This is a genomic window from Microbacterium ureisolvens, from assembly GCF_015278315.1.
Classification (GTDB): Bacteria; Actinomycetota; Actinomycetes; order Actinomycetales; family Microbacteriaceae; genus Microbacterium; species Microbacterium ureisolvens.
Map to the genome: position 1 here is coordinate 453,590 of NZ_JADIJE010000002.1, position 100,911 is coordinate 554,500.

The window sequence follows — 100,911 nt, forward strand, 5'->3', positions numbered from 1 at the left end:
CTGCGAGCGGGCGACGATCACGCGCTGCACGACGATGAACACGAGCAGCAGCGCGCCGATGATGATCTGGGTCCACGCCTGCTCGGCACCCATGAACGAGATCAGCTTCTTGATCGTCGCGTACACCAGCACGCCGACCAGCGAGCCCAGGACGTAGCCCATGCCGCCCGTGAGGAGCGTGCCGCCGATGACGACGGCGGCGATGGCGTCGAGTTCGGTGCCGATGCCGTTGCGCGGGTAGCCGGCGCCCGAGTAGGCGGTGAGCAGCAGTCCGGCGAGGCCGCCGCAGACGCCGCTGATGACGTAGACGACGATCTTCGTGCGGGCCACGTTCAGGCCCATCAGGCGCGCGGACTGCTCATTGCCGCCGATCGCGTACACCGTGCGCCCGAAGCGGGTCCACAGCAGCACGGCGAAGGCGATCGCGACCGCGAGGAGGGCGATGATACCGGTCGGCGTGATGTACCAGCCGCCCGCGCCGAACCGCGTGCGCTGCAGCCACAGCACGGCCGGGTCCTCCACGCGGATGGAGGCGAGGCTCACCACGAACGCGAGCCCTCTCGCCAGGAACAGACCGGCGAGCGAGGCGATGAACGGCTGCACGTCGAAGTACTGCACGAGGATGCCGACCAGGAGGCCGATGGCCGCGCCGGCGAGGAGCATGACGGGCACCGCTATGGCGGCCGGGATGCCCTGGGAGAGCAGGCTCGCACCGAGGATGCCGGTGAAGGCCATGACCGAGCCGACGGAGAGGTCGATGCCGCCGGTGAGGATCACGAAGGTGAGCCCGACGGCGAGGACGACGAGGTACGCGTTGTCGAGGAGGAGGGCCGAGAGGTTGCCGGGGCTCAGGAATCGCGGAAAGCGGGCCTGCGCCCCGATCAGCAGGACGATGAGGATCGCCACGGCCGCGAAGGTGGGCATGAGTGACGCGTGGCGGCTCATGAAGGTGGCGTACCGCGACGGCGCGACGCCGCGACGGATGGTCGTGTCCAGACTGGTCATGACGCCACCCCCGCTCGGGTGCCGGCATCCGTCCGTCTGCGCGTGTTCGCGGAGCGCAGCGCCCCGCGCGCCCAGCGGTGCAGGCGCGGCGACTGCACGAGGACGACGACGATCACGACGATCGCGAAGAACACGGGACTCTGCGCCGAGGGCACGCCGAGGAACAGGATGGTGGCCTCCAGGGTCTGGATCGTGAGCACGCCGATGACCGTGCCGGCGATGGTGAACTTGCCTCCCATGAGAGAGGTGCCGCCCAGCACGACGGCGAGAATCGCGTAGAGCTCGATGAACAGGCCCGCGGCGTTCGCGTCGGCCGCGCGGATGTTGGAGCTGTAGATGATGCCCGCGATGCCCGCCAGACCACCGCTCAGCACGTATGCGCCGAAGACGATGCCGCGCGCGCGGACGCCCGCGAGCCTGCTCGCCTCGGGGTTGATGCCGACCGCCTCCGTCAGGACTCCGAGGGCCGTGCGCCGCTCGAAGAGCGCGAGGACCGCGACCGCGATCACCCAGATGAGGAAGGCGAAGGGCAGTGCGATGAGATACCCCGTCGCGATGAACTCGTAGGGTGCGCTGTTGACGGTCGTGATGAAGCCCTCGGTGATGAGGAGCGCCACGCCGCGCCCGGCGAGCATCAGCACGAGCGTCGCGATGATCGGCTGGATGCCGACGACCGAGACGAGGAACCCGTTCCAGACGCCGAGCACGAGCGAGACCGCGAGCGCGACGAGCAGGGCCAGCAGGACGGTGCCGAGATTGCCGGGGTCGGACGAGCCGTCGATGATCGTCAGCGCCACGGCGCCCGAGACGGCCATGATGGCGCCCACCGACAGGTCGATGCCGCGCGTCGCGATCACGATCGTCATGCCGAGTGCCACGAGCATGAGCGGCGCGCTGTTGCGCAGGATGTCGATGAGCGCGCCGTACAGCTCGCCGTCGCGGATCGTCACGAGGATGAACTGCGGGCGCGCGATCGTGTTGATCGCGATGAGCGCGAGCAGCGCGACGACGGGCCAGAACAGCCGGTGCTTCACGATCGCCTTCATGCGGCGCTCTCCTCTGCCTGGGTGGATTCGGCCTTGTCGGCCTCCGCCTGGTTGGCGATGTAGTCGATGAGTCCGTCGAGGTCCACGTCGTGCGAATCGAGCTCGCCGATCTTGCGGCGGTCGCGCATCACGACGATCCGCTGCGCGATGCGCAGCACCTCTTCGAGCTCGGACGAGATGAAGATCACCGAGAGGCCCTGCGCGCTCAGCTCGGCGACCTTGCGCTGGATGTCGGCCTTGGCGCCGACGTCGATCCCGCGGGTGGGTTCGTCGAGGACGAGGAGCTCTGGTGCCGTGGCGAGCCAACGCGCGAGCAGCACCTTCTGCTGGTTGCCGCCGGAGAGGTTGCCCGCCAGCATCGCCGGATCCGCGGGCCGCACGCCCAGCGCCGCGATGTACTCCGCGACGATCGCGTCGGCTTCGGCTCGGGGGATGCGGCGCATGGCGCCGCGGCGAGCCTGGATGCCGAGCACGATGTTCTCGGCGACGGTCAGGTCGGCGATGATGCCCTCGGCCCGCCGGTTCTCGGAGGAGAAGGCGACGCGGTTGTCGATGGCCTGCCGGGGCGACCCGTGCTTGGCCACGCGGCCGTGCACCTCGATCTGGCCGGTCTCGGCGCGGTCGGCACCGTAGAGGAGGCGCACCAGCTCGGTGCGCCCCGAGCCCAGCAGGCCGGCGACACCGACGACCTCGCCGTCGTACACCTCCAGGTCGACGGGCTCGAGGAAGCCGCGCTTGCCGACGTCGCTCGCCCGCAGCACCGGTGTGCCGGTGCGGTCGATCGAGCGGTCGGCGACCGAGGCCAGTGCCGTCAGCTCGTCGAGCTCGCGCCCGATCATCTTGGTGACGAGCTCGCCGCGCGGCAGGTCTCGCACGAGGTGCTCGCCGACGAGCCGGCCGTTTCGCAGCACCGTGATGCGGTCGGAGATCTCGTAGATCTGGTCGAGGAAGTGGCTCACGAACAGGATCGCGACGCCCTTGCCGCGCAGGTCGCGGATCACCCCGAAGAGCTGCTCCACCTCGCCGCGGTCCAGGCTCGAGGTGGGCTCGTCGAGGATGAGCACCTTGGCGTCGAGCACCATCGCCCGGCCGATGGCGATCAGCTGCTGGATCGCGATGGAGTGGCTCGACAGCGTCGAGCGGGTGTCGATCGTGAGCCCCAGGCTCTCGAGGTGCTCGGCGGCCAGGCGGTGCACGGCCTTCCAGTCGATGCCGAGGGCGGTGCGCGGCTCGTGGCCCAGCATGACGTTCTCGCCGACGGAGAGGTTCGCGCACAGGTTCACCTCCTGGTACACCGTGGAGATGCCGGCATCCTGCGCGTCGGCGGTGCTGGCGAAGCGTCGGAGGCGGCCTCCGACGACGATCTCGCCGGCGTCGATCGCGTAGACGCCGGTGAGCGCCTTGATGAGAGTCGACTTGCCGGCGCCGTTCTCGCCCATGAGCGAGTGGACCTCGCCCGGGCGCAGGGTGAAGTCGACGCCGTCGAGGGCGAGCACGCCGGGGAATCGGATGGTGATCCCGGTCATCTCGACGACCGGCGGGACTGCGGTGTCCGCGGACATGATGGCTCAGCTGCCTTTCGGTGCTTCAGCGTCGGCGCGGCCGCCGGGGAGCCTGGGCGGCTCCCCGGCGGTGCGCTCACGACCTGCTTGCTACAGGGTGGGTGCGGGCGATCAGTACGGACGGCTGTCGATGACCTCGGCCGCCTGCTCCTGCGTGAAGGTCTGGTCTTCGACGTAGACCTTCTTCTCGACGGTCTTGCCGTCGAGCACATCGAGCACGAGCCCGGCGGCGAGGTCGCCGAGCAGCGGGTTGCACTCGACGATGAAGTTGATCTTGCCGTCCACGAGGGCCTGCATGCCATCCTTCACCGCGTCGATCGAGACGATCTGGATGTCGACGCCCGGCTCGGCGCCGGCCGCCTCGATGGCCTCGATCGCGCCGAGCGCCATGTCGTCGTTGTGGGCATAGACCAGGTCGATGCCGTCGGCGCCGTACTTCTGCAGGAAGCCCTCCATGACCGTCTTGCCGCCGTCGCGCGTGAAGTCGCCCGTCTGCGAGTCGATCTTCTCGATGGCGGTGCCCTCGATGGCCTCGTCGAAGCCTTCCGCCCGGTCGTTCGCGGGCGCCGATCCGGTCGTGCCCTCCAGCACCACCATCTTGGTGGGGGTGTCACCGAAGGTCTCGGCCGCCCACTCGCCGGCCATCACGCCTTCCTTCTTGAAGTCCAGGCCGACCCAACTCGCGTAGAGGTCGTCCGACGCCGAGACGGTGCGGTCTTCGAGCACCACCGGGATGCCGGCATCCGCCGCCTCCTGGAGCACGTCGTCCCAGCCGTCCTCCACGATCGGCGCGATGACGATCGCGTCGACGCCCTGGTTGATGAAGTCGCGCACCGCGGCGATCTGCGCCGCCGTGTCGTTGTCTGCGGCGTTGAAGATCAGCTCGAACCCGTTCTCGGCTGAGAAGGCCTCCTTCATCGACTCGGTGTTCGCCGACCGCCAGCCGGACTCCGAACCCGTCTGGGCGAACCCGACGGTGACCACGCCGTCGTCGCCGCCCGAACCTGCGTCGCCGGTGGCGTCGCTGTCGCTCGCGCAGCCGGTCGCGGTGAGGGCGAGAGCCCCCAGAAGCGCGAACCCGGCGAGAAGCGTCTTCTTCTTCATTCCAAAACCTCCTCGTTCTGGTCCGGCATCGCTGCCGGCTCGGTGTGTGCGGCGCCGCCACTGCGCGGTGCCGCCGGGTGAGATGTTAGCCCTCACATTCGGTGTGTTGGCAAGATGTTAGCGGTAACAGTTCCGTAACGCGAGGGGTATATAACCGTTGTCGATTTCTGCCGGACGTTAGGGACGCGCCGGGAAAGTGAGGGATCACATTCCCTCGCGCGCTCGAGCTCTGCCCGGATCTCCTCGTGCCGCGCACGCGTAGCGCGCGGCCGCGGTGCGGATAGGGTGAGCGCGATGAGCGAGCCGCGCGACCGAGTCGCCTCCCGGGTGGGGGTCCGCGACGTCGCGCGCGCCGCCGGCGTGTCGACGCAGACCGTGTCGCGTGTGATCAACGAGCACCCGAACATCCGCCCCGAGACGCGGGACCGCGTGCTGCACGCGATCGCCGAGCTCGGGTACCGCGTGAACAACGCCGCTCGCACGCTGGGCACCCGCACCACGCGGACCCTCGGCGTCATCGCCTCCGATGCGACCCTGTACGGCCCCGCGGTCGGCATCGCTGCGCTCGAGGCGGCGGCGCGCGACGCCGGGCGGTGGATCGCGACGGCCTACGCGGATGCCTCGGCCGAGGCATCCGTCCGCGACGCCGCCGACCGGCTCCTCGGCCAGGGCGTCGACGGGCTCATCGTGCTCGCGCCCCACGCGGCCACCCTCTCCGCGCTGATGGACGCGCACCCCGCGGTCGCGATCACGGCGCTGCACACCGACGCGGGCGCCGCCCGCCAGGAGAGCGGAGCCGCGCTCGCGGTCTCGCACCTGGTCGCTCTCGGCCATCGGCGGATCGGCCGCGTCGCGGGGCCGGAGGAATGGCTCGAGGCGCTTTCGCGCGATACCGGGACGCTGCGCGCCCTCGCCGATGCCGGACTGGAGCCGGGACCGTCCTGGAGGGGCGACTGGACCGCAGCCGCCGGGGCGGCGCTCGCGCCCGAGATCGCCGCAGCCGTGCGCGCGCCGGGCGGGCCGACGGCGGTCGCCGCCGCCAACGACCAGATGGCGCTGGGACTCATCGCGGGCCTCCGCGAGGCGGGCTTGGACGTTCCGGGCGGTGTCAGCATCGTGGGCTTCGACGACAATCCGGATGCCGCGTACTACCGTCCTGCGCTCACCACGGTCGGTCTCGACCTCGCCGGCGAGGCGCGTCGCGCGGTGGCCGAGGTGCTGGGGGAGGCGTCGTCCGCCGCGGCGGAGCCCCGGCTGGTGGTGAGGGCCTCGACTGCCCCGCCGCCGAGCGGCGTCCAACTCGGGGATCCCGCCCCGATGGCGTGAAAGTCCCGGTGCGAAGCGACGTTGTTACCGGTAACATGACCCATCGGGCCGCTTTCGGCCCGACTTCTTGACACGAGACCCGACGGAGGACCCCGTGACCAGCCCGGATCCGGCGACGCCCGCGCCGACCTTCAGCCCCGAGATCGAGGCATCCATCGCCGCCGTTCGCGCGGATGTGGCGCAGCTGCACAGCGAGCTCGTGCGGTACAGCCTGATCGTGTGGACCGGCGGCAACGTGTCGGGCCGCGTGCCGGGCGCCGACCTGTTCGTGATCAAGCCCAGCGGCGTGAGCTACGACGACCTCGCGCCCGAGAACATGATCCTCTGCGACCTCGATGGCAACGTGATCCCCGGCACCCTCGGCAGCGAGCGCAGCCCCTCCAGCGACACTGCGGCGCACGCGTACGTGTACCGTCACATGCCCGAGGTCGGGGGAGTGGTCCACACGCACTCGACCTTTGCGGTGGCCTGGGCCGCGCGCGGCGAGGAGATCCCGTGCGTCATCACGGCAATGGCCGACGAGTTCGGCGGCCCGATCCCGAGCGGGCCGTTCGCGATCATCGGCGACGACTCGATCGGCCGGGGCATCGTCGAGACGCTGACCGGCCACCGCTCTCGCGCCGTGCTGATGCAGAACCACGGCCCCTTCACGATCGGCGTCTCGGCCAAGGACGCCGTGAAGGCCGCCGTCATGGTCGAGGACGTCGCCCGCACCGTGCACTACGCGCGTGAGGCCGGCCCGCTGATCCCGATCCCGCAGGAGGCGATCGACCGGCTGTACGACCGGTACCAGAACGTCTACGGCCAGGCCGGCGACGAGCGCCGCGAAGAGGGGGAAGAGCGATGACGGATGCCGCAGCCGAGGCCCTGCGCGAGGGCCGCACCGCGCTCGGGATCGAGCTCGGCTCGACCCGCATCAAGGCGTGCCTCGTCGACGCCGACGACCCGGCGACCGTGCTCGCCGTCGGCTCGCACGCGTGGGAGAACCGGTACGAGGACGGTCTCTGGACGTACGCGCTCGACGACGTGTGGTCGGGGCTGCAGGCCGCCTACGCCGACCTCGTCGCCGACGCGCGTGAACGGCACGGTGTCGCGCTCGACACGTTCGGTGCGATCGGCGTCTCGGCGATGATGCACGGCTATCTCGCGTTCGACGAGGCGGGCGAGCTGCTGGCTCCGTTCCGCACGTGGCGCAACACCAACACCGGCGCCGCCGCGGCCGAGCTCACCGAGGCGTTCGGCGTGAACATCCCGCTGCGCTGGTCGATCGCGCACCTGCATCAGGTGGTGCTCGACGGCGAGGCGCACGTGCCCGGCATCCGGTTCGTCACCACGCTCGCCGGCTACGTCCACTGGAAGCTCACGGGCGAGAAGGTGCTGGGGGTGGGCGACGCGTCGGGCATGTTCCCGATCGACTCCGCCAGCGCCGACTACGACGCCGACCTCCTCGCCCGCTACGACGCCCTCCGACCGGCTCAGGGACCGGCGGGGCGCCTGCCGGTCGACCACGTCGCCGATCTCCTGCCCGACGTGCGGGTAGCCGGTGCGGCCTCCGGTGCGCTCACGGTCGAGGGTGCGGCGCTGCTCGATCCGTCGGGAACCCTGCGCCCCGGCATCCCGTTCTGCGCCCCCGAGGGCGACGCCGGAACCGGCATGGTCGCGACCAACGCCGTCGCCCCGCGCACCGGCAACGTCAGCGCGGGCACCAGCATCTTCGCGATGGTGGTGCTCGAGCGCCCGCTCGAGCGCGTGCACCACGAGCTCGACCTCGTGACCACGCCCGTCGGCGACCCGGTCGCGATGGTCCACTGCAACAACGGCGCGAGTGAGCTCGCGGCGTGGGTGGGCATGTTCGCGCGCTTCGCCGAGGCGGCCGGCGCCCCACTGACCGACGACGCCGTGTACGAGACGCTGTTCCGCGAGGCGCTCGACGGCGAGCCCGACGGCGGCGGGCTGCTCGCCTACAACCACCTGGCCGGCGAGCCGATCGCGGGGCTCACCGAGGGGCGCCCGCTCTTCGTGCGCACGCCCGACAGCCGGCTCACCCTGGCCAATGCCATCCGCGCCCAGCTCTACGGCGTCTTCGGCACGCTCGCACTCGGCATGCGCGTGCTCGACGACGAGGGCGTGGGTCTTGACCGCATGTTCGCGCACGGCGGCATGTTCCGCACCGCCGGGGTGGCGCAGCGCTTCCTCGCCGGAGCTCTCGGCGCGCCAGTGTCGGTGGGCGACACCGCCTCCGAGGGTGGCGCGTGGGGCATCGCGGTGCTCGCCGCGTACGCGCGGGCGGTGGAGGAGACGGATGCCGCAGCCGCGGCATCCGGAATCTCCCTCGCCTCGTTCCTCGACGACCGCGTCTTCGCCGGTGCGGCCATCGCCACCGCCGAACCCGATCCCGCGGACGCCGCGGGTTTCGCCGCCTACCTCGACCGCTACCGCGCCGGCCTCGCCGTCGAAGCCGCCGCCGTCTCCGCTCTGTGATCCACGAAGGAATCCTCATGACCCGCACACCCCTGTCCACCTCGCTCGACGCCTACGAGATCTGGTTCGTCACCGGCAGCCAGACGCTGTACGGCGACGAGACCCTCCGCCAGGTCGCCGAGCAGTCGCAGGCCGTCGCGGCCGGCCTCGAAGGACTCCCCGTCAAGGTGGTGTGGAAGCCCGTCCTCAAGGACTCCGACTCCATCCGCCGCCTCGCGCTCGAGGTCAACGCGCGCGACGAGGTCATCGGCGTCGTGGCGTGGATGCACACCTTCAGCCCCGCGAAGATGTGGATCGCCGGCCTCGACGCGCTGCAGAAGCCGCTCCTGCACCTGCACACGCAGGCCAACGTCGAGCTGCCGTGGGCCGACATCGACTTCGACTTCATGAACCTCAACCAGGCCGCGCACGGCGACCGCGAGTTCGGGTACATCCAGACGCGCCTGGGCGTCGCGCGCAAGACCGTCGTCGGCCACGTGTCGAACCCGGCCGTACGCCAGCAGGTCGAGGACTGGCAGCGCGCCGCCGCGGGCTGGGCGGCCTCGCGCACGCTCAAGCTCGCGCGCTTCGGCGACAACATGCGCTACGTCGCCGTCACCGAGGGCGACAAGACCGAGGCCGAGCTGCGGTTCGGCGTGCAGGTAAACACGTGGGGCGTCAACGAGCTGGTGGCGGCGGTCGAGGCCGCACCCGAGGAAGACGTCGACGCCCTCGTCGAGGTGTACCTCGCGGAGTACGACGTCGCGCCCGAGCTGCTGCCCGGCGCCGACCGACACCAGTCGCTGCGAGACGGCGCGGCGATCGAGCTCGGCCTGCGGTCGTTCCTCGAGGAGGGCGGCTTCGGAGCCTTCACGACCTCGTTCGAGGACCTCGGCACGCTGAAGCAGCTGCCGGGTCTCGCCGTGCAGCGCCTGATGGCCGAGGGGTACGGCTTCGGCGCCGAAGGCGACTGGAAGACCGCGATCCTGGTGCGCGTCGCCAACGTCATGGGCGCGGGCCTCCCCGGCGGTGCGAGCCTCATGGAGGACTACACCTACGACCTCGTCGCGGGCGACGAGAAGATCCTCGGTGCGCACATGCTCGAGGTCTCGCCCTCGCTCACGACCGCCAAGCCCCGCCTGGAGGTGCACCCGCTCGGCATCGGCGGCAAGGACGACCCGGTGCGCCTGGTGTTCACGGCCGACCCGGGCCCGGCGCTCGTCGTCGCGATGAGCGACATGCGCGACCGCTTCCGCCTGGTGGCCAACGTCGTCGAGAACGTCGACGCGCCCGATCTGCCGCAGCTGCCCGTCGGCCGCGCCGTCTGGAAGCCGGCGCCCGACTTCGCGACGAGCGCCGCGTGCTGGCTCACCGCCGGCGCCGCGCACCACACGGTGATGACCACGGCGGTCGGCATCGATGTGTTCCGCGACTTCGCCGACATCGCCGGCACCGAGCTCGTCGTGATCGACGAAGACACCACGGTCCGCGGCTTCCAGCGCGAGCTGCGCTGGAACCAGGCCTACTACCGGCTCGCGCAGGGCCTGTAAGCCCGGCCCGCGAATCCCGGTCTCGGCGAGACCGGGGTTCCGCGCCGAAACCGTGGCCGAGGCGCCCGGTCTCGGCGCGACCCCCCGGTCTCGAGGCGCACACCTACCGACTCCGCGGGTTCGAAGCACGCCGAACCTCGCCGCTACTCTGGTTGGCGGCATCCCCTCATTCCGCAAGGAGCCCCTATGGCACGTCCCCCCGCATCCGGAACCCAGCACGCGCTCCGCGCCGGCGACTACGAGGCCGTCGTCGCGAGCGTCGGCGCGACGCTGCGCTCCCTCACCTATCGCGGCCGCGACCTCGTGGTGCCGTTCGACGCCGATGAGGTGCGCCCCGCGCACCGCGGCGCGACGCTCGCCCCCTGGCCGAACCGCATCGTCGACGGGAAGTACTCGTTCGGCGGACGCGACTTCCAGCTGCCGGTCACCGAGCCGGCCCGCTCACACGCGCTGCACGGTCTCGCGACGTGGCTCGACTTCGAGGCGGTCGACAAGGGTCCCGACCACGTGACGCTGGCCGCCGTCATCCAGCCGCAGACCTTCTACCCGTGGCGCCTCGTGGTCACGACGACGTTCTCGCTCGGGCCGGACGGACTCACGCAGTCCGTCACCGCGCTCAACGAGAGCGACGAACCGGCTCCGTGGGGCACCGCTCCGCACCCGTACCTCGTCGCCGGCGAGGGCCGCGTCGACGGCTGGACGCTCGAGCTCCCCGCCGGCGAGGTGCTCCAGGTCACGCCCGACCGTCTCATCCCGACCGCCCTCGTGGCCGTCGACGCCGAAGACCCGGGGCGTTTCGACTTCCGCTCCCCGCGTCAGATCGGCGCCGCCGAGATCGACCACGCGTACTCGGGCCTCGTCCGTGACGCGGACGGCACCACGACGGTGCGGGTGACGGATGCCGCGGGCTCCGGTGTCGAGATGTCGTGGGACGCGGTCTGCCCGTGGGTGCAGATCCACACCGCCGACAAGCCCGACGCCGCGCAGAGCCGCCTGGGTCTCGCCGTCGAGCCGATGACGTGCGCGCCCGACGCGTTCAACGCCGGGTCGTACGACTACGACGCCGGGCTCACAGTCATCGAGCCCCAGGCATCCGTCACCGCGTCGTGGCGCATCGCGGCGATCGACTGATCCCCACGATCCTCCCCTGATACGACGAAGGCGGAGCCGGCCCCCCGGGCGGCTCCGCCTTCCTCGTGCGCGAGTCAGCTGTCTCGCAGATCTTCTTTGATGTCGTTGCGCGTCTTCACCGAGTCGCGCTCCGCTTCGGCCTTGCGCACTTCGGCGTCGGCCTTCATCTCGTCGACTTTGTCCCCGACTCGATCGGTGGTGTCTTCCCAGGCGTCTTTGATCTTCTCGCCGACGGCCTGAGCCGTCTCCTTCGCGTCGTCCATGAATCCCATCGATCTCTCCTCTCATGAGGGATGACATCGACGTTACGCTCGGGCCTTCGGCCCGTGCAGGGGGTTGCAACGACGCGAGTCGCTTGCTACATGGGTCGGTGCGCCCCGCCCCCTAGGCTGAGCGCATGATCGACGCGAACACCATCACGTCCGGGGCGGATCTGTCCGCCCTGTATTCCGTATCGGGCGTCGTCGGCCTGATCTGGTACATCCTCGTCGCGGTCGCGCTGTGGAAGGTGTTCGACAAGGCGGGGTATCCCGGCATCCTGGCGATCATCCCGATCGTGAACGTCTTCGTGCTGGTGAAGGTCGCCGGCTACTCCGCGTGGCTGGGGCTGCTGTACCTCATCCCGGTCGTCGGCTGGATCTTCAGCATCGTCGTGGCGATCCGCGTCGGGAAGGGCTTCGGCAAGGGCGGCGCCTGGTCGTTCTTCCTGCTGTGGCTGTTCGCGTTCATCGGCTACTTCATCCTCGGCTTCGGTCGCGCCACGTACACCAAGCCCGCCTGACGCAGACCTTCCCGCCGCCGGTCAGCGCACCGGGGTCGTCGTGTCGATCGCGTCGCGGAGCGCACCGCGCATCGGGGCCCAGTAGTGGTTCGGGGTGACGCGGGCGAGCACGTCGACCAGGCGCGCCTCACGGCCGATCATCGTGCGCGCTTTCCGCCGGACGGTCGCCCCGACGATCCGCTCCGCGGCGTCCTCCGGGGCGGTGTGATACATCGCGGCCTGCGCCGACGCGGCGCGCTGGGCGACCGCGGGATCGATCGCCGCCGCGTACCGGCCGTGCAGGATGATCCCGGTCTTCACCCCCGCCGGATACACCGCGCCCACGGTGACCGTCGACCGCTCGAGCTCGTGCCGCAGCGACTCGGTGAAGCCGCGCACGGCGAACTTGCTCATCGCATAGGGGATACGCCCCGCCGGTGCGGCCAGGCCGTAGATCGACACGAGGTGCGTGATGTGGGCAGCAGGCTCTCGGCGCAGGGCGGGCAGCAGCGCCTGCGTGATGTTGACGGTCCCCCACAGGTTCACGTCCATGAGCCACCGCATCTCGGCCATCGTCAGCTGGTCGATGTCGCCGAGCATCGACGATCCGGCGCAGGTCACGAGGGACTGGATGCGGGGGTGGGATGCCTCCACCTCCGTCACGACCGCGGCCACGGCGTCGTCGTCGGTGAGGTCGACGACGTGCGTGGTGTGACCGGTGCCCGCGAGCGTGGAGGCCACCGCGGCGAGGCCGTCGGGGTTGCGGTCCACAAGGGCGATGTGCGCGCCGCGCCGTGCGAGCACGCGGGCGACCTCGGCGCCCATCCCGGCGGCGGCGCCGGTGATGACGGTGGTGCGCTCGCGCACGTCCAGGGGTCGTTGCTTGGCCATCTGCCGCCTCTCGCCGGGGGTCGTCGCCGTCGACGACCCGCGGCTTCGATTCTCGCTGATTCGCGAGGGTCCGCCGGACGCTAGCCTGGTCACGGGAGGTGCGATGGGCAAGACCGCAGAGGCGATCGCCGAAGGGGTGTCCATCGCGTCCGCCGCCGCACGCCTGGCGATCCGCAACCGCATCCTGGTCGAGACGATCGCCCACGACGAGCCCTTCGAGGCGACGGCCTTCGCGCCGTTCGCACGCGAGACCCTCATCGGCCTGGCCGACGAGCAGGACGAGGCGGCCGCCCTCATCAAACGCCAGCGCAAGCGGGCCTGGGGCAAGTTCACCGAGCCCGACGGCACCCACGACTACCGGGATCGCGACATGCGCAACCTGCGCAAGCGCGGCCGCCAGTACTCGGGCGTCGCGCAGGCGCTGCGGCGCATGGCCGACGACCCGCACGTCGTCCGCACACTCATCGAGCAGTCGCGCGACGCCGCGTGGGGAGACGTCGAGGCGAACCTCCAGCGACGGCTGCGCGTCGAGGGCATGCGCCCCGAGCTCGACCCCGACTACGACCGCATGCGCGCCGCCCGCATGCAGTCGATCCGCCTGGTCGACCTCCCGCGCCTGGCTGCGCACAAACGGCACCACGACGATGCGGAGACGGATGCCGCACCCGCCGTCGAACCCGCAGCGCCCTCTCCGCGCGTCTCGGGCATCGACGTGAGCGAGCTCGAGTCCTGACACGCCGGCGGTCGGCGGCGTAGCCTCGAGCCGTGGCCGACGACGCTCCGACGCATCCGATGCAGTTCCCGCCCGACCATCCGCTCACCGAGCGCGTGCGCCGGATCTGCATGGCCTACCCCGAGGCGGCCGAGGTGCAGGCGCACGGTCGGTGCACCTTCCGTGCCGGAAAGCGTCAGTTCGCGATCGTCGGCGTGGCGCACGAGGAGCTGGGCGCGGTGGAGTTCATCCCCGACGATCTCGAGCGACCGGTCCTGCTCGAGCGCGACGATGTCTTCGTGCCGCCGTACGAGGGTGCGTACGGCTGGCTCGCGATCCGCGTGCAGGCGGATGCCGGCGACTGGGAGCTGCTCACCGAGCTCATCGACACCTCCTACCGACGCGTGGCGCTGCAACGCCAGCTGCGGGCACTGGACGGTGCCGACGCCTGACCGGGAGTGCCTCGTCGCGTGGACACGCCCGGGAATCCGGCATCCCGCCCTCGATTCGCGCCACGGGAAACCGTGGGGTATTCTTGACGAGTTGTGCGCGAGAGCGAGCAACATGCGCCCGTAGCTCAATGGATAGAGCATCTGACTACGGATCAGAAGGTTAGGGGTTCGAGTCCCTTCGGGCGCGCACTGTGTTGAGACAGTAATCGGAAGAAGCCCCGTTCAGGGGCTTTTTCTGTTTCTGGCATCTCGGGCTGGCGAGCGTCGGCGGTCAGAGGCTCAGGGCGCTCGGCAGACGCGTTTCGAAGTCGAGGATGTTGACCCACTCGGGCACGATGCGAATTCGACACATCGGATGGCCGCGCAGTTGTGCGACCCACGCTCGTCCTTGTTCCTCGCCGAAGTACCGTTCCGCCGCTGCGGCGTACTCGGGTGCGACGTCATCGAGCATGTCCATCTCCGCGCGCCCACGGATGGAGAGCACACGATAGGGGAACGTATCGGTGTCGATGGTGACCGCAACCTCGGGCCGGCTGTCCAAGACCTTCAGCTTCGGCGCCGCAGGTGGACTCGCCACCACGACGTTCCGACCGTCCCAGTGGAACCAGATGGGCACGACGCGGGGCGTTCCATCGGACCAGTTGTAGGCGAGCCTGGCCGGAAGCGGTGACGCGAGCAGCTGCTGCGCGACCGGATCGTCGAGCAAGGACACATCGTGAGTAGTCGTAGTCATGGCACGCTCCTTCGCTGATGCCGACACTTCGACGGTAATGCTCTCGGTCGACGAAGGAAACACGGCTGCGCGTCACACCGCGCCTCGATCTTCGACGCGCCGGCGAGATGCCGGTCGTCGAGGGAACCTGGCTCAGCCTCGCTGACCACGAGTCGCCTTCGCGACCGTCTTTGGTTCCCTCTCCTGTCGCCCGGTGCGTAAGGGTCGGTCACCGTCCCGTCGCGACGGCGGTCGTACGCGCGCGCACGCTGCCATCATGGGTGCATGGGCGTCATGGGGCGACACTCATTCGCCGACCGGTCACGGCCGTACCGGATCGTGCTGGCAGCCCTCGCAGCGGCGTGGGCGCTGGTCACCCTTCCGTTGCCGCTGAGCGTGTGGGACCCCGGCGGCGGGTTCTGGCCGGAGGACATCACGGTCAACCCGGCCTATCACGCGGCGGTCCGTTGGGCGGGCGACCCGTACATCGTCTTCGGGGCTCTGGCGGGTCTCTCGTTTCTTGCCATCGGCCTGGCCCTGCTGCCGGATCTGCACCGCGCCGGATGGGGCGGAATCACGATGGTGTGGACCATCTTGGCGACCGCACCGATCACTGCGCTCAGCTACCTCAGCACGTCAGCCGACGCGCCGTTGCACTTCATGTGGGGAGCGGAGGCCCTCGGGCTGCTGGCCATCTCACTCACCGGCCTGCTGGCGGCGTTCTCTGCGGGGCGCCGATGGGGGAGGAGCGCGAGGATCCTCCTCGCCTCGACGTTCGTCTTCATCGTGGTTTTCACCATCGGCTTGGGCTACTACCCGCACGGAAGTCTCGTCGGGCTCGGGCTGGTCGCGGCCGCCGTCATCGCCGCGGCGCCGCGCGACCGCGCGTTCGCTGCACCTACCGGCGCCACCGACGGAGGAGTACTCTGACGCGCGGAACTTGGGGGAGGTACATGATGAAGCGGCGACACCAGGTACTGGCCGAAGCCGACACGGAGCCGAACAGTCGGACTCACGGACGCCGATGGGCGGCAGTCGCGATCGCCGGTCTCGTTCTCTCGGCGGCGCCCCCGACCGCGGCGTCCGCGGCCGACTTCGAGATCGTGCTGCCGGCGGGCACCGCGTGCGAATTCGAGCTGCGGGTGACGGGGACCGGCGGACCGGAGACCCGAGAGTTCACCGACCGTGACGGCAACGTCGTCCGCACGCTCACGGCCGGGCGCGGCGCGGAGCTGACCTTCGAGAACGTGGACACCGGTGAGACGGTGGAGCTGGCGGCGAACGGCTCGGTCATCAGCGAGACGCGCAATCCGGACGGTTCGTTGAGCGTCCGCAGCACCGGACACACCGTGCTCATCCTCTTCCCGAGCGATGTGCCGGCTGGTCCGTCGACGACGCTGTACACCGGTCGAGTCACGTACCACGTCGACACCCAGCAGGTATTCACGCTCACCGCCGTCGCCGGCCGCACGCGGGACCTCTGCGCCGATCTCGAGTAGCGAAGGCCGCGCCGTGACGACGCCCTGAGCCTCGTCGTCGAACCGACGTCCCGCGCGCGAGAGCTGGTCCATCAGCGACCGCGCCCGCAACGGCGCGACGCATGTCAGTACGGATGTCGGCCCCTCGACACCTGTCGGCGTCGAGGGGCCGTCGTGCTGTGAAATCGATGGACCCCAAGTCCGGAGAATTCCCCAGCTCCCCCTTGCGCCGGTCAGATCCCAGGACCGGCAGCAGGTCAACACTGTCCGATTCGGGGCCGTCTGTCGAGCGTTGATTCGGAATCGCTGCGGATACGCACGAACGGGCCGTTGCACGCAAGGTCGCTCGGCGGTCCTCGGGACGGACGCGTGCGAGCGGGGGTGTCATGCGCCCGGGCCGCGGAGTACCCTCACCGCCAAGGAGGTCGTCACTGCAGCCGGCCGTCCGGGGGATCAGCGAGAGGCGTGCCGTGACGCGGGCCTTCCGTATCTCTGCTCACCCGAAGGGCACCATCATGTTCAGGAAGCTCACCCTGCCGTTCGCTGCACTCCTCGCCGGAGGCCTTCTCTTCGCCGGAAGCGCTCCGGCGAACGCGGCCGTCGTCGAGCGGTACGACCTCGACTTCTCCGACAGCGGAGTCGCTGAGGACTTCTGCAGCGCCGGACTGCAGCCGACATTCACCTACGAGCAGACCGGAAGCGGAGCGGTCAAGACGCGCGGCGACGAGGTGCTGTGGTTCCACGAAGAGATCAGCATCGTGCGCACGTTCACGCACAACGGGCTGACCGTGACAGACATCCAGCCGAACACGCTCTCCAAAGACCTGAAGATCGTCGACAACGGCGACGGCACACTGACCATCACGCAGCTGCTCACCGGCGGTGGCCGCCTGGTCAGCGAGGAGGGCAAGATCCTGGCCAAGGGTGACGGGCAGGTCCGGCTGCTCCTCGTGATCGACGTCGCGACCGACACCGTGATCAGCGAGGAGCAGATCTTCGGCTCCACCGGCACCAACGACGACTATTGCGCCGCGATCCTCGAGTACTGGGGCCTCTGACCGTCGGTGAGGTGCTGACCGCCGGAAGGCATCCGCCTTACCGTCGGTCGGCCGACGATCAGCGTGAGCGGATCGCCAGGAACCGGATCGGAACCTCGATGAGTTCGACGGGGCCGTGCGCGGCCTCGCCGTCGAGGAGCAGGGCATCGCCCGGCTCCATCTCGTACTCGTAGCCGCCGTGCCCGTACTTCATGCGGCCCTCGAGCATGTAGAGGAACTCGGTGCCGGGGTGCTGGAAGAGAGGGAAGACGTTCGACGCGTCGGTGAGCGTCACGAGGGTCGGCTCGAGCGCGTTCGGGGTGTCTTTCAGCACCCCGAGCATCCGGTACAGGTGCCCGTGCTGAGTTCCGCTGCGTACGCTGACGCTCCCGGCGCCGGCCTTCGTGAACGACGCCTCGCGGTCGCTCGCCGACCCGCGGAACAGGGCGGTGACCGGGATGCCGAAGCCGTCGGCCAGACGCTGCAGCGTGGTGAGCGAGCACGAGGTCGTCGCGGACTCGATCTTCGAGATCATCGCCTTCGACAGGCCGGTGCGCGCGGCGAGGTCGGCTGCGGAGATGCCCTGCTCGGCGCGGTAGCGCCGCACCTGCTGCGCGATGATCGGCTCGAGCACTCCACCCGCGCCGTCGGCTGCTCCGGGGATCGCGGCACTCACCTCGCCATCATATGGTCCGCCCCGACCACGGCCCCGGCGGTCGGAGCGGCCAGCCGCTGCAGCACGTCGGCGAGTGCGACGGCGCCGAGTTCGGCATCCGCGTCCTCCACGAGCTCCTCGGGGGAGTGCGAGATGCCGGTCGGGTTGCGGACGAAGAGCATCGCGGTGGGGACGGATGCCGCGAGCACGCCTGCGTCGTGACCAGCACCTGTGCCCAGTTCCGGGGCGTCGGCGAGGGTTGCGCGGAGGGCCTCGCGCAATCCGAGATCGAAGTCGACCGTGGGGCTCAGCGATTCCTCGCGCACCTCGGCGCGGCACCCTTCGTCGAGCGCCGTCGAGAGGACCCGGTCGCGTGCCTCCGACACGAGCGCTGCCGTCACAAGGTCGTCAGGATGACGGATGTCGATCCAGAAGCGCACCTGCGAGGCGATGACGTTGGTGCCGCCCGGCACGGGCTCGAGGCGGCCCACGGTCGCCCGTGCGTCAGGCGTGCGGCGGGCGAGGTCGCGGATCTCGACGATCATGCGCGCGGCGGCGACCATCGGGTCTCGTCGGTCGTCCATGAGGGTCGTGCCGGCGTGGTTGCCCTGACCGTCGACGGTCACGCGCCAGCGGCCGTGACCGAGGATCGACGAGGCGATCGCAACCGGCTGATCGAGATCGATGAGTCCGCGGCCCTGCTCGACGTGGAGCTCGACGAACGACGAGATGCGCGCGAGCCGCTCGGGATCGGGACCGACGAGCGCCGGGTCGAGCCCATCACGGCGCAGGGCCTCAGCCAACGTGTCGCCCTCGCGGTCGGCGAGAGCCAGCGCGCGCTCCGGGCTGATCGCGCCGCTCATCAGACGCGAGCCCAGGCAAGCGACGCCGAACCGCGAGCCCTCCTCCTCGGGAAACACGGCGATGCCGACGGGCCGCGCGGGCACGACGCCACGGGCCTCGAGCAGATCGACCGCGGCCAGAGCGGATGCCACGCCGAGCGGTCCGTCGTAGCCGCCACCGCCCGGCACCGAGTCGAGGTGGCTGCCGGTGATGACGGCGTCCTCGGAGCTGCCGGCAGGGTTCCACCACGCCCACAGCGTGCCGTTGCGGTCGCGCTCGAGGTCGAGGCCCCGGGCCTCGGCGTGCCCGGTGAACCACTCGCGCAGCTCGCGGTCGGCATCCGAGTATCCGGCCCGGCTGAAGCCGCCGCGCGCCGGATCCGCGCCCACCGCCGCGATCTCGCGCAGCATCCCCGCGACGCTCATGCGCCGGCCAGGGTCGCGAGCGGACGGAAGCGTGCGACCCCGGAGTCCTCGCCGGTGACGAGTCGCGCCGTGAGGTCGCCGAGCAGCGGGGCGAACTTCGCACCGTGGCCGGAGCACGGTGAGAGGATCGTCACGCCCTCGACCCGGTCGATGATGAACTCGTCGGCCGGTGCGTTCGTGAACAGGCACGTCGTTTCGGCGTACGGCTCGGGTACCAGCCCCGGCAGCGCCTCGGCGACGTACGCGACGAGCCGGTCGCGCCGGGCCGGGTCGACGATGCGGTCGTGGTGAAGGGCCGAGCCGATGACGCGCCCGCCGTTGTACTCGGCGACCTTCTGCCCGCGGAAGCCGGCGTCGCGCCCGCCCGGCAGGCCGTACACCTGGATGTCGGGCCGCTTGTTGATGAAGGTCGGCCACGCGGCCTCGGGGTCGCGGTAGGGGAAGTGCAGCGCCTGCTCCTGCCGCACCTCGACCTTCGGGAACGCGTCGAGCGCCTCCTGCGGCAGGCCGAGCCCGCCGAGCAGCGCTGGCAGCCAGCCGCCCGCCGCCACGACCACCTGCGATGCCACCACGGTGTCACCGGACTCCGATTCGACGAGATAGTCCTCGCCGTGGTTGAGCACGCGTGCGGCGGCCCACTCCTGCCTCAGTTCTGCCCCCGCGGCGACGGCGAGGGCGACCATGGTCTTCACCGTCTCCTCCGCGTCGATGACGCCGGCGCTCTCGTGCCACAGCACGGGTCCGTCGAAGGCGAAGCCCGCCCAGCGGGCCGAAGCCTCTGTTGCGGTGAGCAGCTCGTGCGGGATGCCCGCCTCGGCGAGGACCGCCGCCAGCGCCGCGGGCTCGCGCGTGGCCCCGAAGTCGAGCGACCCGGTCGGCGTGATGAGGCGCTCGCCGCGGAGATCCTCGAGTTCGTCCCAGCCGCGGCGCGCCCGCACCATGAGCTCCGTGTAGAACGCGTCGGGATAGGTGTACCGCAGGATGCGCGCCGAGCCGTGCGAGCTGCCCCACTCGTTGGCAGGAGCGCTGCGCTCGAGGATGACGACGTCATGCCCGCGCCGGGCCAGCTGCCAGGCGGTGGCAGCGCCGGCGAGACCGGCGCCGATGATCGCGATCGGGTGGGAAGACATGCGAGGCCTTTCAGGTGTTCGGCTCGTCGCCGGAAGGAGTGAGGATGAATTGCGCGATCAGCGCGGAATCGCAGACGATGCGCCGCTCACGCGGGCTCTGCAGCAGGGCGCTGCCGGGCGGGAGCGGAAGGTCGTCGACCGTCGCTGCTCCCGCCAGCAGCACGGTGAGGGTCGCGGCCGGATCGACGCGCACCGTGCCACGGTGCAGCTCGACGCGGTACGCCGGTTCCGCGAGCCCGCGCTTGACCATGAGATTCACGACCGAGACGCCGCCGCGATCCGCGGTCGCGACGACGCGGGCTTCCCCGCGGAAACGGATGCCGCGCTCTCGCGTCACGCGACGCTCGACGCCGTCGACGGCCAGGGTGACCGTGGGTGCACTCAGCGGGATGAGCACGCGGTCGATGCCGGGAAAGGCCGAGAACGGCATCCGTCCCCGCAGCTCCGCAACGCTCAGCCGCCACGCGAGGCGCTTCGCCAGCACCCGCGTGACGCCGAGGCCGTTCGCCCACGACTCCGAAGAGGCATCGGCGGGCGTGACCACATCCAGGTCGGCGAGTGCGCCCAGGTCGAGAGACATCGCGTCAGCTGCGTCCGGGAATCCAGGACGTGCCGGCCAGCGGCACACCGGCCATCGCTGCGGACTCGACAGTGAGGGCTACGAGGTCCTCGGGCTCGAGGTTGCGCACGTGCGACTTGCCACAAGCACGGGCGATGGTCTGCGCCTCGAGCGTGAGCACGCGGAGGTAGTTGGCGAGGCGGCGTCCGGCGGCGACCGGATCGAGGCGGGCCGAGAGCTCCGGGTCCTGCGTCGAGATGCCCGCGGGGTCGCGGCCGTCTTGGAAGTCGTCGTAGAACCCGGCGGCCGAGCCGAGCTTCGCGTACTCGTCGGCGTAGCGCGGGTCGTTGTCGCCGAGAGCGATGAGGGCCGCCGTGCCGATGGCCACGGCATCCGCCCCCAACGCCAGCGCCTTCGCGACGTCGGCGCCGTTGCGGATTCCGCCAGACACGATCAGCTGCACGCCGGTGCGGTGCACGCCGAGCTCCTGCAGCGCCTGGACGGCGGGGCCGATGGCCGCGAGCGTCGGGATGCCGACGTGCTCGATGAACACCTGCTGCGTCGCCGCGGTGCCGCCCTGCATGCCGTCCAGGACGACCACGTCGGCGCCCGCCTTCACCGCGAGGGCGGTGTCGTAGTAGGGGCGCGAGGCGCCGATCTTGACGTAGACGGGCTTGCGCCAGTCGGTGATCTCGCGGATCTCGGCGATCTTGATGGTGAGGTCGTCGGGTCCGGTCCAGTCGGGGTGGCGGCTCGCCGAGCGCTGGTCGATGCCGATCGGCAGCGTGCGCATGCCCGCGACGCGCTCGGTGATCTTCTGGCCGAGCAGCATGCCGCCGCCGGGCTTGGCGCCCTGGCCGAGCACGATCTCGATGGCGTCGGCCTTGCGCAGGTCGTCGGGGTTCATTCCGTAGCGAGACGGCAGGTACTGGTAGACGAGCGTCTTGGACTGACCGCGCTCCTCGGGCGTCATGCCGCCGTCGCCGGTGGTGGTCGAGGTTCCGGCCTCACTCGCGCCGCGGCCGAGGGCCTCCTTGGCGTTGGCCGACAGCGCGCCGAAGCTCATGCCTGCGATCGTCACCGGGATGTCGAGGTGGATCGGCTCGAGCGCGTTGCGGGCGCCGAGGGTGACGTCGGTCGCGCACTTCTCGCGGTAGCCCTCGAGCGGGTACCGCGACATGCTCGCGCCGAGGAAGAGCAGGTCGTCGAAGTGGGGCAAGGCGCGCTTGGCTCCCCACCCGCGGATGTCGTAGATGCCGGTGTCGGCGGCGCGCTGGATGTCGGCGATGGTGGCGCGGTCGAAGGTCGCGGATTCGCGGAGGCCGAGGGCGGCGAGATCGGTGGTCATGGTTTCTAGCTCCTGAGATCTGGGGTCAGTACGCGCCGGCGTTGTCGACCTTGAAGTGGTAGAGGTTGCGCGCCGAGCCGTAGCGGCGGAACTCCTCGGGCCGTTCGGCACGGCCGGCACGCTCGAGCAGCTCGGCGAGCTCGGCCAGGTGCTCGGGGCGCATCTCCTTCTCGATGCAGTCCGCGCCGAGGGACGCGACCTCGCCGCGCACATAGATCCGCGCCTCGTAGATCGAGTCGCCGAGGGCCTCGCCGGCGTCGCCGCAGACGACCAGTCGGCCGGCCTGCGCCATGAACGCCGACGCGTGGCCGATGCTGCCTCCTACGACGATGTCGACGCCCTTCATCGAGATGCCGCAGCGGGCGCCGGTGTTGCCGTCGACGATCACCAGACCGCCGTGGCCGGTGGCTCCGGTCGACTGCGAGGCGTCGCCGGTCACGCGCACCACACCCGACATGATGTTCTCTGCGAGCCCGACGCCGGCGCTGCCGTGGACGGTCGCGGTGCCGGTCTGATGCATCCCGGCGAAGTAGTAGCCGACGTTGCCCTCGACGGTCACGTCGATGTCGGCGGTGATGCCGACCGCGATGTTGTGGCTGCCGACCGGCGACTCGACGACGAACGCGTCGCCGTCGACGGCGTCGTGCAGCAGCCGGTTCAGCTGCCGCACGCTCGAATCGGCCAGGTCGATCTTCGTCGCCGTGGTTGCGGGGGCGATGAGGGTCATCGGACTGCTCCTTCCAGGACGGGCGCGAGGGCCCAGGTGTACACGACGCCGGGCGACGGCTCGAAGATGCGGGCGTCCTCGACGCCGGGGAGGCCCGCGAGCGCGCGGTACTCCGACGCCATGGCGATCCAGTCGTCGGTCTCGGCGATGATCGCCGGCTTGCAGGCGATGGGGTCGCGGACGACCGCCATGCTGTCGGCGGTGGTGACGACGAGCGTGTAGAAGCCGTCGAACACGCCCTGCAGCGCCTCGAGCGCAGTCTTGAGGTCGTCGCCGTGGCCCATTCGCCACGCGATGAATCGGGCCGCGACCTCGGAGTCGTTCTCGCTGTCGAACTCGACGCCCTCGGCACGCAGCCACCGGCGGATCGAGGCGTGGTTGCTGAAAGACCCGTTGTGCACGAGGCAGAGGTCCTCGGCGACGGTGAAGGGGTGCGCGCCGACCGCGGTCACCGCGGACTCGGTGGCCATGCGGGTGTGCGAGAGCGCCTGGGTGCCGCCGATCTCGGTGAGCCCGTACACGCCGGCGAGCTCGACCGGGTGGCCGACGCCCTTGAGCACGGCCACGTTCGATCCGCGGCCGATGATGCTCTCGCCGGGAAGCGCGGCGCGCACCGCATTCTCGAGAACGGATGCCGGGGCCTCGGCGTTCACGAGCACCGATTCGGCGTACGCGATCACGGTCGGCTCCGCTCCCTCGGGAAGGGCCGCGCGCAGCGCCTCGGCGAGGTCGTCGGGGTCGGCATCCGTGATCACGGTGATCGCGGAGGATCCCTCGGGGGTCAGCCGCTCAGACCCGTAGAGGGCGAGCCCTGCCGAATCGGGGCCGCGCTCGACGATCTCGCACAGCATGCCGTGCATGAGGCCGCCGAGCTGGCCGCGCAGCGCGGGGTTGCGAATCTGCAGTGCAGCGATTCCGCACATGGGTGGTTCCTTTCGTTCGTGACGGATGCCGCGGCGCTCAGTACGCGGTGAGGTAGCGGTCGAGCTCCCACTCGGTGACGGTGTTGTGCCAGCCGAGGAACTCGTCCTCCTTGGCGTCGGCGAAGTACTCGCCGACCCCGTGGCCGCCGTCGTCGAGCGCCTCGCGCAGGACGGCGTCATCGCGGAGCGACTGGACGGCGTGAAGGAGCGTGCGGGGGAGCACGGCGGAGGTCTGGCGGAACTCGCCCGGCCCGCAGGGCGCGCCCGGGTCGGCCGCTCGCTCGATGCCGTCGAGGCCTGCGTGGACCACCGCCGCGAGAGCGAGGTACGGGTTCGCCGAGCCGTCTGCCGCGCGCAGCTCGATGCGGTTCGCGTCGGGCACGCGGATGAAATGCGTGCGGTCATTGCCGCCGTAGGTCGCGTGCTTGGGCGACCACGTCGCTCCCGAGGCGCTCGTCGTCGCGCCGCGGCGCTTGTAGGAGTTGACGCTCGGCGCGAGGAACAGCTGCAGGCCAGGCGCGTGGTCGAGCATGCCCGCGACGAACGAGTAGGCCACCTCTGAGAGCCCGAGGCCCCGCTCGTCGGCCGAATCGGGAAAGACTGGAGCGCCGTCCTCGTTCCACAGCGACAGGTGGAAGTGCAGACCGTTGCCGGCGCGGTCGCTGAAGGGCTTCGGCATGAACGTCGCCGTCATGCCGCGCTGCTCGGCGAGCATGCCGATGAGGTAGCGCAGCGTGATGACGCGGTCTGCCGTCACCAGGGCCTCGTCGTACTTGAAGTTCTGCTCGAATTGGCCCGGGGCATCCTCGTGATCGTTGGCGTAGTTGCCCCACCCGAGCGCGTTCATCGCGTCGCTGACCGCGGCGAGGTGGTCGTACATGCGCGTCACGCCCCGGGCGTCGTAGCAGGAGCGCAGCCCTTCGTCCTTCGCGTCGGCTGCCGTCAGCGTCCCGTCGCTAGAACGGTCGACGAGGAAGTATTCGACTTCGGCGCCGACCTTCGCCGACAGGCCGCGCTCGGCGAGGCGCGCGAGCGCGCGCTTGAGGATGACGCGAGGGGCGTACGGCCACGGCTCGCCGTCGACGTGCGGGTCGCAGTGCACGATCGCAAGGCCTTCGCGCACGAAGGGGATGGGCGCGTACGAGTCGAGGTCGGGCACCGCGATGAGGTCGGCGTCGTGCGGGCGCTGCCCGATGAGGCCCGCGGCGAAGCCTGCGAACCCGAGTTCGCCGGCCTCCAGCTCATCGGCGGCCGAGACGGGAACGAGCTTGGCGCACGGCTTGCCGTTGAGGTCGACGAACACCGCGAGGATGAAGCGGACGTCGTCCGCCAGCGCGCGGTCGCGCAGCGACTGCGGTGCGGTGGGGAGCGTGACGAGGTCACCCCCGGCGAAGGCGGGAAAGGTCATGCGGATCTCCTCAGGTCGGGTTGACTGTTGGTGAAGCGTGTTGATTGAGAGTAACAACACTCGATCACCAGGCGGGTGTCGTCGATGTTTCGCGCGCGTAAAACCCGTCTCAGTCCTTGTCATGCAAGGTTCACGCGACAGAAACCGTGGTCAGAGTTGCGTCTGAAGAAAATGGGTTGCACGGCAGTGATCTGCTGGCAGGCGCAGATCGAAGGCGCACCGCAACCCGGCGGTCCCTCGCAGAAGCCTGCAGAGAGGCTCGCGTCATGGATCAGGGAAACACCACATTCATCCTGCTGTCGGCAGCACTCGTGCTGCTGATGGCGCCCGGTCTGGCCTTCTTCTACGGAGGCCTCGTCAAAGCGAAGAGCGTCATCAGCATGATGATGATGACGTTCGGTGCAGCCGGCCTCGTCGGCGTGCTGTGGGTGATCTACGGCTACGCGATCGCCTTCCCCGGCGCCGACGGGCTCGTCGCGCCCTGGGCGATCGACTGGTCGGCCATCGGGCTCGAGAGCCTCATCGAGGTGCCGGAAGGCGCCGCGTATCCGCCGATGGCCTTCGTGGCCTTCCAGGCGACGTTCGCGATCATCACGGTCGCCCTGATCTCGGGCGCCATCGCCGACCGGGCGAAGTTCGGCTCGTGGATGCTGTTCGCCGCGATCTGGGCGACGGTCGTGTACTTCCCGGTTGCGAGCTGGGTCTTCAACTTCGGCCTCGCCGAGGACGGCAGCTTCGCCTATGGCGGCTGGATCACCTACGGGCTGCAGGAGGTCTTCGGGGTCGGCGTCATCGACTTCGCCGGCGGCACCGCGGTGCACATCAACGCCGGCGCGGCGGCGCTGGCCCTGGCGCTCGTGCTCGGCAAGCGCGTCGGCTTCCGCAAGGGTGCGCACGTTCCGCACAACCCGCCGTTCGTGCTGCTGGGCGCGGGCCTGCTGTGGTTCGGCTGGTTCGGCTTCAACGGCGGCTCCGAGCTCGCCGCCGATGGCACCGCCGCCCTCGTCTACGTCAACACGATCGCCGCGACCGCTGCAGCCCTGCTCGCCTGGCTCGTGGTCGAGAAGGTCAAGGACGGCAAGCCGACCTCGGTGGGCGCCGCCTCCGGCGCCGTCGCCGGTCTGGTGGCGATCACGCCGGCGTGTGCCGCGCTCACCCCGATCTGGGCGATCGTCCTCGGCCTCGTCGCCGGTGCGCTGTGCGCCCTCGCGATCGAGCTCAAGTACAAGTGGGGCTTCGACGACTCGCTCGACGTGGTGGGCATCCACCTCGTCGGCGGCCTCATCGGAACGCTGTACCTCGGCTTCTTCGCCACGGGCACCGGCCTGTTCATGGGCGGTGACGGCACGCAGCTGATCGTCCAGGCGATCGCCGCGTTCGCGGTGCTGGGCTACTCGCTGATCCTCACGCTCGTGATCGGGTTCGTCATCGAGAAGACGCTCGGCTTCCGCGTCAAGAGCGAGGACGAGGTGGCCGGCGTCGACCTGGCCGAGCACGGCGAAGAGGGCTACGTCCTGGACGAGAAGCTGGTCTCCTCAGCAGGCCCGCAGCCCGAGGCCCGCTGAGCGCGCGCGCAGCGGATCCGCGGCTTCGCGGCTGACTCCTCAGTCCGGATGCCGGGTGCCGAACGCACCCGGCATCCGGCGTGCTGGGCGCGGCGCGCCGGGGCGGTTGATGTTGCGGCGGGGCTCTGAGACCGTGATCGCATGACGGATCCGACATCCTCCGCCCCCGCCACCCAGACCGGCTACGTCGAGCTCGGTGAGCTTCGCATGTACTACGAAGTCCACGGCGATCCTGCTGCGGGCACGCCGCTGGTGCTGCTGCACGGCGGTCTGTTCGACATCGAACAGCAGTTCGGCGCGCTCATTCCCGACCTCGCAGCCGGGCGAGAAGTGATCGCGGTCGACTTCCAGGGCCATGGGCGCACCAATGACATCGACCGGCCCTTCTCTGCAGCGGCGTTCGCTGACGACGTGCTGGGCGTGCTCGACCACCTCGGCGTCGGTCGCGCCGACATCTTCGGGTTCAGCGTCGGCGGAGCCGTCGCGCTGGACCTCGCCATCGATCACCCGGAGCGGGTCAGGCGGGTCATCATCTCGTCCACCTCGTTCGCCGCGTCGGGCATGCGCGGGTCCGAGAACGCGGATGCCGTCGGCTCGATGACGGTCGACATGATCGCCGGCACGCCGATGGAGGCGGCGTACCTCGCGAAGTCTCCGCACCCGGACCTCGACCACCTCCAAGCGCTGCTCGACAAACTCGGCGCGACCTATGCAGGCGGGTTTCCTGATCGCACGGAAGCCGAGATCCGCGGGATCGCGGCACCGACGCTCATCACCGTGGGCGACGCCGACATGGTCTCACTCGACCACGCGGTCGAGTTCCTGCGCCTCCGCGGCGGCGACGTGAACGGCGACTTCGTCGGGGTTCCGGCATCCCAGCTCGCCGTGTTTCCCGGCACAAGCCACTTCTTCGGACTCGCACGGACCGACCTCGTCCTCGGTGTGGTCGTTCCGTTCCTCGACGGCGCATCCGCGTAGGCGGCCATCGCGACGGCCGTGCGTCAGCACCGCCGTGCTCACGTCGAGCTCTCCCGGCATCCGCGCCGAACCGCACGGGGAGCGAAGCCCGGCGCTTTGTCCAGGGACGCCGTTGATTCGTCATGGCCACCGCACTCCGGCCCCGCTTAGGTTCGTGGGGTGATGGATCCGTTCGACACCCACCAGCCTCGCCACGACGACCCCGCGCCGATTCTCGACGAGGAGGTACGCGGCGGCGGAAACCGCGTCAGGATCGACGCCCCCGCCCGCGTGGCGCCCGCGCCGCTCGAGATGGGCGACAGCGACGACGCCGCGGAGCGGATCCAGCTCACCACCCGGTATGTGACGCGAAACGGCGAGCCGTGGATCCCCGTGATGGGCGAGTACCACTTCAGCCGCGACCTTCCCGAGAGGTGGGAGCGCGAGCTGCGCAAGATGAAAGCGGGCGGCATCAACGTGCTCGCCACCTACATGCTCTGGATCGTCCACGAGGAAGTCCGGGGTCAGCTTCGCTGGGACGGCCCGCGCGACATCCGCCGTTTCATCGAAATCGCCCACGAGGTCGGCCTCAAGGTGATGCTCCGCATCGGACCCTGGGCGCACGGCGAAGCGCGCAACGGCGGCTTCCCCGACTGGCTGCAGGCTCTGCCGATCGGGCACCGATCGAACGATCCCGCCTACCTCGACCTCGCCCATGGCTGGTACGCCGCGATCGAGGAGCAGGTGCGCGGGCTGTTCCACTCGGCGGAGAATCCCGACGGGCCGATCATCGGCATCCAGGTCGACAACGAGCTCTATGACAACGGCCCGCATCTGGCGACGCTGCGCGAGACGGCCGAGTCCGTCGGCATGCGCGCGAGCCTGTGGACCGCCACCGGGTGGGGTGGCGCCGTGCTGCCCCGTGGTCAGGTGCTGCCGGTCTACGCCGGCTACTCCGACGGGTTCTGGGAAGAGTCCGACACCGGATGGCCCGCCTTCGGCGTCATGCACTTCACCTACAACACCGCGCGCGACGACCTCACCGTCGGTGCCGACCTCCGGGACACGCCCGCGCACCTGGACGCGGACGCCACCCTCGGCGCGGAGGACCCGTGGCCGTTCGTCACCTGCGAGCTCGGCGGCGGTATGGCGGTGGCGTACCACCGGCGTCCGCTCGTCGACCCCGACGATGTCGCCGCTCTCGCGCTGACGAAGGTCGGCAGCGGATCAGCCTGGCAGGGCTACTACATGTACCACGGCGGCACCCAGGTCATCGGTGAGCTCTCCACGACACAGGAGTCCCAGGCGACCGGCTATCCGAATGACGCGCCGGTGCGCGACTACGACTTCTTCGCACCCCTGGGCGCCGTCGGCACGCAGCGACCCCACTTCCACAAGCTGCGTCAGCAGCACCTCATGCTCGACGCGTTCGGCTCGGCGCTCGCGACCGCGCCGGCCACCATCCCGGCGCAGCAGGACGGCGGACCGCGCTGGTCGGTCCGCGGCGACGAGGAGCGGGGCTTCCTCTTCGCCAACAACCACCAGCCGGCGATCGCAGCGCTTCCCGCGCTGGAGGATGTGCAGTTCACGGTCGAGTTCGCGGACCGCGACGTGGTGATTCCGTCCGCGCCGGCCACGCTCGCAAGCGGCTCCTACTTCGTCTGGCCGCTGCGTCAGCGCTACGGCGACGTGCCGGGTCTGAGCGTGACGGCACAGCCGATCACCCAGCTCTCGGTCGATGGCCGCACCGTCGTGCTGTTCGCAGCCGTCGACGGCATCGCCGTCGAACTCCACGTGGAGGGCGTGCCCGCCGACGAGATCTCCGGCGCCGATGTGCGGATCGCAGACGGTGTCGTCATCGCCACGCCTCGCGTGGTTCCCGGCATCGACTGCGAGGTTCACGTCGGGGACTCCATTCTGGTGTTCCTCGATCGCGACACCGCGGAGTCCGTCTGGCGAGGCGACGTCGACGGGCGTGACACGGTCGTCATCTGGCATGGCCAAGGATGGTTCGACGGTGCCTTCCGGGCCGTGCTGACGGAGACGGACGCCGTGCTCGACGCGGTGCCGCCGCTGCAGGGCGACGACCTCGTCGTGATGCCCTGCGCCGGGTCGGTGTTCACGCGTTACGCGACACCGGCGGCTCCGGCATCCGTCTTCCTCGATGTCTCTCCCTTCGAGGGCGACCCGCTCGCCCCGATCCGCCAGGGAGGGTCGTCCAGCCGGTACTCTGCTCCGACGGACGAGGACTTCGCCCAGGCCGCGGTGTCGCACGTGACGGTTCCCGAGCGGGCCTTGGAGGGCGAGCAGGCGATTCTCACGCTGGACTGGACCGGAGACGTCCTCCGTGCGTACATCGGCGACGAACTGATCGCGGATCAGTACTGGTACGGACGACCCCTCGAGATCGACCTGGCGCCGTACCGTGCCGCGCTCGCACATGCACCGCTGACCCTCAAGGCTTTCGCCTGGTCCCCGACGACGGGCGTGTATGTGGACGCTCGTGTTCGGCCATCGGGGGAGGAGCCCGCACTCGAGCTCCGCTCTGCGGCGGTGCGAGGGCTCCGGACGGCCTCGTTCCGCTGACTCCGGCATCGCCGGGGTGCAGCGCCGTCAACCTTTGTGCTGCGCCCTGTATTGCGTGGGGTTGACGCCGTGTACACGGCGGAAGTGGCGCGAGAAATACAGGGGGTCCGCGTATCCCACCGCGGTGGCGACCTCGGCCACGCTCGCCGTCGTGGTGTCGAGCAGCCTCCGCGCGCGCGCCATCTTGATCGAGGTGTGAAACGCCCCCGGACCGCTCCCGGTCGCCCGGCGGAACAGTGCGCTCAGGTGTGAGGGGGACATCCCCACCATGGCGGCCAGCTCACCCACCTGGATGTTGCTGTCGACGCGAGCCTCGAGGAAATGCATGGCTCGTTCGAGCGGGGAGCCCTCGGCGGGCAGGATGCTGTCCGCCACGACACGGGTCAGCAGCTGCCAGGCGATGCCGGACGCCGCGAGCAGGTGCGCGGGGGACTGGCGGCGTTCGAGGAGGCTCACCAGCTCGTCGAAGAGCGCGACCACCCCTTCGACGGCGCGAAGCCGAGTCAGGGGATGGGGGATGCCGAGCACTGGCCCGGTGAGCTCGGCGACGTCTGTTCCTCGCACGTGTATCCACCAGATCGTCCATGGATCATCGAGCGACGCCTGATACTCGTGCGCCTGATTCGCTGCGATGGTCATGCAGGCCCCCGGCGTGAGCGAGTAGACATCGCCGGCGATCCTGACTTCGCCGGCGCCGGCCACGCAGAGGATGACGATCGTCTCGGGAGCGCCCTTGGCTCGAACTCGCCGGTGACCCGATGCGGCGGGGAAGTAGCCGACGTCGGTGACGGTCATGCGCCGGGTCACCGCGCGCCCGAGGGCGGCCTCGACCTGAGGGCGGGGGACCACGCAGAGACGTTGGTTGTCGAAGCCGTCCCTGCGGTAGAAGGGGGCAGCGGTAATCAGTGTTTCGTCCATGAACGTCCTCGTTCTCACCATACCTTCCCGTGTGATCCGCTCTTAGCGTTTATATGCTCGCGTCATCTGCGGGCGATCACGCACGCACCCGGCCCGCCGCCGCAGTCTCCCAAGGAGGTCAGCGATGACCGCTGAACGGACGGACCTCGACCCCGTGAACGAAGCCACGGTCGTCGATGATTCGCACGAACCCCTCGAGAAGCTCCAGCTTCCCGATGTCCCCGCCGACCTCGAAGAGGCGCTCCGGCGCGGAGAGGCGGTCGCGTGGCGCGAGCCGCTGACGATCCGCACTTATGAGGCGGGCGCGCCGAGTCGGTATCCGATGTTCCTCGACCACCGCGTGTATCAGGGGTCCAGCGGCAAGGTCTACCCCATCCCCTTCACCGAGAACGTGTCCGACCACGCGTCCTCACGGACGTGGGATGCCGTCCACCTCGAGAACGCGTACGTACGCGTCGTCGTCCTTCCCGAGCTCGGCGGCCGCATCCACGTCGGCTATGACAAGACGACGGGCTACGACTTCTTCTACCGCAACAACGTCATCAAGCCGGCTCTCGTGGGACTCGCGGGCCCGTGGATCTCGGGCGGCGTCGAGTTCAACTGGCCGCAGCATCACCGTCCGGCTACCTACCTTCCCGTGGAGACCGTCATCGAGAGGGACGATGACGGCACGGTCACCGTCTGGTGCCACGACCACGACCCGTTCGCTCGGATGTCGGCGCAGCACGGGGTACGTCTCCGCGCGGACAGCTCCGTGGTCGAAGTCGCCGTCCGGCTGCACAATCGCACGGACGAGCGTCAGACCTTCCTGTGGTGGGCGAACGTCGCCGCGCGCGTGCACGACGAGTATCAGTCCTTCTTCCCGGAGGACGTGCGCTACGTCGCCGACCACGCACGCCGCGCGCTGACCGCGTTCCCCGCGGCGGACCGGCCCTATTACGGGGTCGACTATCCCGCGCTCGCCGAGCGAGATCCTGCTGCGAACCGGATCGACTGGTACCGGAACATCCCCGTCCCCACCTCGTACATGATCGTGGATTCGACGGAGGACTTCTTCGGCGGCTACGACCACGCCGCCGGCGCCGGCTTCGTGCACTGGGCGGAACGCCGCGTCTCGCCGGGCAAGAAGCAGTGGACGTGGGGCGACGCACCGTTCGGCCACGCCTGGGACGCTCAGCTCACCGACGCCGACGGGCCGTACATCGAGCTGATGGCCGGCGTCTACACCGACAATCAGCCGGACTTCTCCTGGCTGCTCCCGGGTGAGACCAAGGTCTTCACGCAGTACTGGTACCCGATCCCCGCGATCGGCCCCGCCCACCAGGCCACCCCCGACGCGGCGGTTCACGTCGACCGGGGGGCGCGCCCCTCCGCGTCCTTCGCGGTCACCCGGCCGCAGCGCGGGGCCGTGCTGCGTCTGCTCGACGCCGGCGAGGTCATTGCCTCGCGGACGGCGGACCTCGTTCCGGGTGTGCCGGCCAGGTTGGAGGCCGGCGCCGCGTTCTCCGGCGACGCGCTCGCTGCCGAGCTGCTCAGCGCAGCCGGGCAGGTGCTGGTCCGCTGGACCCCGGCCGTCGTGGGGGACGAGGAGCCGTGGGTGGCCGACGAGCCGCCGTTGCCGGGTGATGTCGAGTCCGTCGAGGAGCTCTATCTCACTGGAGTGCACCTGTCCCAATATCGGCACCCCACCCGGTCGCCGCTGCCCTATTGGGAGGCTGCTCTCCAGCGCGATCCCGGCGATGTGCGCACCAACCTCGCGCTCGCCGACCGGGACTATCGGGCGGGAGAGTACGGCTCGGCACTCGAGCGGATCGAGGTGGCCTTGAGACGTCTCACCCGCCGCAACGCGAACCCCACCGACGCGGAGGCGTTCTACCTGCACGGCCTCGTGCTGCAGCGCCTCGGCCGAACGGCCGAGGCAGAGCGGTCATTCGGCAAAGCGGGGTGGGACGGCACCTGGGCCGCGGCCGCGGGCCACGCACTCGCGCGGTCGCTCGCCCACGGCGGGCAGAACCGCGCCGCACTGCGGGTGCTGGACTCTCTCGACGGCGTCGTCGGCCATGACACCCGCCGCATCGCGTTGCGCGTGATCGTGTTGCGGCGCCTCGGGGCGCACGCCGACGCCGACGCCGCGATCGGCTCGGCCCTGCGTGCCGACCCTCTCGACGCCACGCTGCGCGTACTGGCGGGACGACCGGTCGGCGACGACGCCGGACTGCTGCTCGATGTCGCCCTCGACCTTCGCAACGCGGGCGCCTTCGACGAGGCACTGCGATTGCTGCGCCGGGTCGGGGATCTGCCGCTCACCCCGGCCGGAAACGTCCGACCGATCGCGCATTACATCGCGGCGGCGATCCACGACCGGCGCGGGGATGGCGGCAGCGCGGCATCCGAGCGTGCGATGGCGCGTTCCAGCGACCTCACCTGGGCTTTCCCACACGGACTCGACGCGCTCGACGCGCTCGAGGAGGCGCTCGCAGCGGAGCCTGACGACGCGGTCGCACATTCGCTCCTCGGCATGCTGCTTTACGCGCACGGCCGACGCGGCGAAGCGGGCGCACATTGGGAGACGGCGATCGGCCTCGGCAGGGTCGACCCCGTTCTGTTCCGCAACTCCGCGCTCGCTTCGTACAGCATCGCCCACGACGACCAACGGGCATGGGAGCGATACGAGTCGGCGATCGAAGCCGCACCCGAGGACGCACGTCTTCGCTACGAACAGGACCAGCTCGCGATCCGTCTCGGGCGACCGGGGCACGAGCGACTGGCCCGCCTGCGCCCCATCGAGAGCCTCGTCCTCACTCGCGACGACTTCGCCATCGAGTACGTCCAGCTTCTCGCCGCTCATGGCGATGCCGCGCGCGCGCACGAGATTCTGCGGACTCGCTCGTTCCACCCGTGGGAAGGCGGCGAGGGTCGCGCCATCGCCGCATGGGACGCGACGCTCGAAGCCCTCGGTCTGCCGCGCGCGGACCCGCCCGCGACCCTCGGTGAAGCGCGGGCCACCTACGGGGCGCCGGCCGCCCGGCGAGAAGACGGCGTCACCGACTACTTCGCCACCAGCCTTCCTGACCTGCTCCTGTTCTCGCGGGAGCACGCGGACGACTGACGCTGCCGCCGCGGCGACCCGGCCGGGGGCCGGGCCGCCGCCGCGGACGCCTCACTTAGGAGTTGAGCTGCTCCACCACGTCGTCAGCCGACTCCTCGATCGCCTTCCGCAGCTTCTCGTAGTCGTCGGCGTCGATCGCCTTGCTGATCCGCTTGTCGGACCGCTCGAGAGCCCTCTCGACGCGGTCGGTCCAGCGGTCGTCCACGACGGCGACGATCGCCGAGGTGCCGGGCGCCAGGTATTCGTCCGCGTCGACGCCGAGCTTCTTCTCGTCTCGGTTCTTCTTGATCTTCCCGAGGATCGCACCGATGCCGGCGCCGACCGCGGTGGCCGCGAGCAGGGGCGGCGCGAACAGCCCCACCACGACGCCCGCCCCGGCGCCCCAGGCGGCACCGTGACCGACCGACTTGTCGCCGTGCTCCTTGACCTGGACCTTGCCGTCCTTGTCGCGCACCAGCACGACGGCCCCGATGATCTCGTAGCCGCCGGAGTCCTGGCCGCTGCGCAGCGCCTGGTAGTCCTCCGATGCTGTCGCCGGGTCGTCATAAGAGCCGACCACCAGCGAGAGATTCTCCGTGCCCATCGATGTCTCCTTCGACGTGAATCCGAAGCGGCGGACCGGTCGCGCGGAACTCCGCTTCCTTGCGGTGTTGCGATCATACGGCTGCGGCGAGTCCCCGGCCAGAGAGGAAGAGGAGGCCGCATCCAAGGCCGGGTGGACTCTCGAACGATGTGCAGCAAACAGCCCTCGACGACCCGCGCTTCCGTAGGCTTGCCCGATGACGGCGGCTGCTCCGGATCCCCGATCCTGCCCCACGTGCGGCGATGCGCTGACGTTCGAGATCCTCGACGACGAGCGCTTCCTCGTCGCCTGGTCGTGCGTGACCTGCGGCCTGATCCGGACGACCGAGCCGGGATAGCGGGGCATCCACCTCAACGTCACGAGTTGGTATCGACGCGCCCCCCGCGTCCACCGGACCGCACACTGGATGCATGTGGTTCAGGTTCCTCAAGGCGATCAAGCGCCGCGAGCACCGTGTCGCGCCGACGACATGGGTCGCGGCCATCGCCGCTGTCGTCTACACGTTCGCGCCGATCGACCTTATTCCGGAGATCGTCCTCGGGCCGCTGGGTCTCACCGACGACCTCGGTCTCTGGGGCATCTTCGCGGTGCTCCTGATGCGCGAGCACCGCCGCTGGCAGGGAGCGATCGCCTCCTCGTAGCGCCCGCCTCGCACCGGGGAGGATCCGCCTATGGCTTCCGTGCCGTGAGCTGCTCCCACTGCCACTCGTGCACGTCGGTCAGCCACTCCAGTGGCGCCCTGGGCCCGATCCGCGGGTCCTCCGGCGCCCTGCCGTCTCGCAGTGCCTTCACGTACCGTCGATCCAGCTCGATCCGCGCGCGGAACTGATCGGCGTCGCCGACCGATCCGTGTCCCGGCACGACCGCCGTCACGTCGTCCGCGACGCGTTCGAACAGCTCGAGCGCGGCGAGATAGTCCTCGACAGGGTTCTCCGCCTGCAGGTCGAGGAACGGCATCAGGATGTCGGACAGCATGTCGCCCGCGATCAGCACGCCGTTCCCCTCGACGAGCAGTGCGGCATGGCCCGGGGCGTGCGCGCGGTGCTCGATGATCCGCACGGCGGGGCCGTCCCACGGGATGCTCATGGCACCCTCGGGCAGTGGATCGATCTGTCCCAGCAGCTCCATGGGGATCTCGTCGGCGTGCTCGGGCGGCAGCCCTTCGGTGATCTGCTCGGTCCAGCCGGGCTCGGAGATCAGCGCGCGGATGGATGCTGCACCCCGCGACGTGCCGTAGCGCGGCGGCGCGCCCAGATCCGGGTGCCACAGGACGTGGTCCCAGTCGGGGTGCGTCGAGAAGCCCGCCACCACGCGAAGGTCGCGGCCACGGAGGTCGGCGGCGAGTTCTGCCAGCTCTCCCGTGGTGATCCCGGGGTCGACCAGCAGGACGCCGTCGCCGCCCTGCACCACCACGGCGTTGCTCTGGAGGAACTCGCTCTCGTGAACGAGGACGCCCTCGGCGACGCGTCTCAGCATGACTTTGCCTGAGCTACCTGCGCTGTTCGAAGGCGCCGGCGGTGATGGGCACGGCGACCGCCGCGGCGATGCACAGCACGCCCGCGATGAACACCAGTCCCGGCAGGATCGGCGACGCGAACGAGATGCCCACCAGCCACATACCGCCGATGAGCAGAATGCCGTAGAGCACGAACAGCATGGTCAACCTCCAGGGGATCGGTTCTCCTCCTTGATACTCCGCGCGGACCCCGGGCGGGAAGGGGTTGCGCCATCTCTGGTACGTCGGGAAGGCCGGGGGCCACAATGGCGACATGAGACTTGTGCAGGTCGCCCAGCGCGCGGACGACCTCGAGCGCGCCGCCGCCTTCTACTCCAGCCTCCTCGGCACGCAGCCCACGGCGGTGTTCGACCCGCCCGGACTGCTGTTCTTCGATCTCGACGGGGTGAGGCTGCTGCTCGACAGGGGCGCGCCGACCGCCCTGGTCTATCTGCAGGTCGACGACGTCCACGCCGCGCTCGAGCGGCTCGGCGACCGCGCCGAGGTCGTCTCGCCGCCGCACGTGATCTTCACTCACGACGACGACACGCTCGGGCCCTCCGGTCACGACGAGTGGCAGACCTTCGTGAAGGATTCCGAGGGGAACACCGTCGGGCTCGTCGCCTTCCGCCCGAAGGCCTGAGCCCGCAGACTGCGTATGCATCGCGCCCGCCGGCGCTCATCCTGCCCCTATCGACTCGATAACGCCGAGCAGATTGTGCCGACCGACGGCGTAGCCTGGTGGCGATGAGCGCCTATGTCTCGGCGTTCGAGCTGTTCTCCATCGGTGTAGGACCCTCGAGCTCCCACACGGTCGGTCCCATGCGGGCCGCCCGTGATTTCGTCGTCCGACTGCACGAGTCCGGCATGCTTCCTCGCGTCGGAAGAGTCACGTGCACCCTCTACGGCTCACTCGGTGCCACGGGGATCGGCCACGGCACCCCCGACGCCGTGGTCGCCGGCTTGCAGGGTCTGGACCCCGAAACGGCGGATCCGGATGCCGTCCGCTCGGCGTGGAGCGGCTGGCCGGACGATCTGCGCCTCGAACTCGCCGGCACGCACGCCGTGCCGTTCGTGCGAGGCGACATCGTCTTCGCGCCACGCACGCGCCTGCCGGGTCACCCGAACGCGATGACTCTGGAGGCATGGATGTCTGTCGAGGACGGACCGCCGCGCGCCCTCGCCGTGACGCCGATCCGGGAGACCGGTCCAGCGTCGTCCGCCGCGGTGGAGCCGGCGACGACGGATGCCGGGCTGCTCGTCCGCGAGACCTACTACTCCGTCGGCGGCGGGTTCATCCGCCGCGACGGCGACCCGGCGACAGGCACGCGGGCGCACCCGCGGACGTTCCCCCTCGACTTCGGCAGTGCCGAGGAGCTCTTGGCGCTGTGCGACGAGCGCGGCATCACGATCGCGGAGGCCGCGCGCGTGAACGAGGGGTCGCTGCGCACCGACGAGGAGATCGCCGAGGGGCTCGACCGCATCTGGGACGCGATGGCGGCGTGCGTCGAGGCTGGGCTGGAGGCTGAGGGCGTCCTGCCCGGCATCCTCGGGGTGAAGCGTCGCGCCGCCTCGATCCGTGCACAGCTCGAGTCGGCGGAGGCCGACGGTCGTCGCGAGCTGCCGGGGGAGTGGCTCGGGGCGTTCGCCCTCGCCGTCAACGAGGAGAATGCAGCGGGCGGCCGCGTCGTCACGGCGCCGACGAACGGTGCCGCGGGCATCGTGCCCGCGGTGGCGATGTACTGGTGGCGCTTCCTCGCCGATTCGGGACTCGGGGCGGGCAACGCCGTGACACCGTACGGCGAACTGGTCGGCAGCGCGCTGCTCGGCTACCACGGGCACGCCGCGAGCCTCGAGGAGGCCGCGGGCTGGGACGAGGGGCAGGTTGCCGACGCGAACCGGCGGCGTGGCATCCGTCGCTTCCTCCTCACCGCGACCGCGCTGGGTTCGCTGTTCAAGGCCAACGCGTCCATCTCGGGTGCCGAGGGCGGCTGCCAGGCGGAGGTCGGCTCGGCCTGCGCGATGGCGGCCGGAGGGCTGACGGTGGTCATGGGCGGCACGAACCGTCAGATCGAGAACGCGGCCGAGATCGCCATGGAGCACCACCTCGGCCTCACGTGCGACCCCGTGGGCGGCCTCGTGCAGATCCCGTGCATCGAGCGCAACGCGATCGCCGCATCGACGGCGGTGACCGCCGCGCGGCTGGCGCTGCGGGGCGACGGCTCCCACTATGTGTCGCTGGACGCGGTGGTCGAGACGATGCGGCAGACCGGCATCGACATGTCGCACAAGTACAAGGAGACGAGCGAGGGCGGGCTCGCCGTCAACGTGATCGAGTGCTGACTCTGTTCGTTCAGAGCGAACAGCGAGCGCTTAGCACTCTCACTCCTCGAGTGCTAATCTGAACGTAGTTGAGCCGAGGCGGCTCAACTCTCGAACGAGAGGAGATAACCATGGCCACGTACGACCCGTTCCGCGATCTCGACCGCCTTGCGTCCGGTCTCTTCGACACCCGCCGCGGTCCCCGCCGCATGCCGATGGACCTCTACCGCGACGGCGACCACTACGTGCTGACGGCCGACCTGCCGGGCATCGACCCGGGCTCGGTCGACATCGACGTCGACGGCCAGCTGTTGACGATCCGTGCCGAGCGCACGCTCCACAGCGGCGACGACGTCAAGTGGATCACCCGCGAACGCGAGGCTGCGAGCTTCCTGCGCCAGCTGAACCTCGGCCAGGGCATCGACACCGAGCGCATCGCCGCGAGCTACAGCAACGGTGTGCTGAGCGTGACGATCCCGGTGAGCGAGAAGGCGAAGCCGCGCAAGATCGAGGTGACGTCCGAGGGCTCGGCGCCGACGATCCGCGCGCACGAGTCCAGCGAGACGCCGCAGCCGATCGAGCAGTAGGCCGTATCGCCGCTGTCCGGTTGACGGATGCCTCGTCCCCCTCCGGGGCGGGGCATCCGCGTTGCTGCCGCTAGGCGCGCGCGCCGGTGAAGTGGCGCCGGCACCGCGCCTGGTACGACTCGATGCCGCCCACCTGCGCGCGCGTCGGGACGCGCGGATCACCGCCGCCGTCCTGGACGGTTCGCTGGTGGAAGGCGGCGTCCTCGCCGCACACGGCGCACACCGCCGTCAGCTTGAGCACGTCCTCGGCCATCGCCATCAGCGCGGGCAGCGGTTCGAACGGCTGGCCGTCGAACGTGATGCACAGACCCGACACCACCACCGTCAGGCCGTCGGTGACGAGCGCGTCGACCGCCGGCACGAGCTCGGGGCCGAAGAACTGGGCCTCGTCGACAGCGACCAGATCGAGGCCGCGCCCGCGTGCCGACGCGACGAGCGCCTCCGCGTCGGGCACCGAGCGCGAGGGCACGCTCAGGCCCGAGTGGGAACTGACGAGCCCTTCGCCGCGGCGGTCGTCGAGAGCGTGGCTGATCACTTCGACCTCGAGCCCGGCGATGCGAGCACGGCGCACGCGCCGCATCAGCTCCTCGGACTTGCCGGCGAACATCGGACCCGCCACCACCTGCAGCGTCGCCTGGTTGCGCGTGTGCATGGCGCCCAGACTACGTCGACGGCCTCTTGACGGCCGGCCGGTGAAGGGCGAACCATTCATCTCGTGAGGGATGGTGCGGGGACGGATGCCGTCCACGTGCGTGGTCTGCACGTGCGGCGCGGCAAGACCGAGGTGTTCGAGAGCCTCGATCTCGACATCCCGCGCGGCCAGGTGACGGGGCTGATGGGACCGTCGGGCTGCGGCAAGACGACGCTCATGCGCGCGATCGTCGGCGTGCAGAAGGTGGCGGGCGGCAGCGTCACGGTGCTCGGCGAGCCGGCCGGCTCGGCAGTGCTCCGCAAGCGGGTGGCGTACGACACCCAGGCGGCCTCGGTGTACGGCGACCTCACCATCCGGCAGAACCTGCGGTACTTCGCCCGGCTCGTCGGGGCGCCGCGCACCGACATCGACCGCGTCATCGAGCAGGTCGGGCTCACCGACCAGCGCGACCAGACGATCGACTCCCTCAGCGGCGGTCAGGAGAGCCGGGTGTCGCTCGCGGTCGCGATGCTCGGTGCTCCTGAGCTGCTCGTGCTCGACGAGCCGACGGTCGGCCTCGATCCCGTGCTGCGGGCCGAGCTGTGGGAGGTGTTCCGCGGCCTCGCCGACGCTGGGGCGACGCTCATCGTGTCGAGCCACGTCATGGACGAGGCGCTGCGCTGCGACCGTCTGGTCCTGCTGCGGGCGGGCCGCATCATCGCCGACACGACCCCCGACGGTCTTCTCGCCGATACCGCAACGACGGATCCGGATGCCGCGTTCCTGGCTCTCATCGAACGCGACGCCCTTCGCCAGGCGCGGTCGCCGGAGGCCACGGATGCGTCTGTCGGGTCGGGCGCGCCGGTCGGCGAGGACGCGCCGGTCGGCGAGGACGCGACGGCCGGGCAGGACGCGCCGGTCGGCGAGCCAGCCGGAGAGCAGGCCGAGCAGCATCCGCTCACCCGCCGCGAGGCCCGCGAGCAAGCGAAGCACCCGCACGAGGGAGGTGCCTCGTGAACGGAGCTCTGACGCTCGCGACCGCCGGGCGCGTGCTGCGTCAGCTCAGCCACGACCCCCGGTCGATCGCGCTCATGCTCGTCGCACCGAGTCTGCTGGTCGGCCTGTTCGCGTGGCTGTTCAGCGATCAGGAGGGCGTGTTCGATCAGTTCGGCGGACCGATCCTGGCCCTCTTCCCGTTCATCGTGATGTTCCTCATCACTTCGATCACGACGCTCCGCGAGCGCCGGTCGGGAACGCTGGAGCGGCTGATGACCACCCCGATCGCCAAGGCCGACTTCATCCTCGGCTACGGGCTCGCCTTCGGTCTGATGGCGACGCTGCAGGCGGTGATCACGGTGACCTTCGCCGTGTGGGTGTGCGGACTGGAGGTCGAGGGGCCGCTCTGGCAGCTCGGCCTGGTGGCGGTCGTCGACGCGATCCTGGGCACGGCGCTGGGCCTGCTGGCCAGCGCGTTCGCCCGTACGGAGTTCCAGGCTGTGCAGTTCATGCCGCTCATCGTCTTCCCGCAGATCATCCTCGGTGGGCTGTTCATGCCGCGCGAGGATATGCCCGAGGCGCTCTACCAGATCTCGAAGATCCTGCCGCTGAGCTACGCGATCGACACCATCAATGCCGTCACCGACGGCGACGAGGGGTGGGACGTGTTCGGGCCGCTCCTCGTCGTGGTCGCATTCGCCGTCGGCGCGCTGATCCTCGCCTCGCTCACCCTCCGGCGGCGGACTCCGTAGCCGGATCTCCGGTCAGCGCCCGGGAGCAGATCAGCAGCTCGGCTGCTTCTTGCGCAGCTTGGCGGTGAGGTCGCGCAGCTGGGTCAGCTCGTCGTCGGAGAGCAGCGACATGCGCTCGGCGATGGCCTTGCCGTGCGAACTCGCGACGCGGCGGAACAGCGCGGCTCCGGCATCCGTCGCGTGAACGAGCGCGCCGCGGCCGTCGTCGGGATCGGCGTCCTTCGTGAGCAGGCCGCGCGCGACCATGCGGTCGACGAGGCGCGAGACGCTCGGCTGACTGATCAGCATGTTGGCGGTCACGTCGCGCAGGCGCGCGGTGAGGTCTTCGGCCCGCGTGACTGTGAGGAGCACGTCGTACTCCGCCTGGCTCAGCGTGTCTTCGTGGAAGTCGTCGTTGATGTCGCCGAACACCTCGTGCTGGGCCCGGAAGAGGCTCTCCCAGGCATCGATGGCGAGGCGACGGTCGGTCATATCGACAAGATTAGGGCAGGGCGCGGACCCTAGGCTGGCCACATGGGCTCTTCTGTCGCCGGTTCGTCGCGCCCGCATCGGCTCGGGAGCGTCGGCCTGATCGTCGCCGTGCTCTTCGGGATGCTGCTGCCCGCCCTCGTGGCCGCGCCGGCCTTTGCCGACGTCGAGGACTTCGCCTTCGAGAGTCTCGACGTCGAGTACCAGCTCGGTCGCGCCGACGACGGCACCAGCACGCTCACCGTCGTCGAGACATTCGTGGCGATCTTCCCCGAGATCGATCAGAACCGCGGCATGCGGCGCGCGGTCCCCGACAGCTACCGGGGTGCGCCGCTGCACCCCGAGCTCGTGTCCATCACCGACGAGAACGGCGCTTCGCGCCCTGCCGAGACGGAGTCGGAGGACGGGTTCTTCATCATCACCTCGCGCGCGGACGACTACGTGCACGGGCGCCAGACCTACGTCTTCACCTACACGCTCGCCAACGTCACGAGGTACTTCCCCGACACCGGCGTCGACGAGTTCTACTGGGACGTCAACGGCACCGCGTGGCCGCAGCCGTTCGGTCGCGTCACAGCGCGCGTGACGATGCCGGACGAACTCGGATCCGCGCGCACGGGCGCGCAGGCCTGCTACTTCGGGTACCAGGACGACGAGCAGACGTGCCCGATCGACGACGCCGACGGGGCCGTGACGGCGTCCGTGGAGAATGTGCAGCCTTCCCAGACGATGACGATCGCGATCGGCTTCGAGCCCGACACCTTCACCGAGTTCGATGCGAGGTACCTCGCATCGCCGTGGGGCTGGCTGCAGAGCATCGTCGCGCTGCTCGGGCTCGGGACCGCCGTCGTGCTCGCCGTGGTGACCCGCCGGCGCCACCTGCGCGACGCACCCGGCCGGCCGGTGATCATCGCGGAGTACACCCCGCCGCGGGAGATTGACGCGCTCGAGAGCGCCGTGCTGCTGGGGCACACGACCAAGGCGATCCCGGCGGAGGTGCTCGAGCAGGCGGTGGTCGGCAGCATCCGCATCGAGGAGGGCCCGGCGAGGTGGTTCGGCGGCGCGCGGCTGAAGGCCGTGCTCGTCGACCCCTCCCTCGCGGACGGAGATGGACGGATGCTGCTTCCCGGCCTCTTCCCGTCGGGAGTGCCCGGCGAGGAGTTCGAGTTCGGCCGCAGCGACACGAGGTTCTCCACCACCGCGCAGAAGGTGCTGAAGGCGGCGTCGTCGGAGCTCACGACGCGCGGTCTGCGTCGACAGGTGCCGGTCCGAGCACGCGCGTGGCCGATCGCGATCGTGATCATCTCGGCGGCGCTGGTGCTGCTGTTCGGCATCGGCGCGCTCGTCTCGTACGTGACGCCCTTCGTGCCGATCGTCCTGATCATCGCCGCCGTGCTCGTCGTGCTGCTCGTCGCCGGGCTGGTATCGCGCAAGCCGCTGACGCCCGCCGGCGCGGAGGTGCGCGACCACCTGCACGGCCTCAAGCAGTTCATCGAGTGGGCCGAGGCCGATCGCATCCGCATGCTGCAGTCGCCGCAGGGCGCCGAGCGCGTACGGGTCGACATCTCGGACCCGCGGGTGAAGCTGAAGCTCTACGAGAAGCTGCTGCCGTACGCGGTCGTGTTCGGCCAGGAGAAGAAGTGGGCCGACGAGCTAGCGGTGCTCTACGGCGACGGCAACTCGCCCGGCTGGTACGCGGGGGGCGCGGGATTCAATGCCGCCGCGTTCTCGGCCGGGATCTCGCACCTCTCGAGCACGGCGTCCGCCTCGTCGTCGTCTGGCGGCTCGTCGGGCGGCGGCTCCGCCGGCGGCGGCGGAGGCGGAGGCGGCGGCGGAGGAGTCTAAGACCCTGCCGGCGCCTCATTCCGGACGCGCCGAACCTGTCGCGCAGACCGCCTCCCGCGTCGGCGCCCCTACGCGGGCTGCGCCTTCTTCTCGAGCTCCCGGTGGAGCACGCGATTCGCCGGCCGCCACCGTCTTCGCGGATCCACCCAGGTCGGCGGCCGGACCTCGGGAATGCCGTCGGCCATCCGGATCTCCCAGCCGCTCGTCTCGATCGTGCGATGGTGGTGCCAGCAGAGCATGACGCCGTTGTCGACGTCAGTCGGGCCGCCCCGAGCGTGCTCGACGACGTGGTGGATCTCGCACCACGCCGCGCGTACGCTGCACCCCGGGATGATGCATCCGCCGTCGCGTGCGCCGATCGCCTTGCGCTGCCAGTGGTTGAACGTCCGGTCGAGAACGCTCATCGCCTTGAGCCGGCCGTTCGCACCGAGCGCGACGCGGTGGACGGTGCCGTGGCAGCCGACGTGCCGCGCGAAAGTCGCGGCGACCGGCAGCTCGCCGTCCGGGCCGTCGACGAACGCCACGCCGTCGGCGCGCCCGAGCTGGTCTTCGGCGACGGTGACGACCAGTGTCGGCGCCGCGCCTCCGAGCGTGGGCGAGGAGACGGATGCGGCGGCCGCCGTGAGGATGCCCGCAAAGGCGTCGTGCCGCTTCTGATCAGCCGTGCGCGGGTCGTGGATGCTCTCGTCGTCACCGCCGGTCGGGTCCTCATCAGCGGCGCTGTCGACGAATCGGAGGGCGCGATCCTGTATCCGTGGATTGAGGTGGGAATCGAGGAGCCTCTGCAGCGTCGCGGCGACGTCGGCGGTCACGTTCCCGTGCAGCGGGAACAGGTTGTTGCGCTCCCGGCCGAGACGGAACGTGCGCATGCGCTCGGAGTCTTCGTCGGCCAGCGTTCCGTCGGGATCGAGGTAGAGCGCCCACGTCTGCGTCATGATCCGCAGCTCGTACACACTGCATGCAGGTTCCCCGCCAGCGCCGACAGCGGCGCGCACGAGCTCGGCCTCGGCCGCAACGATCTGGTCGGCACTGCAGCGGCGCTGGAGCGGGCGCAATCCGTCGGCGATCGTGGTGAGGGCATCCAGACCGAGGTTGCCCGCGGCGACCTCGCGCCGCGCGTGATCGAGCGGTGCCGGGCGCCGCTGACCTGTCAGCGTCGCGCGTGACGTGATCGCTCGCGCGACGCGCAGGCGTGCGCGGGCTGTCGTGTTCGACACCTGGGTGGTCCGCTCGATCAGCTCGGCGGGATTGTCGCAGCCGAAGACTGTCGTGAGCGTGATGTCCGTCGCACCCGGTTCGCTGCGGCGCCCGACCTCTCCGGCCAGGCCCAGGCGTGCGGCATCCGTCCATCTTCCGAGCTCTTCGACGACCGCCAGTGCGTCCACCAGCTCGGCATCGGAGAGGGCGCGCTGGGCCTCTTCGCCGAGCGGCTGCCGCAGGGCGTCGCCGAGTACCGAGACGAGGTCGCGGAGATCGGCGAGGGGGAATCGCATAACTCGATCATGCCGAAGGGTTCCGACATCGCGGCGCCGTGAAAGCGCAGATCACACACTGATTCTGTGGAGAACTCCGTGCGCTGCTGAGGGCGCGGCCGCTGGGGAGGAACGGGTCATTCTGCGGCAAGAGTAAGGGCCGGTCGGAGAGGCTACCGACCGGCCCTTGTCCCTTGCACCAAGAGTGTCCTGCAATCACATGCCGGCAGCTGCCACAGCAAAACAACTACCGTGCCAGCACTCTATAACGACCAGATAACAGTGGCAAGGGTTCGTTGTTATGTTTTCGTGATGTGTCGCCTGAGACGGCGGCGGGCGCTCGCAGCGGTTCTCCGACATGGGGCGTTTCTCTGCGCGTGCGATACTGCGCGGCGTGGAGACCGCGACGCGCAGTGAGAGATCGATCGCGTCGGTGCTCACGGCGCCGGCCGCACGCATCGCGTCGGTCTACGTCGCCGCGCGACTGGTGACCACGACGTTCTTCCTCATCGCCTCCACGTGGTCGCCACGCGACTCGCGGTTCGGGAACGGCGCCGACTTGTGGACCTACATCGGCGCCTGGGACGCCCAGTGGTACCGGCGCATCGCCGAGGACGGCTACCCGGCGGTGCTGCCGCTCACCGACGCGGGCGATGTCGCGCAGAACGCGTGGGCCTTCATGCCGCTGTATCCGTGGGCGTCGGCTGCGCTGGGATCGTTCCTCGGCTCGTGGGCGGCGGGGGCAGTGGTGATCTCCCTCGTGGCGGGGTACGCGTGCTGCCTCGTGCTGCGCAGCATCCTCGTCGAGCGGATGGGCGAAGCCGCCGCCATGTGGGCCGTGGTGTTCTTCGCCGCCGCGCCGCTGGCCGCGATGTTCCAGGTGGCGTATGCCGAGGCATCCTTCCTCCTCCTCGTGCTGCTCGGCATCCGCTGCCTGCAGCGACGACGCTACGGGTGGCTCTTCGCCATCGTGCCGGTGATGGCGTTCACGCGCCCCGGCGTGCTCGCCTTCGCGCTCCTCCTCGTGCTGTTCGCGGGATGGCGCTGGATGCGGCGGCGAGCGGAGCCGCTGCGACCGCACGAGCTCCTGCAGCTCGGGGCCGCCGGCGCGTCGGCGGTCGCCCTGGGACTGGCCTGGCAGGTCATCGCGGGTGCCGTCACCGGTCGCCCGGACGCGTACCTCGACACCGAGCTGTCGTGGCGACGACTGTGGATGGGCGACACGGGCGCGTTCGTGCCGGGTGAGGGCTGGCTGCTGGCGGCGGACCACTGGCTGCGCGAGTGGGGGATCGCCCCCGTGCTCGGACCAGCCGTCGTCGTGGGACTCGTCATCGTGGTCGGCATCGTCCTCGCGGTGGAGCCCCACGTGAAGCGGCTCGGAATCGAGATCCGCCTGTGGGCGGCGAGCTACCTGCTGTACCTGCTCGCGGTGTTCCTGCCGCAGTCCAGCGTCTTCCGGCTGCTGTTCCCGCTCGCGCCGCTCGCCGGCGCGCTCGCGCTGCCGGCGAGCACAGCGTGGCGGATCGGCGTGCTGGTCGTATCTCTGCTCGGGCAGTGGTGGTGGATCTGGAACATGTACGGGCTCGGCACCGAGTTCTGGCACATCCCCTGACCTGTCATCGGGTGCGCCGGCGGCGGTCCGAGGCGGTGCCGGCGGCGCTCCGCGCGGCGGCAAGAGTAAGGGCCGGTCGGAGAGGCTACCGACCGGCCCTTGTCCCTTGCACCAAGAGTGTCCTGCAATCACATGCCGGCAGCTGCCACAGCAAAACAACTACCGTGCAAGCACTCTATAACGGCGAGGTAACGATGGGAAGGGTTCGTCGTTATCTTTCTGTGATTGATTCGCGCGGTGCCGCCTCCGCGTCGGCCGCGAGCCGGAAACCCACGCCGATCGCCGCGAGATCCGCTTCGTACGCGCCGTGGCGGCGGGCGCAGCGCGCGAGATCGCGGTCGTGGCGGAACGCCCCGCCCCGGGTGATGTGCGGATCGAACGCCCACGTTTCGAGAACCGGCACATCCGCCGGTGCGCCGGGGTAGGGCGCATAGCGGGTCGAGGTCCACTCGTCGACGTTGCCTGCCATGTCCAGCACGCCGAACGGGCTCGCGCCGTCGGGGAACGAGCCCACCGGCGTGGTCCCGCCGATGCGGGCAACACTAGGGCCGAGCCGGGTTGCCGGCGCTCTCACCGCCGGCAGCCCGCCACGTCAGCCGATGCGCTCCCAGGGCCCGTTCTTCTTCGCCCCCGGCTCGTCGCCGCGGGTCCACCACCTGGCGCGCCACAGTTCGCCGCCGGACGAGACGACGTCGCCGGTGTCGAAGATGCGCGACGCGGTCCACACGGCCACTCCGGTCGGCGTCGCGGCGATCTCCTGCCACGCGCCGTTCCTCTTGCTGCCGGGCTTCTGCCCGCGCGTCCACCAGGAGGCGACCCATACGGCTCCGCCCGATGCGACGACGTCACCCTGGTCGTAGACGGTGCCCGCCTGCCACGCCGCCGGGTCGCTTGCGGCGGTGTCGTCGCCGACGACGATGCCGCGCCCGTTCGTGGCGATGTAGACGCGGCCGAACATGTCGGGGTCGCCCTCGATGTCGGCGCCGATCCAGCCCCATTGGTAGGCGTCGTCGTTGATGCGGGACCAGCTCGCACCGCCGTCCGTCGAGCGGTACACGCCGCGCTCGCCGTCACGCGAGGCCGCCGTGTAGATCGCGGGGGTCGTGGCGCCGGGCGCGGCCTTCCCGAAGCCGACGGTGTCGGCCTCGTCGAAGCCGCTCGTCGCGGTCCAGGTCGCGCCGCCGTCCTGCGAGTGCCACAGCCCGTAGGCGCCGCCTTCGTCCGAGCCGCCGGCCAGCCACACGTCGGCAATCGAGCCCGGCGTCGCCGCGAAGCGCACCGGGCCCTCGGCCGGCAGCGCGCCCTCGCTCACCGCGCCGAAGGTGGCGCCCCCGTCGTCGGAGCGGAAGAACACGCCACCCGCGAACGCGTACACGCGCCGCGGATCGACCCGGTCGCTCTCGACGCGCGCGCCGATCGGAAGCCCTGCGACCTCGGCGAAGGTCGCGCCGCCGTCGGCCGAGTGGCGCACCGCGACGCCGTCCGGCGCCCACACGATGCTCGAACCGTCGGCGTTCACGGTGACGGTGCCCGACCCGGTGGCGCCTTCGGCCGCGGGAGAGGTCGTCCACGACTCGCCGGCGTCGACGGATGCCGCGACCACGCGTGCGCCGCCGGCGTCGGTGCCGGCTCGCACGATGACGGAGGGTTCCAGTCCCGCCACGTCGACGCTCGTGCCGCCCCCGAAGTACGGCGCCTGGAAGCTCTGCGGCACCGTACCGAGATCGTCGTGGACGAAGCCGCCGAGATCGAGCATCGCCGAGACGAGGTCGACCGATCCGGCCGGCGCCACCAGATCCTGGATCGCGGTCTCTTCGATGCCGAAGGCCTCCGGCGTCAGGTGGATGACGCCGCCCGGCTCGTCCCAGGCCGTGAGGTCCTCACTGCGGTAGATCGTCGCTCCGGTGCCGTACATGAGCTCGTCGGAGTCGAACGGATCGATCTCCAGCGCCGACACCATCCAGCCGAGCTTCGGCGTGGGCTCGGCCCACGGCACCGGCCCGCCCCGCTCCTTGCCGAACGCCAGCCACGGGACCTCGTCGATCGACTGCGAGTAGCGGGCGGCGACGTAGCCGCCGGTCTCGTCGTACGCGTAGTCCCAGATCGGCGTCCAGGTCTCACCGCGGTCGGTCGACCGGAAGATCAGGATGTCGGGCCACCACTGGATCTGCGATGCGACCATGATCGTGCCGGGATCACTGCGGTCGATCGTGAGGCCGCCGAACCCGAAGTCCACGCCGACGGGCCGGAGGGTCGGCGTGATCTCGGTCCACGTGCCGTCATCGATCCCGTACCGCCAGACCTGGCCGTCCGAGCCGTCGTACGGCCCCGAGGTGTTGCTGGTCGAGAGGTAGAGGAACCTGCCGGCCTCGTCCACGATCCCGTGGTGCGGCAGGAACCCGGTCGGTGCCCCGGCCACCGGCTGCCACGTGGCACCGGCGTCGTCGGAGCGGTAGAGGATGTCATCGGTGTCGGCGACCGCGGTGAAGACCGTGCGGGCCGGGTCTCCGGCATCCGTCGCCGACGTGTCAAAGGCCGTCCACAGCACGCCGAGGTTCTGCATCAGGTACGAGTTGCCCGATCCCGCGTCCGGCACGAAGTCGCCGGCGTTGGGGAACGTCTCGACGCGTGAGAACGTCGCACCGGCGTCGGTCGACCGCCACAGCCCCTGGCCCTGCTCGGCGCCGTAGTAGAGCACGTCGTTGTCGCTCGGGTCCACCTGCAGCCGCTCGCCGATGCCGCGGCCGGGCATGTTGCCGCCGACCTTGAAGGGGAGCGGCGACGCGTCCCACGTGGCGCCGTAGTCGTCGGACCGCAGGATCGCGCCGTTGGACGGATCCCACTCGTTCGTGTACATGCCCGTCGCGACGTAGACCCGATTGGTGTCGACGGGGTCGGTCGCCAGGCTCAGCACGCCGAGCCGGTTCCAGTCATCCCATCCGACGTGGTCGAGCAGCGGAACCCAGGTGTCGGTGTCGCGGTCCAGGCGGTACGCGCCGCCGATGTCGGTGCGGGCGTAGACGAGTCCGGGTTCGGTCTGGCTGTAGACGATGCCGGGCACATAGCCCCCGCCCGAGATGGCCGCGTTCGACCAGTCGTATTCGGGTGGAGCGGATGCCGCCGATGCGGCGGTGACCTGTGCGGCCGCGGTCGGGGGGACGACCGAGAGGGGGACGACGACGCCGGTCGCGACGACGAGTCCGACGGCGGAACGCCTGAATCTCACGATGAAACACTCCTGTCGTGTTCGGTGATGGGTCTTCTTCGACCGTGGCCGACGATATCGAAGCGCTTCGAATCTGTCGAGGACGAATCCGGCACGGGCCCGTCCGGCCCGTCGGCAAGCCCCCGAGGGCGGCGACCGGGTGGGTGGCGCAAGCGCCACCCACCCGTTCGCGCGCGGCAGCTCCACACTGGCGAGAGGCGGCGCATGCCGCGCACGGTGAAGGGAACCTCGCATGCGTGGATATCTGGGGGTCGCACTGACGGCGGCGCTCGTGGGGTCGCTGGGGGTTGCGCCGGCGGCCGGGGCAGCGGCGGCCGGGGGGACGGCGGCCGGGCCGCCGTCGGCCGGTGCGGCCGGCGCGTGCGAGGTCCACGTGATGAAGGGCCCCGACGGGGCTTTCGACGGCACGGTGATGGACATCGAGCGCGTGCCCGGCAAGGGCGTCGTCTACTACGGCAGCATGGTGGTTCCGCAGGCGGACGGCACCGAGGCGCGGCGCGCGTTCGTCTGGTACGGGCTCGGCACCGACCCGGTGCCGGTCGGGCCGGCGGGCACGCTGTGGGACGTGGCCTTCGAACTGACGCCGAGCGGGTGGATCAACGGTCAGAGCACGATGGATGAGTCCGGGCGCGAGCAGGCGTGGGTGCAGAACCTCCGCACCGGCGCGCTGACGTGGGTGGAGACGGGCCAGGCTGAGGGCATCTACGTGCGTCGGATCAACGACCGCGGCGAGCCCGTCGGCACCTTGCACACCGGCGAGTTCACGTCGGACGCGGCGTGGTGGCCGTGGGCCGACCGGCCGCCGCGTCTGCTGGGCGGCGGCGATCTCGGATCGGCCGAGGCCTGGGCGATCAACCACCGGCGCGACGTGACCGGGTCGTACGCGGTCGAGGTGCCGGAGGGCATCGTGCCACAGGGTGTCGTGTGGACCTCCAAGGGCGCAGCGCTGCTGGCGAGCAACCCGGGTGTCGCGGCCGACACGTTCTCGCGCGTCCTGTCGGATGCCGGACAGTCAGCGGGAGGTGCCTGGTACGGGCCGTGGGACGGCGGCCACTACGAGGCCGCTCGCTGGCCCGAGCCCGGACGGATCGAGTCTCTGGGCCTCTTGCCGGGCGGGGGCTTCAGCGGCGTCTACGGCCAGTCCGAGAACGGGTGGGTGACGGGCGTCGCCGACGTCTTCGATCCCGAGAGCCCGGGCGCGGCGGAGTGGGGCGCGGTTGATCACAGCGTGCTCTGGACCGACAACGCCGGTACCGTCCGGGTGCTCCCGAGCCCCTATGCCGACGCGCACGGCCTGACCGACTGGAGCGAGTGGTACGGCGGAGTGGCGCACGGCGTGAACGACCGTCTCGACCAGGTCGGCTCGGCCTCGCACGTGGGCTGGGGCGACGACGGCGCGCTCCTGTACGGTGCGACGGTGTTCGTCAACGCGAGCGCATGCGGCGAAGCGGTACCGACGACCCACACCGCCTTCTGGAACGAGCCGTCGACGGATGCCGCGGCCCGGCGCCTCTCGACGGCCCCAACGGCTCAGCCCGACGCGTACCGCCACGGCGCCGTGCGCGAGCGGGTCAGCGGTCGGACGCAGTGACGGCGTTCCCGCGCCGGGCGGGCGCGGTCCACAGGACCGCGAGCTCGGTGCGGGACCTCGCGCCGGTGCGCCAGAACAGGTCTTCGACGTGCTTGCGCACGGTGCGCGGCGAGATGCCGAGCCGCAGGGCGATCTGCTGGTTCGTGTGGCCGCGCGCAACGAGCGCGATGACCTCGGCCTGGCGGGCCGTGAGCTCGCGCCGCATGGCGTCGGAGTCGTGGGATTCCCGCCCGTCGTCTGCGAGCACCGCCGCCGACAGCCGGTCGAGCAGGGCGCGCATCTGCAGGGCGTGGCGCAGCGCCTGGACGACGGTGGCTGCGGGCACGAGCTCGTCCTCGGTGAAGTCGCGCGAGGACCGCCAGAGCGAGACGAGCGCGAGCCCGGCCGGCGAGCGGGTGACCCGCATCGCCGCCTGGTAGCGGGCGCCCGTCGGCTCGAGGCAGACCTGGAACACCTCGGTGGCGGCGAACTCGCGTAGGTCGACCACGTCTGTGAGCCGCGGCGCGGGGGTCGCGGCGGTCGCCACGTGCAGGGCGTAGGGGTGCGTCGGCAGCAGCCGCGCCCACTCGCCGTATTCGTCAGCGCTGAGCGGTGCCCGGCCGTGCTCAGTCACCACGGACTCGTGCGGGCGGGCGAGCGAGATGTCGGAGAACGATGCGAACTCGGAGCCGACGAGACGGGAGACGAGCGCGAGCGCGTCGGGGATGGCGTCGTGGCCGTCTACCACCGCGTGGCACACGTCGGCGACGTGGCGTGCGACGGCGTCCCCCTGCATGCATCGAGTATGGGGCGCGGTGCGGGGCGGCACCAGGGTGGATCCGCGGGGTCACAAGAGCCCCTTGACGTCGGCATCCAGATGTGTACAGTGTCCACATACGCACTCGCCCATTCGGAGGTTCCGATGCAGAGCACGACCCAGAAGCCACTGCCCCCGATCGTCGATGCCGCCCAGTGGCGCCGCGAGCTCGATGAGCTGCGCGTGCGAGAGAAGGCGGCGACGCGCGAGCTCGACGCGATCGCCGCGCAGCGGCGGCGACTGCCCATGGTCGAGTTGCCCGACTACACGCTGGTCGGCAGAGACGGGCCGGTGCGGCTCGCCGACATCTTCGAGGGCAAGTCGCAGCTCATCGTCTACAACCACATGTGGTTCGAGGGGAAGGAATGGCACTGCCCCGGCTGCACCGGCTACACGTCGCAGTTCACGCGCCTGGACTTCCTCGATCCGTACGACGCCCGGTTCGTCATCGTGACGCAGGGGCCGATCGACGAGGCGCTGGAGTACAAGGAGCGCACCGGCAACCGCATGGAGTGGTACTCCACCGCCGACAGCCCGTTCGGAGCCGACATGGACGCGCCCGCCGGCGGGGGCTTCGCGGTCAACGTCTTCCTGCGTGACGGCGACACGGTCTACCGCACCTGGCACACCAGCGGTCGCGGCACCGAGCAGCTGAGCCACACGTTCCCGCTCATCGACCTGCTGCCCTACGGCCGGCAGGAGGAGTGGCAGGACTCGCCCGAGGGCTGGCCGCAGAGCGACGCCTACGAGGGCTGGTTCTCGTCGGAGAAGATCGGGGAGCTGTACGGCTCCGGATCACGTCAGGGGTGACGGGTGACGGATGCCGCGCCCCGCGGCTGCGGCCGGGGCGCGGCATCCGTCGATCGAACGTGACCGATCAGTACCAGTCGGTCGCCTGCGAGTGACCCCACGCGGCGCACGGCGTGCCGTACGCGCGCTTGATGTAGTCCAGGCCCCACGCGATCTGCGTCGTGGCGTTGGTCTGCCAGTCGGCGCCGAAGCTGGCCATCTTGTTCCCGGGCAGCGACTGCGGGATGCCGGTCGCGCCGCTGCTGCCGTTGTAGGCCTGGTAGTTCCAGCCGGACTCCTTGGTCCACAGGGACTGGAGGCACGAGAACTCCCCGTCGCCCCAGCCGTACTGCGACGCGGCCATCTGACGAGCGGTCGCCTTGGCGCCCTCGGGGGTGTTCGCCGCGGCGAGGGCGGCAGCCGCCTCGGCCTGGCGCTGGGCTTCCGCGGCAGCGGCGGCTTCCGCGGCGGCGGCAGCGGCAGCGGCGGCCTCCTCGGCGGCCTTCTGGGCCTGCGCGGCCTCGAGGCGCTGGCGCAGGTCGGCGACGCGCTCCGTGACCGCGGTGGTGTCCTTGGTCGCGTCGACGGTGAGGGCCGGCACCAGCAGCACGGGCACCAGCCCGATCTCGGTGAGGCGCTCGGACGACCGCTCGAGGTCGGCGGTGTCGATGGACGTGTCGGCGACGCCGAGGTCGAGACCTGCGGCGGCGATGTCGGCGGTGAGGGTTCCGGCGTCCGTGAGCGCGGTGCGGGCGGCGGCCAGCGAGTCCTGCGCGTCGGTGCGGATCTGGCGGAAGGTCTCGGCGCTCGCCTCCGGTGCGGCCACCGAGGCGAGCGCGGCACCGGCCGTCGGCGCGGCGGCGGCGAGGGCGGGGGAGGCCAGCGTGAGTCCGGTCGTGACGAGGATGCCGAGAGCGGTGCCGGCGGCGACGGCGGGGGCGAAGAAGCGGCCGCGGTTGCGGCGGGATGGAGTGAGCGACTGGTCTGTATGCATGACGAACGTACGATCCTTCGGGTTGTGCGCCGCGGGTCGGGGCGCGATGCGCCCTCGGGTCGGGCGCTATGCGCCCTCGGGCCGGACGCACAAGTCCCCGAGTCTGCCTCATCGTTTCTGGACGAGTCCCGGTGGTTTCCTGGACAGAACGTGGGAACGCCTTTTCCCGTAAAGGCCTGATCGGAGGATGAGAAACCTCTCACGCAACTACGCCGCGCGGTGGGTCTCACCCACGAGGCGCCGTGAATCACGGTTCACTTAGCTCTTGCCTCGCGTGATCCGGTCGTGCATGCTGGCCGCAGCAACGGCGCACCAGGAGGCACCCATGACGTTGACCGCAGCGCAGCGGGCGACATTCGAGTCCATCTTCGACACCTTCGCCCCGGGCGACGGCAACGGCATCCCCTCGGCCACACGGCTCGGTGCGGTGCCGATCGCCGAGGGCATGCTCGAGGCGAACCCACGCAAGGAGGAGGCCGAGCTCCTCGCCCGCGTGCTATCCCTCTGGGACACACCGCTGGGCGGCATGCTCCTCGGCATCGGCCCGCGCAGGTTCTCGAGCCTGCCGGCCGCCAGACGCGAGGCCGCGCTCATCGCACTGTCGGACTCCCGCGTGCCGCTCAAGCGGGTGCTCTTCCAGAACCTCAAGTCCGCGGCGATGCTGTCGTACTACGTCGCGCCCGGCGCCGAGGGGGTGTCGCCGCTGTGGGCCGCGATGGGCTATCCCGGTCCGCCCGGGCCGCGGCAGGACGCATCGACCCCGCCGCTGCATCCGCAGACTCCGGAGTCGGAGCTCAGCCTCGACTGCGACGTCGTCGTCGTGGGGTCGGGTGCGGGCGGTGGAACGGCCGCGGCGGTGCTGGCCTCGGAGGGGCTGGACGTGGTCGTGCTCGAGAAGGGCGGCTACTACGACGACCGCGACTTCGACGGCAGCGAGCTGGGCGGCCTCGCGCGCCTGTACGCGCCAGGTCCGTCGGCGACCGCCGAGGGCCAGCTCAGCATCATGTCGGCGCAGTGCCTCGGGGGCGGCACGGTGGTCAACTTCTCCACCTCGTTCCGCACGCCCGACCACGTGCGCGAGGAGTGGGCGGCGCTCGGTGCGACGCAGTTCGCGACCTCCGAGTACGACCAGGCGCTCGATGCGGTGTGGGCTCGACTCGGTGTGACAGGTGCGTACAGCGCGCCGTCGCGCCGCGACCAGATCATGCAGCGCGGGCTTGAGAGCCTCAGCTGGCACGTCGGAGCGCTCGAGCGCAACGTGATCGGCTGCGACACCGGCATCGAGTGCGGCCGCTGCGGCTACGGGTGCCGCATCGGCGCCAAGCAGTCGGTGACGAAGACGTGGCTGGCCGACGCCGAGAGCAACGGCGCGCGGCTCTACACCGGTGTCGACGTGCGGAAGATCGAGACGTCGAACGGCGTCGCGACGGCGGTGACCGGGCGCACGGCCGCAGGACACGCGGTGACCGTCCGCGCCCGCGCGGTGGTCGTCGCCGGCGGCAGCGTCCAGACCCCGGCCCTGCTGCGGCGCTCGGGTCTGTCGAACCCGAACATCGGCAAGCACCTGCGTCTGCACCCCGCGACCGCCGTGTGGGCGGAGTTCGAGGAGGAGGTGCGGCCGTGGGAGGGCACCATGCAGTCGCGGTACTCCGCCGAGCATGCCGACCTGGACGGCTCCGGCTACGGCGCGGTCTACGAGACGGCGGCGGCGAACCCGGGGCTGTCGGTGGCGTTCCAATCGTGGCGCGGCGCGCAGACGCACCTCGAGGTGATGAAGCGCCTGGCGCACTACTCGAGCGTCGGCGTCATCACGCGCGACCAGGACTCCGGCGAGGTGCGCGTCGACAAGGCCGGCGAGCCGACGCTGCACTATCTGCTCTCCGACCGCGACGCCGCGCGCGTGCAGGCGGGCGTCGCCGGCGCGTCACGCATCCTCGAGGCGGCCGGTGCGCTGCGCATGTTCTCGGGCCATCAGGCGGGCATCGAGTGGACGCGCGCGAGCGGGGAGCCCCTGGACGCCTTCGTCGCCCGCTGCGGCGCGGCCGGCTACGGGCCCGGTCGCTGCTCGATGGCGGCCCTGCACATCATGGGATCTGCGCGCATGGGCGGCTCGGCCGACACCAGCGCCCTCGATCCCGACGGCGCGACGTGGGAGGTGCCGAACATCGTCGTGGCCGACGCGTCCACCTTCCCGACCGCGTCGGGGGTGAATCCGATGATCTCCATCGAGGCGATCGCGTACATGAACGCCACCCGGCTGGCCGGGCGTCTGCGGGCCTGAAGACGGCGATGACGGATGCCGCGACCCGGCGCGCCGCCGCGGCGCGCGGCATCCGGAATCTTCGTCCTCACCGGGGTATATCGCTGAATGAGAGGGGACCGCTAGCGTAGCGCTCGACGGGGCACAGGCGTGGAGTGCGTCGTCGACGCGTTCCTCGAAGGAGAGATCCCATGGGTACATCGTCTGCAGCCGACATCGTCACCGCCGTCGGCGGTGCGAACAACATCGAGAGCCTCACGCACTGCGCGACGAGGCTCAGATTCCAGCTTCGGGACGCGTCCGGCGTCGATCCGAAGGCCGTCGAGGCGGTCCCCGGGGTGATGGGCGCGGTTCCCCAGGCGGGCGAGCGGTTCCAGGTGGTGATCGGCGGCGGCGTGCAGAACGTCTACAACGACATCATGGCGCTGCCCGAGATGAAGGACGGCGGCGGGGCCGCGGCAGCCGACGACGACATCGACGCGATCAAGGCGCGCGAACGGGCCAAGGGCGTGCGCGGCAAGGTCGCGTGGATCGACTCGTTGTTCGAGTTCCTGTCGGACTCGTTCCGGCCGATTCTCGGCGCGCTGCTGGGCGCCTCGTTCTTCATCACGTTCATGGCTCTGATGGCGACGCTCGACGTCATCCCGGACTGGAACGCGCCGGGGGTCACGCTCGATCCGTCGTGGGCCTTCATCAACCTGATGTGGCAGAGCGTCTTCGTCTTCCTGCCGCTCATGGTCGCCTACAACGCGACGAAGAAGGTCGGCGCCGATCCGTGGGTGGGCTTCGCGATCATGGCGGTGCTCATGCTGCCGGGGTTCACCTCTCTCGCCGAGGGTGTCGAGCCGACGGCGCTGTTCGGCATCGAGGCCGCGCAGGTCGCGATCGTCCCGATCTTCGGCATCCCGATGCCGATCGCGAACTACAGCTCGCAGGTGTTCCCGCCGCTGCTCATGGCGGCGGCGCTGGGCCCGCTGTACAAGCTGCTGCGGAAGATCATCGCCGCGAACCTGCAGCTCATCTTCGTGCCGTTCTTCGCGATGCTCATCATGATGCCGCTGACCGCGTTCGTGATCGGGCCGATCGGCGTCTACGTCGGGGCGGTGCTGGCTCAGGCTCTCGCGGCGATCAACAGCTTCTCGCCGTTCATCTTCGCCATCGTGATCCCGCTCGCCTATCCCTTCATGGTGCCGCTCGGCCTGCACTGGCCCATCAACGCGATCATGCTCCTCAACATCCAGACGCTCGGGTACGACTTCATCCAGGGTCCGATGGGCGCGTGGAACTTCGCCTGCTTCGGCGCCACCGCGGGCGTGCTCGTCCTGTCGATGCGCCACCGCGACACCCAGATGCGGCAGACCGCCACGGGCGCGCTGGCTGCAGGCCTCCTCGGCGGCATCTCGGAGCCGTCGCTGTACGGCATCCATCTGCGGTTCAAGCGCATCTACCCGCGCATGCTCGTGGGCTGCTTCGTCGGCGGCCTCACGATCGGCGTCGGCAGCCTCATCATGGGCCTCGAGAACGGCGTCACCACGCAGGCCTTCGTCTTCACGTCGCTGCTGACGATCCCGGCGTTCCAGCCGACGGGTCTCTACGCGATCGCGATCGGGCTGGCGTTCTTCACCTCGATGTTCCTGGTCATCTGGTCGAACTTCCGCACCCCCGAGCAGCAGGCCGAGTTCGAGGCGGCGCGTGACGCCGCCGAAGCCGCAGCGGCCGCCGAGCACGTCGCGCCCGCCGCGGTCGAGGCCGCGGAGCCCCGCGCGATCGACGCGTCGGACGCCGCTCCGGCCGCCGCGGCGATGGCCACCGCTACCGCCGTGCGCGAGGTCGCCGTCGAGGTGCTCTCGCCGCTCGCCGGCCGCGTGGTGCCGCTGTCTGAGGTGCCTGACCCGGTGTTCGCGGGGGGAGTGATGGGTCCGGGCGCCGCCATCGAGCCGACCGGCGACACGGTGTTCGCACCGGGGGCGGGCGTCATCGCAGCGGCCCAGCCGACGGGCCACGCGTTCGGCATCGTGCTGGACGGCGGTGTGGAGCTGCTGATCCACGTCGGCATCGACACCGTCAACCTCAAGGGCGAAGGCTTCGACGTCAAGGTGAAGAACGGAGACCGTGTCGAGCTGGGCACGCCGCTGGTCACCTTCGACCGCGAGGTCATCGAGAAGGCGGGGTATCCGCTCATCACGCCGGTCATCGTGCTCAACGCCGACGACTTCGGCGAGGTGTCGCCGGTGCTCGAGGGCGAGATCGCCGTCGGAGCGTCGCTGATCACCGTCGACAAGAAGGAGTAGCGGGAACGGATGCCGCGACCCGGCGCGGTGCGCCGGGTCGCGGCATCCGTCCGCTTCTAATTGCGGTGCGCGGCGTAGTACGCCAGCAGCGACCGGGTCGAGGCGTCCTGCGCCGCGATCGCGGCCTCGTCGCCCTCGATCGCGGGGGCGATCTGCAGGGCGAGCTGCTTGCCGAGCTCGACGCCCCACTGGTCGAACGAGTTGACGCCCCAGATCACGCCCTGCGTGAAGGTGATGTGCTCGTAGAGCGCGACGAGCTGGCCGAGCACGGCAGGCGTGAGCGCCGGCGCGAAGATCGACGTCGTGGGCTTGTTGCCCGCGAAGGTGCGGGCGGCGACGAGCGCGCCCGTGGTCCCCTCGGCCTCGACCTCATCGGCAGTCTTGCCGAAGGCGAGTGCCTTCGTCTGCGCGAGGAAGTTCGACAGGAACAGGCCGTGCACGTCGCGGCCGTCGTCCTCGAGTGCGTACGCGGGGTTCGCGAAGGCGATGAAGTCGGCGGGGATCAGCCGCGTGCCCTGGTGGATGAGCTGGTAGAACGCGTGCTGGCCGTTGGTGCCCGGCTCGCCCCAGAACACCTCGCCGGTGTCGGTGGTCACGGGCGAGCCGTCCCACCGGACGGACTTGCCGTTGGACTCCATCGTCAGCTGCTGCAGGTACGCGGCGAACCGCGAGAGCTGCTGGGCGTACGGCAGCACCGCGTGCGACTGCGCGCCGAGGAAGTTCGAATACCAGACGTTGAGAAGGCCCATGAGCACCGGCACGTTGCGCTCGAGCGGCGTGTTCGCCACATGCTCGTCGACCGCGTGGAACCCGGCGAGCAGCTCGCGGAACACGTCGGGGCCGAGCTCGATCATGAGCGAGAGGCCGATCGCCGAGTCCACGGAGTAGCGCCCGCCGACCCAGTCCCAGAAGCCGAAGGCGTTTTCGGTGTCGATGCCGAATGCGGCGACCTTGGCGAGCGCGGTCGAGACGGCGACGAAGTGGTGCGCGACGGCATCCGTCTTCTGCTCGTCCGAACCGTCGATCGCGCCCGACTCCTCCAGCCCCGCCCACAGCCAGTCGCGCGCGAGGCGGGCATTGGTCAGGGTCTCCAGGGTCGTGAATGTCTTCGACGCGACGATGAAGAGGGTGGTCTCGGGGTCGAGGTCCTTGGTCTTGTTCGCGAGGTCGAAGGGGTCGATGTTCGACACGAAGCGGGCCTGGATGCCGGCGGTGGCGTACGGCTCGAGCGCGGCCGAGATCATCACCGGACCGAGGTCGGAGCCGCCGATGCCGATGTTGACGATGTGCGTGACCTTCTTGCCCGTCACGCCCTTCCACTCGCCCGAGCGCACGCGGTCGGCGAAAGCGGTCATGGCCGTCAGCACGGACTGGACGTCGGCATCGACGTCCTGCCCGTCGACCACGAGAGCGGGCTGCGCGCCGGCCGGGCGGCGCAGGGCGGTGTGCAGCACCGCGCGGTCCTCGGTGGTGTTGATGTGCTCGCCGGCGAGCATCGCGGCGTAGCGCTCGGCGACGCCGGTCTGCTCTGCCAGGCGCACGAGCGCTGCGAGGATCTCGTCGGTCACGAGGTTCTTGGACAGGTCGACGTGCAGATCGGCCAGCTCGAAGCTGAGGCGCTCGGCGCGGCGCGGATCGATTGCGAACCAGTCGCGCAGATCGGGGGCGAACGAGTCGCGGATCGAGCTGAGCTCGGCCCAGGCGGACGTGGTGGTGGCATCGACGGGAGCGGTCACGCCCCCTAAGGTACCTGCGCGGGTGCGCCCGGTGGTTTCGTGTTGCTCACTGACGTCGGTCGCGCGTTGTGAGCCCCGCGAGCGCCCGGGTACGCGTGAGGCGGCCCGTTGCGCCGCCCGACGGACGCTCAGGTGCCGAACGTAGGGTGGAGTCGCCATGCCTTTCCCCTCACCCGACCTCCGCCTGATCGCCGTCGACATGGACGGCACGCTGCTCGACGGCGCCGGCCGGATCCCCGACGCCCTCTGGCCCCTGCTCGACCGGCTGCACGCCCGCGGCATCCGCTTCGCCCCGGCCAGCGGCCGCCAGCTCGCGACGCTCCAGCATGCGTTCGCGCGCCACCTCGACGACACCGTCTTCATCGCCGAGAACGGCGCGTACGTCGTGGAGGGCGAGGCGGAGATCAGCTCCGACGCGATGGACGCCGCGTTCACCGCCGGCCTCGTGGTGCGGCTGCGGGCGCTCGCCGAGGCGGGGCGCGACCTGGGCGTCGTCGTGTGCGGCAAGCGCTCCGCCTACATCGAGCGGGCCGACGAGGCCTTCCTCGCCGAGGCGGAGAAGTATTACGCGCGGCTCGAGGTCGTCGAGGATCTGCTCGCGGTCGACGATCAGATCCTCAAGGTCGCGATCTTCGATTTCGCGGATGCCGCGTCCACCGCTCCGGCGCTCGACGATCTGCGTGCGACGCACCAGGTGGTCGTCTCGGGCCATCACTGGATCGACGTGATGAACCTGGGCGTGAACAAGGGTGTCGCGCTGCGGCGCCTCCAGCGGGCGACCGGCATCACCCACGAGCAGACGGCGGTGTTCGGCGACTACCTCAACGACCTCGAGATGATGGATGCCGCGTCCCTGTCGTTCGCGATGGCCAACGCGCATCCGGATGTGACCGAGCGGGCGCGCTACCGCGCGCCGTCGAACCTCGACCACGGCGTGATCACGACGATCGAGAAGCTCCTCGACGGCGTGCCCGACCCCGTCGCCTGACCCGCTCGCGCGCGCGACGCCGGGCGGGCCTGCGCCACGCGGGACGCCGCGGTGGGTAGCGTTTCGAGCATGGCGGTGAGTCAGTCCCGACGAGCGCGCGCAGCGCGGCGCCGCGCGCGCCGTGTCGCGGCGGCCGACAACGACCTCACCCCGGGCGAGTGGGCCGACCTGCTCGAGGCCTGGGGTGCGTGCGCCTACTGCGGCGCGGTGGACGGCCCGTTCCAGAAGGACTGCGTCCTGCCGATCTCGCGCGGCGGCCGCTACACGTTCGAGAACGTGGTGCCGGCGTGCCGCTCATGCAACGCGAGCAAGTGCAACGACGAGGTCACCGGCTGGCTGCGTCGCAAGCGCCTCGACGAGCGCGCGTTCCTGCTGCGTCATGTCGAGGTGCTCGCCGCCTGGCGTGCGACGACGACGGCGCCGGTCGCCGTGTCGTCCACCGGTGCCGACGACTAGGGTCGGACCTGCCATGACCCTCGCCATCCGTCCCTACGAGTCCCGCGACTGGGACGCCATCAGCCGCATCCACGACGCCGCCCGTCTCGACGAGCTGCGCGGCGCCGGCCTCCTCGACGCCTACCTGCCCCTGGCCGACACCTACGAGAACGAGGGTCTCTTCGACGACGAGGTGTGGATCGCCGAGGACGCCGGCCGCGTGGCGGGCTTCCTCGCCGGGAGCGTCGGGGAGCAGGGCGGCGAGATCACGTGGATCTACGTCGACCCGGCCCTGTACCGACGGGGGATCGGCCGCGCTCTCGTCGAGCACTTCATCGCGCGTGCGGGCGGCCCGGTCGAGCTCGAGGTGCTCGACGGCAACGGGGCCCGCGACTTCTACGAGGCGCTCGGCTTCGTGCTGGCGTCCACCACGACCGGCAAGCTCGCCGGCAACGAGTCGTTCACCGCGACCGGCCACACCCTCGTCTGGACGCCCGGCGCGGCATCCGTCTGACCGTCGCGGCTCGCGCGCATCGCCGCTCGGCGGCAACGACCGGGCCACCGCAGCCGATCCCGGTCCACAACGAATAGCACGCGACCCGCATGGTCGCCGTAGAACACACCCACGCCGACGATGCACACGGCCAGGAACAGCGCGCCGAGCGCGGGCCAGAGCTCCTGCCGAACGGCGAAGGCGAGCGCCCACCCGAGCTGGTACACAACGAAGCACATCTCGGCGACGACGTAGGGCCAGTGGATCCGCACCGAGGCGCGCTTCGCGCGGGGGGCGGATGCCGCGGCCGTCGCGCCGTTGGCACCTCCGAGCGCGGCCGTCTTCGGCGTGCGCTCGAACTCGGTGTGCAGGGGGCCCGCGAGTCCCTCGAGGTAGGCGCAGAACTGGTGGGGGAGCATCCCGGTGTTGATCGCGACGTACGGGACGATCCGCGCGAGCCGGGCGCGCAGGCGCGCCGCTGCGTCGGGGTAGGGCTGCGGGGTGGCGAGCGAGGCGAGCACCGTGGCGAGCACGACCCACACGACCATCGGCGCCAGGTACACCGTCGCGCCCACGGCCGGGCCGAAAACGCCGAACCAGAGGCCGGCGTCGATGAGGGCGGGCAGCAGGACGACCCAGAGGCCCCAGAGCGGCCACTGCCACGGAATGCCCATGTGATACAGCAGGTGGAGGCGTCTGGCTGGCGAGGTTTCGTACGCGCGGGCGAGCGTGCGCAGGTGCAGCCGCTGCACCTGCGCCCAGCCCTGCGTCCATCGCCGCTGCTGCGCTTTGTACGCCGTGAAGGTCGCGGGCAGCTCGGCGGGAGCGATGACGCTGCGAACGAAGGTGGTCCGGTACCCGGCGAACAGGTGACGGAAGCTCAGCTCGCAGTCCTCGACGAGGCTCGCCGCCTTCCAGCCGCCGGCCGCCTGGATCGCGCTCGCGCGCCAGATCCCCGCGGTGCCGGTGAAGTTCACGAAATCCCACCGCGACGCGCGCCATGACATCTGGACGGTGTGGTGATCGTCCACCCAGAGCGACTGGGCTCGGGTGAGGGCTGATTGCGACGCGTTGAGGTGTCCCCACTGGGCCTGCACGAGAGCGAGGTCGCTCAGCGCCGCGCCGTCGGCATCGAAGAAGTGCGGGACGCAGCGCTCGAGGAAGTCCGGGGTGGGGAGGAAGTCGGCGTCGAAGATCGCGATGAACTCGGCGTCGGTGCGTCGGCGTCCGGCCTCCAGCGCGCCGGCCTTGTAGCCCACCCGGTCCACGCGGCGCAGGACGTCGACGCGGATGTCGCGGCGAGCGCGGAGTGTGTCGGCGGCGGCATCGACGAGCGCACGGGCGTCGGCGTCGGTCGAGTCGTCGAGCACCTGCACGTGCAGGAGCTGGTTCGGCCAGCGGAGCGCGCCGACGGCGGCGATGATCCTGGCCGACACGGCGGCCTCGTTGAACAGCGGCACCTGGACGCACACCGATGGGAGTGCGACGGGCAGCGCCCCCGGAACGGGCATGCGCCGCCCGCGCCACAGGAAGCCGACGCGCTCGATGAAACCTGCCGCCAGGAACGCGGAGATGGCACAGAAGGGCGCGTGCAACCCGATCGTGGCGAGCCACCAGCCCGCGCTGCCGACGGCGGGCGCGGGCACGGCGGCGACCAGGGCGGCAAGCGAGAGCAGGGTGATACCCACGCCGACGGCCGTGTGCCACCACGGTCGCGGAGGACGTGAGGGCGCGACCTGCTCGGTATGCGATGGCCGGGTATCGGTGACCATGGGAGTTCCCTTCCGTGTCGGGCGGGGAACGCCGTCGTCCCGTGGGGTCGACGGTAGGAAGGGGGTGTGTGGCCGCCCTAAGCCGCGCATGAGAGGTCGTTTACCCGGACGTGACCACCCTTGGGTCATCGACGGGACGATCCGGCTCCGCGCGGAATCGCGAAAGGAGTGATCTCCGCACGGCGCTTGGCGGAAACCCTCTCGCGCCTCGGAGTGTCAGGCGGGGGTGGGTCGGGCGAGCAGCGCGATGCCCTCGAGCACCGCACGCTGGGTCGCACGTGCGCTGAGCACTCGGAAGTGGCCCGAGGTCGGCACAGCGATGTTCGTGGCGCCGTCGAGCGCGCTGCCCTCCGGGATGTGGGGGTCCCACGGGCCGAAGACCGACACGATGCGCCCGTTGACCGAGGTCTCGCGTCCCAGCGTCAGGATCGTCTCGTCGCTGGGACGGAATGCCCGGATGCTGGGAACGACGAACAGGCTCGCCAGCCGCGAGCCGCCGAACGGCGTCGCGACGGCCACGAGGCCGATGAGGCCGAGCGGCCGCCCGCCGTCGGTCGCGGCTGCCGCGGCCGCGGCGGGATCTCCTCCCGCCGCGGCCACTCCGGCCGCGCGCGCGGCGGCCCCAGACGAGACCAGCAGGTGCTTGCCGATGAGCCCGCCCTTGCTGTGGGCCACGAGCACGCGCCCAGCGTCGGGGGCCGATGTGCGGGCGAGCAGTTCGCCGAGGCGGTCGGCCGTCGCCGGGATTCCCCGGCGGTTCACGCCCAACCCGTGCACGACCCTCACGCGGTGTCCGGCGGACGCGAGGGCGTCACCGAGCGGCCGCAGGAACGTCCAGTGCTCATACACCCCCGGCACGAGGTACACCTCCGGCAGCGCCGGGTCGCCACCGGACCACGAGGAAGGCGTCGGGCGTGGCCGCCCGACGGCCCACGGGAACGAGAAGACCGCGAACTGGCGGCGGGCGGCGTAGACGTAGTCCGCCACCCAGTCCAGCCCGCGGCGGATCAGGTTAGGCGGCGCGATCGTAGCGGTCATGCGTCCTTCGCCGCGATCCAGGCGCGCACCAGCTGCTGCAGCGCCGCGCGCTTGTGGTCGAGATCGGCCTGGTCGGCGAACTTCGCCACGCGCGACACGTCGCCCTCGCCGTCGAGGATGCCGTCCGGGTCGGGGAGCATCGCTCCGGTGTGGAACATCAAGCTCGCGTGCGTGCGGGTCTTCGGGTAGAACGAGGCGATGTTGCCCTTGTAGACGAACGTCGGCGCCTGCCACTTGATCGTCTCGGACACGCGCGGGTCGGCGTCCAATACAGCGCGGCGGACCGCGTCGACGAGCGCCTTCTGCGGATTGTCGTAGCGCTCGAACCACGCGTCGACGTCGGGTGAGGTCGGCATCGGGGCTCAGATCGCCCGCATACGGTTGCCGCGCTTCTCATGCGTGAGCTCCGCCAGGCCGAGCTCCTCGAGCAACGGCGGCAGATACATGCCGAAGCGTCCGCGGTACCCCTTTCGCAGGCCGTACCAGCCGCCGACGGGATTGCCCTCGTCGCGACCCCACGCCTCGACCGTGCCGGCAGCGGGGAGCTTCTGCTCGTCGGCGGCGCCGAGCGGCACCCACTCGTCCTGCTCGCGCAGCCACCCGGCGAGATCGTCGACGGCGCTCAGGTGGTACCTCAGCGTCGTGGAGCCCACCTGGCAGATCAGCGCCGGCGGGTCGGCCGTCTCGTCGCGGTACATCGTGTACTCACTGGTCCCCGGCGCCGTCGTCAGCCGCCACGGGTCGTCTGCGGTCCCCGAGCCACTCATACCGGCCCCCTTCGTCCATGCGAGTCTTGCTGGTCGGGCTATGCAGAGCAAGGACTCGACAGCACCGGCGCGATGCGCTCGGCGGTCGTCAGGCGTCAGGCGGCGCAGGGGTGCCGCGGACGCCGGTGATCGCGGACTCCACGACCGACGCCGCCAGCGCGTCGATGACCGGGGCCGGCTGCCACCGCACCGGCCCGTGCACGGCGATGTCGGCGAATCCGTGGACGGCCGACCAGCACGCCCATTCGGCGTACGGCCGACGCTCGGCGTCGAGCGCCCCGGCCTCCACCATGGCGTCGAGCGTGTCCATCAGGAGGCGGAAGGGGGCGACGATCTCGTCGTCGAGGGTCACGATGCCGTCGTTCGCGTGGGTGTCCTGTGTGAAGAAGGCGGTCTCGAACCAGCCGCGCTCGGCGCGGGCGAAGGCGATGTAGGCGAGACCGACCCGCCGCAGGCGCTCGATCGCGGCTGCGGCGGGGGCGAGGTCGTCGGGCGCGGCCTCGACCCGCTCGATGATCGCGGCGGCCAGCGCGAGCTGCGCCTCACGGGCGACGGCCCGCACGAGCGCGTCGCGGTCGGCGAAGTGGCGGTAGGCGGCGTTGGGAGAGACGCCGGCGGCCCGCGTGGCCTCGCGCAGCGTCACCGCGGCCGGACCGCCGCTGCGGGCGAGCTGCAGTCCCTCGTCGATGAGGGCACGTCGGAGGTCCCCGTGATGATAGGTGCGCGCGGTGCTCATTGCGTCCTCCCGCCCCGGTGTGTACGTTGTGAGCACTGAATGTGAACAGTGTCCACATCCAGCTTAGGCCCTCGCCCCGCCCTCCCCGATCGCGAACACGCCGAAGGAACAGCCATGAGCCAGCCGACCCCTGCGGGGCCCGCCGGATCCGAAGACAGTCTCCAGATGCCGCCGGGTGCGCGCACGCTCCGCGCTTTCTACCAAGTGCTGATCAACACCGCGGTGGCCAATGTCACGACCAGCTACCTCTGGTTCGCGCTGACCTTCTGGGTCTACCTCGAGACCCAGTCCGTCCTCGCCACCGCGATCATCGGCGGCTCGTACATGCTGCTCGTGGCGGTGTTCGGCGTGGTGTTCGGCGTGATCGTCGACCACATGAAGAAGAAGGCCGTGATGCTCCTGTCGAGCATCGTGACGACCGTCGCCTACCTCCTCGCCGGCGCGATCTTCCTCGTCTTCCCCGAGAGCACCCTGCTCGACTGGACCGGGCCGTGGTTCTGGGTGTTCGCCGGTGTCATCCTGATCGGCGGCGTGGTGGAGAATCTCCGCAACATCGCCCTGTCGACGACGGTGACCCTGCTGGTGCCGGCCGATCGGCGTGAGAACGCCAACGGCCTCGTCGGCGCGGTCCAGGGCATCGCGTTCATGGTGACCAGCGTGTTCTCGGGGCTGTCGATCGGGCTCCTCGGCATGGGCTGGACGGTCGCGATCGCGATCGCCGCGACCGGCGTGGCGCTCATCCACCTCCTGTTCGTGCCGATTCCCGAACGGGGGGTCGCCCACGTCGAGGGTCAGGCGCCGCAGGGCCTCGGGTTCCGCGGCGTGATCCCCGCCGTCATGGCGGTGCCGGGCCTGCTCGCCCTGATCCTGTTCGCGACGTTCAACAACCTCGTGGGCGGCGTGTTCATGGCGCTGATGGACCCCTACGGACTCACCCTGTTCTCGGTCGAAGTGTGGGGCATCGTGCTCGGCGTCACGAGCTTCGGCTTCATCATCGGCGGCGCGCTGGTCGCCAAGTTCGGCCTCGGCAAGAACCCCGTCCGCACGCTCCTGCTGGTCAACATCGGCGTCGCGCTGCTCGGGATGACCTTCGCGATCCGCGAGTGGTGGTGGCTCTACGCCCTGGGCATCCTCATCTTCATGTCGCTCATGCCGATCGCCGAGGCTGCCGAGCAGACGATCGTGCAGCGCGTCGTGCCATTCGAGAAGCAGGGCCGCGTCTTCGGCTTCGCCGCGAGCGTCGAGTCGGCCGCCGCACCCGTATCGGCGTTCATCATCGGACCGATCGCCCAGTTCTGGCTGATCCCGTACATGGAGTCGCCCGAGGGGCAGGAAAGGTTCGGCTGGCTGCTCGGCGAGGGCGAGGCGCGCGGCATCGCGCTGGCTTTCGTCGGCGCGAGCCTGCTCCTGCTGCTCGTCGTGCTGCTGGCCTTCTTCTCCAAGCCCTACCGCGAGCTCTCCGATGCGTACGCGGCCGCACCCCCGTCGCTGCACACCGACGGGGCCGAGAGCGATGGCCCAGGGACGGACGGCGACGAGGCCGTCGAGAAGAGAACGGATGCCGCCACCGCCACCTCCGACGGGCACGCCGTCCCCGGCTCGACCGTCTCGGCACAGATCCCGGCCGACGACGTCAGGTCGTGGCGCGGCTGACCCGGCCTGATCAAAAGCGGGTGAGTCCCGCGGCCGCAGCCTGATCCGGCCGGCCGAGGAACACCTCGAGACCGAAGCCGGCGGTGTCGACGCTGACCGTCAGCAGTGTCGTCCACTGGTCCACCCGCGGCAGCGCGAGGTCGGGGGTGAGGCAGATCGCCGCGTCGGCGCCCAGCCCGCCGCACGCGGCGCGGGCGCGATCGGCGGGTGCCAGGCCCCCGAGGTCCTCCCTGACCGCGTCGAGGTGCGCGAGGCGCTCGAGCGTCGTCGAGTCGGCGGGCATCGTGTCGCCGAGAGCCAGCTCGGGGTCGAGGAAGTGATTGGTGTGGAACAGCCACCCGTCGGCGGCGGGCTCCACGACTCCCAGTCCCACGGGCGAGAGCTCGAGCGACGCGGCGCGCGAGCCCGCCGCGGAGTTCTCGAACACGGTGAGCACCGTCGAGGCGCTCACCGCCGCGCTCGCCGCGATCCGGTGGGCGTCCGCGATCGAGCGGGCCTCGTCGAGTATGCGCCGGGCGACGGCGTGCACGGGCACCCCGCCCGCGTCGGAGTCGGAGGCGTGCGACAGGATGTTGAAGTGGAGGCCGAGCCCGGCGCTGTTGACGCCGATCTTGCCCGGGGTGCCGAACTCCGTGAACATCTTCACCCGCAGTCCCGAGCTCGACGTATGCGCGAGCAGCAGGCCCTCGGGCACGAGGAAGTCGTGCCAGTCCCAGGTCTGCATCGTCTCGGCCGGCCCGTGGCCCACGCGGACGGCTGTCGAGCACTCGCCCTCGGTGCCGGGCGGAGCTGCGGCGAGGATCTCGGTGCGCGCACCGACCGCGGCGATCCGCCACCGCTCGACCCCGGCAGCCTCGGCGATGGCGTCGGCCTCCGCCGCGATCTCCGGCGCCCAGCCGGCCAGGGCGCTGCGACTGCGCTCTGCGATGCCGCGCGCACGGTCGCGGGCGATGCCAAGGTCGGCGAAGTGATCGAGGTAGAGGGCGGCGGTATGCGCGAACTGCGGCGCGAACGCCTCACCCAGCTCGCGGCCGCGGGCGACGGGGTCGGTCTGGGCGGATGTGGCCGTGCGAAGCTGCATCGCTCTTTCCTCGGATCGGAAGGACTTCCAGCACGTTAGCGCGCCGGGGGAGGTGCACTGCCGCGGATCTTCAGCGGATGGTCGCCTGGATCGCCGGCACCCGGTAGCGCTTGCGGTACGCGCCGGGCGGCAGTCCGGTGACCCGTTTGAACAGCCGGCGGAAGAAGGCCGGGTCCTCGTAGCCGACATGCCACCCGACGGCCTCGACCGACTCCTCGGTCTGCTCGAGGCGCCGCTTGGCCTCCTCGACACGGAGCCGCTGCACGTACGTGAGGGGACTCACCCCGGTCGCCTCGGTGAAGCGCCGCTTGAAGGTGCGCTCGGCGAGCCCGGAGCGCACCACCAGCTGCTCCACGGGCGCGGCGACGGAGTAGTGGGTGCGGAGCCAGTCCTGCGCGTCGGCGATCACGGCGTCGCCGTGATCGGTGCGGCCTTCGAACACCATGTAAGGCGCGAGGCCGTCCTGGTGCCACTGCAGGGCGAACATGCGGGCGGTCTCCTGGGCGAGCGCGGCGCCGGCGAACCTTCCGGTGAGGTACAGGACGAGGTCGTGCCACGTCGTCGATGCGCCCGAGGTCACCAGTTCGTCCCGCGCTCCGGTGACCAGGAGCGCCCGCTCGGGGTGCACCCGAACGTCGGGGTGCGCCCGCCGCAGCTGCGTCGCGTAGTCGTAGTGCACCGTCACGTCGCGGTCGTCGAAGCGGCCCGTCTCGGCGAGGAGGAAGATGCCCGAGCATGCCGAGCACAGGAGCGCGCCCTGCTCGTGCATGCGCGACGCCCAGTCCACGAGTTCGGGATAGCGTCCGGTCTGCCAACCGTCGGCGCCGAGCACGATCGACGGCACGATCACGATGTCGGTCTTCTCGATGTCGCCCACGGCCCGCGACACCGGCACCGGGACGCCGCTCACCCCCATGAGCGGCCCTTCGTCCGCGCCGACGATGCGCGCACGGAACGGCGCGGGCGCTGCGGGATCGCCGATGCCCATGAGGGCGAACGAGTTGAGGACGTCGAGCACCCCGAACATCGTCGCCACCCCCGTGTCGGGCAGCGCCACGACGCTGACATCGAGCGTGCGTGCGGTCATGTCGCCTCCTGGCTCCACATCGTGGCACGAATGGCCCGAACGAGGGTCGGGATGCCACTGAACGCCGGGACGCGGCATCCCGAGCATGGAAGCACAACGTCGATCGGACAACGAAAGGACCGACACCATGACGACGACCACCGTCGATGAGACCGCGCTGAACGCCTTCGTGCTGCGCGCTGTGGACCACCTCGGCGCCGGCTACCTCGGGGTGATGGTGAGCCTGGGAGCGCGCCTGGGGCTCTACCGGGCACTCGCCGAGGCGGGGCCGCTCACCTCGCAGCAGCTGGCCGATCGCACCGACTGCGCCGAGCGCTACGTGCGCGACTGGGCGTCCTCGCAGGCCGCCGCCGGATACGTCGCGTACGACGCCGAGGCGGGCACATTCGCGCTCACTCCCGAGCAGGCGCTGGTGCTGGCGGACGAGGACAGCCCCGTGTATCTGCCGCCCGCGTGGAACACGCCCGCGGCGATGTGGAGCGACGAGGCTCGGGCGCTGCACGCGTTCCGCACCGGCGAGGGCATCGCGTGGGGCGACCACGACCCGCGTCTCGCGCACGGCACCGCGGCCTTCTACCGCAACGGCTACCGGGCGAGCCTCGTTTCGCAATGGCTTCCGGCGCTGGACGGAGTGGTGGCGGCGCTGGAGCGGGGCATCGCCGTCGCCGACGTCGGTGTGGGGCACGGCCACACGACCGTGCTGATGGCGCAGGCATTCCCGAACTCGCGGTTCCACGGCTTCGACACCCACGCGCCCTCGATCGCCGAGGCGCGCCGCAATGCCCGCGAGGGCGGCGTCGACGACCGCGCGGTGTTCGAGCAGGTGAGTGCGAAGGACTACGCCGCCGCCGGCTTCGGCCTGATCTGCTTCTTCGACGCCCTGCACGACATGGGCGACCCGGTCGGCGTGCTGCGGCACGCGGCCGCGGCGCTCACGCCCGACGGCACGGTGCTGCTGGTCGAGCCGAACGCGGCCGACCGCCTCGAAGACAACCTCCACATCGTCGGCCAGACGTACTACGCCGCGTCGAGCATGATCTGCACCGCCCATTCCATCGCGGACGGCGGCGAACTGGTGCTGGGTGCGCAGGCGGGTCCGGCACGGCTCACCGAGGTGCTGAATCAGGCCGGCTTCTCGCGCGTGCGCGTCGTCGCCGAGACCCCGTTCAACCTCATCCTCGAGGCCAAGCGCTGACCCACGACGTACGACTCCTCTTCAGACGCACGCGGCGGCGATCCCGGACGGGGTCGCCGCCGCGCTGAGGCGTTCGCGCCCGACTGCGCGGTGACGGATGCCGGGGGCCGAAGCGGTCAGCCGAGCTCGGGCGTGCGCGGGGGAGCGGTGCGCCGCGGCCGCAGCGCCTCGAAGGCGGCGGCCCACGCCAGCAGGTCGGCGTCACTGTACGCGCGCCCCGCGATGGTCAGGCCCACCGGCATCCTGATGTCGCCCATCGTGCCCATCGGCACGGTCACGGTCGGAATGCCGAGGTGGCGGATCGCGAGGTTGCCGTTGGCCACCCACACGCCGTTGCGCCAGCCGAGCTCGGCGGAAGCCTCGTTCACGTCCATGTCGGCGGGGCCGACGTCGGCCACCGCGGGGAAGAGCACGGCGTCGAGGCCGAGGCCCGACATCCAGTCCTCCAGGTCGACGCGCCGGGTCTCCTCGAGGCCGCGCACCCCGTCCTCGATCTCGGGGATGTCGGTGAAGGCGGCGTACGGGTGCTCGCGCACCTGCGCCGGGTAGGTGGCGATGTCGTCGTCGAAGCCTGTGTACCGATCGGGCAGCGCCCCCTCGGGATGCGGGAAGATCGCGGCGCCGTCGACGTCGTCGAGGCGGTCGAGTGCGGGATCGCCGTTCGCGCGCAGGAAGTCGTCCCACGCCCACGCCGAGAGGTCCACGATCTCGCGCTGGAGGAACTCCTCCGTCACGAGCCCGCGGCTCTTGATCGTCGGCGCCCCGGGGCGGTCGCCTTCGTAGTTCGTCACCACCGGGAAGTCGACCTCGACGACCTCGGCGCCCGCCGCTTCGAGGTCGCGGCGGGCGGTCTCCCAGAGCGCGAGCACCGAGGTGCGGGTCTCGACCCGCGTGCCGGTCGGGCCGCCGATGCCGCCTTGCGGATCGGTACCCGCGTCCGGATCGGCATCGACGTACATCCGCGGCACGCCGAACCGGCGACCCGCCAGCGTCGCGCGGGCGCCGCCGGCGTCGACCGCGCCCAGCGCCGGGTAGGAGGCGGGACGGACGGCCGAGGCATCCGGGATCTCGATCCAGGGCTGCGCCCGCCAGAAGTCGCCGCGCGTCTCCGGATCGTCGGCGACCATCACGTCGAGGATCTCGAGCAGGTCGGCCATCGTGCGCGTGTGCGGCACGACGACGTCCATCGTCGGCACGAGCGGCCAGTTGCCGCGCACGGAGATGACGCCGCGCGAGGGCGTGTAGGCGCACAGGCCGTTGTTCGACGCGGGGGCGCGCCCGCTCGACCAGGTCTCCTCGCCCAGGCCGAACGCCGCGAACGACGCGGCGGTCGCGGTGCCCGAGCCGTTCGACGACCCCGAGCCGAAGGCCGACGTGAGGAAGTCGGCGTTGTAGGGACTCTCGGCCCGGCCGTAGACGCCGCGCTGCATGCCGCCGTTGGCCATCGGCGGCATGTTGGTGAGGCCGAGGAGGATGCAGCCGGCCCCCCGCAGCCGCTCGATCGAGAACGCGTCGCGCTGCGCGACGAGGTCGGCGAAGGCGGGCGACCCCGCCGCGACGGTCAGGCCCCTCGCCATGAACGAGTCCTTCGCGGTGTAGGGGATGCCGTCGAGAGGACCGAGCGTGCGCCCTTCGGCGCGACGGAGATCGGATGCCGCAGCCTCCGCCCGCGCGTCGGGATTGCGCACGACCACCGCGTTGAGGGCGGTGGCGGTGCCGGCGGCGTCGTACGCGTCGATGCGGGCGAGATAGGCGTCCACGAGCTCGACCGCGGTGACCTCACCCGACTCGAGGGCGTCGCGGAGCTCGGCGATCGTCTTCTCCACGACGGGGAACATCACGCCGCCTCCTCTCGGACACAGCGTCGGAGGTTCTCGGCGACACGCCGGGTCGCGGCATCCGTCATCCGGCGCGTCGCGCAGGACTTCCGACGCTGTGCTGTCGCGCTCATGCCCCCGCCACCTTCGGCTGCTGCTGGGTGATGCAGTGGATACCGCCGCCGCCGGCGAAGATCTGGCGCGCGTCGACCGTGACGGCGCGGCGTCCGGGGTAGGCGGCCTCGAGGATCTCGCGCGCCTGGGCGTCGGCGCGCTCCTCGCCGAAGCCGCACGCGATGATCCCGCCGTTCACGACGAGGTGGTTGACGTAGCTGTAGTCGACGAACCCCTCGTGGTCACGCAGCGTCTCGGGCGCGGGGAGGTCGATGATGTCGAAGGCGCGGCCCGCGGCATCCGTCTGCTCCGCCAGGAACGCGCGCAGCGCGCGCGACACCTCGTGGTCGGGGTGGTCGGGGTCGCGCTGGTCGTGCAGCAGCAGCCGTCCCGGCGCCGGGATGGTGGCCACGATGTCGACGTGGCCGTTGGTGCCGAACTCGTCGTAGTCGCGGGTGAGGCCACGCGGCAGCCACACGACCTTCGTCGCGCCGATCGTGCGGTGCAGCTCGGCCTCGACGCGGCTCTTGTCGGCGAACCGGTTGCGGCGCGGGTCGAGCTGCACGGTCTCGGTGACGAGCACCGTGCCTTCGCCGTCGACGTGGATGCCGCCGCCCTCGTTCACGAGGAGGGAGCTGACGACGTCGGCGCCCACCAGCCCGGCGGTGAAGCGCGCGTGCTCGGCGGACTTCTCCCACGATGCCCACTCGGGCGCGCCCCATCCGTTGAAGACCCAGTCGACCGCGCCGAGCACTCCCGGGCGATCGTCGTCGACGACGAACGTCGGCCCATGGTCGCGGAACCAGAACTCGTCGACCGGAGTCTCGACGACCTCGATGCCGGAGCCGAGTCGCCGCCGCGCTCCCTCGGCGCGGGCCGGGTCGACGAGCATCGTGACCGGCTCGAACTCCGCCACGGCGTGGGCGACGGCGGTCCACGCCGCGTAGAAGCGCTCCTGCTCGGCCGGGTCGTCACCGAGGGTGGGCCCCTCGTTCGGGAACGCCATCCACGTGCGCTCGTGCGGGTCGCCCTCGTGCGGCATCCTCCAGGCCATCGTCGCCCCTTCATCCAGTGGAATCCGTAATTGATCTAGCGATCAATAGAGAAGCTACCTATGCTGGCGTGAACATGTCAAGCACAACCGCACGGCCACGCACCCGCAAGGCTCCCGCCGAGCGCGCCGCAGAGATCGTCGCCGCGGCGACTGCGATCGCGCGCGAGCATGGGCTCAGCGCGCTCACGCTCCGCGCGGTCGCCGAGCGTGCGGGCGTCGCGTCGGGACTCGTGGCGCACTACCAGCCGTCGATGGACGACCTCGTGGCGCGGGTGTACACCGACCTCGTGGAGGAGGAGGTGCGAGACGTGGAGCGGGTCGTGGCGGCCGCGGCCGATCCTGCCGCACAGCTCGGGGCGCTCATCGAGACGCTCATGGACGGCGCGCGCGACGAGCTGACGGTGGTGTGGGTCGAGGGCTGGGCCATGGCCCGCCGCAGCGAGGCGCTGGCGGTCGCCGTGCGCGGGCAGATGCAGCGCTGGCAGGCGCTCGTGGAGGGCATTGTGACGGACGGATGCCGCGCCGGCGCGTTCTCGACGGCAGAACCCGGCGATGTGGCCTGGGAGCTCATCGGCATGATCGACGGCCTGAACGCGCAGTCACTCGCGCGCGGCACCGACACGACGCGCTTCGCCCTGCGCACCGCCCGTGCTGCCGAGGCGCTCGTCGGCGCGCAGCCGGGATCGGTTCCGGTCGGCGCATGAATCGGCTGCAGTGGTCGGAGATCCCGGCGCCGGTGCGCGCGGGCATCGAGGATGTGCTCGGCGGCCCGGTCGTCGAGGCCAGGTCGCAGTCCGGCGGGTACTCGCCGGGTTCGGCCGACCGCGTCGTGACCGCCGCCGGCCGCCGCGCCTTCGTCAAGGCCGCGGGGTTGTCGGTCAACGCCGAGACGCCAGGCATCCACCGCTCGGAGGCCGCCATCACTGTGGCTCTTCCCGACGGCGTCCCCGCCCCCGCGCTCCTCGGGTTCGTCGAGCACGAGGACTGGGTCGCCCTTGTTCTCGAAGACGTGGAGGCGCGGCATCCGTCCACCCCCTGGGATCCCGACGAACTGCACGCGGTGCTCGATGCCCTCCAGGTGATGGCGTCGGTTCCGCTGCCGCCCGACGTTCCCGTCGTCGAGCTGCCCGACGCGCTCGCCGGGCACGCCGACCGCTGGGCTCGCGTCGACCCCTCGGCGCTGCCGGCGCTCCCGGGCGGGCTGGAGGCGTGGGTGCGGACGCACCATGACGAGCTGAGGGATGCCGCGGCGCGGTCGGTCGACGACGTCCGAGGCGACAGGCTGGTGCACCTGGACACCCGGGCCGACAACATCCTGCTGCGCGACGACGGCTCCGTGGTCTTCGTCGACTGGCCGTGGGGAGCGCGGGGTGCCTCGTGGTTCGACGCGCTCACGCTGCTCGTGAACGTGCGCTACTACGACGGCGACGCGGAGCTCGACGGGCTGCTGGCGCGGCATCCGGTGTTCCGCGGAATGCCCGCCGACGCCGCCACCCGCGTGCTGGCGCTGTTCGCCGGCATGTTCCTCGAGGCATCCCTCCGTCCCGACCCGCCCCGCATGCCCACCCTTCGCGCGTTCCAGCGCGACCAGGCCGTCGTGACGCTGGACTGGATCCGCGAGCGCTGGGAGGGTTGACTCCCGTGGGAGAGCTCGCTGATCCGGTGATCGTGGAGTTCCCGCTGCGCGGCGAGGGCTGGATGGCCGTGACCACGCCGGCGGCCCGCATCCCGAGCCACGGGGTCGACATCCTCGGTCAGCGGTACGCCTTCGACTTCGTCAGGGTCGACGATCGTCCGGGTGTGCATGTGCACCCCGCATCGACGTTCACGACCGCGACGGTGGGCGGCCGCACCGACGGGTGCTACGCCTGGAACGCGCAGATCCACGCGCCGTTCGCCGGCGAGGTGGTCGGCGCCTCCGACGGGATGACCGAGCGGCGCTGGATCAATCCGTTCCGCGAGGCGGGCCGGATGATCTGGAACGGGCTCACGTTCCGCCCGGGCAAGATCCCGGCGATCCTGGGCAATCACGTGATCCTGCGGGCGGGCGACCTGTATGCCGGGTTCGCGCACCTGCGGCCGGGCACGGTGCGCGTGCGCGTCGGCGATCGGGTCGCCGCGGGTGAGGTCATCGGCCGGGTCGGCCACACCGGCAACTCCACGTCGCCTCACCTGCATTTCCAGCTGATGGACTCCGCCGACCTCATGGCGGCGCGCGGCATCGCCTGCGCGTTCACGGCCTACGACGTGCGGCAGGACGACGGATCGTGGACCCGCGTGGAGCGCGGCATCCCGGGCTCCCGCGAGCGGCTGCGCTCGGTCCCCGCCTGAGCGCAGAGGCGATACCGCCTCGCCGCCGGGCTCGCAAGCCCCCTGCGCCGGGCCGCGCCCGCTCCTACGTTCGAGGCATCGAAAGGAGAGCGCCATGTCCAACACGAACCCGCTCATCCCACCCCTCGGCGACGACGACGACGTCGACCGGAACCTCGACGACGGTGTCGACTCCGCCGCCGACGACGGTGACGGCCTGCTGGGCCTCGGTGACGACGACCGGCCGCTCGACCCGGATCTCGACGACGACCAGACCGACAGCGCCGCGGCCGACGAACGTGCGGCCACCGAAGGGACGCTCGACGCCGACGACCGCCCCTGATCCCCGGGCCCCGCGCCCGGGAGCGGCGATCCACGCCAGGATGGAGCCATGAGCGCGATCCCCACCGTGAATCTGAACGACGACGCCTGGTTCCCCGAGCTCGGCCTGGGCACCTACAACCTGCGGGGCGAGGAGGGGATCGCGGCCATGGTCGCCGCGATCGAGTCCGGCTACTGCCTCCTCGACACCGCGGTCAACTACGAGAACGAGCGCGAGGTCGGCGAGGCGGTGCGCCGCAGCGGCGTCGCACGCGATCAGCTCCTCGTCGCGTCCAAGATCCCGGGCCGCCACCACGGCCGCCAGGAGGCCGTCGACAGCGTCAAGGGCTCCCTCGACGCGCTCGGCCTCGACCGCATCGACCTGCACCTGATCCACTGGCCGAACCCCAGCGTCGGCCGGTACGTCGACACCTGGCGCGGGCTCATCGATGCCCGCACGCAGGGCCTCGTCCGGTCGATCGGCGTCTCGAACTTCACCGAGGAGATGCTGACGGAGCTCATCGAGGAGACAGGCGTCGTGCCGGCGGTCAATCAGGTCGAGCTGCACCCGTACTTCCCGCAGGAGGAGCTTCGTGCCTTCCACGCGACCCACGGGATCCGCACCGAGAGCTGGAGCCCGCTCGCCCGGCGCAGCGAGCTGCTCACCGAGCAGATCCTGCACGAGCTGTCGACGGTCTACGAGGTCACGCCCACGCAGATCGTGCTGCGCTGGCACACCCAGCTGGGAAGCACTCCGATCCCGAAGTCGGCCGATCCCGATCGTCAGCGCGAGAACGCCGACGTCTTCGGCTTCACCCTCACCGACGAGCAGCTCGCCGCGATCAGCGCCCTCGAGCGCGGGCGCCTGTGGGACGGCGATCCCCGCACCCACGAGGAGATGTAGCGGACGGATGCCGCGACCGGCCGCGGTGCGCCGGGTCGCGGCATCCGTCTACGCGTCGGGAAGCGCGTCCAGCCACTCATCGAAGGTCTGCGTGCCGCGGAGCGCGTCGGCGCCCGGCAGGAGCGCCCCCGAGCGGAACGCACGCCCGAGCGCGCCCGGAGTGTTGACGACCGGGACCGGTGCGCGATGCCCGATGGCGTGCGCGTAACGGCGCACCATGTCGGCGAGGCTCTCCTCGCGCGGGCCGCCGAGCTCGGCGGCCCGGCCGGCGGGAACCTGCTCGGCGAGGTCGACGAGGTGCGCGGCGACCTCCCGCACGGCCACCGGCTGCACCCGCCCAGCGGGAGCGACGTGGGCGCCCGCGTGCGTGCGATGGAACATCATGGCCGCGAACTCGTGGAACTGCGTGGTCCGCAGGATCGTCCAGGGCACGTCGCCGTCGGCGACGAGGCGCTCCTGCACGAGCTTGCCCGCGTAGTAGCCGTCAGGTGCGGCCTCGGCTCCGACGATGGTGAGCACGAGATGATGCGGCACGCCGGCCGCGCGCTCTGCCGAGAGCAGGCTCTTCGTCGCCCCCGCGAAGAACATCACCGAGACGTCCGGCTTCGCGGTGGTGACGTTCGTCACATCGACGACGGCGTCCACGCCCTCGAGCGCGCCGGCCAGTCCCGCGCCGCTGAGCAGCTCCACTCCGGTGCGCCGTGAGAGCACGACCGCTTCGTGACCGCGCTCGCGTGCGATCGCGGTGACGTGGACGCCGGTCATGCCGGTGCCCCCGGCGATGGCGAGTCTCACGGTCCTCCTCGGTGCCTCGCGGCGACGTGGCCAGCGTAGCCGCACACAAGATCGCCGGCGGGGGCCGTGCGTCCCGAGCGGCCCGGGCACGATCGAGGGAGAGTGCGCACCCGAGCCGCTCACGGAGGCGATGAAGGACCGCCCCCGATGGGGAGGAGGCCGGCCACGCCACTCAGATACGCGGGATCAGCGCTGTCGGCCGAGCCACTGCGCGAAGGTCTCCGTGCCGAGCACCGCACCGGGGGCCGGAAGCGCGAAGCCGGCGCGCATGCCCTTCATCTGCGCGCCCGGAAGGCTGACGGAGGGCACCCAGCCCCGGTGCCCCGTACGACGGGCGTAGGCCTTCACCATCTCGTCGAGCCGCTCCTCGCGCGGACCCGCGAGGTCGGCGGCGCGTCCCTGCGGCGGGCGTGCGGCGAGGCCCGCGAGATGCGCCCCCACCTCGCGCGCGGCGATGGGCTGCACCCGCGCCCGCGGCGCGACATGCAGCGGCCCGACCTTCGCGCGCTCGAACAGCTGACCCGCGAACTCGTGGAACTGCGTCGCGCGCAGGATCGTCCAGGGCACGGCGGACCCCTGGAGGACGCGCTCCTGTGCGAGCTTGCCGGCGTAGTAGTCGTGCGGCATCCGGTCGATCCCCACGATCGACAGCAGCACCACGTGGCGCGCGCCCGCGCGCTCCGCCGCCGCGACCAGATTGCCGGTCGCGGTCTCGAAGAAGCGCGTGGCCGCGTCGGCCGACAACGTCGACACGTTCGCCGTGTCGACGACCGCATCCGCCCCCGCGAGCGCGGCGTCGAGCCCGGCGCCGGTGGTGAGATCGACCCCTGCGCCGCGGCTGAGCACGACGGCGTCGTGCCCCTCCGCGCGCAGCGATTCCACGACGTGGTGTCCGACGACGCCCGTTCCTCCGGCGACCGCGATCCTCATGACATGACTCCTCTCGTCCCGCCCGCTGCGGGGTGCTTCGAAGATCCGACGACGCAGCGCGCGAGAATGTGAGCGCAAGCCCCCGGACGCGCCGGCTGAGAGGCCGGCCAAGCGAGAAGGAGCAACGGATGCCGCCGATCGACGAGGTCGAGAGCGAGCGACGCTCGCTGCTCGGTCTCTGCTACCGCATGCTCGGCACGGTCGCCGACGCCGAGGACGCCGTGCAGGAGACGTACGTGCGGTGGTACCGCCTGCCCGAGGCCGAGCGGGCCGCCATTCGCAACCCCGGGGCGTGGCTCACGAGGGTGGCGGGTCGCGTGTGCCTCGACATGCTGGGGTCGGCGCGTGCGCGGCGCGAGCGGTACGTCGGCGAGTGGCTGCCCGAGCCGGTGCCCGGTGACTCGCCGCTCGCGGCCACGGTGTCTGTCGATCCGATCGACCGCGTGACGCTCGACGACTCCGTGTCGATGGCGCTGCTGGTGATGCTGGAGTCGCTCACGCCCGCCGAACGCGTCGCGTTCGTCCTCCACGACGTGTTCGCGGTGCCCTTCGGCGAGATCGCCGAGGCCGTGGGGCGCAGTCCCGAGGCGGTGCGCCAGTTGGCCTCGCAGGCGCGGCGCCGGGTGCGCGAGCACCGCGCGGGCACCGCGACGCGCGAGCAGCACGACGCCGTCGCCCGCGCGTTCGCTTCGGCGGCGTCGACGGGCGACTTCGACGCGCTCGTATCGGTGCTCGACCCCGACGTCGTGCTCCGCTCCGACGGCGGCGGACGCGTCTCGGCGGCGCGGCGCCCGGTGCTCGGCGCCGACCGCGTGGCGCGGTTCCTCCTCGGACTGCCCCGGCTGGAGCCGGGTGCCGTGCTCGCACCCATCCAGACGCCGGACGGCGTGGGCTTCCTGGCCATGGTCGACGGCCGGACGATCGCCGTCTTCTCGCTGCGCGTGAGCGGCGGCGCGATCACCGACGTCTACGTGATGCGCAACCCCGACAAGCTGACCCAATGGGCCTGAGAACAGGACGTTCGGCGGTGTGAGAGCGTTCGGTTAGCGTGGAGCGCATGGCGACGCCCTCCGACTCCACCCCGTTCGACTCGCTCACCGACTACATCGCGCTTCCCCGAGTGGAGGCCCTGGCCCTCTCGCCCGACGGCACGACCGCCGTGCTCACGGTGGCGGCCCTCAAGAAGGACGGCACCGGCTACGAGCGGGCGCTGTGGGCGGTGCCCGCCGCGGGGGGCGGCACGCCGCGCCGGCTGACCCGCTCGGCCAAGGGCGAGGCGGGCGCGGCGTTCACGGGAAGCGGCGACATCCTCTTCGTCTCCGCCCGCCCCGACGCCGAGGCCGACGCCGACGACGAGTCCGGCCAGCTGTGGCTGCTTCCCGCCGCGGGCGGCGAGGCGCGGCCGATCACCCGGCTCGCCGGCGGCGTCGACGGGATCACCGCCACCGCCGACGCCTCCGACCGCATCGTGATCGCCGCCTCACTCCTTCCCGGCGCCGACTCGCTCGAGGGCGAGGCGGCGCTGCGCGCCAAGCGCAAGGAGAAGAAGGTCTCGGCGATCCTGCACGACACCTACCCCGTGCGCTACTGGGACCACGACCTCGGTCCCGCGCAGCCGCATCTCTTCGCCCTCGACCTCGACGACCTCGAGGACTCGATCGCCGCGGTCGTCGCCGAGGCCGCGGCCGCGCGCGAGGAGGCCGCGGAGGCGCTCACCGCTGCCGCGGACGCCGAGCCCCCGGCATCCGTCGCCGACGAGAAGCCCTATCCCGTCACCCTTCCGCGCCCGCGCGACCTCACCCCGAAGCCGGGCCGCGCCGCCGACCACGCCGCGGGTGCGCTCACGCCCGACGGGGCGACGCTGGTGGTGTCGCTGGAGGAGCGCGAGCAGCGCGCCAGCCGCCGCGTCATCGTCGCGATCGACACCGTGACGGGGGAGCGCACCACTCTCTTCGACGAGGTCGACGTCGACTACGAGATGCCCGCCGTCAGCCACGACGGTGCGCGCGTCGCCTATCTCCGCACCGTCAAGAGCAGCCCGGCGGCGCCGACCGACTACGAGGTGTGGATCGCGGACATCGACGGCTCCGAGCCGCGACGCATCGCGGCGGACTGGGACCGCTGGGCCTCGTCGCTGTCGTTCGCCGCCGACGACACCGCGCTGATCGCGACGGCCGACGACGACGGGCGGGGCCCGGTGTTCCGCCTGCCTCTGGACGGCGGTGCGGTCGAGCGCCTCACCGACGACGACTTCGCGTACGCCAACGTGCTGGTCGATCGCGCGTCAGGAGACCTCGTCGCGCTGCGCTCGTCATGGATCGTGCCGCCGCACCCCGTCCGCATCGGCCGAGACGGAAGCGTCACGCCGCTCGCGACGCCCGCCGCGACGCCGGCCGCGCCGGGCACGATCACCGAGGTGCAGGCGACCGCCGAAGACGGCGCGCGCGTGCGCGGCTGGCTGCTGCTGCCCGACGGCGCCTCGGCGGACGCCCCCGCTCCGCTGCTGCTGTGGATCCACGGCGGTCCTCTCAACAGCTGGAACGCGTGGAGCTGGCGCTGGGCGCCGCTGCTCGCGGTCGCGCGCGGCTACGCCGTGCTGCTTCCCGACCCCGCCCTGTCGACCGGCTACGGCCTGGACTTCATCGCGCGGGGCTGGAACAGCTGGGGCGGCAAGCCGTACACCGACCTGCTCGCGATCACCGACGAAGTCGAGGCGCGTGAGGACATCGACCAGACCCGCACCGCGGCGATGGGCGGCTCGTTCGGCGGCTACATGGCCAACTGGGTCGCGGGTCACACCGACCGGTTCCAGGCGATCGTGACCCACGCGAGCCTGTGGGCCCTCGATCAGTTCGCCGGCACGACCGACAGCTCCGAGTACTGGCAGCGCATCTTCACGCCCGAAGCCATGCTCGAGCACTCGCCGCACCAGTTCGTCGCCGACATCCGCACGCCGCTGCTGGTCATCCACGGCGACAAGGACTACCGCGTGCCGATCGGGGAAGGGCTGCGGCTGTGGTCGGAGCTCGCCGAGCACCACGCCGACGAGGAGGGACGGATGCCGCATCGCTTCCTGTACTTCCCCGACGAGAACCACTGGGTGCTCAAGCCCCAGCACGCGGTGGTCTGGTACGAGACGGTGTTCGCGTTCCTGGCCGAGCACGTGCGCGGCGAGGAGTTCCAGCGGCCCGAGCTGCTCGGGTAGTCCCGGGGCGTTTCGTCCCGGTCGCCGGCGCTCGCCCGGAACCACCGGCGGTCCCGTTTCGTCTCACTCGCTGGCGCTCGCTCGCTCAACGACCGGTGGTCCCGTTTCGTCTCGCTCGCGAGCGAAGCGAGACGAAACGCGGGCGGACTCAGTGGGGCGCGTGGTACTCGGTCTCGCCGCGCTTCCAGTACCCCTTGACGATGATCTGATCGGCGTCGAGGCTCCACCGGTCGAGGAGGAGCGCCCGGCCCGGCTTCACGATCGACTGCTCCGCCGCGACGAACGCGAAGACCGACCCGTCCGGTCGATCCTGCGCGTCGTGGGCGTCCAGGCGCGTCGCGAGCGCGGACCCCGCCGGCGCGTCGCCGCGGTGCACCTGCTCGACCACGACACCCGCCGGCGCGTCGATCGCGAGCTCGTGCGCGGCATCCGTCACCTCCACGAGGATGCGGCCGACGGCGTCCGGGTCCATCGCCTGGGCGAAGCGCCGCATCGCCGGCACGGCCGTCTCGTCTCCCGCCAGCAGCCAGGCGTCGGGACGCCCCGTGAGCACCTTCGAGCCGCGCGGACCGCCGACCCCCGCGAGCCCGCCGAGTGGCGCGGTCGCCGCCCACGCCGCAGCGACGCCGGCCGTGCCCGCGGACGGGTCGCCGTGGATCGCGAACTCGAGGTCGAGCCAGTCCTCGCCCCATGCGAGCGGGGTGTACTCGCGGCTGGGTGCGGCGCGGAGCTCTTCGACGGTCTGCGGGTCGCCGTCGGGGAAGAAGATGCGGATGTGGTCGTCAGCGCCCAGCGACGTGAAGCCGGCGAGTTCGGGGCCCTGCAGCCGCACGCGCACGTACGAGCGCGTCAGCCACTCGCGCGCGACGAGCGTCGCGCGACGGAAGCGCAGCTCGAGGCCGGTCGGCTCCAGCGTGAAGGTCGTGGAAGTCATGGGTTCTCCTTGGTGGTTCTGTTCGGTCATTCCCACAGCACGATCGGTCGGCCGTCGATCGCGGCCACGCGCGCGGGGGTGTCGTAGAGGGCGGCGAGCCGCTCGGAGGTGACGACCTCGCTCACCGGACCATGGTGCACGACGCGGCCGTCGCGCATCGCGACGATGTCGTCGGCGTACTGCGCGGCGACGTTGATGTCGTGCAGCACGACGACCACCGTCATCCGTCGCTCGTCGGCCAGGCGGCGCACCAGCTTCATGAGCGAGACGCCGTGACGGGGGTCGAGATTGTTGAGCGGCTCGTCGAGCAGCAGGTGGTCGGTGTCCTGCGCGAGTGCCATGGCCACGAACGCGCGCTGGCGCTGACCTCCCGACAGCTCGTCGAGGAAGCGGTCGCGCACGGCGTCGAGGTCGAGCAGCTCGATCGCCCGGTCGACGTGCTCGCGGTCGTCGCGGCTGCGGCCCGACCCGCCGTGGGGGAACCGCCCGTAAGCGACGAGGTCAGAGACGCTCAGCCTGATCGCGAGGTGGTTGTCCTGGCGCAAGATCGCGAGGCGCCGCGCCAGATCGCGGGTCTTCGTCGTCGCGACGTCGAGGCCGTCGACCGAGATCCGGCCTCCGTCGGTGCCTGTCAGGCGGCCGATCGCGGCGAGCAGCGTCGACTTGCCGGCACCGTTCGGCCCGATGATGGCCGTGACGCCGGGACGGATGCGGACCGACACGTCGTCGACGGCGACGAGCGCCCCGTGACGCTTGACGACGGATTCGGTGAGGATCATCAGCGGGCCCTTCCCGTGAGAACGAGGACGATGAAGAACAGCCCGCCGACGAACTCGATGACGATCGGCAGCTCGGTGCCGAAGCCGAGCACCCGGGCGAGGATCAGCTGCCCGCCGACGAGGGCGACCACGCCGATGCTGATCGCGGCGGGGATGCTGTGCAGATGCCGGTGACCCACGGCGCCGTAGGCGAGGTTGGCGACGATGAGCCCGAAGAACGTCACCGGGCCGACGAGGGCGGTGGATGCCGCCACCATCGCGGCGATGACCACCACGACGTGCATCACCACACGGCGGTGGTCGACGCCGAGCGAGATCGCGGTGCCCTCGCCGAGCGAGAGCACGTCGAGCTCTCGGCGCACCGGCCACAGTGAGACGAGCGCGACGGCGACGAGGATACCGGTCGGCACGAGCAGTTCACGGTCGACCGCGGTGAAGCTCGCGAAGGTGAGGTTCTGGAGGATTGCGAAGGTGTCGGGATCCAGCAGCCGCTGCAGGAATCCCGTGACGGAGCGGAACAGCACACCGAGTACGAGACCGGCGAGCACGATCACGTGGAGGTCGAGCCGGCGCCGCAGGAACAGCCACCAGTACAGCAGCACGACCGAGCCCGCCATCAGCACGAGCTCCACGAGCCACGAGGCGAGCGGCGGAGCCGACACCAGCAGCGCCGGGCCGATCGCGAACGCCACCAGCGTCTGGATGGCGAGGAACACCGCGTCGAAGCCCATGATCCCCGGCGTCAGGATGCGGTTGGCGGTGATCGTCTGGAAGAGCACCGTCGCCGCACCGACCGCCGCGGCGGCGATCACCATGCCGGCGACGGTCCGCCAGCGGAGGCCGAGCGCGTACTCCCATTTGCCGGGGAGGTCGGTGAAGAGGAAGAGCACCACGATCGCGACCGCCAGTCCGGTCAGCGCGATCAGCGCGCCGCTCGGGTGACGCAGCATGCGCGTGGCGCGGCGTGCGCCGTCGAGGAAGGTCGTCGTCATCGCGCCACCGCCCGTCCGGCGGGTGCGCGCCGCGGCCGGGGGGTCGCGGCGGCGGAAGGGCGGGCGGTCCCCAGGAGCAGCCACAGGAACACGACGCCGCCGAGCACGCCCATGACGATCGAGATCGGCAGCTCGAACGGGAACCGCACGACCCGCCCGATGATGTCGCACAGGAGCACGATCGCCGCGCCGAGCAGTGCGACCAGGGGAACCGCCCGGCGCATGTTGTCGCCGATCAGCCGGCTGACGATGTTCGGCGCGATGAGCCCGAGGAACGGCAGGGTGCCGGTCACGACCATGAGGATGCCGGTCACCACCGCGATGATCGTCACACCGATGCCCATCACCGCGCGGGTGTCCAGACCGAGGCCGCGGGCGGCGTCGTCGCCCAGCCCGGCCACGGTGAAGCGATCGGCCGCGATCCACGCGATGAGCGCGGCCGCAGCCGCGAGGTAGAGGATCTCGTAGCGGCCGCGGAGGATGCCCGAGAAGTCGCCGACGCTCCAGCTGAGGAGCTCCTGAAGCAGCTCGCTGCGGTAGGCGATGAACATCGTCACGGCGCCGATGACACCGCCGTACAGGATGCCGACGATGGGCACGAGCACGCTCGAGCGCGACGGGATCCGGCGGGCGAGGGCGAGGAAGCCGAAGACCCCGACGAGCGCGCCGACCGCGGCGAACAGCGCCTTGGCCCAGAGGGGCAACCCGGGAACGGACATGAGGACGGCCAGAAGCGCCAGGCTCGCGGCATCCGTCGCCCCCGTCGTTCCGGGCTCGACGAACCGGTTGCGCACGAGCAGCTGCATGATCAGGCCGGTGATCGCGAAGGCGGCACCGGCGAGGATGAGCGCGATCGTGCGCGGGATGCGGCTCGCGAACAGGATGAAGGCATCGAGTTCGGCGACGCCGATGAACAGCGAGATCGTCGCGAGGGCGGCCACGACGGCCACCCCCGCGACGATCCACATGGTGGGGGAGAGGCGGGTCAGGACTCGGCGCTCCCCACGGAAAGGTCGTGCGTCATGCGGCGGCTCAGGCGGCGACGGCCTCGTGCACCGAGGTGAGCACGTTCTCGATGGCGGTGAGGCCGTTGATCACGATGTAGAGCTCGCTCGCGGGCAGGTACACGATGTGGTCCTCCGCAGCCGCCGTCGTCTGCGCGACCAGCTCGTTGTCGAGCGTCTCCTCGGCGCTCGAGCCCTCGCCGGTCGCAGCTCCGCGGTCGAACGCGAAGATCCAGTCGGGGTTCGCCGTGAGGATGAACTCGTTCGTGACGGTGTCGCCGTGCGGCGAGCCCTCGGCGCCCGGCAGGTCGGCGGCGGCGACGGCGGGCGTCCAGCCGAGCTCGTCGAAGACGTAGCCGAAGCGCGAGCCCTCGCCGAAGGCTCCGTACTCGCCGCCCGACACCGACAGCACGAGGGCGGTGCCCTCGGCCTCGGACTCGATGGTCTGAACAAGCTCCTCGATGTCGGCGGTGAGCTCCGCGACCTCGTCCTCCTTGCCGAAGATCTCGCCCAGCTGCGCCGCGCGGTCGAGGCCGGCGCTGGGATCGAACGTGCCGGCGTAGGCGCCCGTGAGGTCGATCGTGGTCGCGATCTCGGAGAGCTCGTCGAACTGGCCCGTGCTGCGCGCGGCGGTCACGATGAGCTCGGGCTCGAGTTCGGCGACGGCCTCGAAGTCGGGCTCGAACAGTGTTCCGACCTTCGGAAGGTCGGCGTACTCCGACAGGTAGTCGGGCAGCACGATGTCGGGGATCCCCACGACCGCGTCACCTGCGCCGATGGCGTGCAGCGTGTCGAGCGTGGCGATGTCGAAGGTGACGACGGATGCCGGGTCGGCCGGCACCTCGACCGAATCGCGGGCGACCTCGGTGTCTTCCTGGTACGAGGACTCGCCGTCCTCCTCGACGAGCACCAGAGTCGGCTTGGCGTTCTCGACGACGACGGTCGAGGTCTCGGCGGCCTCGGCCGAGTCCTCCGACGCAGCCGACGAGGAGCATGCGGTGAGGGCGAGAGCGGTGACGCTCAGAGCAGCGGCGGGCAGGAGCAGGCGCGTTCTCATGTGCATGAGGGTTAGGTTAGCCTAACCATAGAATCGGCGCGGCCTGATAGGGTGTCGCGCGCGGGGGAGAGCGCACCTCGACCGGCGGCGCGGCGGAACCGCAGGGGCGGGAGGCTTGCGCCGGGACATGTCGGTCTGCCTCGGGCCGGGGCACGCCGGTCCCGCTCGGACCGTGGCGCCCCGGTGTCCGCCTCGCGCCGGTGCACGCCGGTCTCCGCGCGCGGCGGAGCCGGGTCCGCCGCGGAGCCGCGCCCGCGTCAGAGATCAGGAAGCGTGGCGGACTTCGCAGTCGCTTCCCGGCGACAGGATGGCTTCGTGCCCGTCGTCGTAGCGGACGACCAGCAGTGGGTTCTCCGCGCTGCCGCGCACCTCGATGACCTCGCCGGCGCGCTCGGTCGCCCCGACGACGCGCCCGTGGATGATCACGCGATCGCCGACGTTCGCATGCATGCGGACCACCTCCTGCGGCTCACCATACGACGGGAGCGCCCCGAGGGGTAGTGCCGAATCGAGGTGCGGTGGGGTGGGGCTACAGCTGCGCGCCGTCGTCGTCCCGGTTCTCGAGGCCGACGTTGCGGCCGCGCCACGACTCGTACGCCATGAGCCATCCGATCGAGACGGCGGCGGCGAGCACGATCCCCAGCAGCACGTTGCCCCAGATGAGCCCGAAGACGATGCCGAGCGTGAACATGAGAGCGGTGCCCAGGGCCCAGCCCGAGTGCCCGCGCGTCCAGCCCTTCCGTGTCGAGGTCATGCCGAAAGCCTAGGGCCGCCCTCGCCCCCCGTGGCAGTCGGTAGGTTGGAGAGCGACCGCCTACGGAACGGACACCATGACCCTCAACGTCAGCCCGCTCACCCTCGGCACCTCCGGCCTCGGCCGTGACACGATCCCCGGTTCGCCGGAGGAGGACGCCGCCGTCGCCTTCGCCCAGCAGCTCTTCGCGAGCACGCACGCCTTCGTCGACACGTCGAACAACTACTCCGCGGGGCGGTCCGAGGCGGTGCTGGGCCTCGCGATCGCGCGTGCGGGAGAGGATGCCGCGACCCGCGTCATCTCGAAGGTCGACTGCGACCCCGAGACAGGCGCGTTCGACCGGGACCGGGTGCTCCGCTCGTTCGAGGAGACGACCGCTCGGCTGGGCGTCGACCGGCTGCCGCTGCTGCATCTCCACGATCCGTACACGGTCACCTTCGATGAGGCGATGGCCGCCGGCGGCGCCGTGGAGGGCCTCATCGAGCTGCGGGAGTCGGGCCGGGTGGATGCCATCGGCGTGGCCGCCGGCCCGGCGCCGATGATGTCGCGCTACGTCGGCACCGGCGTCTTCGATGCGGTGCTGGTGCACAACCGGTTCACGGTCGTCGACAGCTCGGCGGCGCCGGTCTTCGAGGCCGCACGCGAGCGTGGAATGACCGTGTTCAACGCCGCGCCGTTCGGCGCCGGGATCCTCGCCACCGGCACGCGTGAGGGTGCGATGTACGGCTACCGCCCCGCCACGCCCGAGCTTCAGGAATGGGTCTCGCGTCTCGAGCGCGTCTGCGCTTCCTTCGGGGTGGCGCTGCCCGCGGTCGCGCTGCACTACTCGCTCCGCTCGCCGCTGGTCGACTCGACCATCGTCGGCATCTCGTCAGCGAAGCGCCTGGCGCAGCTCGACGAGCTCGCGGCGACGCCGATCCCCGACGACCTCTGGGCTGAGCTCGACGGGCTCGGACCCGCCCCCTCGCCCGTGGACGACAGCGAGTACGCCTGACCGGGCGGTCGCAGGTGTGACCGGATCCGGATCACCGGGCCCGGCTGCGCGCCGGGCCCGGTGCTCCGTTTCAGGACTGCGGCGCGTTGACCGCGACCATCCAGTCGATGCCGAAGCGGTCGGTGAGCATGCCGAACTTCCCGCCCCACGGCGGGGTGTCGAAGGGCATCGTGACGCTGCCGCCGTCGGCGAGCTTGTCCCAGAAGCCCTGAAGCGAGGCTTCGTCGTCGCCGCTGACCGACACCGAGATGCCGGCGGGCTTCTGGTAGTCCATACCGGTCGGCGTGTCGGCGCCCATCAGCACGAAGCCGTCAGGGCTCGTCAGCTGCGAGTGCATCACGAGGTCGTTCTCGGACGGATCCTGCACCATGCCCTCGAACTGGCCGAACGTGGAGATGTCGAGGTCGCCGCCGAACACGCTCTGGTAGAAGGTCATCGCTTCGCGGGCTTCGCTGCGGAACGAGAGATACGGATTGAGGCTGGGCATGTCGAACTCCTGGGGAGAGAGGATGGATGCCGCGCCCGGCCGCGTGGCGCCTCCCAGTGTCGCCCCGGCCTCCGACATCGGCAAGGCCCGCCGCCGGTGCCTTCGCCTCTCCGTGCGACGGCGTCGTGGAGCGGGCACGCGGCGGAGATCCGCAACTCGCCGGCGAGCAGGAACGAGATCCCGTGGATCGCTTGACGCGACCTCGGGCGGTCCTCTAGCGTGGCGAGGCTGCGTCGATCGGCGCAGTCTCACGAGCGAACCGAGAGGGGCGACGGATGAACGCGAAGCGCGAACTCCGTTTCCGCGCGGTCCTGGGTCAGCAGCCCGGCGACCGCTACGAGTCGTCCCCTCCGGCGCCGGCCGTGTAGCAGCATCCGCTGATCCACGCCCCGCACCGCACAGGTCCGGGGCGTTCTCCTTTCCGGAGAGCTCCGACCTCGACGGCCGCTCTTCGCGCACCGCCCCGGTGCGCGCCATCACAGGGAAAGGAATCATGGAGAGGCTCTCCGCACGGCTGCTCTCGTGGGCGAGCCTGATCGACGAGAAGACCGTCGAGCAGGCCCGCACCTCGTCACGCATGCCGTTCATCCACCCGCATCTGGCGCTCATGCCCGATGCCCACCTCGGAAAGGGCGCGACCGTCGGCTCGGTCATCCCGACCCTCGGCGCCATCATGCCTGCCGCGGTCGGGGTCGACATCGGCTGCGGCATGATCGCGGTGCGCACCCAGTTCACGAAGGAGGAACTGCTGGCTCGCGACCTCACCGCGCTGCGCGAGCAGATCGAACGTGCCGTGCCGCTGTCGGCAGGGCGCGACAACCGCAAGGTCGTCGCGACCGCGGAGCCGCGGGTCGCAGAGCTCGAGGAGCTCGCGACCAAGGCCGAGTTCGACCCGGCGCGGTACGCCGAGCACTGGCGCCTGCAGCTCGGTTCTCTCGGGTCGGGCAACCACTTCATCGAGGTGTCGGTCGACGAACTCGACCGAGTGTGGATGTTCCTTCACTCCGGCTCACGGGGCGTCGGAAACAAGATCGCGACGCACCACATCGGCGTCGCGCAGCGGCTCGCCGAGCAGTGGTGGATCGAGCTTCCCGACCCCGACCTCGCCTACCTCGTCGAAGGCACGGAGGAGTTCCGGCGCTACATCCGCGAGCTGCGGTGGGCGCAGCACTTCGCACTGCTCAACCGCGAGGAGATGATGGACCGCGTCGCGCGGCAGCTCTCGGAGGTGATGGGGGAGCCGGTCGCCGAGCACGAGCGGATCAACTGCCATCACAACTTCACCGAGTCCGAGAAGCACTTCGGCAAGCAGGTGTGGGTGTCGCGGAAGGGTGCGATCCAGGCCGATGAGGGGCGACCCGGGCTCATCCCCGGTTCGATGGGCACCGCATCGTACGTCGTGGAAGGGCTCGGCAATCCGCTGTCGCTGAACTCCTCGCCGCACGGTGCCGGCCGTGAGTACTCGCGGTCGGCCGCGCGCCGGACGTTCTCGCACGAGCAGCTGCGGCAGGCGATGGCGGGCATCGAGTTCCGTGACACCGACGCCTTCATCGACGAGATCCCGCAGGCCTACAAGCCGATCGACCGGGTGATGGCAGACGCATCAGACCTCGTGCGGGTGCGGCACACGCTGCGTCAGCTCGTCAACGTGAAAGGCGACTGACACGGATGCCGCGGCTCGGCCGGTCCTCGGATCGGCCGGGTCGCGGCATCCATCTCACCGAACAGAACGCCGCCTCGCGGCGCCGACGCAACACGAGGAGGTGCGAAGCCGCGATCGTGAGGCCGTACCCGCGATCAGCGGTCGCGGTGGTCCTCAGGATGCAGGCGTGCGCCGCGTCGCGGCTCGCGCACGCCGCTGGCTCCGATGAGGCGGATCACGCGCTGACGGTGACGCGGCCATGCGGCCAGGAGACCCAGCATCCCGTCGTCGTCGGTCCGGTGCCCGGTGAGCGCGTAGCCGACCTCGTGGGCGAGATGGTAATCGCCGACGCTCACCGCGTCGGGGTCGCCGAGGGCGCGGATGCGCGTCTCGGCCGAGGTCCACGGGCCGATGCCGTGCTGGCTGACGAGGACCCGGTCGACGGCCTCTCCGTCTTCCGCGGCGAGCACCGCGCGAACGATCGAATCGCCGCGGCGGGCCGCGCGCACGACGGTCTTCGACTGGGGCGGCTCGAGCCCTGCCCGGTGCCAGACCCATGACGGCACGTGCTGCCAGCCGTCGATCGTGGGCGGCGCGAACATCGGGACGGGCGTCGGGCCGGGGGCGCGCTCCCCGCACCACGTCACTATTCGCCGCCACGCGGCGAAGGCCTGCATGCCCGTGACCTTCTGCTCGAAGATCGCGCAGGCCAGGGCATCGAAGACGAGGCCGGTGCGCGACAGGCGCAGGCCCGGGTTGCGGTGATGCGCGTCGGCGATGAGCGGATGCCGCGCCGCCTCGAAGCCGGATGAATCGTCGTCCGCCCCGCACAGCGCCGGCAGCTGAGCCAGAGCCCAGTCTCGACCCGGACCCCATGCCGCACCGCGGATCACACCCGGGTGCGTCTCGCGGATCGCGAGGGTCGCCACGCCGGCCGGAGTGCGGCTCACCCGCCAGATGACTGCGCCGGCCACCGCCATCGTCGGGTCGCCGGCGCCGCGGCGCTGAAACAGCACGGTGCGGCGGAGATCGAGCGGATGCCGCGGACGGTACTCCGTCTCGAGGGGCCGGCCGTGATCCGGCCGCGGGTCGCGGTGCGACTCCCGCCGGCCGAAGCGCTCGGCATCCCTCGTCCGAGAGATGCGCGAGAGCGAGGTGGTCATGCCGCCCACCCTACGCCCCGGCCTCCGACATCCGTGCCGGAGAGCCGCGCGTCAGAAGCGGTCGGGCGACGGCGTGCCGTGGCCGTAGCGGATGACGACGTCGGCGTGACGGTCGAAGCGGTAGCCGACTCCGCGCACGGTGCGCACGATGTCCTCGTAGCGGCCGAGCTTGGCCCGCAGGCGCCGGACGTGCACGTCGATCGTGCGCTCACCGGGGGCGTCTTCGTCGGTCGCGCCCTGCCAGAGCGACGTCACCAGCTCGGTGCGCTCGATCGTGCGGCCCTCGCGCAGCACGAGGTACTGCAGCAGCTCGAACTCCTTGAACGTGAACGCGGCCGACTCGCCGTCGATGAGCACTCGCTTGCGTGAGATGTCGACGACGACGCCGCCCGAGGCCGGCTCCTCGTCCTCGGGCTCCTCCTGCTTGGTGCGGGCGACGGCCGACGGCTCGTGCAGCGCGAGACGCACCACGTCGACGTCACGGCCGCCGGAGCCGACCGGCGCGAGGGCCACGGTCGCATAGGTCTCGGCGGAGGGGGCGAGCTCGGCGATGGTGCGGCGGAGGGCGTCGACGAGGACGCCGAGGTTGACCCCGGAGGCTGCGGCCTTGGCCTCGTCGATGCCGACGTAGAGGGCGAAGCCGCGCGGCGCGGTGCCGGCCGGGAGAGCACGAGCCTGCACCGGCTCGGCGGCCGGGGCGGCGGGCGTCTCGACGGCGGCCGGGTGGTTGACGGCGCGCAGGTGGCGGACGGGGGCGGTGGCGGGGCGATCGAGGAGAGCGGTGGTCGACATGATGATGGTCCTTGCGGGAGGAACCCGGATGGCGGAACCGGGTTGGTGTGCTGCGGCCCTGTCGTCGGAGGCGAGGAGGCCGTAGGCCGGTAGTGGCCTGTGCCCGACGCTGGGCGGTGTGCGAAGCGGATCCGGGTGCGCGTGATCGACGCACGAAACCGGTGCTTCGGGGGACTCCGTACGATCCGTGTTCAGAAGCGGAGGAGGAGTCCGACGGGGGTCACCGTGCTAGTGGCACATTCGACAACACATGGCAACGCGACCGGCCATCATCATGCCGGCAGTCCTGTTCGCCTCCCGGGCGGACAGATACAGCGCGTTGTCAGTCATGAGCCCGATTATTACCGACTTTGTCGGAAAACGTCAAATCGCACGGATGCGGAGGCCCAGATCGTTTCGGAATGTGACAGATTGCTCAATCTCTGCGGGAGGTGCCTCGCTTACGCGCTGCACGCGGCTCGGCCCGACCCTGAGCGATCGCCGCGACATCCAGTCCGCTGCGTCCCGGTGAGGTGGGTCAGGCGTAGCCTGTGCGGGTGACCGAGCTGCGCTTCACGAAAGAGACGGATGCCTCGCGCTACACGCTCCACCGCGGCGACGACCTCGTCAGCGTGCTGGACTACCGCGACGACGGCCGCACGGTGGCCATGACGCGCGCGTACACCGTCCCCACCTTCCGGGGCCACGGCTACGCCGGCGAACTGGTCGAGCGCGCCGTCGACGATCTCGAGCAGAACGGCGACCGCAAGGTCGTGCCGGTGTGCTGGTACGTCGCCGACTGGTTCGACGCGAACCCCTCGCGCCGAGGCATCCTCAATCCTCGTCCCTGACGGGAGCCGCTCGACGGCATCGTCGACCGCCCTTGTCAAGCCCATGTCGCCGGGGGCATCGCTGCCCGAGGCTGGAGGCTGACGAGAGGAGCACGCCATGGATCGCGAGCGACCGACCGACCCGGACCTCCCCGAGGGCGTGATCAACGCCGCCCCCGCCGGGGGCTGGGAGGCGGTGGATGACCAGGAGTCCCGGGAGCGCACGGCGAGTGCGGACGAATCCGCTCTGTTGACGGATGCCGCGCTGCAGCCGGACGACCCGGTAGAGGGCGAGGCGGCCCGGCGCGGCGCCGATCCCGACATGGTGAGCGACAGCGAGCGAGGGGAAGAGCCCTGATGAGCACGACAGGCAACGAGTACGAGCAGCCCGGTGTGAACTACCCCGACCGGGGCGACGCCGACGGAGCGACCGACACTTCGGGTGCGGCCGAGCCGGCGCGACAGGAGCAGCCGGAGGCAGCGCCCGCGATGGGGGAGCCTGCCGAGGACGCGGAGCCCGCCGGCACGTGGACAGAGGCGCCCGAGCAGGGCGGTGCGGCCCCATCGTCGCCCGGCACCCAGGACGGAGAGGCGTCGGCGGCGTCCGCTCCCGCCGGTGCACAGACTCCCGCACCCGAACCGCAGGGTGCCGCCGCGACCGGACCCTCGGAGGGAGCCCGCAGCGGCCAGCCCAGCCACGAGGCGGTGGGGATCGGTGTCATCGACGACGGCGCCGACCATCACGGTCATGACGAGGGCCGCGACACCCTGACCGCCAGCCAGGCCCAGCAGACGCCGGGCGCCCTGGGCACCGAGCAGGAGCAGCGGCTCCCCGCGATGGCGCAGAACAACGCGTCCGAGCTGGAGAAGGTCACCGGGATCGTGGCGCAGACGCGTCAGGACGTCGGCACCGAGCCGCTCGAGCGCATCGCCGAGGTGCTGCGCCAGCGACTGGACCAGTCCGGCATCGACCTGCCCGACGCCGACGTGCAGGAGCTGGCGCGCCAGGTCTCGACCGGTGACGCCGACAGCCCGACCCAGCCGGGGCGCGACTCGGCCTGAGATCGACCCGCGATTCCGACGGCGACGGGGGCCAGGACGGCTCTAGGCTGAGCGCGTGCACATGGAGGCCGTGTTCACCGCCGTCGCCGTCGGATTCGAGGCGGTCGGCGCCGCCGCCATGATCGTCGGCTTCGTCGTCGCGCTGGTGCTGGGCGCCCGCTCGCCCGCGCGACACGAGGGCGGTCAGGCGGCCTTCACGACGCTGCGGACCACGCTGGGCGCCGCCATCCTGCTCGGGCTCGAGGTGCTCGTGGCGGCGGACCTCATCCGCACCATCACCTCGAAGCCTTCGCTCGAGGACGCCGCGATCCTGGGGATGATCGTCCTGATCCGCACCATCCTCTCGGTCTCCATCCAGATCGAGATCGAGGGGACGCTGCCGTGGCGGCGCGCTCTGCTGCGCAGCGGCGGTCAGATGGTGGGCGACGCGCTCGCCCGTGACCGCGCGGCCCAGCAGGCATCGCGTGCTGCGGGGCCCGCACCCGACCCGCGGGCGCCGTGACGGCCGGCTAGGCGACCGCGCAGGCGGTGTTGCAGTCCTGCGACGTGCGGAGACCGATCGGCCGGGCCCACGCCGCGCGCTGCGGGCGGGCGACGCCGGCGACGACGCGGGTCGTCCGGTGCGGTGCGAGGGCGGCGAGTTCTCTGTCGCGGATCGAGGCGAGGATCTGGTGCTCGCGGTCCCTCGTCCAGATGTCGTGGTGGTACTGCTGTTCGGCGGCGTATACAGCGAACATGGTTTCCTCCGTTGGTTCCGACACTGTGAAACCTACGCGGGGGTTCCGACATTGCCGGGTTCCGCGCACATGGCAGGAATCCGCCGCCCCGAGGCAGTCACGACGCCGGTGATCAGCCCTCTCCGGCGAACTCGCGGATGAGGCGCGCGGCGGGTGCGGCATCCCGGATCATCGTCTCGTGACCGTGGTCGGGCACCTCCTCGAGCCGTCCCTGCGGCAGACCGTCCGCGACCTGCCGGCACCAGGCCGGCAGGGCGACGAGGTCGTCCTCGCCGCGCAGCACGAGCGCCGGAACGTCCGCGAGATGCAGCACGTCCTCGGGGCGGTGCACGAGCATGGCGTGGAACTTGGCGCGCAGCCGGGGTCCCGCCCGCACGTACTCGCGCGCGCCGCGCGCGATCACGCGCGGGCTCTCCACCGCGATGTCGCGCAGCAGGCGCCACAGCTGCCGGGGTGCGGACCGCGCCGTCGGGTCGAGCGTCGGGCCGACGAGCACGATGCGGTCGACCACCTCCGGGTGGCGCACCGCGATCTCGAGTGCGACCTGCGCGCCCATCGAATGCCCGATGACGACCGCCGGCCGCATGACCCGTTTCCGGAGATAGGCGGCCACGAGGTCGGCCGTGCGCTGCATCGTGAGCACGCGGGCGGGCTCCGGCGCCTCGCCGTACCCGGGGAGATCGAGGGCGACGACCTCACCGTCGCCGAGGTGGCGTGCCAGGTCGGTGAAGACGCTGCGCCCCATGCCGATGCCGTGGATCAGGACGTACGCGCGCTCGCCGTGGCCGCGACGCTCGGCGACGATCGTCGCGCCGGCGTGCGCGAACCGTTCCACTCCTGCCATGGATCAGGCGGCTCCGGGCTGATCGCGCAGGCCCACGCGATCGGGGATGTCGAACTGCACCCGCGGCAGCCACGACGACGGCTCGGGCCAGGGCCGCGAGGCGGGAAGCGTGCGCAGACGCGCGCGCAGCGCCGCGCCGGACGCCTCCACCGGCAGCACGCGCGACGGCGCGTGGTGCGCGAGGGCGCCGAGCCACCAGTGACGCCAGGTGCCCTCGATCGCCTCGGGCCCGGCGACGACGTAGTAGTCCGGCATCACCGCCTCCCCCGAGGCGAAGAGCGTCAGCAGCGCACCCACCTCCGCTTCGAGCGAGCCGAGGGTCGCGCGCTCCTCGTACAGCTCCACCCACGCCGAGGCCACGTGCTCGAGGGGATCGGCGTCGTGCACCACGTACGGCATCGACACGGAGGCGACGAGGTGGGCGGCGACCGCCGGCTCGGCCTCGCGCAGCGAGAGGGCGACGAGCGCCGGAACGTCGGCCAGACCCGTCAGCAGCTCGTCGCTGTCGGCGCCGACGAGCGCCACGACGGTGGAGCGCGGGGCGGTGTCTGCGGAGTGGGCCATGTTCCACGATACGTCCGGCGCGCGGCCGGCGGGCCTGCACCTCGCCGCGGGACCGTTCAACCGGCTGTCGGCTCCGTTCGCGGTTCGCCCTTGCGCGGCCTGCCTCGGCGGCGATGTCCGCGGGCGAACGTACCGTGTGAGCATGCGGATCCTGCACACCTCGGACTGGCACATCGGGCGGTCGTTCCACGGCCATTCCACGCTCGATGCGCTGCGTGGTGTGCTCGAGGCGCTCGTCGAGCAGGTGCGCGAGCACCGGGTCGACCTGGTGATCGTCGCGGGCGACGTCTTCGACTCCGCGACCCCCGCGGCAGGCGCGTACACGCTCCTGTCCGACGCGCTGCGGGGTCTCGCCGACGCCGGCGCGGCCGTCGTGGTCACCAGCGGCAATCACGACTCGGCCGCGCGCCTCGGCTTCCAGTCGCAGCTGCTGCGGGAAGGCGTCCACGTGATCACCGACCCCGAGCTCGTGGGCACCCCGGTCAGCTTCGCCGACGAGCATGGCCCGGTGCACGTCTACGGCATCCCGTACCTCGAGCCGGTGCTGCTGCGCTCGCTGTGGCCCGGCGTGCGCACCCAGGCCGACGTGCTCGCGCACGCGATGGACCTGGTGCGGACGGATGCCGCGACCCGCGGCGGTCGCACGATCGCCGTCGCGCACTGCTTCGCCGCGGGCGTCGAGCCGACGCCCCACCTGGAGCGCGACATCCAGCAGGGCGGGCTCGACATCGTTCCGCTGTCGACGTTCGCCGGAGTGGACTACATGGCGCTCGGCCACATCCACGGCCGCCAGCAGCTCTCGCCCGGCGTGCGCTACGCCGGCGCCCCGCTGCACTACAGCTTCGACGAGGGAGACAAGCCGCGCGGCTCCTGGCTGGTGGAGCTCGGCCCGGAGGGCCTGGGCGAGGTCGAGTGGCTGCCGCTGCCGGTGCCGCGCGCGCTGGCCACACTCACCGCCACGCTCGAGGAGCTCCTCGAGGAGGAGCGCTTCGCGGCGCACGCCGGCGATTGGGTGCGGGCCGAGTACACCGATCCGCTGCCCCAGCGCGACCCGATGCGGCGTCTGCTCGCCCGCTTCCCGTTCTGCGCGGAAGTCCGCCACGCGCCCGCGGCGGCGCGCAGCGATGACGAGCGCACGTACGCGCAGCGTGTCCGCGCCGCCCGCAACGACGCCGAGCTCGTCGACGCGTTCCTCGCGCACGTGCGCGACGGCGAGGGCGCGACCGCACGCGAAGCCGAGCTGGTGGGCGAGCTCCTCGAGGAGCGCACCCGTGTGGAGGCGACCGCGTGAGACTCCACCACCTCGAACTCGCCGGCTTCGGTCCCTTCCGCGAGCGGCAGAGCGTCGACTTCGAGGCGTTCGAGCGCGACGGGATCTTCCTCATCGCCGGCCGCACGGGCGCGGGCAAGTCGAGCATCCTCGACGGTGTCTGCTTCGCGCTGTACGGAAGTGTGCCCCGCTACGAGTCGGGAGACAAGCGGCTCCGCAGCGATCACTGCGCTCCGGAAGACCCGACCGAGGTGCGCCTGGAATTCACGGTCGGCGAGCGGCGCTGGCGCGTCACGCGCGCCCCGGAGTATCAGCGTCCGTCCCGCCGTGGCAGCGGGCTCACCACCGAGCCCACGCGCGCAGAGCTCGAAGAGCTGGTGGACGGCGCCTGGGTGGGGCGCGCGGGCAAGCCGCGCGAGGTCGGGCTGCTCCTGGACGATGTGCTCGGTCTCAATGCGCTGCAGTTCCAGCAGGTGATCCTGCTCGCTCAGAACCGGTTCTCGCGGTTCCTGCTCGCGTCGGGCACCGAGCGCCAGTCGCTGCTGCGCGCGCTGTTCGGCTCGCGGCGCTACGAGGAGTACGCCCGCGAGCTGGGGGAGCGCAGCAAGGCCGCTCAGCACGAGCTCGACGCACTGGGCGAGCGGGCGCGCACGCTTCTCGATCAGGCCGAGCGACTCATCGCGGCCCACGACCTCCTGCCCGTCGACGAGCGCGCCGACGACCTACCCGCCGACCTGGCCGCCCGTCGCGCAGCGGTCGAGTTGGCGGAGCACCGCGCCGCCTACCGCCTCGACACCCTCGCGCGCGAACGCGCCACCGCCGACGACACGCGCGCGGCCGCAGACGCCGCTCACGCCGCCGTGGTCGCGCTCGCCAGAGACCAGGCCGAGCTGAGCCGCGCCCGCACGCGCCTGCAGGCGCTCGAGGACGCGGGCGACGAGATCGCCGGCGACCGCCGCCGGCTCGAAGCCGCCCGGGCCGCCGAGGTGCTGCGGGCGACGCTCGACGCCGTCGCCCGCGCCGAGTGCACCGCGGTTTCCGCGGCAGAGGCCGCCGCGGCGGCCGACGCGGCGTGGGAGCGGGCGGCCGGCACCGTCGACGCCGACGCTGCGGTCGAGCTCACGGCCGTGGTCGAGCGGCTGACCGGCGAGCTGGCGGTCGCCACCGCGGCCCTCGCGCAGGAGGCAGCGCTCGTCGCGGGCGAAGCCGAGCTGACGGATGCCGCGACCGCCGCCGCGCGCCTGGACGACGACATCGCGACGATCGACGCCCAGCGCGCCGAGGTTCCCGGCGAACTCGCGCGGATCGATGCGGAGCTCGAGTGGGCGCGTGCGGCCGCCGCCGGACTGGAGCCGGCACGCGTGCGCCACGAGGAGACGGCGAAGCGGCTCGCCGCCGCGGGCGAAGCCGAGCTGCTCGCCGGCGCCCGGCGGACGGCCGAGGCGGCGCATCGCGACGCCGCGGAGAGCGGGATCCGGAGCGAGCGCACGCGTACAAACGCGAGGGT

At 71.0% G+C, this 100,911-nt stretch carries 99 protein-coding genes and 1 tRNA gene (1 of these 100 running past the window's edge); 49 read left to right on the forward strand and 51 right to left on the reverse strand.

What is annotated here, in order from left to right; genetic code table 11:
• From IM767_RS04350 to IM767_RS04365, 4 genes are all read right to left on the reverse strand, one after another.
• Window positions 1-1,005, reverse strand: the 5' portion of a protein-coding gene (locus IM767_RS04350) for an ABC transporter permease subunit (protein ID WP_109211748.1). 12 nt of this gene lie to the left of the window's left edge; only the first 1,005 of its 1,017 coding nucleotides appear in the window; its start codon is at window positions 1,003-1,005; the stop codon falls past the left edge of the window.
• Window positions 1,002-2,051, reverse strand: coding sequence for an ABC transporter permease (locus IM767_RS04355; RefSeq protein ID WP_109211747.1), 1,050 nt, complete (start codon window positions 2,049-2,051; stop codon window positions 1,002-1,004). The genes IM767_RS04350 and IM767_RS04355 overlap by 4 nt, the downstream gene beginning before the upstream one ends.
• A complete protein-coding gene (locus IM767_RS04360) occupies window positions 2,048-3,613 on the reverse strand; it encodes a sugar ABC transporter ATP-binding protein (protein WP_109211746.1) in 1,566 nt (521 codons plus the stop codon). Before IM767_RS04360 ends, IM767_RS04355 begins: the two co-directional genes overlap by 4 nt.
• Before the next feature lie 111 nt (window positions 3,614-3,724).
• Window positions 3,725-4,717 (reverse strand): ABC transporter substrate-binding protein, encoded by a 993-nt coding sequence (locus IM767_RS04365; protein WP_109211745.1) that lies wholly within the window; start codon window positions 4,715-4,717, stop codon window positions 3,725-3,727.
• Between the two features lie 294 nt (window positions 4,718-5,011).
• On the opposite strand from IM767_RS04365, the gene IM767_RS04370 reads away from it, so the two are divergent.
• From IM767_RS04370 to IM767_RS04390, 5 genes are all read left to right on the forward strand, one after another.
• Window positions 5,012-6,043 carry a LacI family DNA-binding transcriptional regulator gene (locus IM767_RS04370; RefSeq protein WP_109211744.1) on the forward strand — a complete coding sequence of 344 codons (1,032 nt, stop codon included), beginning with the start codon at window positions 5,012-5,014 and terminating at the stop codon, window positions 6,041-6,043.
• A gap of 94 nt (window positions 6,044-6,137) precedes the next feature.
• Complete coding sequence (locus tag IM767_RS04375) at window positions 6,138-6,890, forward strand: L-ribulose-5-phosphate 4-epimerase (RefSeq protein WP_239453455.1); 753 nt, start codon at window positions 6,138-6,140, stop codon at window positions 6,888-6,890.
• Window positions 6,887-8,524: a xylulokinase gene (locus IM767_RS04380; RefSeq protein ID WP_109211743.1), complete on the forward strand. Its 1,638-nt coding sequence runs from the start codon at window positions 6,887-6,889 to the stop codon at window positions 8,522-8,524. Before IM767_RS04375 ends, IM767_RS04380 begins: the two co-directional genes overlap by 4 nt.
• A gap of 17 nt (window positions 8,525-8,541) precedes the next feature.
• On the forward strand, window positions 8,542-10,053 hold the full coding sequence (araA, locus tag IM767_RS04385; RefSeq protein ID WP_109211742.1) for an L-arabinose isomerase: 1,512 nt from the start codon (window positions 8,542-8,544) through the stop codon (window positions 10,051-10,053).
• A gap of 186 nt (window positions 10,054-10,239) precedes the next feature.
• Window positions 10,240-11,184, forward strand: coding sequence for an aldose 1-epimerase family protein (locus IM767_RS04390; protein WP_109211741.1), 945 nt, complete (start codon window positions 10,240-10,242; stop codon window positions 11,182-11,184).
• Between the two features lie 74 nt (window positions 11,185-11,258).
• Here IM767_RS04390 and IM767_RS04395 read toward each other — a convergent pair whose 3' ends face one another.
• Window positions 11,259-11,456, reverse strand: coding sequence for a hypothetical protein (locus IM767_RS04395; RefSeq protein WP_109211740.1), 198 nt, complete (start codon window positions 11,454-11,456; stop codon window positions 11,259-11,261).
• Window positions 11,457-11,581: 125 nt separating this feature from the next.
• Between IM767_RS04395 and IM767_RS04400 the strand changes: the two genes are divergently transcribed.
• A complete protein-coding gene (locus IM767_RS04400) occupies window positions 11,582-11,965 on the forward strand; it encodes a DUF5684 domain-containing protein (protein ID WP_109211739.1) in 384 nt (127 codons plus the stop codon).
• Between the two features lie 21 nt (window positions 11,966-11,986).
• Here IM767_RS04400 and IM767_RS04405 read toward each other — a convergent pair whose 3' ends face one another.
• A complete protein-coding gene (locus IM767_RS04405) occupies window positions 11,987-12,835 on the reverse strand; it encodes an SDR family NAD(P)-dependent oxidoreductase (protein ID WP_194398801.1) in 849 nt (282 codons plus the stop codon).
• Between the two features lie 103 nt (window positions 12,836-12,938).
• Between IM767_RS04405 and IM767_RS04410 the strand changes: the two genes are divergently transcribed.
• The 3 genes from IM767_RS04410 (at window position 12,939) to IM767_RS04420 (ending at window position 14,186) form a co-directional block, all read left to right on the forward strand.
• Window positions 12,939-13,568 carry an asparagine synthase gene (locus tag IM767_RS04410; RefSeq protein ID WP_109211738.1) on the forward strand — a complete coding sequence of 210 codons (630 nt, stop codon included), beginning with the start codon at window positions 12,939-12,941 and terminating at the stop codon, window positions 13,566-13,568.
• Window positions 13,569-13,600: 32 nt separating this feature from the next.
• On the forward strand, window positions 13,601-13,999 hold the full coding sequence (locus tag IM767_RS04415; protein WP_198425646.1) for an MmcQ/YjbR family DNA-binding protein: 399 nt from the start codon (window positions 13,601-13,603) through the stop codon (window positions 13,997-13,999).
• A 114-nt stretch (window positions 14,000-14,113) separates the two neighbouring features.
• A tRNA-Arg gene (locus tag IM767_RS04420) sits at window positions 14,114-14,186 on the forward strand.
• Window positions 14,187-14,270: 84 nt separating this feature from the next.
• Here the strand turns inward: IM767_RS04420 and IM767_RS04425 are convergent.
• Window positions 14,271-14,711, reverse strand: a complete 441-nt coding sequence (locus IM767_RS04425) for a pyridoxamine 5'-phosphate oxidase family protein (RefSeq protein WP_239453454.1) — start codon at window positions 14,709-14,711, stop codon at window positions 14,271-14,273.
• Window positions 14,712-15,005: 294 nt separating this feature from the next.
• On the opposite strand from IM767_RS04425, the gene IM767_RS04430 reads away from it, so the two are divergent.
• The 3 genes from IM767_RS04430 to IM767_RS04440 all read left to right on the forward strand — a co-directional run bounded on the left by IM767_RS04430 (window position 15,006) and on the right by IM767_RS04440 (window position 17,247).
• Window positions 15,006-15,641, forward strand: a complete 636-nt coding sequence (locus tag IM767_RS04430; protein ID WP_162564380.1) for a hypothetical protein — start codon at window positions 15,006-15,008, stop codon at window positions 15,639-15,641.
• Between the two features lie 23 nt (window positions 15,642-15,664).
• Window positions 15,665-16,210, forward strand: a complete 546-nt coding sequence (locus IM767_RS04435; RefSeq protein WP_109211735.1) for a hypothetical protein — start codon at window positions 15,665-15,667, stop codon at window positions 16,208-16,210.
• Window positions 16,211-16,704: 494 nt separating this feature from the next.
• Window positions 16,705-17,247: a hypothetical protein gene (locus IM767_RS04440; protein ID WP_109211734.1), complete on the forward strand. Its 543-nt coding sequence runs from the start codon at window positions 16,705-16,707 to the stop codon at window positions 17,245-17,247.
• Between the two features lie 58 nt (window positions 17,248-17,305).
• On the opposite strand, the gene IM767_RS21140 is transcribed toward IM767_RS04440, so the two are convergent.
• The 8 genes from IM767_RS21140 to glnT are packed head-to-tail and all read right to left on the reverse strand — an operon-like array spanning window position 17,306 to window position 25,244.
• Window positions 17,306-17,902, reverse strand: a complete 597-nt coding sequence (locus IM767_RS21140; RefSeq protein WP_109211733.1) for a helix-turn-helix domain-containing protein — start codon at window positions 17,900-17,902, stop codon at window positions 17,306-17,308.
• Window positions 17,899-19,149, reverse strand: a complete 1,251-nt coding sequence (locus IM767_RS04450; RefSeq protein ID WP_109211732.1) for an allantoate amidohydrolase — start codon at window positions 19,147-19,149, stop codon at window positions 17,899-17,901. The genes IM767_RS21140 and IM767_RS04450 overlap by 4 nt, the downstream gene beginning before the upstream one ends.
• Window positions 19,146-20,279: an FAD-dependent oxidoreductase gene (locus IM767_RS04455; RefSeq protein WP_109211731.1), complete on the reverse strand. Its 1,134-nt coding sequence runs from the start codon at window positions 20,277-20,279 to the stop codon at window positions 19,146-19,148. The genes IM767_RS04450 and IM767_RS04455 overlap by 4 nt, the downstream gene beginning before the upstream one ends.
• Before the next feature lie 10 nt (window positions 20,280-20,289).
• Window positions 20,290-20,859 carry a HutD family protein gene (locus tag IM767_RS04460; protein ID WP_109211730.1) on the reverse strand — a complete coding sequence of 190 codons (570 nt, stop codon included), beginning with the start codon at window positions 20,857-20,859 and terminating at the stop codon, window positions 20,290-20,292.
• Window positions 20,860-20,863: 4 nt separating this feature from the next.
• Window positions 20,864-22,186 (reverse strand): FMN-binding glutamate synthase family protein, encoded by a 1,323-nt coding sequence (locus tag IM767_RS04465; RefSeq protein WP_109211729.1) that lies wholly within the window; start codon window positions 22,184-22,186, stop codon window positions 20,864-20,866.
• Window positions 22,187-22,211: 25 nt separating this feature from the next.
• A complete protein-coding gene (locus tag IM767_RS04470; protein ID WP_109211728.1) occupies window positions 22,212-22,913 on the reverse strand; it encodes a GltB/FmdC/FwdC-like GXGXG domain-containing protein in 702 nt (233 codons plus the stop codon).
• On the reverse strand, window positions 22,910-23,836 hold the full coding sequence (locus IM767_RS04475; RefSeq protein ID WP_109211727.1) for a class II glutamine amidotransferase domain-containing protein: 927 nt from the start codon (window positions 23,834-23,836) through the stop codon (window positions 22,910-22,912). The genes IM767_RS04470 and IM767_RS04475 overlap by 4 nt, the downstream gene beginning before the upstream one ends.
• A 37-nt stretch (window positions 23,837-23,873) precedes the next feature.
• Window positions 23,874-25,244, reverse strand: a complete 1,371-nt coding sequence (glnT, locus tag IM767_RS04480; protein ID WP_109211726.1) for a type III glutamate--ammonia ligase — start codon at window positions 25,242-25,244, stop codon at window positions 23,874-23,876.
• A gap of 266 nt (window positions 25,245-25,510) precedes the next feature.
• On the opposite strand from glnT, the gene IM767_RS04485 reads away from it, so the two are divergent.
• The 3 genes from IM767_RS04485 (at window position 25,511) to IM767_RS04495 (ending at window position 30,352) form a co-directional block, all read left to right on the forward strand.
• Complete coding sequence (locus IM767_RS04485) at window positions 25,511-26,809, forward strand: ammonium transporter (RefSeq protein ID WP_194398802.1); 1,299 nt, start codon at window positions 25,511-25,513, stop codon at window positions 26,807-26,809.
• Window positions 26,810-26,950: 141 nt separating this feature from the next.
• On the forward strand, window positions 26,951-27,787 hold the full coding sequence (locus IM767_RS04490) for an alpha/beta fold hydrolase (protein WP_109212317.1): 837 nt from the start codon (window positions 26,951-26,953) through the stop codon (window positions 27,785-27,787).
• A gap of 162 nt (window positions 27,788-27,949) precedes the next feature.
• Complete coding sequence (locus IM767_RS04495; protein ID WP_109212318.1) at window positions 27,950-30,352, forward strand: beta-galactosidase; 2,403 nt, start codon at window positions 27,950-27,952, stop codon at window positions 30,350-30,352.
• Window positions 30,353-30,379: 27 nt separating this feature from the next.
• Here IM767_RS04495 and IM767_RS04500 read toward each other — a convergent pair whose 3' ends face one another.
• Complete coding sequence (locus IM767_RS04500; protein WP_109212331.1) at window positions 30,380-31,270, reverse strand: AraC family transcriptional regulator; 891 nt, start codon at window positions 31,268-31,270, stop codon at window positions 30,380-30,382.
• Window positions 31,271-31,394: 124 nt separating this feature from the next.
• Between IM767_RS04500 and IM767_RS04505 the strand changes: the two genes are divergently transcribed.
• A complete protein-coding gene (locus IM767_RS04505; RefSeq protein WP_109212319.1) occupies window positions 31,395-34,379 on the forward strand; it encodes a DUF5107 domain-containing protein in 2,985 nt (994 codons plus the stop codon).
• 55 nt (window positions 34,380-34,434) lie between these two features.
• On the opposite strand, the gene IM767_RS04510 is transcribed toward IM767_RS04505, so the two are convergent.
• Complete coding sequence (locus IM767_RS04510; protein ID WP_109212320.1) at window positions 34,435-34,962, reverse strand: DUF1269 domain-containing protein; 528 nt, start codon at window positions 34,960-34,962, stop codon at window positions 34,435-34,437.
• A 196-nt stretch (window positions 34,963-35,158) separates the two neighbouring features.
• On the opposite strand from IM767_RS04510, the gene IM767_RS04515 reads away from it, so the two are divergent.
• Window positions 35,159-35,299, forward strand: a complete 141-nt coding sequence (locus IM767_RS04515) for a hypothetical protein (protein ID WP_194398803.1) — start codon at window positions 35,159-35,161, stop codon at window positions 35,297-35,299.
• A gap of 73 nt (window positions 35,300-35,372) precedes the next feature.
• Window positions 35,373-35,603, forward strand: coding sequence for a DUF1232 domain-containing protein (locus IM767_RS04520; protein WP_109212321.1), 231 nt, complete (start codon window positions 35,373-35,375; stop codon window positions 35,601-35,603).
• A 28-nt stretch (window positions 35,604-35,631) separates the two neighbouring features.
• On the opposite strand, the gene IM767_RS04525 is transcribed toward IM767_RS04520, so the two are convergent.
• Entirely contained in the window at window positions 35,632-36,438 is an 807-nt protein-coding gene (locus tag IM767_RS04525) for an MBL fold metallo-hydrolase (RefSeq protein WP_109212322.1), read from the reverse strand.
• 13 nt (window positions 36,439-36,451) lie between these two features.
• Window positions 36,452-36,619, reverse strand: a complete 168-nt coding sequence (locus tag IM767_RS04530) for a hypothetical protein (protein ID WP_194398804.1) — start codon at window positions 36,617-36,619, stop codon at window positions 36,452-36,454.
• A 112-nt stretch (window positions 36,620-36,731) separates the two neighbouring features.
• Between IM767_RS04530 and IM767_RS04535 the strand changes: the two genes are divergently transcribed.
• The 3 genes from IM767_RS04535 (at window position 36,732) to IM767_RS04545 (ending at window position 39,366) form a co-directional block, all read left to right on the forward strand.
• Complete coding sequence (locus IM767_RS04535; protein ID WP_109212323.1) at window positions 36,732-37,100, forward strand: VOC family protein; 369 nt, start codon at window positions 36,732-36,734, stop codon at window positions 37,098-37,100.
• 104 nt (window positions 37,101-37,204) lie between these two features.
• Window positions 37,205-38,800: an L-serine ammonia-lyase, iron-sulfur-dependent, subunit alpha gene (locus IM767_RS04540; RefSeq protein WP_109212332.1), complete on the forward strand. Its 1,596-nt coding sequence runs from the start codon at window positions 37,205-37,207 to the stop codon at window positions 38,798-38,800.
• Between the two features lie 110 nt (window positions 38,801-38,910).
• Window positions 38,911-39,366 (forward strand): Hsp20/alpha crystallin family protein, encoded by a 456-nt coding sequence (locus IM767_RS04545; protein WP_109212324.1) that lies wholly within the window; start codon window positions 38,911-38,913, stop codon window positions 39,364-39,366.
• Between the two features lie 70 nt (window positions 39,367-39,436).
• Here IM767_RS04545 and IM767_RS04550 read toward each other — a convergent pair whose 3' ends face one another.
• Window positions 39,437-40,018, reverse strand: coding sequence for a thymidine kinase (locus IM767_RS04550; RefSeq protein ID WP_109212325.1), 582 nt, complete (start codon window positions 40,016-40,018; stop codon window positions 39,437-39,439).
• Window positions 40,019-40,081: 63 nt separating this feature from the next.
• Here IM767_RS04550 and IM767_RS04555 point away from each other — a divergent pair, with 63 nt between their 5' ends.
• Both IM767_RS04555 and IM767_RS04560 read left to right on the forward strand, forming a co-directional pair.
• A complete protein-coding gene (locus tag IM767_RS04555) occupies window positions 40,082-41,014 on the forward strand; it encodes an ATP-binding cassette domain-containing protein (protein ID WP_109212326.1) in 933 nt (310 codons plus the stop codon).
• Complete coding sequence (locus IM767_RS04560) at window positions 41,011-41,745, forward strand: ABC transporter permease (protein WP_109212327.1); 735 nt, start codon at window positions 41,011-41,013, stop codon at window positions 41,743-41,745. The genes IM767_RS04555 and IM767_RS04560 overlap by 4 nt, the downstream gene beginning before the upstream one ends.
• 30 nt (window positions 41,746-41,775) lie before the next feature.
• On the opposite strand, the gene IM767_RS04565 is transcribed toward IM767_RS04560, so the two are convergent.
• Window positions 41,776-42,216 (reverse strand): MarR family winged helix-turn-helix transcriptional regulator, encoded by a 441-nt coding sequence (locus IM767_RS04565; RefSeq protein ID WP_109212328.1) that lies wholly within the window; start codon window positions 42,214-42,216, stop codon window positions 41,776-41,778.
• Window positions 42,217-42,258: 42 nt separating this feature from the next.
• On the opposite strand from IM767_RS04565, the gene IM767_RS04570 reads away from it, so the two are divergent.
• Window positions 42,259-44,058 carry a DUF2207 domain-containing protein gene (locus IM767_RS04570; RefSeq protein ID WP_109212329.1) on the forward strand — a complete coding sequence of 600 codons (1,800 nt, stop codon included), beginning with the start codon at window positions 42,259-42,261 and terminating at the stop codon, window positions 44,056-44,058.
• Window positions 44,059-44,126: 68 nt separating this feature from the next.
• Here the strand turns inward: IM767_RS04570 and IM767_RS04575 are convergent, their stop codons facing one another.
• Window positions 44,127-45,551 carry an HNH endonuclease signature motif containing protein gene (locus IM767_RS04575; protein WP_109212330.1) on the reverse strand — a complete coding sequence of 475 codons (1,425 nt, stop codon included), beginning with the start codon at window positions 45,549-45,551 and terminating at the stop codon, window positions 44,127-44,129.
• A 373-nt stretch (window positions 45,552-45,924) separates the two neighbouring features.
• Here IM767_RS04575 and IM767_RS04580 point away from each other — a divergent pair, with 373 nt between their 5' ends.
• The gene (locus tag IM767_RS04580) at window positions 45,925-47,142 is read left to right on the forward strand and encodes a hypothetical protein (protein ID WP_239453534.1); all 1,218 of its coding nucleotides are present in this window, start codon (window positions 45,925-45,927) and stop codon (window positions 47,140-47,142) included.
• Window positions 47,143-47,353: 211 nt separating this feature from the next.
• Here the strand turns inward: IM767_RS04580 and IM767_RS04585 are convergent, their stop codons facing one another.
• Window positions 47,354-47,716, reverse strand: a complete 363-nt coding sequence (locus IM767_RS04585; protein WP_275426034.1) for an SUMF1/EgtB/PvdO family nonheme iron enzyme — start codon at window positions 47,714-47,716, stop codon at window positions 47,354-47,356.
• Between the two features lie 18 nt (window positions 47,717-47,734).
• Window positions 47,735-50,368 (reverse strand): carbohydrate-binding protein, encoded by a 2,634-nt coding sequence (locus tag IM767_RS04590; protein ID WP_109211950.1) that lies wholly within the window; start codon window positions 50,366-50,368, stop codon window positions 47,735-47,737.
• 232 nt (window positions 50,369-50,600) lie between these two features.
• Between IM767_RS04590 and IM767_RS20970 the strand changes: the two genes are divergently transcribed.
• Complete coding sequence (locus tag IM767_RS20970) at window positions 50,601-51,959, forward strand: hypothetical protein (protein WP_109211951.1); 1,359 nt, start codon at window positions 50,601-50,603, stop codon at window positions 51,957-51,959.
• Here the strand turns inward: IM767_RS20970 and IM767_RS04600 are convergent.
• Window positions 51,940-52,734: a helix-turn-helix transcriptional regulator gene (locus IM767_RS04600; protein WP_109211952.1), complete on the reverse strand. Its 795-nt coding sequence runs from the start codon at window positions 52,732-52,734 to the stop codon at window positions 51,940-51,942. The genes IM767_RS20970 and IM767_RS04600 overlap by 20 nt on opposite strands.
• 126 nt (window positions 52,735-52,860) lie before the next feature.
• On the opposite strand from IM767_RS04600, the gene IM767_RS04605 reads away from it, so the two are divergent.
• A complete protein-coding gene (locus IM767_RS04605) occupies window positions 52,861-53,565 on the forward strand; it encodes a DUF899 domain-containing protein (RefSeq protein ID WP_109211953.1) in 705 nt (234 codons plus the stop codon).
• Window positions 53,566-53,632: 67 nt separating this feature from the next.
• Here IM767_RS04605 and IM767_RS04610 read toward each other — a convergent pair whose 3' ends face one another.
• Window positions 53,633-54,538, reverse strand: coding sequence for an aggregation-promoting factor C-terminal-like domain-containing protein (locus IM767_RS04610; RefSeq protein ID WP_109211954.1), 906 nt, complete (start codon window positions 54,536-54,538; stop codon window positions 53,633-53,635).
• A 325-nt stretch (window positions 54,539-54,863) separates the two neighbouring features.
• Here IM767_RS04610 and IM767_RS04615 point away from each other — a divergent pair, with 325 nt between their 5' ends.
• Window positions 54,864-56,819, forward strand: a complete 1,956-nt coding sequence (locus tag IM767_RS04615) for a GMC family oxidoreductase N-terminal domain-containing protein (protein ID WP_109211955.1) — start codon at window positions 54,864-54,866, stop codon at window positions 56,817-56,819.
• 170 nt (window positions 56,820-56,989) lie between these two features.
• Window positions 56,990-59,089 carry a glucose PTS transporter subunit IIA gene (locus tag IM767_RS04620; protein WP_109211956.1) on the forward strand — a complete coding sequence of 700 codons (2,100 nt, stop codon included), beginning with the start codon at window positions 56,990-56,992 and terminating at the stop codon, window positions 59,087-59,089.
• 56 nt (window positions 59,090-59,145) lie between these two features.
• Here the strand turns inward: IM767_RS04620 and pgi are convergent, their stop codons facing one another.
• On the reverse strand, window positions 59,146-60,825 hold the full coding sequence (gene pgi, locus IM767_RS04625; protein WP_109211957.1) for a glucose-6-phosphate isomerase: 1,680 nt from the start codon (window positions 60,823-60,825) through the stop codon (window positions 59,146-59,148).
• Between the two features lie 157 nt (window positions 60,826-60,982).
• Here pgi and IM767_RS04630 point away from each other — a divergent pair, with 157 nt between their 5' ends.
• The 3 genes from IM767_RS04630 (at window position 60,983) to IM767_RS04640 (ending at window position 62,762) form a co-directional block, all read left to right on the forward strand.
• Window positions 60,983-61,813, forward strand: a complete 831-nt coding sequence (locus tag IM767_RS04630) for a Cof-type HAD-IIB family hydrolase (protein ID WP_109211958.1) — start codon at window positions 60,983-60,985, stop codon at window positions 61,811-61,813.
• A gap of 69 nt (window positions 61,814-61,882) precedes the next feature.
• Complete coding sequence (locus IM767_RS04635; RefSeq protein ID WP_109211959.1) at window positions 61,883-62,269, forward strand: HNH endonuclease; 387 nt, start codon at window positions 61,883-61,885, stop codon at window positions 62,267-62,269.
• Window positions 62,270-62,282: 13 nt separating this feature from the next.
• The gene (locus tag IM767_RS04640) at window positions 62,283-62,762 is read left to right on the forward strand and encodes a GNAT family N-acetyltransferase (protein WP_109211960.1); all 480 of its coding nucleotides are present in this window, start codon (window positions 62,283-62,285) and stop codon (window positions 62,760-62,762) included.
• Here IM767_RS04640 and IM767_RS04645 read toward each other — a convergent pair.
• The 5 genes from IM767_RS04645 to IM767_RS04665 all read right to left on the reverse strand — a co-directional run bounded on the left by IM767_RS04645 (window position 62,645) and on the right by IM767_RS04665 (window position 67,054).
• Complete coding sequence (locus IM767_RS04645) at window positions 62,645-64,429, reverse strand: glycosyltransferase family 2 protein (RefSeq protein ID WP_162564396.1); 1,785 nt, start codon at window positions 64,427-64,429, stop codon at window positions 62,645-62,647. The genes IM767_RS04640 and IM767_RS04645 overlap by 118 nt on opposite strands.
• A gap of 300 nt (window positions 64,430-64,729) precedes the next feature.
• Complete coding sequence (locus IM767_RS04650) at window positions 64,730-65,551, reverse strand: esterase/lipase family protein (protein WP_109211962.1); 822 nt, start codon at window positions 65,549-65,551, stop codon at window positions 64,730-64,732.
• A complete protein-coding gene (locus IM767_RS04655; RefSeq protein WP_109211963.1) occupies window positions 65,548-65,907 on the reverse strand; it encodes a DUF1801 domain-containing protein in 360 nt (119 codons plus the stop codon). Before IM767_RS04655 ends, IM767_RS04650 begins: the two co-directional genes overlap by 4 nt.
• A 6-nt stretch (window positions 65,908-65,913) precedes the next feature.
• Entirely contained in the window at window positions 65,914-66,318 is a 405-nt protein-coding gene (locus IM767_RS04660; RefSeq protein ID WP_109211964.1) for a DUF6855 family protein, read from the reverse strand.
• 88 nt (window positions 66,319-66,406) lie between these two features.
• Complete coding sequence (locus IM767_RS04665; protein WP_109211965.1) at window positions 66,407-67,054, reverse strand: TetR/AcrR family transcriptional regulator; 648 nt, start codon at window positions 67,052-67,054, stop codon at window positions 66,407-66,409.
• Between the two features lie 114 nt (window positions 67,055-67,168).
• Between IM767_RS04665 and IM767_RS04670 the strand changes: the two genes are divergently transcribed.
• Window positions 67,169-68,707, forward strand: a complete 1,539-nt coding sequence (locus IM767_RS04670; protein ID WP_275426035.1) for an MFS transporter — start codon at window positions 67,169-67,171, stop codon at window positions 68,705-68,707.
• 10 nt (window positions 68,708-68,717) lie between these two features.
• On the opposite strand, the gene IM767_RS04675 is transcribed toward IM767_RS04670, so the two are convergent.
• Together IM767_RS04675 and IM767_RS04680 are read right to left on the reverse strand one after the other, a co-directional pair.
• Window positions 68,718-69,788 (reverse strand): C45 family autoproteolytic acyltransferase/hydrolase, encoded by a 1,071-nt coding sequence (locus IM767_RS04675; RefSeq protein ID WP_109211966.1) that lies wholly within the window; start codon window positions 69,786-69,788, stop codon window positions 68,718-68,720.
• 70 nt (window positions 69,789-69,858) lie between these two features.
• Window positions 69,859-70,875 carry a GlxA family transcriptional regulator gene (locus tag IM767_RS04680; RefSeq protein WP_109211967.1) on the reverse strand — a complete coding sequence of 339 codons (1,017 nt, stop codon included), beginning with the start codon at window positions 70,873-70,875 and terminating at the stop codon, window positions 69,859-69,861.
• A gap of 127 nt (window positions 70,876-71,002) precedes the next feature.
• Between IM767_RS04680 and IM767_RS04685 the strand changes: the two genes are divergently transcribed.
• A complete protein-coding gene (locus IM767_RS04685; RefSeq protein WP_109211968.1) occupies window positions 71,003-72,070 on the forward strand; it encodes a class I SAM-dependent methyltransferase in 1,068 nt (355 codons plus the stop codon).
• Between the two features lie 116 nt (window positions 72,071-72,186).
• Here IM767_RS04685 and IM767_RS04690 read toward each other — a convergent pair whose 3' ends face one another.
• Window positions 72,187-73,908, reverse strand: a complete 1,722-nt coding sequence (locus IM767_RS04690; protein ID WP_109211969.1) for an amidase — start codon at window positions 73,906-73,908, stop codon at window positions 72,187-72,189.
• 109 nt (window positions 73,909-74,017) lie between these two features.
• The gene (locus IM767_RS04695) at window positions 74,018-75,055 is read right to left on the reverse strand and encodes an agmatine deiminase family protein (RefSeq protein ID WP_109211970.1); all 1,038 of its coding nucleotides are present in this window, start codon (window positions 75,053-75,055) and stop codon (window positions 74,018-74,020) included.
• A gap of 74 nt (window positions 75,056-75,129) precedes the next feature.
• Here IM767_RS04695 and IM767_RS04700 point away from each other — a divergent pair, with 74 nt between their 5' ends.
• The 5 genes from IM767_RS04700 (at window position 75,130) to IM767_RS04720 (ending at window position 78,590) form a co-directional block, all read left to right on the forward strand.
• Window positions 75,130-75,759 (forward strand): TetR/AcrR family transcriptional regulator, encoded by a 630-nt coding sequence (locus IM767_RS04700; RefSeq protein WP_109211992.1) that lies wholly within the window; start codon window positions 75,130-75,132, stop codon window positions 75,757-75,759.
• Window positions 75,756-76,691 (forward strand): phosphotransferase, encoded by a 936-nt coding sequence (locus IM767_RS04705; protein ID WP_109211971.1) that lies wholly within the window; start codon window positions 75,756-75,758, stop codon window positions 76,689-76,691. The genes IM767_RS04700 and IM767_RS04705 overlap by 4 nt, the downstream gene beginning before the upstream one ends.
• Before the next feature lie 5 nt (window positions 76,692-76,696).
• Window positions 76,697-77,386, forward strand: coding sequence for a M23 family metallopeptidase (locus tag IM767_RS20975; RefSeq protein WP_162564397.1), 690 nt, complete (start codon window positions 76,697-76,699; stop codon window positions 77,384-77,386).
• 94 nt (window positions 77,387-77,480) lie between these two features.
• A complete protein-coding gene (locus IM767_RS04715; RefSeq protein WP_109211972.1) occupies window positions 77,481-77,708 on the forward strand; it encodes a hypothetical protein in 228 nt (75 codons plus the stop codon).
• Between the two features lie 48 nt (window positions 77,709-77,756).
• Window positions 77,757-78,590, forward strand: a complete 834-nt coding sequence (locus IM767_RS04720) for an aldo/keto reductase (protein ID WP_109211973.1) — start codon at window positions 77,757-77,759, stop codon at window positions 78,588-78,590.
• Between the two features lie 48 nt (window positions 78,591-78,638).
• Here the strand turns inward: IM767_RS04720 and IM767_RS04725 are convergent, their stop codons facing one another.
• Together IM767_RS04725 and IM767_RS04730 are read right to left on the reverse strand one after the other, a co-directional pair.
• Window positions 78,639-79,385 (reverse strand): SDR family oxidoreductase, encoded by a 747-nt coding sequence (locus tag IM767_RS04725; protein ID WP_194398805.1) that lies wholly within the window; start codon window positions 79,383-79,385, stop codon window positions 78,639-78,641.
• Between the two features lie 186 nt (window positions 79,386-79,571).
• Complete coding sequence (locus tag IM767_RS04730) at window positions 79,572-80,315, reverse strand: SDR family oxidoreductase (protein WP_109211974.1); 744 nt, start codon at window positions 80,313-80,315, stop codon at window positions 79,572-79,574.
• Window positions 80,316-80,443: 128 nt separating this feature from the next.
• Between IM767_RS04730 and sigJ the strand changes: the two genes are divergently transcribed.
• Together sigJ and IM767_RS04740 are read left to right on the forward strand one after the other, a co-directional pair.
• The gene (gene sigJ, locus IM767_RS04735) at window positions 80,444-81,325 is read left to right on the forward strand and encodes an RNA polymerase sigma factor SigJ (protein ID WP_109211975.1); all 882 of its coding nucleotides are present in this window, start codon (window positions 80,444-80,446) and stop codon (window positions 81,323-81,325) included.
• 47 nt (window positions 81,326-81,372) lie between these two features.
• Window positions 81,373-83,520: a S9 family peptidase gene (locus tag IM767_RS04740; protein WP_109211976.1), complete on the forward strand. Its 2,148-nt coding sequence runs from the start codon at window positions 81,373-81,375 to the stop codon at window positions 83,518-83,520.
• A 148-nt stretch (window positions 83,521-83,668) separates the two neighbouring features.
• Here the strand turns inward: IM767_RS04740 and IM767_RS04745 are convergent, their stop codons facing one another.
• The 7 genes from IM767_RS04745 to IM767_RS04775 all read right to left on the reverse strand — a co-directional run bounded on the left by IM767_RS04745 (window position 83,669) and on the right by IM767_RS04775 (window position 89,040).
• Window positions 83,669-84,454, reverse strand: coding sequence for a siderophore-interacting protein (locus IM767_RS04745; RefSeq protein WP_109211977.1), 786 nt, complete (start codon window positions 84,452-84,454; stop codon window positions 83,669-83,671).
• 26 nt (window positions 84,455-84,480) lie between these two features.
• Window positions 84,481-85,233 carry an iron ABC transporter ATP-binding protein gene (locus tag IM767_RS04750; protein ID WP_109211978.1) on the reverse strand — a complete coding sequence of 251 codons (753 nt, stop codon included), beginning with the start codon at window positions 85,231-85,233 and terminating at the stop codon, window positions 84,481-84,483.
• Window positions 85,233-86,225 carry an iron chelate uptake ABC transporter family permease subunit gene (locus IM767_RS04755; RefSeq protein WP_109211995.1) on the reverse strand — a complete coding sequence of 331 codons (993 nt, stop codon included), beginning with the start codon at window positions 86,223-86,225 and terminating at the stop codon, window positions 85,233-85,235. The genes IM767_RS04750 and IM767_RS04755 overlap by 1 nt, the downstream gene beginning before the upstream one ends.
• Window positions 86,222-87,193: an ABC transporter permease gene (locus tag IM767_RS04760; RefSeq protein ID WP_109211979.1), complete on the reverse strand. Its 972-nt coding sequence runs from the start codon at window positions 87,191-87,193 to the stop codon at window positions 86,222-86,224. The genes IM767_RS04755 and IM767_RS04760 overlap by 4 nt, the downstream gene beginning before the upstream one ends.
• Window positions 87,194-87,257: 64 nt before the next feature.
• Window positions 87,258-88,292: a siderophore ABC transporter substrate-binding protein gene (locus IM767_RS04765; RefSeq protein ID WP_109211980.1), complete on the reverse strand. Its 1,035-nt coding sequence runs from the start codon at window positions 88,290-88,292 to the stop codon at window positions 87,258-87,260.
• A 258-nt stretch (window positions 88,293-88,550) separates the two neighbouring features.
• Window positions 88,551-88,736, reverse strand: a complete 186-nt coding sequence (locus tag IM767_RS04770) for a DUF1918 domain-containing protein (RefSeq protein ID WP_109211981.1) — start codon at window positions 88,734-88,736, stop codon at window positions 88,551-88,553.
• Window positions 88,737-88,815: 79 nt separating this feature from the next.
• The gene (locus IM767_RS04775) at window positions 88,816-89,040 is read right to left on the reverse strand and encodes a hypothetical protein (protein WP_109211982.1); all 225 of its coding nucleotides are present in this window, start codon (window positions 89,038-89,040) and stop codon (window positions 88,816-88,818) included.
• A 76-nt stretch (window positions 89,041-89,116) separates the two neighbouring features.
• On the opposite strand from IM767_RS04775, the gene IM767_RS04780 reads away from it, so the two are divergent.
• Window positions 89,117-90,034: an aldo/keto reductase gene (locus tag IM767_RS04780; RefSeq protein ID WP_109211983.1), complete on the forward strand. Its 918-nt coding sequence runs from the start codon at window positions 89,117-89,119 to the stop codon at window positions 90,032-90,034.
• A 70-nt stretch (window positions 90,035-90,104) separates the two neighbouring features.
• Here the strand turns inward: IM767_RS04780 and IM767_RS04785 are convergent, their stop codons facing one another.
• Window positions 90,105-90,521, reverse strand: a complete 417-nt coding sequence (locus IM767_RS04785) for a VOC family protein (RefSeq protein WP_109211996.1) — start codon at window positions 90,519-90,521, stop codon at window positions 90,105-90,107.
• Window positions 90,522-91,014: 493 nt separating this feature from the next.
• Here IM767_RS04785 and IM767_RS04790 point away from each other — a divergent pair, with 493 nt between their 5' ends.
• Window positions 91,015-92,184, forward strand: coding sequence for an RtcB family protein (locus IM767_RS04790; RefSeq protein WP_109211984.1), 1,170 nt, complete (start codon window positions 91,015-91,017; stop codon window positions 92,182-92,184).
• A gap of 134 nt (window positions 92,185-92,318) precedes the next feature.
• Here the strand turns inward: IM767_RS04790 and IM767_RS04795 are convergent, their stop codons facing one another.
• Together IM767_RS04795 and IM767_RS04800 are read right to left on the reverse strand one after the other, a co-directional pair.
• Entirely contained in the window at window positions 92,319-93,326 is a 1,008-nt protein-coding gene (locus IM767_RS04795; RefSeq protein WP_194398806.1) for a DNA-3-methyladenine glycosylase family protein, read from the reverse strand.
• A 51-nt stretch (window positions 93,327-93,377) separates the two neighbouring features.
• On the reverse strand, window positions 93,378-94,118 hold the full coding sequence (locus tag IM767_RS04800) for a winged helix-turn-helix domain-containing protein (protein ID WP_109211985.1): 741 nt from the start codon (window positions 94,116-94,118) through the stop codon (window positions 93,378-93,380).
• Between the two features lie 536 nt (window positions 94,119-94,654).
• Between IM767_RS04800 and IM767_RS04805 the strand changes: the two genes are divergently transcribed.
• From IM767_RS04805 to IM767_RS04820, 4 genes are all read left to right on the forward strand, one after another.
• Entirely contained in the window at window positions 94,655-94,948 is a 294-nt protein-coding gene (locus IM767_RS04805; RefSeq protein WP_109211998.1) for a GNAT family N-acetyltransferase, read from the forward strand.
• Window positions 94,949-95,045: 97 nt separating this feature from the next.
• The gene (locus tag IM767_RS04810) at window positions 95,046-95,285 is read left to right on the forward strand and encodes a hypothetical protein (protein WP_109211986.1); all 240 of its coding nucleotides are present in this window, start codon (window positions 95,046-95,048) and stop codon (window positions 95,283-95,285) included.
• Window positions 95,285-95,989, forward strand: a complete 705-nt coding sequence (locus tag IM767_RS04815) for a DUF2339 domain-containing protein (protein ID WP_109211987.1) — start codon at window positions 95,285-95,287, stop codon at window positions 95,987-95,989. Before IM767_RS04810 ends, IM767_RS04815 begins: the two co-directional genes overlap by 1 nt.
• Window positions 95,990-96,050: 61 nt before the next feature.
• Window positions 96,051-96,491, forward strand: coding sequence for a DUF1622 domain-containing protein (locus IM767_RS04820; protein WP_109211988.1), 441 nt, complete (start codon window positions 96,051-96,053; stop codon window positions 96,489-96,491).
• A 7-nt stretch (window positions 96,492-96,498) separates the two neighbouring features.
• Here IM767_RS04820 and IM767_RS04825 read toward each other — a convergent pair whose 3' ends face one another.
• The 3 genes from IM767_RS04825 to IM767_RS04835 all read right to left on the reverse strand — a co-directional run bounded on the left by IM767_RS04825 (window position 96,499) and on the right by IM767_RS04835 (window position 98,134).
• The gene (locus tag IM767_RS04825) at window positions 96,499-96,726 is read right to left on the reverse strand and encodes a hypothetical protein (protein ID WP_109211989.1); all 228 of its coding nucleotides are present in this window, start codon (window positions 96,724-96,726) and stop codon (window positions 96,499-96,501) included.
• A 112-nt stretch (window positions 96,727-96,838) separates the two neighbouring features.
• Entirely contained in the window at window positions 96,839-97,570 is a 732-nt protein-coding gene (locus tag IM767_RS04830) for an alpha/beta fold hydrolase (protein ID WP_194398808.1), read from the reverse strand.
• A gap of 3 nt (window positions 97,571-97,573) precedes the next feature.
• Window positions 97,574-98,134, reverse strand: a complete 561-nt coding sequence (locus IM767_RS04835; protein WP_109211991.1) for a hypothetical protein — start codon at window positions 98,132-98,134, stop codon at window positions 97,574-97,576.
• 142 nt (window positions 98,135-98,276) lie between these two features.
• On the opposite strand from IM767_RS04835, the gene IM767_RS04840 reads away from it, so the two are divergent.
• Together IM767_RS04840 and IM767_RS04845 are read left to right on the forward strand one after the other, a co-directional pair.
• Window positions 98,277-99,425: a metallophosphoesterase family protein gene (locus tag IM767_RS04840; protein ID WP_109211999.1), complete on the forward strand. Its 1,149-nt coding sequence runs from the start codon at window positions 98,277-98,279 to the stop codon at window positions 99,423-99,425.
• A partial coding sequence (locus tag IM767_RS04845) for an AAA family ATPase (RefSeq protein WP_194398809.1) occupies window positions 99,422-100,911 on the forward strand: 1,490 nt, incomplete at its 3' end. The genes IM767_RS04840 and IM767_RS04845, both read left to right, overlap by 4 nt.

What these genes read in the sequence shown, in the direction of transcription:
- IM767_RS04370 (WP_109211744.1), top strand. Translation starts at nt 5,012, where the DNA reads ATGAGCGAGCCGCGCGACCGAGTCGCCTCCCGGGTGGGGGTCCGCGAC.
- IM767_RS04755 (WP_109211995.1), bottom strand. Translation starts at nt 86,225, where the DNA reads ATGACGACGACCTTCCTCGACGGCGCACGCCGCGCCACGCGCATGCTG.
- IM767_RS04650 (WP_109211962.1), bottom strand. Translation starts at nt 65,551, where the DNA reads ATGACCGCTACGATCGCGCCGCCTAACCTGATCCGCCGCGGGCTGGAC.
- IM767_RS04405 (WP_194398801.1), bottom strand. Translation starts at nt 12,835, where the DNA reads ATGGCCAAGCAACGACCCCTGGACGTGCGCGAGCGCACCACCGTCATC.
- IM767_RS04775 (WP_109211982.1), bottom strand. Translation starts at nt 89,040, where the DNA reads ATGACCTCGACACGGAAGGGCTGGACGCGCGGGCACTCGGGCTGGGCC.
- IM767_RS04530 (WP_194398804.1), bottom strand. Translation starts at nt 36,619, where the DNA reads ATGCTGTTCGTGCTCTACGGCATTCTGCTCATCGGCGGTATGTGGCTG.
- IM767_RS04750 (WP_109211978.1), bottom strand. Translation starts at nt 85,233, where the DNA reads ATGATCCTCACCGAATCCGTCGTCAAGCGTCACGGGGCGCTCGTCGCC.
- IM767_RS04485 (WP_194398802.1), top strand. Translation starts at nt 25,511, where the DNA reads ATGGATCAGGGAAACACCACATTCATCCTGCTGTCGGCAGCACTCGTG.
- IM767_RS04535 (WP_109212323.1), top strand. Translation starts at nt 36,732, where the DNA reads ATGAGACTTGTGCAGGTCGCCCAGCGCGCGGACGACCTCGAGCGCGCC.
- IM767_RS04690 (WP_109211969.1), bottom strand. Translation starts at nt 73,908, where the DNA reads ATGTTCCCCGTCGTGGAGAAGACGATCGCCGAGCTCCGCGACGCCCTC.
- IM767_RS04715 (WP_109211972.1), top strand. Translation starts at nt 77,481, where the DNA reads ATGTCCAACACGAACCCGCTCATCCCACCCCTCGGCGACGACGACGAC.
- araA (WP_109211742.1), top strand. Translation starts at nt 8,542, where the DNA reads ATGACCCGCACACCCCTGTCCACCTCGCTCGACGCCTACGAGATCTGG.
- IM767_RS04670 (WP_275426035.1), top strand. Translation starts at nt 67,169, where the DNA reads ATGAGCCAGCCGACCCCTGCGGGGCCCGCCGGATCCGAAGACAGTCTC.
- IM767_RS20970 (WP_109211951.1), top strand. Translation starts at nt 50,601, where the DNA reads ATGCGTGGATATCTGGGGGTCGCACTGACGGCGGCGCTCGTGGGGTCG.
- IM767_RS04435 (WP_109211735.1), top strand. Translation starts at nt 15,665, where the DNA reads ATGATGAAGCGGCGACACCAGGTACTGGCCGAAGCCGACACGGAGCCG.
- IM767_RS04635 (WP_109211959.1), top strand. Translation starts at nt 61,883, where the DNA reads ATGGCGGTGAGTCAGTCCCGACGAGCGCGCGCAGCGCGGCGCCGCGCG.
- sigJ (WP_109211975.1), top strand. Translation starts at nt 80,444, where the DNA reads ATGCCGCCGATCGACGAGGTCGAGAGCGAGCGACGCTCGCTGCTCGGT.
- IM767_RS04360 (WP_109211746.1), bottom strand. Translation starts at nt 3,613, where the DNA reads ATGTCCGCGGACACCGCAGTCCCGCCGGTCGTCGAGATGACCGGGATC.
- IM767_RS04410 (WP_109211738.1), top strand. Translation starts at nt 12,939, where the DNA reads ATGGGCAAGACCGCAGAGGCGATCGCCGAAGGGGTGTCCATCGCGTCC.
- IM767_RS04615 (WP_109211955.1), top strand. Translation starts at nt 54,864, where the DNA reads ATGACGTTGACCGCAGCGCAGCGGGCGACATTCGAGTCCATCTTCGAC.
- IM767_RS04495 (WP_109212318.1), top strand. Translation starts at nt 27,950, where the DNA reads ATGGATCCGTTCGACACCCACCAGCCTCGCCACGACGACCCCGCGCCG.
- IM767_RS04520 (WP_109212321.1), top strand. Translation starts at nt 35,373, where the DNA reads ATGTGGTTCAGGTTCCTCAAGGCGATCAAGCGCCGCGAGCACCGTGTC.
- IM767_RS04600 (WP_109211952.1), bottom strand. Translation starts at nt 52,734, where the DNA reads ATGCAGGGGGACGCCGTCGCACGCCACGTCGCCGACGTGTGCCACGCG.
- IM767_RS04550 (WP_109212325.1), bottom strand. Translation starts at nt 40,018, where the DNA reads ATGCACACGCGCAACCAGGCGACGCTGCAGGTGGTGGCGGGTCCGATG.
- IM767_RS04705 (WP_109211971.1), top strand. Translation starts at nt 75,756, where the DNA reads ATGAATCGGCTGCAGTGGTCGGAGATCCCGGCGCCGGTGCGCGCGGGC.
- IM767_RS04450 (WP_109211732.1), bottom strand. Translation starts at nt 19,149, where the DNA reads ATGAGCGTCGCGGGGATGCTGCGCGAGATCGCGGCGGTGGGCGCGGAT.
- IM767_RS04610 (WP_109211954.1), bottom strand. Translation starts at nt 54,538, where the DNA reads ATGCATACAGACCAGTCGCTCACTCCATCCCGCCGCAACCGCGGCCGC.
- IM767_RS04800 (WP_109211985.1), bottom strand. Translation starts at nt 94,118, where the DNA reads ATGTCGACCACCGCTCTCCTCGATCGCCCCGCCACCGCCCCCGTCCGC.
- IM767_RS04660 (WP_109211964.1), bottom strand. Translation starts at nt 66,318, where the DNA reads ATGAGTGGCTCGGGGACCGCAGACGACCCGTGGCGGCTGACGACGGCG.
- IM767_RS04780 (WP_109211983.1), top strand. Translation starts at nt 89,117, where the DNA reads ATGACCCTCAACGTCAGCCCGCTCACCCTCGGCACCTCCGGCCTCGGC.
- IM767_RS04380 (WP_109211743.1), top strand. Translation starts at nt 6,887, where the DNA reads ATGACGGATGCCGCAGCCGAGGCCCTGCGCGAGGGCCGCACCGCGCTC.
- IM767_RS04475 (WP_109211727.1), bottom strand. Translation starts at nt 23,836, where the DNA reads ATGTGCGGAATCGCTGCACTGCAGATTCGCAACCCCGCGCTGCGCGGC.
- IM767_RS04430 (WP_162564380.1), top strand. Translation starts at nt 15,006, where the DNA reads ATGGGGCGACACTCATTCGCCGACCGGTCACGGCCGTACCGGATCGTG.
- IM767_RS04525 (WP_109212322.1), bottom strand. Translation starts at nt 36,438, where the DNA reads ATGCTGAGACGCGTCGCCGAGGGCGTCCTCGTTCACGAGAGCGAGTTC.
- IM767_RS04570 (WP_109212329.1), top strand. Translation starts at nt 42,259, where the DNA reads ATGGGCTCTTCTGTCGCCGGTTCGTCGCGCCCGCATCGGCTCGGGAGC.
- IM767_RS04820 (WP_109211988.1), top strand. Translation starts at nt 96,051, where the DNA reads ATGGAGGCCGTGTTCACCGCCGTCGCCGTCGGATTCGAGGCGGTCGGC.
- IM767_RS04785 (WP_109211996.1), bottom strand. Translation starts at nt 90,521, where the DNA reads ATGCCCAGCCTCAATCCGTATCTCTCGTTCCGCAGCGAAGCCCGCGAA.
- IM767_RS04685 (WP_109211968.1), top strand. Translation starts at nt 71,003, where the DNA reads ATGACGACGACCACCGTCGATGAGACCGCGCTGAACGCCTTCGTGCTG.
- IM767_RS04680 (WP_109211967.1), bottom strand. Translation starts at nt 70,875, where the DNA reads ATGACCGCACGCACGCTCGATGTCAGCGTCGTGGCGCTGCCCGACACG.
- IM767_RS04470 (WP_109211728.1), bottom strand. Translation starts at nt 22,913, where the DNA reads ATGACCCTCATCGCCCCCGCAACCACGGCGACGAAGATCGACCTGGCC.
- IM767_RS04465 (WP_109211729.1), bottom strand. Translation starts at nt 22,186, where the DNA reads ATGACCACCGATCTCGCCGCCCTCGGCCTCCGCGAATCCGCGACCTTC.
- IM767_RS04740 (WP_109211976.1), top strand. Translation starts at nt 81,373, where the DNA reads ATGGCGACGCCCTCCGACTCCACCCCGTTCGACTCGCTCACCGACTAC.
- IM767_RS04400 (WP_109211739.1), top strand. Translation starts at nt 11,582, where the DNA reads ATGATCGACGCGAACACCATCACGTCCGGGGCGGATCTGTCCGCCCTG.
- IM767_RS04720 (WP_109211973.1), top strand. Translation starts at nt 77,757, where the DNA reads ATGAGCGCGATCCCCACCGTGAATCTGAACGACGACGCCTGGTTCCCC.
- IM767_RS04505 (WP_109212319.1), top strand. Translation starts at nt 31,395, where the DNA reads ATGACCGCTGAACGGACGGACCTCGACCCCGTGAACGAAGCCACGGTC.
- IM767_RS04490 (WP_109212317.1), top strand. Translation starts at nt 26,951, where the DNA reads ATGACGGATCCGACATCCTCCGCCCCCGCCACCCAGACCGGCTACGTC.
- IM767_RS04605 (WP_109211953.1), top strand. Translation starts at nt 52,861, where the DNA reads ATGCAGAGCACGACCCAGAAGCCACTGCCCCCGATCGTCGATGCCGCC.
- IM767_RS04640 (WP_109211960.1), top strand. Translation starts at nt 62,283, where the DNA reads ATGACCCTCGCCATCCGTCCCTACGAGTCCCGCGACTGGGACGCCATC.
- IM767_RS04760 (WP_109211979.1), bottom strand. Translation starts at nt 87,193, where the DNA reads ATGTGGATCGTCGCGGGGGTGGCCGTCGTGGCCGCCCTCGCGACGATC.
- IM767_RS04695 (WP_109211970.1), bottom strand. Translation starts at nt 75,055, where the DNA reads ATGGCCTGGAGGATGCCGCACGAGGGCGACCCGCACGAGCGCACGTGG.
- IM767_RS04390 (WP_109211741.1), top strand. Translation starts at nt 10,240, where the DNA reads ATGGCACGTCCCCCCGCATCCGGAACCCAGCACGCGCTCCGCGCCGGC.
- IM767_RS04575 (WP_109212330.1), bottom strand. Translation starts at nt 45,551, where the DNA reads ATGCGATTCCCCCTCGCCGATCTCCGCGACCTCGTCTCGGTACTCGGC.
- IM767_RS04665 (WP_109211965.1), bottom strand. Translation starts at nt 67,054, where the DNA reads ATGAGCACCGCGCGCACCTATCATCACGGGGACCTCCGACGTGCCCTC.
- IM767_RS04440 (WP_109211734.1), top strand. Translation starts at nt 16,705, where the DNA reads ATGTTCAGGAAGCTCACCCTGCCGTTCGCTGCACTCCTCGCCGGAGGC.
- IM767_RS04545 (WP_109212324.1), top strand. Translation starts at nt 38,911, where the DNA reads ATGGCCACGTACGACCCGTTCCGCGATCTCGACCGCCTTGCGTCCGGT.
- IM767_RS04770 (WP_109211981.1), bottom strand. Translation starts at nt 88,736, where the DNA reads ATGCATGCGAACGTCGGCGATCGCGTGATCATCCACGGGCGCGTCGTC.
- IM767_RS04630 (WP_109211958.1), top strand. Translation starts at nt 60,983, where the DNA reads ATGCCTTTCCCCTCACCCGACCTCCGCCTGATCGCCGTCGACATGGAC.
- IM767_RS04395 (WP_109211740.1), bottom strand. Translation starts at nt 11,456, where the DNA reads ATGGGATTCATGGACGACGCGAAGGAGACGGCTCAGGCCGTCGGCGAG.
- IM767_RS04655 (WP_109211963.1), bottom strand. Translation starts at nt 65,907, where the DNA reads ATGCCGACCTCACCCGACGTCGACGCGTGGTTCGAGCGCTACGACAAT.
- IM767_RS04500 (WP_109212331.1), bottom strand. Translation starts at nt 31,270, where the DNA reads ATGGACGAAACACTGATTACCGCTGCCCCCTTCTACCGCAGGGACGGC.
- IM767_RS04810 (WP_109211986.1), top strand. Translation starts at nt 95,046, where the DNA reads ATGGATCGCGAGCGACCGACCGACCCGGACCTCCCCGAGGGCGTGATC.
- IM767_RS04815 (WP_109211987.1), top strand. Translation starts at nt 95,285, where the DNA reads ATGAGCACGACAGGCAACGAGTACGAGCAGCCCGGTGTGAACTACCCC.
- IM767_RS04540 (WP_109212332.1), top strand. Translation starts at nt 37,205, where the DNA reads ATGAGCGCCTATGTCTCGGCGTTCGAGCTGTTCTCCATCGGTGTAGGA.
- IM767_RS04790 (WP_109211984.1), top strand. Translation starts at nt 91,015, where the DNA reads ATGGAGAGGCTCTCCGCACGGCTGCTCTCGTGGGCGAGCCTGATCGAC.
- IM767_RS04565 (WP_109212328.1), bottom strand. Translation starts at nt 42,216, where the DNA reads ATGACCGACCGTCGCCTCGCCATCGATGCCTGGGAGAGCCTCTTCCGG.
- IM767_RS04675 (WP_109211966.1), bottom strand. Translation starts at nt 69,788, where the DNA reads ATGCAGCTTCGCACGGCCACATCCGCCCAGACCGACCCCGTCGCCCGC.
- glnT (WP_109211726.1), bottom strand. Translation starts at nt 25,244, where the DNA reads ATGACCTTTCCCGCCTTCGCCGGGGGTGACCTCGTCACGCTCCCCACC.
- IM767_RS04365 (WP_109211745.1), bottom strand. Translation starts at nt 4,717, where the DNA reads ATGAAGAAGAAGACGCTTCTCGCCGGGTTCGCGCTTCTGGGGGCTCTC.
- IM767_RS04840 (WP_109211999.1), top strand. Translation starts at nt 98,277, where the DNA reads ATGCGGATCCTGCACACCTCGGACTGGCACATCGGGCGGTCGTTCCAC.
- IM767_RS04620 (WP_109211956.1), top strand. Translation starts at nt 56,990, where the DNA reads ATGGGTACATCGTCTGCAGCCGACATCGTCACCGCCGTCGGCGGTGCG.
- IM767_RS04700 (WP_109211992.1), top strand. Translation starts at nt 75,130, where the DNA reads ATGTCAAGCACAACCGCACGGCCACGCACCCGCAAGGCTCCCGCCGAG.
- IM767_RS04510 (WP_109212320.1), bottom strand. Translation starts at nt 34,962, where the DNA reads ATGGGCACGGAGAATCTCTCGCTGGTGGTCGGCTCTTATGACGACCCG.
- IM767_RS04830 (WP_194398808.1), bottom strand. Translation starts at nt 97,570, where the DNA reads ATGGCAGGAGTGGAACGGTTCGCGCACGCCGGCGCGACGATCGTCGCC.
- IM767_RS04765 (WP_109211980.1), bottom strand. Translation starts at nt 88,292, where the DNA reads ATGCACATGAGAACGCGCCTGCTCCTGCCCGCCGCTGCTCTGAGCGTC.
- IM767_RS04795 (WP_194398806.1), bottom strand. Translation starts at nt 93,326, where the DNA reads ATGACCACCTCGCTCTCGCGCATCTCTCGGACGAGGGATGCCGAGCGC.
- IM767_RS04835 (WP_109211991.1), bottom strand. Translation starts at nt 98,134, where the DNA reads ATGGCCCACTCCGCAGACACCGCCCCGCGCTCCACCGTCGTGGCGCTC.
- IM767_RS04825 (WP_109211989.1), bottom strand. Translation starts at nt 96,726, where the DNA reads ATGTTCGCTGTATACGCCGCCGAACAGCAGTACCACCACGACATCTGG.
- IM767_RS04455 (WP_109211731.1), bottom strand. Translation starts at nt 20,279, where the DNA reads ATGTCTTCCCACCCGATCGCGATCATCGGCGCCGGTCTCGCCGGCGCT.
- IM767_RS04515 (WP_194398803.1), top strand. Translation starts at nt 35,159, where the DNA reads ATGACGGCGGCTGCTCCGGATCCCCGATCCTGCCCCACGTGCGGCGAT.
- IM767_RS04355 (WP_109211747.1), bottom strand. Translation starts at nt 2,051, where the DNA reads ATGAAGGCGATCGTGAAGCACCGGCTGTTCTGGCCCGTCGTCGCGCTG.
- IM767_RS04460 (WP_109211730.1), bottom strand. Translation starts at nt 20,859, where the DNA reads ATGTCTCTCGACCTGGGCGCACTCGCCGACCTGGATGTGGTCACGCCC.
- IM767_RS04730 (WP_109211974.1), bottom strand. Translation starts at nt 80,315, where the DNA reads ATGAGGATCGCGGTCGCCGGAGGAACGGGCGTCGTCGGACACCACGTC.
- IM767_RS04745 (WP_109211977.1), bottom strand. Translation starts at nt 84,454, where the DNA reads ATGACTTCCACGACCTTCACGCTGGAGCCGACCGGCCTCGAGCTGCGC.